This window comes from Allobaculum stercoricanis DSM 13633, assembly GCF_000384195.1.
GTDB classification, from domain to species: Bacteria; Bacillota_I; Bacilli_A; order Erysipelotrichales; family Erysipelotrichaceae; genus Allobaculum; species Allobaculum stercoricanis.
Genome location: NZ_KB913034.1, coordinates 778,802 through 894,144 on the forward strand (window position 1 = coordinate 778,802; position 115,343 = coordinate 894,144).

Consider the following 115,343-nt stretch of genomic DNA (forward strand, 5'->3'; position numbering starts at 1 on the left):
CAATTAGAAGGTGAACAAGGAATTTGGTTATTGCGTCAAATTGAAAAAGAAGTGTTGGGCATTTGGGCTCCTAATGGCACGAGTCAAGCAGATTTAATCAGTGTTTTGGATAGTTTCCAAGAAAATGCCAAAGCTTAAAAAAGAAAAGATTGCGTTTTGTTGAGGGCTTTATAAGCAAAAAACAAAACGCTTTTTTGTTGGATCGACTTCATATTGAAAAACGAGCAGAAAAAAACACCATCAAGCGATGGCGTTAATATTTAAGTGGTCAGGATGGCGGGATTCGAACCCGCGCTCTCTTGGTCCCGAACCAAGCACTTTACCAAGCTAAGCTACATCCTGGAAACAAATCGTATTTTATCACGATTCAAGCAAATCACAACCTATGAACCTGAACAAGAAAATCTACAAGGTATCGGTACCATATTGATGCTTGCTTCGATAATTAGTCAATTTGCGATCTCTTTTTGAAAGCTTCGGTTGATCCTGGATAAAAAGCATTGAATTTTGTCAGAAAATTGCATATAAATTTGTCGAATCACTGTATAACGTGAATTAGAGTCAAGTACCTTGTATAGGTGAATATGAGGTTTTGCGTCAGTCTTTCTATCGTCGACTTTTGAGGATGGAAACAACTGGCGTATTTTTTTAGGAGTGTGAAGAGATGGAACGAGCTGCAATTCGAACAGAGTTTTTGCGCTATATTCTATTGAGCGTTTTAGGAACACTGGGTGTTTCTTGTTATATTTTGGTGGATACATATTTCGTTGCGGAAGGGCTGGGTTCAAATGGTCTAGCTGCTTTGAATATTGCAATTCCTGCATACAATTTAATCCATGGTACAGGATTGATGATCGGGATGGGCGCGGCAACCAAATTTTCTATTTGTAAAAGCCAAGGAAACCAAGGATTAGTCAATCGCATATATACCAATACGTTATATTTAGCTTTAGCATTTTCCATTATTTATATGTTGCCGGCGTTTTTCTGTTCTCGCCAAATTGCAAGTTTACTTGGGGCAAATGCGGAAATTTTAGAACTAACCAATACGTATTTACAAACGTTGATGCTCTTTTCGCCAGCATTGATTCTGAATAATATTTTTCTTTGTTTATTGCGCAATGATGGCAGTCCGCATTTAGCCATGATGGCAACATTAATGGGAAGCTGCTCCAATATGTTGATGGATTACATTTTTATTTTTCCATGCAAGATGGGTATGTTAGGGGCGATTTTAGCTACGGGAATTTCGCCGATTTTGAGTATGTTGATGATGACACCACATTGGTTGAAACGCAAAAATACATTTCACTTCATCAAAACGAAAATTGATCTGCGCATTATGAGTTGGGATTTATCAATCGGTTTTCCTTCCTTTGTTGCCCAAATTTCAACGGGAATTGTGATGATTACCTTCAATGCGATTATTCTTCAATTAGAAGGAAATATCGGGATTGCGGCTTATGGGGTGATTGCGAATATCGCTTTAGTCGTAACCGGAATTCATACGGGGATTGGTCAAGGGGTACAACCTTTAATTAGTCGCTATTTTGGCCAAGGAAAACATGAACAACTTCAACTTGTTTATCGCTATGCCAAACTTACGGCATTTGCCGCTTCAGCATTGATGTATGCGGTGATCTTTGTTTTTGCAACACCAATTACAGCGGTCTTCAATAGTGAGGGCAGTGCGACTTTACAAATGATTTCGGAACTCGGCTTAAAGCTGTATTTTCTATCTGCTCCCTTTGTGGGCTATAACACGATTTTGGCGACTTATTTCACATCAATTGAAAAGACCCTTCCGGCTCATGTTTTATCGATTTTGCGCGGATTGATCTTAATTCTACCAATCGCATTTATTCTTGCTTATATCGGTCAAATGGTTGGTGTATGGCTGGCTTATCCGGTAACTGAATGCATTGCAGCAATCCTTGGTTTTTGTATTTTCAACAAACAAATGAAGAAAAGAAAACAAGCGCAATTCAACGTCGACTAATCCTAAACTGACAATGGATAAGTGAAAATTATTCGAAATTAATAGAATTGAAAAAGGCTTTGCCAATGCCCATTTAATGGGAAGGTAAAGTCTTTTTTGTCACTGTTATTGTCAAATTTTTTAGCTATAACCAAGAGGTTGAATAGTTGTAGAGTAAATTTCTTTCGGATTTTTATCTTTTGATTAAAATAGACCCATGAAAATGTTAAGAGAAAAAATAAAAGATGCAAAACGCATCGTGATCAAAGTCGGATCTTCGTCTTTGACTTATCCAGAAACGGGAAAACTGGATCTAGCTAAAATGGAAGTTTTAGTGCGCCAATTAAGCTCCTTACAAAATGCGGGAAAAGACGTTGTTCTTGTTTCTTCTGGAGCAATCATGGTGGGCTGGCAAGCTTTAGGATTAGATAGTCGTCCACAAGCTGTTTCCCAAAGACAAGCTTGTGCCTCTGTTGGCCAAGCGCGATTAATGATGTTGTATCAAAAATTCTTTTCTGAATATGGACAACATTGTTCACAGATTTTATTGACGAAATATTCACTCGTACATGATCAACCAAGAAACAATGCGATGAATACATTTGAAGAACTTCTTCGTTTAGGTGTTATTCCAATCGTCAATGAAAATGACACGATTTCAACGGATGAAATTGAAGTAGGCGATAATGACACCCTTAGTGCAATTGTCGCTTCACTCATCCAAGCTGATTTATTGATTTTATTATCGGATATCGATGGATTATATACAGATGATCCGAATAAAAATCCCAATGCGCAGTTTATCGATGAAGTGCAAGAACTAAGCGAAGAGATTTTAAAACTTGGCAAAGGATCTTCTAGTGCGGTAGGGACAGGCGGAATGGCCACCAAACTTAATGCTGCAAAACTAGCAAGTGCGAGCGGTTGTGACATGGTGATTGCCAATGCTCAAGATTTCCATATTATTTCGCGCATTATGCAAGCAGAAAAAGAAGGAACGTTCTTTGTCGCAAATCAAGATCCAAATTATCGATTGGATCAATTTTTGGAGGCATTATGAGTACACTGATTCAACAACTCGGCAAGCAAGCTAAAGAAGCATCCCGAGTTCTCGCGAAATTAACAACGCAACAAAAAAATGAAATTCTTGTTCAAGCCGCAAATGCTTTATTAGATCATAGTGATGAAATATTAAAAGCAAATGCGCAAGATTTAGAGCGCGCTAAACAAAATGATATGCCTAAACCACTTCAAGATCGTTTGATGCTTAGCCAAGCGCGTATTGAAGCAATCGCAAAAGGGATGCAAGAAGTCGCTGAACTCGAAGATCCTGTTGGGCAATTTGTCCATATGGAAAAACGTCCAAATGGTTTATATATGATGCAAAAACGAGTTCCTTTTGGTGTTATTGCAGTCATTTATGAAGCTCGTCCAAATGTGACGGCAGATGTCTTTGCGCTTTGTTTTAAATCAGGCAATGCGACAATTTTAAAAGGTGGCAAAGATGCAGCGTGCAGCAATCTTGCGATTGTTACAGTGTTGCAACAAGCATTACGCCAAGCAGGAATAACAGAACATGCAGTGCAATTATTAGAAGATAATTCGCGCGAAACATCTCGTGAATTAATGCGTTGTCATGATTATGTAGATGTATTGATTCCACGCGGAGGAGCGGGATTAATCCGTTCTGTTATTGAAACGGCAACGGTACCTGTCATTGAAACTGGAACGGGCAATTGCCATGTTTTTGTAGACGATTCAGCTGATTTAGACATGGCAGTATCGATTATCGTCAATGGCAAGACACAACGCGTTGGTGTATGTAATGCGGTTGAATCATTACTTGTAACGCCAAAGAATGCCAAAGTATTATTAGAGCGATTGGATCAAGAATTTTCAAAATATCCTGTCACTATTCATGCCCAAAAAGAGCTTTTGGACTATGTCCAACAAAATCCAAAATTTGAAGCAACAACAGAGGATTGGAAAACAGAATATTTAGATTATGAAATCTCCATTAAAGTCGTTAAGGATATCGATGAAGCGATTGAACATATTAATTGCTATAATACCGGTCATTCCGAATGCATCGTCACCCAAGATTTCAAACATGCTGAACAGTTTTTAGATGAAGTGGATGCGGCGGCTGTTTATGTTAATGCTTCTACTCGTTTTACCGATGGACATGAATTTGGCTTGGGAGCGGAAATTGGTATTTCTACCCAAAAGCTGCATGCTAGAGGGCCAATGGGATTACAGGCATTAACGACGACTAAATTTGTGATTTACGGAAATGGACAAGTCCGCCCTTAATCCAAATGGAATAACAATTTCTATGACAACAAATACAAACAAAAAAGAAATTCGCGCAATTTGGATTGATGTTGACCAAACACTATTAGATTTTGATTTATGTGCGAAATCGGCTTTGATCGATGTCTTTGCTTGGAAAAATTTGGAATGGAAAGAAGAATACTATCCTATTTTTTTAGTCGAAAACGCCAAGTTATGGGATCAAATTGAAGAAGGACAAATCACAAGAGATCAGTTGCGAAAAATTCGTTTTGAAATCATGTTTGAAAAATGGCAAATTTCTGATCATCCAGATTCCGAATTTGAAGCTTATTTTTCTAAACAGCTGCATAGCTATGCCCATCCAATGCCAAACGCTTTACAAGTTTTACAAACACTTGTTCAACAAAATTACCCACTGTATATCGTTTCGAATGGTCCGGCAAAAGGACAACGCAATCGATTGCAAAAAGCAGGGATGTTAGAATTGTTTAAACACGTCTTTACGAGCGAAGAATTAGGTTATGAAAAACCAAATGTACAATTTTTTGAACAAGCGCTTTTGCAAGTAAGAATCGATCAAGATGACCCGACCATTTGTCCAAGTCAAATTCTTGTCATTGGCGATTCTTGGAAAGCTGATATTTGTGGATCATTAGCATTTGGCTCGCAGAGCATTTGGTTTAGACGCAATCGTGAATTTGATCCTTTCGAACACCCCGATGAGCCTAGTGTGCTAGAAGCATATAATTGGAACGAAGTGATGGAAATGATTTCTTCAACATTTACTTCGCCAATTTCTCAATCTAATGAATAAAATCATGCAAACTCTTTTAGATGATGGATCAAAGTAGATCTGATAAGCTCCCAATTTATTGAACACGATCAATACAAAAATCATGTTCATTAATAGGGAGCTTTTCTTATGGGAAAAAGAAAAAAGAGTATCTACGCTAAGACACTCTTTGAAGTTTATGCAGGTGTTGAAAGACTAAAACGTTGAATTTGTATCAGATTCCAGTAAAGGTTGGGCATCTGCTTCTTGTTTGTCTTGTGTTGGTAAGACCCGAATTGCTTTAGCAGGGGTAAGTAAATTGGCGGGGAGTCCGGAAATTTCTAAACCATCATTCATTTCAATGACTAAACAAGGACGACCATCGATTGTTTTTGTACGTACAAATTCTAGGGCGTCATCACGAATAGAAATTGAGATCGAAGGCGCTTTGAAAGAAACTTTACCTGTTTCCATTAAATTGACAGCCGCAACTTCTTGGTCTTCTAAAATTTTACTAAAGGAAGAGTCGAAAAAATGCATGTTTTCATCAGGGGCACCTGAAGCGACTAGTAAATCTTTAATGCGGGTTTTATCCATCATGACCATGGAATCTTCATTGTCATTTTCGTCGATATAATCAGCTAAATTTTCATGGAACTTCAATGCGGTTTTCGTATCCATTCCATTAGGGAAAATATCAGCGATCACTTTCGCAAAGCCTTCAGCTTGTTCAGGAGCGGAGCTGACAAAAGGAATATGGAAGTAATCCTCAATTAAATCGATATTTGGTTTTTTGGCGCTTTTGGCATGATAGAGAAAGTGGTTCACATCACTAGCACGCCCACTAAAGGACGGGTATAAAAATGCATCAAGTGGTGGGGTAACGATTTGCATTTCGTCGTTTACTTTGCGTTGCACTTCGTTTGTTTCATGATTGTAGAATAAACCGATTTCAGTCAGTTTTGCTTCTGAAATAGCGACGATCATAAAACGGAATACCGAGTTTTCTTCGAGAATTTCGTTGTTTTTATTTAAAGCTGGAGCGGCGTACTCAAAAATACCAGCGATGATATAAACAGGGTTGCGATAGTCGCCTTTCACTAATAAATCTTTAACGAGTTGTTCAAATTCTTCTTTGATTAAAAGTGAGCCATTTTTATAGGCAAAGAAAGTTTCTTGTAGGGCTTTAGATTCAGGAACGCTATGATCAAAACCGTATTCGATTAAGTTTTTTCCATAAGTTCCAGATAAACTTTTTTTAAAAATATCGAAGAAGAGTTCACCTTCTTCTTTTTCTAAAGTGTCGCCATGAATTAAACGCGTAAAGCGAACGACAGGTTCGCCATCGTTGCAACGGCCGTAACCTTCTTGGATTCCTTTTAAATAAAGCGTTTCGTTTTCGTATTTTAACTGTTTTTTAATTTCGTTTAGTTCTTTTTTATTCATCGTTATGTCTCATTTCTAATGAAATCGATTGGACATCGATTTGTTTACGGGTGGATTGATTGTATCAATTTTTCTTCGAATAGAAAAAGAAAGATCTGAAGAAATCGTAAAGCTCATCAAATTGAAAAGAGATTGGATATTGATGGTAGGAGATAAAATGGATAATGTTTTGTCTTAGAATATTGACCAATACGAAGAGTTGGAGGAAGACAATGCAATATATCAGTTATTATGAGTCGCCACTAGGTAAGATGTTATTAGCGGGTGATGAAGTGGGATTAATAGGGCTTTGGTTTGAAGGACAAAAATATTTTGGCTCAACTTTGAATTCTGAAGCTAAAGAAAAAGAAATTCCTTTATTTAACGAGACTAAAAAATGGCTCGATCTTTATTTTGCGGGTCAAAATCCTGATTTTAATATTCCACTGCATTTGATTGGAACTCCTTTTCAAAGGGAAGTATGGAAATTACTTTGTGGTATTTCTTATGGTCAGACAGCGACTTATGGAAATCTTGCTAAAGAGATGGCTGAACAAAGTGGGCTGGATTCTATGTCCGCTCAGGCAATTGGTGGAGCTGTCGGTTGTAATCCCATTTCGATCATTGTACCTTGTCATCGAGTTGTGGGAGCGAATGGAAAACTGACTGGCTATGCCGGGGGAATTGATAAAAAAGTGGAACTGTTGAAGCTCGAACGTGTTGGTTCATTGAGAGGTAGTTAACTGAACTGGATGTAAGGTGAATAATCATCTTTTTTTGATAAAATGTTATTCATCGATCGAAAACGAAAAGGAATGGATTATTTATAAGCTCATTTCTTTATATCGAGACACATATTTGGCTTATTTTTTTGATGAGTCTAAACTCTTTAATAAATGCACAAAGAAAGGAGTAGATAAAGAATGAAAACATTCAAGAAGATATTGAAGTCAAAAGCGTTATATATTGGCTTATCACTGTTCATTCAAGTGATCATTTTATTTTTGTTGATGACTTACTTTGGACGGGAATTTGTATCGATTTATTACGTGATGTTGGCTTTATCGATCATTGTTTCGATGTTTGTGATTAATCGCGAGTCGGATACATCTTCCAAACTTTTATGGGTGTTTATGATTATGGCTCTGCCATTCTTTGGTGGCATATTGTATTTGCTTTTTGGAGGACGCAAAATTCCTAAAGCATTAATGATTCAAGATAGACAAGCTTATGCCGACTATACAGCATATGCCGAGCAAAACTTAAAGACGCTCCAAGCGCATGAGATTGAAGATCCAACGTTATTAAGAATGACTTCTTTGGCTTGGAACAATGGCTATTTTCCTGTTTATGCCAACATGGGATGTCGTTATTATCCAAAAGGTGAAGATCAATTTAAAGCGCAGATGGATGCAATTCGCCAAGCGAAAGAGTATGTCTTTATCGAAACATATATCATTGACCAAGGGACCGTTCTTGATGAAATGGTTGAATTGTTAGAACAGAAAGTCAATGAAGGTGTTGATGTTCGACTGATGTACGATGACTTTGGATGTATTTTAAATTTACCAGAAGGATTCGATGATCGATTACGGGCTAAAGGAATTCAAGTTCATCCTTTTAACCCGATTCATGCCCAACTAGCCATTCAGATGAATAACCGTGACCATCGCAAAACAATTATTGTCGATGGAAAAGTAGCATTTACGGGTGGGTCCAATTTAGCGGATGAGTACGTAAACCGAATTGAACGATTTGGATATTGGAAAGATATGGGGATTGAAATTCGAGGCAAAGCTGTCGAACCTTTCGTCATCGCTTTCTTGCAAATATGGAATTATGAGGCAAATGTCAATACGCCTTATTATCCATACATTTACGATTATGGAACATATGAGCCAGATACCAATCAAGGATATGTTCTTCCGTTTTTTGATTCACCAACGGATAACTTAAATACAGGGAAACGATTCCACCAAAATATGTTGTCGCTTGCGAATAAAACATTCTGGATTACGACACCATATTTAATTTTGGAAGATGAAATGTTGTCGTCTTTAAAATTGGCCGTGGAAAATGGGGTGGATGTGCGCATCGTTGTGCCTAAAATTCCTGATAAAAAAACAGTGTATGAAGTGACCAAAGCGAATGAGGAAATTCTGACGCGCTATGGGGTGAAAGTTTATGAATACACACCAGGATTTATCCATGGCAAAGTGACATTAGTAGATGATGAACAAGCACTCTGTGGAACAGTAAATATGGATTTCCGTTCGTATTATTGCAACTATGAATGTGGAACGTGGTTGTATAAAACACCCGCAATTCGCGATATTCGTGCAGATTTTGAAAATATCTTTACTCAATCCCATCTTGTTACATTAGAAGAAGTAAATAAAACAAATCCATTTGTGCGAATTTACCGGCAAATTCTAAAAGTATTCTCGCCATTGATGTAATCCAATCAATTAATAAAGTAAAAAAGACCAGTGATGAAACTGGTCTTTTTTACGAGGTTGACAAATTTATTTCGTTCTATTTTAATGGTTTAACCATTTTTTCTGGAACAACGAGTTCGTCAAATTGTTCGGCACTTAACAGATTTAATTCGAGGACGGCATCTTTTAAAAGTAAATTGTGTTCGAATGCATAACGAGCCGCTTTTCCCGCGTTTTCATAACCGATCACTGGGTTAAGAGAAGTGACTAACATGAGGGAATGTTCTAAGTTTTCTTTTGTTTTTTGTTTATTGACTTTGACACCTTTTAAACAGTTTTGATTAAAGGAGCGTAAAGCATCTGCTAATAAATGAATCGATTGATCGAGATTATAAGCAATTAATGGCATAAAGACGTTGAGTTCAAAATTACCTTGGCTTGCTGCAAAACCAATGGCACTATCATTGGCCATGACTTGAATGGCTACCATAGTTAATGCTTCAGATTGTGTTGGATTGACTTTGCCCGGCATAATGGAAGATCCTGGTTCATTGGCTGGAATTTCCAATTCGCCAATTCCACAACGTGGACCAGAAGCGAGCCAGCGAACATCGTTAGCAATTTTCATCGCATTTGCGGCTAAACCTTTTAATGCGCCAGAAAAGAAAGCACAAGCATCTTTAGACGTTAAAGCATGGAAGAAATTTGGATCGGATACAAAATCAATGCCGGTCATGTCGCTTAATACGGCGCAGACATTTGGCCCATAATTTTCTGGGGCATTTAATCCAGAACCAACTGCCGTTGCACCAATTGCAAGTTCACAAATTGCTGGTAATGCCGCACGGATATGTTCAATTGAATGTTCTAACATCGAACGCCATCCACTCAATTCATCGCTAACATAAAGTGGAGTAGCATCTTGCAAGTGGGTACGACCGATTTTAATAATGCCGCGATTGACTTCTTCGAGTTGTTTTAAGGTTTCAATACATTCTTCAATGGCAGGGATTAATAAAGTTTTCGCTTCAATTGCTGTCATAATATGCAAAGCAGAAGGGAATGTGTCATTCGAAGATTGGGAGCAATTCACACTATCGTTAGGGTGCAATAAGTTTTTGTTTGCTTTGACATTGGCAACGTGAGTAATGACTTCGTTCACGTTCATATTAGTTTGCGTGCCACTTCCTGTTTGCCAAATTGCTAGTGGGAATTGATCAGCTAATTTACGATCAACAATCATTTTTCCTACTTCTAAAATAGCGTCTTTTTGTTCACAAGTAATTTTGTGTTCTTTTTCATTCACAATTGCACATGCCATTTTTAAATAAGCGAATGCGTCGATTAATACTGGGGGCATTTTTTCAGTACCGATTTTGAAGTTTTCCAAGGAACGCTGGGTTTGCGACATCCAACAAGCGTCTTTTGGGACGTTCACTTCACCGAGTACATCATGTTCAATACGATATTCCATAATAAGCCTCTTTCTTTATTTTGATTATGGATTGCTAAGACTTACGCCTTACCAAAATCCATCATTAATTTTCTCAATAACTTTAGTATCTTAAAATTGATAGCAAAAGATCAAATATAAAATGGATTTCTTTTTTCTGAGTTTAAATTTGCACGCCAAGGGAATAAAAATAACAAGGCGTTTTGCTTCATGTTATCAATCATGAAAATGAATTTAAATTTTTAGAAAGATTATCAAAAATCGGATTTGATTCGGGGTAAAATAGAAGTGGAAAAAATCGAATTTCCACATAGCACCGCTCTTAAAAAAGATGGAATCAACAAGTTGCTGATCCGACTACAACAAGATGAAATTAAGCATCAAAACAGAATCAAAGGAAAATAGGGTGGAGTGAAAGGTAAAAAATGAGTGCCATGAATTTGTTGCGGATGACAAGAAATTTGTTTAACATTTTTTACTGTTGGCAAACCGGTTTGAGAAGCTTGTTTTTCTAGTTCAATAGAGAATCTCATTTTAAAAATGAATCGATTTTCGAAAAACAAAAATAGATCTCAATCTTTACTTATTGCTCAATCACATTTGAAATTACAAGTTAATGAATCAATTTGATTACGATAACGTCAATCACCTCAAGAATGGGATTATTTGCTGTTCTTGACTTAGGAGAAATACTTTATGCGCATGAAAGAACGTCTGGAATGTTATCTCGATGCATATACGATCGCGAACATTTACATGATTAAAGACTTTTACCAAGGTCAATCTCAAAACTTCCATCTAAAAGATGAAAAAAATAACATCATTCCTTTATCGATTCAGTCAAAAGATGATTTAGGGGACTATATTCGCTATACCTGTACGGTAGATGGCGAAATTGTAGTAGGACATGATTATTTAATGTATGAAGAACATGCTCAATACTGCCCAGTTCAGTATTCACATATCGTGAAAACAAAAGAATTTGCGACCAATTTTATCCCTGAAGCATCTGTTCAACTTGGTTGTGCTTATACCCCTAAACAAACAACATGGACAGTTTGGTCACCAGTTGCGGTATGGATGGAAGTCGTTTTGCATGAAAAAAATGGAGATCGGATTATCCCGATGAAACGCCTTGAAAAAGGGGTATGGCAAGCGAGTGTAAAAGAAGATCTTTTACACACGTTTTATAATTATCGATTCAAAGTGAATGGGAAAATTCAAGATTGTTGTGATCCTTATAATCCTTTTACAGGTGTCAATACAAAAACATCCCAAGTTAATTCGCTCGATCGTTTAAAACTCGCCAAAAAAATACCAACACAACCGATGGCGCAAGATACAGATGCCATTATTTATGAATGTTCGATTCGTGATATGACATCCCAAAAAAATAACGGGTTTACACATCCAAGAACGTTTGAAGCTTTTTCAGAAGAGAATGAAACGACTCGCTTATTCAATACAGGTTTAACCTATATCAAATCACTTGGTATAACACATGTTCAGCTTATGCCAGTTTTTGACTTTGGATCAATTGATGAAGAACATCCTGATTTTTACTATAACTGGGGTTATGATCCTATGCATTATCGAGCTTTAGAAGGATCTTATAGTACGAATCCGTATGATCCAGAAGTACGAATTATCGAATTTGTGAAAATGGTACAAGACTTGCATGCAGCAGGATTGAAAGTTAATCTCGACTTAGTCTTTAACCATGTTTGGAAAAGAGAAGAGTTTGCGCTTGATCAGCTTGTTCCTGATTATTATTTCTTAATGGATTCACAAGGACATTATTCAAATGGTTCTTTCTGTGGCAACGATATTGATACTCGTCCAGAGATGAGTGAGCGTTATTTGGTTGATAGTATCAAAATGTATATTGATGCTTTTGATGTGGATGGATTCCGTTTTGATTTAATGGGTGTATTAGATTACACCATCATGAATGAAATCGCGAAATACGCAAAATCAGTCAAAAAAGATTTTATGATTTATGGCGAAGGATGGGATATGCCAAGCTTTGTTCCACCAGAATTGCGGGCATCTCAAAATAACCAAGCAAAAATGCCATTAGTAGGACAATTTTCTGATCGCTTCAGAGAAGTTATTCGAGGCAGCAATGATCAATTAGAACATGCCGGTTATTCCAATGGTAATGTTGGACGAATCTATGATGCAGCGATTGTTATGAAAGCTTCAATTCCGGAAAACAGATATGATCAACCATTTAAAGCAGTGAACTATGTGGAATGTCATGATAACCACACGATGTGGGATAAAAATCGCGTGATTTGTTTTGAAGAACCACGTTCGTCAAGGATGAAAAAACAAGTTCTTTCCCTAGCAATGGTTTTACTTGCACAAGGAACGCCATTTATCCATTGTGGACAAGAATTTGGGCGAACAAAACATAACTTAGGAAACACATACAACCGTTCGGATTATTTCAATATGATCGACTATCATCGCCGAAATGATTTCGAAGTCGTTGTTGAACAATTCAAAGCTCTAACAAGAATTCGTCGTGAGCATTCATCGTTCCGTCTAAATACGGCAGAAAAGATATTAACGAATGTGTCGACAGAAACGATTGAAGATAAAGTTTTAGTGTATCGCACACGTGATGAGCACGAGTCTCTTGTTTCTTTCTTCAACCCGACGGATCAATGCTTTAGCTACAACTTGAATCAAAATGCCAAAGTACTGTTTGATTCTGACTTATTAAATCCACCAATCACAAATTCGATTAAGATCCCACCATTGAGTGTTATTGTTGTTCAACTCTTCTAATCAAAGAAGAAAAGGAGGAAGCTGAGATGCTTTTAGTTAACACAGATTATATTAGTGGCAAAGAATTAGTTATGCTCGGTTTGGTCAAAGGAAGTACGATTCAATCTAAAAATATCGGCAAAGATATTGGCCAAAGTTTTAAAACCATTATTGGCGGTGAGCTAAAATCTTACAATGAGATGATGAATGAAGCCAGAGAGATTGCGACAAGCCGAATGGTTGAAGATGCACAACGGCTAGGAGCAGATGCGATTGTCAATGTGCGCTATGCATCAGCAGCTGTAATGCAAGGAGCAGCTGAAGTGATGGCTTATGGAACTGCTGTTAAATTCAAGTAGAGTTTAAAATCAAAAATAAACGATTTTTTCGAGTATAATTGAGACGGAAAAGAGTGAATGCAAATATCCGTTGTAAGTAAATGAAACAACATGCTGATCTGTTTGGCGTTTTTCAAAATTGTTCATTTTGTGTTTTTGTGACAATTTATCTTCAATTCGGCATTGAAGTTTCGATACTTATGATGATGTAAACAGTTTCTTTTTCAACCTTAATGATTCTTATTTGACACTATTTTTAAGATGGTTAAAATAAGAAAAAATTAATAAAAACACTTACAAATTATGGAGGAATGAAATGGCTAAATTTTTTCAGGAACCATCTAGAACGTTCGCGGAATATCTCTTAATTCCAGGGTATACAGGACCTGGAGATACTCCAGATAAAGTAAGCTTAAAGACACCACTCGTTAAGTTTAAAAAAGGTGAAAAATCACCAATTGAATTAAATATCCCTTTAACATCTGCAGTTATGCAGTCCGTATCTGGACCAGAACTTGCAGTTGCATTAGCGCGTGAAGGTGGTATTTCTTTCATTTACGGTAGCCAATCTATCGAAAGCGAAGCAGCAATGATTCGCCAAGTTAAAGCAACAAAAGCTGGGTTTACTGGAAGTGACTCTAATGTATCCCCAGAAGCAACATTACGTGATGTTGTAAATTTACGCCAACAGACTGGACATTCCACAATGGCAGTTACTGATAACGGAAAACAAGACGGTATCCTTGTTGGATTAATCACATCCCGTGACTTCCGTGAATCTCGCGTAGATTTAGACAACACAAAAGTTAAAGATGTCATGACTCCATATGACAAACTTGTTGTTGGAAAAGAAGGAATCACTTTAAGTGAAGCAAACGATATTATCTGGGACAAAAAATTGAACCAGTTACCAATCGTTGACGAAGATCGTCATTTAAAAGCATTCGTATTCCGTAAAGACTACGAACAACATAAAGAAAACCCAAATGAAGTACTTGATGATCACAAACGTTATTTAGTAGGTGCGGGTATTAACTCTCGTGACTACAAAGACCGTGTACCAGCTTTAGTTGAAGCAGGTGCTGACGTATTAGTTATTGACTCTTCTGAAGGTTATTCTGTATGGCAAGCAGAAACTATCGCATGGATTCGTGAAAAATACGGCGATACTGTAAAAGTTGGTGCAGGAAACGTTGTTGATGAAGATGGATTTAGATTCTTAGCAGACGCTGGTGCTGACTTCATTAAAATTGGTATCGGTGGTGGATCCATCTGTATCACTCGTGAACAAAAAGGTATCGGACGTGGTCAAGCAACAGCAACGATCGAAGTTGCAAAAGCTCGTGATGCTTACTATGAAGAAACTGGAGTATATATTCCATTATGTTCCGATGGTGGTATCGTTCAAGACTACCATATGACTTTAGCTCTTGCGTTTGGTGCTGACTTTGTTATGTTAGGTCGCTACTTTGCACGCTTTAAAGAATCTCCAAGTAAGATTGTTACAATCAACGGTTCTTACATGAAAGAATACTGGGGCGAAGGTTCCGCACGTGCTCGTAACTGGCAACGTTATGACATGGGTGGAGACAAGAAAATGTCTTTCGTTGAAGGTGTAGACTCTTATGTTCCATATGCTGGATCTTTATCTGACAACGTAAACTTAACAATTTCTAAAATTAAACACACAATGTGCAACTGTGGATTCTTAAATATCCCTGACTTCCAGAAAGATGCAAAAGTTACTCTTGTTTCTTCTGTATCCATTTCTGAAGGTGGAGCTCATGACGTATTAGTACGTGATGACAAAATCGATTCTTCTAACCACTAATTACAACATTGATAAGCAAGGACATTCCATGATGAAATGGAATTCCTTGCTTTTTTTAGTATGTGCAAAGATTTGTAGGAGAAAATAGATCGATTCTAGACTTCGAGTAGAAGAATCTTATATGAATGAAAGAATTGACAAATTGCCTTTGATAGAAGTAGAGAAAATGATTTAAAAACAAATAAAGAATAAAAAAACGAAAAGAAAACAAGCAGGTAAATGATTGATTCAAATCCCTGCTTGTTTTAAAAGCAAAATAGCAATGATGTTTTTGTGTGCAATCAAAACGCTAACGCGTAGTAGCTGTTGGATCTGGAATTTTTGTATTCAAAATGTGTTCTACAATTTGGATCGATCTAGCATCAAATAGCACTAAATAGACAATCATGTCATGATGGTTTAGAAATTCATGAATTGTATCAACCGCAATTTGGAAAGCTTGATCGACAGGATAGCCATAAATACCAGAAGAAATCAAAGGGAATGCGATAGATTGACAATGATATTCTTGGGCGAGTTCTAGAGATGTCCGATAACATGAGGCAAGCAACTCTGCTTCATGAGCATGACCGCCCATCCAAATAGGACCAACCGTATGAAGGATATATTGACAAGGCAGATTGTATCCTTTCGTGACCTTGGTTGAGCCAGTTGAACATCCACCGAGTGTTTTACATTCAGCTAATAATCGAGGTCCGGCTTTTCGATGTATACATCCATCAACTCCACCGCCTCCAAGTAATGATGAATTTGCAGCATTAACAATTGCATCGACATGCATTTTTGTGATGTCTTGTCTAATCATCTTTAATGGCATAAAAGTACTTACCCCCATAATCAAAACATTAAATAAATGAGCAAATAGATGCTTATGGATGGAGTTTAAGCAAAGGGGTTATGTACATCAATTAATGTAAAAGTTTTTGTTTCTGTATCATAATCAAAAATAAAGATAATACAGTTTGCGAAACGAGAAGGAACTAAAGAAGGGTTGTCTTTTGTCCAATAGGTGACGAATTCTCGCATCGCTAAACCATGCGAAGCGGCAATTACATTGCAATGGTCTTCTTTCTCCATGATTGAACATAGCGTTGAGTTGATTCGATTGAATACTTCCATACGTCCTTCTCCATCATGTGTAGAGAAATATTCATCGTATTGATCAAAAGGTGGATGCAAGTATTCAGGTTCTCCTTCAAGAATGCCAAAATTCCATTCTTTTAAACCTTTTAAACGAATATAGGGAAGATTTGTCACAATTTCTAAAGTATCACATGCACGTTCACTTGAAGATGAATAGGCGTGATCGAACTGAAATGGCAAGTCATCAAGGAATGGTTTTACAGTTTTTGCTTGCTGTATGCCAAGGGGAGTAAGGGGGGAATCAACAACGCCTTGGAATTTTCCACGCAAGTTAAAAAGAGTTTGACCATGACGCATAAGCACAAGTTTTTTAATCATATTAACCTCTTTCTAGCAAAATGGATGAATTGATCCATGCTATACCATTATTAGGGATTGGTCACAACGAGGCAACGTGCCAACTTTGAAAAATATGTGAATTGTTGATTAGATTAAAAGTGAATTGATGCAATAGACTCAGTTCACAATAATGTTGGAAGAAAATCGAAAGAATCTTAGAAGACGAAAAAAATAAATAAGACTAGATATAGATCAAGAATATCTTTAACAGGTGAAAATTAAATATGATCAATTGTAACGTCGCTTGATGTAAAGAAAAGTAAAAGATAGAGTAAAAAAACAAAAATAAAGAGAATAAAGTGAAGGGTATATCAATAGAATTTAAAAAGAAAAGAATGGATCATACAGATATTCAATCTATAAAATGATTGGATGCGGCTGTAATCGATTACAGTACGAAATAAAATAGATAATAACGCCATTTAAAGGACAGTGTTTTGCGATCAAAAAAGAAAATGCGAATTTTGTGAGAAAAAAGTAAAATTATGGTTGACTTTCGGATTTGCAAAACGTATTATTAACGAGCGTTGTGAACGAGGCAAACGAGTTCACAAACAGATGGCTCTTTGAAAACTCAATGACAGACAATTCAAATTCGATAAAAATTATACAACGTCGATTCTGAACAAAAACACTTAATATACTTCAATATATCATTTCACGAAATAAATAAACGCAAATGCGTTTGAGTCAATATCAAATGGAGAGTTTGATCCTGGCTCAGGATGAACGCTGGCGGCATGCCTAATACATGCAAGTCGAACGAGCTACTTCGGTAGCTAGTGGCGAACGGGTGAGTAACACGTAGATAACCTGCCCATACCCGGGGGATACGCTTTGGAAACGAAGTCTAAAACCCCATAGGAAGATTTAAGGCATCTTAAATTTTTGAAATAAGCTTTGGCTTAGGGGATGGATGGATCTGCGGTGCATTAGCTAGTTGGTGAGGTAACAGCTCACCAAGGCGATGATGCATAGCCGGCCTGAGAGGGCGATCGGCCACACTGGGACTGAGACACGGCCCAGACTCCTACGGGAGGCAGCAGTAGGGAATTTTCGTCAATGGGCGCAAGCCTGAACGAGCAATGCCGCGTGGGTGAAGAAGGTCTTCGGATCGTAAAGCTCTGTTGCGAGGGAAAAAGGAAGAGAAGAGGGAATGATTCTCTTTTGATGGTACCTCGCCAGAAAGTCACGGCTAACTACGTGCCAGCAGCCGCGGTAATACGTAGGTGGCGAGCGTTATCCGGAATGATTGGGCGTAAAGGGTGCGCAGGCGGCATATCAAGTCTGAAGTGAAAGGTACGGGCTCAACCTGTACAGGCTTTGGAAACTGGTATGCTCGAGGACAGGAGAGGGCGGTGGAACTCCACGTGTAGCGGTAAAATGCGTAGAGATGTGGAAGAACACCAGTGGCGAAGGCGGCCGCCTGGCCTGTAACTGACGCTCAGGCACGAAAGCGTGGGGAGCAAATAGGATTAGATACCCTAGTAGTCCACGCCCTAAACGATGAGGAGCAGGTGTCGGGGGTAGTACCTCGGTGCCGAAGCTAACGCAATGACTCCTCCGCCTGGGGAGTATGCACGCAAGTGTGAAACTCAAAGGAATTGACGGGGGCCCGCACAAGCGGTGGAGTATGTGGTTTAATTCGAAGCAACGCGAAGAACCTTACCAGGCCTTGACATCCCGAGCAAAGACATAGAGATATGTTAGAGGTTATCTCGGTGACAGGTGGTGCATGGTTGTCGTCAGCTCGTGTCGTGAGATGTTCAGTTAAGTCTGGCAACGAGCGCAACCCTCGTGATGTGTTACTACCATTCAGTTGAGGACTCACATCAGACTGCCGGTGACAAACCGGAGGAAGGCGGGGATGACGTCAAATCATCATGCCCCTTATGGCCTGGGCTACACACGTACTACAATGGCATCTACAGACGGAAGCGAACCTGTGAAGGCAAGCCAATCCGAGAAAAGATGTCCCAGTTCGGATTGAAGTCTGCAACTCGACTTCATGAAGTTGGAATCGCTAGTAATCGCGGATCAGCATGCCGCGGTGAATACGTTCCCGGGCCTTGTACACACCGCCCGTCAAACCATGGAAGCCGGTAACGCCCGAAGCCGATGGCATAACCCGTAAGGGAGTGAATCGTCGAAGGCGGGACCGATGACTGGGGTTAAGTCGTAACAAGGTATCCCTACGGGAACGTGGGGATGGATCACCTCCTTTCTAAGGAGAAAGTACAAGGGAAGAGTTAAGTGAGTTTGTCATTGAGTTTTGGAAGAGCGATCTTCCAAGGTGAGAGAGGGAGACCTTGATCATCAACCATCGATCTTTGAAAAACGAATGATCAGTATAAGACATAACAGAAGGTCTGACGTAAGTTGTAGAAAACATTACGAAGGTAATCAGAAAAGATAAACCAAGTCAGAAAAACAGTAAACAGTTCTTATAGTGTAAAAAACAATCTCGAAACAAGCATATTTTGAAATTAGATCAAGCAAGGAAGGGCGTACGGAGGATGCCTTGCCACTCTTGAATGAAGAAGGACGTATTAGACTGCGAAAAGTCATGGGGAGCTGTCAAAAAAGCGCCGATCCATGAATATCCGAATGGGGGAACCCGGCTGGAGTCAAGTCCAGTCATCCATACTTGTATGGAGAACAACCCGGTGAACTGAAACATCTAAGTAGCTGGAGGAAAAGAAAACAAAAGTGATTTTCCGAGTAGCGGCGAGCGAAAGGGAAAGAGCCCAAACCGTAGAAATACGGGGTTGTAGGAACGCGAGATACAAAAGGTAAGTGAACTAGAATGTGATGGAAAGCACAGACAAAGAGGGTGAAATTCCCGTATAGGTAAGCGAACTGAGTCGTTAGCGTCTCCTGAGTACGACGAGACACGAGAAATCTTGTCGGAAGCAGGCGGGACCATCCGCCAAGGCTAAATAAGTAAGAGTGAGCGATAGTGAAGAAGTACCGTGAGGGAAAGGTGAAAAGAACCGCGCAAGCGGAGTGAAAGAGAACCTGAAACCGTATGCCTACAAGAAGTCAGAGCCCGTCAAAGGGTGATGGCGTGCCTTTTGTAGAATGAACCGGCGAGTTACTTTTGGATGCGAGGTTAAGCAGGAAAATGCGAAGCCGAAGCGAAAGCGAGTCTGAATAGGGCGAATAGAGTAGACAGAAGTAGACCCGAAACCGGGTGATCTAGCCATGGGCAGGTTGAAGCAAAGGTGAAACTTTGTGGAGGACCGAACCGACTACCGTTGAAAAGTTAGCGGATGACCTGTGGCTAGCGGAGAAATTCCAATCGAACTCGGAGATAGCTGGTTCTCCCCGAAATAGCTTTAGGGCTAGCGTTAATGGAAAGCTGGCGGAGGTAGAGCACTGAATTCATGATGGCCCCATCCCGGGGTACTGAATGGAATCAAACTGCGAATGCCGTCAGTCAATAGTTGGCAGTCAGAGCGTGGGTGATAAGGTCCATGCTCAAGAGGGAAACAGCCCAGACCGCCGGCTAAGGCCCCAAAATGATGACTCAGTGGAAAAGGATGTGGAGATGCACGGACAACTAGGAGGTTGGCTTAGAAGCAGCCATCCTTGAAAGAGTGCGTAATAGCTCACTAGTCGAGTGGCTCTGCGCCGAAAATGTACCGGGGCTAAGTCATCTGCCGAAGCCGCGGATTTAATTAGATATTAAGTGGTAGGGGAGCGTTGCATATTCATCGAAGCAGGATCGTGAGAGTCTGTGGAGGATATGGAAGTGAGAATGCCGGTGTGAGTAGCGAGATGCAGGTGGGAATCCTGCACACCGAAAGCCCAAGGATTCCAGGGGAAGGTTCGTCCGCCCTGGGTTAGTCGGGACCTAATGCATAGCCGAGAGGCGAAGCAGATGGAAAACAGGCGAAGATTCCTGTACCCGTGATAAAGGCGATGGAGTGACAAAGACGGGAAGTGTGACCCCCTTAATGGATTGGGGGCGAAGCGAAGCAGTACAGATCTAGGCAAATCCGGATCAATATGTACAGAGCGTGAACGGTAAACGAAATCTTCGGAAAGTAGTGAAGCACATGGAGCGGCTTTCAAGAAAAGCTTCTAGCGTTAACTTTATTGCGGCCCGTACCAAAACCGACACAGGTGGGCACGTAGAGAATACGAAGGTGAGCGAGAGAACTGTTGCCAAGGAACTCGGCAAAATGGCCCCGTACGTTCGCAAGAAGGGGCGCTCGAGAGAGCCGCAGTGAAAAGGCCCAAGCGACTGTTTAACTAAAACACAGCTCTATGCAAAGCCGTAAGGCGAAGTATATGGGGTGACACCTGCCCGGTGCTGGAAGGTTAAGGGGATCTGTTCGTCGCAAGACAAAGCAGTGGTCCGAAGCCCCAGTGAACGGCGGCCGTAACTATAACGGTCCTAAGGTAGCGAAATTCCTTGTCAGGTAAGTTCTGACCCGCACGAAAGGTGAAACGATTTGGGCGCTGTCTCGGCAGCAGACTCGGTGAAATCTTAGTACCTGTGAAAATGCAGGTTACCCGCAACTAGACGGAAAGACCCCATGGAGCTTTACTGCAGCCTGGTATTGGGTTTTGGATGATCATGTACAGGATAGGCGGGAGGCAAAGAGATAGGAACGCTAGTTTCTAAGGAGCCGCCGTTGGGATACCGCCCTTGATGATTTGAACCCCTAACGTAGACGAAAGTCACAGACAGTGCCAGGTGGGCAGTTTGACTGGGGCGGTCGCCTCCTAAAGAGTAACGGAGGCGCCCAAAGGTGCGTTCAGTCTGGATGGAAACCAGACAAAGAGTGTAAATGCAGAAGCGCGCTTGACTGCGACACCGACAAGTGGAGCAGGGACGAAAGTCGGGATTAGTGATCCGGCGGTGCCGAATGGAAGGGCCGTCGCTCAACGGATAAAAGCTACCCTGGGGATAACAGGCTGATCCCGCCCAAGAGTTCACATCGACGGCGGGGTTTGGCACCTCGATGTCGGCTCATCGCATCCTGGAGCTGGATTCGGTTCCAAGGGTTGGGCTGTCCGCCCATTAAAGCGGTACGCGAGCTGGGTTCAGAACGTCGTGAGACAGTTCGGTCCCTATCTGTTGTGGGCGAAGGAGATCTGAGGGGAGCTGTCCTTAGTACGAGAGGACCGGGATGGACCTACCACTGGTGCATCGGTTGTCATGCCAATGGCATAGCCGGGTAGCTAAGTAGGGAATGGATAAGCGCTGAAAGCATCTAAGTGCGAAACCAACCCCAAGATAAGATCTGCGGTAAATAAGACCCCTTAAAGACGATAAGGTGATAGGCTGGGAATGGAAGTGAAGTGATTCATGGAGTTGACCAGTACTAATCGGTCGAAAGCTTCATCTAAGATTCGAGAGTATAAGAAAAAAGGTAACTGTAACAGTTATGTAAATACTGGTCTTCGTTTTTGAAAGATCGATGGAACAATTCAATAGTACAGTGGCGATAGCGGATGGGTCACACCTGATCCCATTTCGAACTCAGAAGTTAAGCCATCTAGCGCCGACGATAGTGAATGCGAAAATAGGAAGCCGCTGGACAAAGAAAAACTGCCTTGATATGAGGCAGTTTTTTTAGTTAGATAAACATGAAGTAAACTTTTTATTGTATAGGGATCATTAGAGGAACACTACTTAGCAGGGAGGATAGATTTCTAAAGTTGTATTATCAATACAACAAAAAAAGCCGACTACCCATCGACTTTTTCTTCTGGTAAATATTTAGCAATGAATTCTTTCATGAATTCATTTACTGCAGCGTTTTGAGATACACCAGCGATCTCACAAGCTTTTTTGAATTGGTCAGCTGTTGTTTGATGAGTAGTGAAACTTTTACGGATAATCCCCATCTTTGCTTGATACTTTTTAGTTGCTTTTGTTTGCGCGTTTGCCATAGATTTTTCTTAACTCCTTTGTTGCGTGTTTTAGTTCTTTTAATCCATCGGAAAATAAGATGCATCCGCATAGAAATAGCAATACGGACATGACAATTACATGTTGTTGTGTCATAGTTTGATTAGAGTGAGTAACATATAAAGTAGGGAGGGGCATTGTCCCTTTATCTTAGCGATGAAGAAGGATGATTCCAGCGATTGTATCGATTAAGCTCGATATAGCGGTCATCCATTTAGCTTGTGCCTCAAGCTTCGTGAAGTACTCGTTGATTTCTTAGTTACTTACTCTTTTTACCTCTTTTGTCTATCTTTACTATAGCAAAGTATAAATATTATTTTTTATAAAAATAAGCACTAACATATTTAAGGAGCTAACAGTATGAAACAATTGTATAAAGACCTTTTTGAGATTGCCTTTTATATTGCGGGGATCATCTTAGCAATCCTCGTTCTATTCAAATAGTTGATAGGATGAAATTGCATTTTTCCAAAAAGTGAATAAGGCGAATATTAAAAACGTTCGCGTCTTCTATAAAGCTAGAATTAAAGAATTCAAATGTGATCCGTCAAACAATGCAAGAAATTATTGATTAAGCAAAAGATAAAGGACAGGCATGAGCTTGTCCTTTAATATTGCAAAATAAACTGAATAAGGAAGCAACATAAAAATGTCTCCAGCTAGAGACCTTTTCATATGTACAAGTTCCGTAGAATACTTTTCGTTCTTGGTGATAATTTATTTGTTAAATTAATGCACTTAATCAATGGATCAATGTAATTCTTTGCTTTATTCCTGTTTATTAGCTTGATCAATCACTGCTTGCGTTGCATTGCTGAATACATCCGATTGCTTAAGGTCTAATTTTTTAACGCGTCTTTAAAGTCTTGAGTGAATTCTTTTTTATAGCGCACTGCTAAGCAGGTCATTTTTTCCATTGCTCAATATAAGCGTTTTGATCGAATGGTTGCCATCTTTAGCTTTTCTTGGTATTGCATTTTTCTTGTTTGATGAGGGATGAATAAATAATTCTAAAGATGTTGTAACTTGAAAGCACAATAGCGGTTGAGGATAAAGAAATAACAACGATTCTTAACGTTTGCATAATCCAAATAGATGAAATATAGTAAAAAATAGCAAGGGGGCTCGCCCCTAAAGCTATATAGAGCATTATCAGAGCAGTGATTAGATTGATTACGCTTGCCACGACGTTGATCTTTTCTGCTGATGATAAGCTCTTTTTGTTTTTTATTTTATTGACCTTCCTTAATTTTGTGCCCATTACAGCGAGTAAAATTCAAAAAATCCAAGTTTTTGGATTGAGCAAGAAAATCAAACCACAAACTATAACTAGTGTTCTTTTGTTCATTACATTTTTATTAAAATGATCAAAAAACAAGACGGAGTTACCCTCTGTGCTTTGGTGTTCTTAGGATTTTTTTAGCGGGTAATTTTTTGAGGATCTCGACCAATATCCAACAAGAAGAACATTAGAATGCGATCATCATACATCCTTTGAAGGCGAGATTTACTTCATCAATCTCAATACCCGTAACCTCAGATACTCGCTTCAAATTAAAAACATCTGGATGGGTTTGATAAAAGCTTTTTGCGACGTTATACGAAGCAACTTTTTGGACTATCTGGACCGACTCCAGGTTCGAGGAAAGCCATTCCGCGCGGCGCAAATTAGTATTCCTGCATCCACTGCTACTTCTCTTCTGTTGTCAGAATGTATTTCTTCATATACTTTTCCTTCATTAGAATCACGTTTGAATATATTTACATTATAATCCTTGAAACAATGCTCATGTACGGTAAGGAAGCAAGCAACCGAAAACAAGAGATAGACCGCCAGCACTACACTATTCCGAACCAAAGACCAAAAGATAAGCATTGTGGGAAAATCTAAACTTTTGGATTTTCCTACAATGCCAACTACGGCGGAATCCCTCCCACTCCTTATATCTTTCTGTATACATTGAATTTGTATTTAGTAAAATGCAGACAACACCACGGATCGGCTTTTGGTTGGACAATTCCAACCAAACACCACAGCAGACAGCAGAAAACATTCTGAACGCTAGGAAGCCGGTATGATTGTTACATATAAGGGGAAGAAAAAATTCTTTTAGGTACTTGCTTTCCTAAAACTGATGTGATACAATGATTTAATCCAGAAATGGAGTAAAAAATATGCGGCAAGGTATTCTTAAATAAAACTATAATCAAATAGTGGGAACAAAGGATTATGATAGCTCCTTTTGTAGGGGCTTAGTTTTTTGTACCCAATTTAAGAATACTTTTGCCTTATCAATTTTGACATATCCCCAAAAACAGCAATCACAAACAGGTGTATGCTGTATATGTGTATGTCCGCAACTTATAATCCCCAGTGGTAAAAGTATTTTACTGCTGGGGATTTTTATGCCCTTTGGGGCTGTAAAGGGAGGACAATCACATGAAAATAATCAATATTGGAATTCTTGCCCATGTAGACGCTGGAAAGACGACCTTGACGGAGAGCCTGCTATATGCCAGCGGAGCCATTTCAGAACCGGGGAGCGTCGAAAAAGGGACAACGAGGACGGATACCATGTTTTTGGAGCGGCAGCGTGGGATTACCATTCAAGCGGCAGTCACTTCCTTCCAGTGGCACAGATGTAAAGTTAACATTGTGGATACGCCCGGCCACATGGATTTTTTGGCGGAGGTGTACCGCTCTTTGGCTGTTTTAGATGGGGCCATCTTGGTGATCTCCGCTAAAGATGGCGTGCAGGCCCAGACCCGTATTCTGTTCCATGCCCTGCGGAAAATGAACATTCCCACCGTTATCTTTATCAACAAGATCGACCAGGCTGGCGTTGATTTGCAGAGCGTGGTTCAGTCTGTTCGGGATAAGCTCTCCGCCGATATTATCATCAAGCAGACGGTGTCGCTGTCCCCGGAAATAGTCCTGGAGGAAAATACCGACATAGAAGCATGGGATGCGGTCATCGAAAATAACGATGAATTATTGGAAAAGTATATCGCAGGAGAACCAATCAGCCGGGAAAAACTTGCGCGGGAGGAACAGCAGCGGGTTCAAGACGCCTCCCTGTTCCCAGTCTATCATGGCAGCGCCAAAAATGGCCTTGGCATTCAACCGTTGATGGATGCGGTGACAGGGCTGTTCCAACCGATTGGGGAACAGGGGGGCGCCGCCCTATGCGGCAGCGTTTTCAAGGTTGAGTACACCGATTGCGGCCAGCGGCGTGTCTATCTACGGTTATACAGCGGAACGCTGCGCCTGCGGGATACGGTGGCCCTGGCCGGGAGAGAAAAGCTGAAAATCACAGAGATGCGTATTCCATCCAAAGGGGAAATTGTTCGGACAGACACCGCTTATCAGGGTGAAATTGTTATCCTTCCCAGCGACAGCGTGAGGTTAAACGATGTATTAGGGGACCAAACCCGGCTCCCTCGTAAAAGGTGGCGCGAGGACCCCCTCCCCATGCTGCGGACGACGATTGCGCCGAAAACGGCAGCGCAAAGAGAACGGCTGCTGGACGCTCTTACGCAACTTGCGGATACTGACCCGCTTTTGCGTTGCGAAGTGGATTCCATCACCCATGAGATCATTCTTTCTTTTTTGGGCCGGGTGCAGTTGGAGGTTGTTTCCGCTTTGCTGTCGGAAAAATACAAGCTTGAAACAGTGGTAAAGGAACCCTCCGTCATTTATATGGAGCGGCCGCTCAAAGCAGCCAGCCACACCATCCATATCGAGGTGCCGCCCAACCCGTTTTGGGCATCCATAGGACTGTCTGTTACACCACTCTCGCTTGGCTCCGGTGTACAATACGAGAGCCGGGTTTCGCTGGGATACTTGAACCAGAGTTTTCAAAACGCTGTCAGGGATGGTATCCGTTACGGGCTGGAGCAGGGCTTGTTCGGCTGGAACGTAACGGACTGTAAGATTTGCTTTGAATACGGGCTTTATTACAGTCCGGTCAGCACGCCGGCGGACTTCCGCTCATTGGCCCCGATTGTATTGGAACAGGCATTGAAGGAATCGGGGACGCAGCTGCTGGAACCTTATCTCTCCTTCATCCTCTATGCGCCCCAGGAATACCTTTCCAGGGCTTATCATGATGCACCGAAATACTGTGCCACCATCGAAACGGCCCAGGTAAAAAAGGATGAAGTTGTCTTTACTGGCGAGATTCCCGCCCGCTGTATACAGGCATACCGTACTGATCTGGCCTTTTACACCAACGGGCGGAGCGTATGCCTTACAGAGCTGAAAGGATATCAGGCCGCTGTCGGTCAGCCGGTCATCCAGCCCCGCCGTCCAAACAGCCGCCTGGACAAGGTGCGCCATATGTTTCAGAAGGTAATGTAAAGATACATAATCGTCAAGACGGCAACAATCAGAAGTTATGGAGGGTAACAATGGAATATAGTAAGGAAGATTTAATGGAAGCAAAAAAGCAAATTTGGGGAGTGGGAGAGAACATGGGAACAGAGGAAAGTAAAAAAATCTGGGAGGAGAACGCACAATTTTGGGATAATGCAATGGGTGACGAATCTAATGAATTTCACAGAGAGGTAGTGCGTCCCAAAGTAACGGAACTTCTATCTCCTAATCCTGCGGATTACATTTTGGATATTGCGTGTGGCAATGGAAATTATTCTTCGTATCTTGCACAAAGAGGCGCTTCGGTTGTCGCTTTTGATTACAGCAAAAAAATGATAGAATTGGCTAAAAGACGGCAATCACAATATGCAAAACAAATTGAATTTTGTGTGGCGGATGCGACCGATAGAAAAAGTATATTAGAATTAAAAAGAAATCGAGCCTTTACGAAAGCAGTTTCTAATATGGCAATTATGGATATTACGGATATTGAACCACTTCTTATGGCTGTTTATGAACTGTTGCAGGAAAGCGGAATTTTTGTCTTTGCAACGCAACACCCTTGTTTTGTCACGTTGACTGAAAAATATATGACACCGCACAGTTACTATGATATAGCGATTGAAGGGCAACCGAAAGAGCAGATTTATTATCATCGTTCCATACAAGATATTTTTAACCTTTGTTTTAGAGCTGGATTTGTCATTGATGGATTTTATGAAGAATGTTTTAAAACCAACAAAGAAATTCCTATGGTAATGATAGTAAGGCTTAAGAAGGTAAAACGTGATAGCTTAAAATAAATTCAAGTTTGTCGGGTAAATAGCAAACCCAGCCGAGCCAGTCAACGGTCAAGATGAACGGCGCATATGCGCAGCCGTTGACAGCCCCGCCCGCCTTTGCTGGTAGGCAATCAAGGGGCGACAGCAAGAAGTGCCACCGCCCCGCACTATTATTCAGAAAGGGGAATTTCCATGACCGACCAGATAGCCTATCAAGAATATATCCAGCGCAGGTACAACGCCTTTTGCAAGACTGTTATCCGCTGTGCCGCCTTGGACAAGATTTTGAAGCTTAAACGGCAATGGGAACGGCAAGTTTCCCTTGACTATCTGATGAACGAGAAGTTTGTCCAGTTTGCCGCGTCGGAGCCGGACGAGGAATACCCATTTACCGTCTGCGGTCAGACCGTCCTGCTCTGCAACGCCGCCCTTGCCGACGCGATCTCTGTTTTGCCGGAGCAGACGCGGGAAGAAATCCTGCGCTATTACTTTCTGCGCCAGCCGCAGCGCGTGATCGGCGCGTGTATTGGCCGGTCACGCAGCACAGCGGGGCGGCATATCCAGCTTGCCTTGCAGCGGCTACGCGAAGAAATGGGGGTGAGCCGGTATGAGTAGACTTCTCCCCTATGAAACAATCCTCAAAGCCCGTGAGGGCGACCCAGAAGCCGTGAACGCTGTCCTGCTCCACTACGCCGGATATATCCGCTATTTCTCAAAAGTGAACGGGCAGGTCAACGCCGAGGTGGAGGACTATGTAAAGCAGCGGTTAATTGACTGTCAATTCAAGTTCCGGCTTGACGAACCACCGGACAAGTCATAAAAACTGAATACCAGCCGCCACCGACGCGGCCAGCGAAAGCAGTAAGTCTTGAAAAAGATTTACTGCTTTTTTTGTGTGTGTCGGGCATGGCGCACATCTTGTCGGTGAAAGTCCGACCACGGGTATTTGTCGCCAAGTGTAGCAAACCGCAAGCCGAAGGCCGTGAGGCCGGGGTGAAGGAAGCGGTGTAGCAAATCTGTCGAGCCTACGAACAGAAACCTGATATAAGGCCAAATGGCGGGTAAGGTTGCATAACAAACCAAAGCCCAAAAGACAAACGTAACGCCAAGACGGTAAATCAGGAGGTTGTGCAGTGAAAGATGTGTGTCTTACCCCGAGAGATCTCGCGGACGATATTCCGAGATGCTTTAAAATCAGCAATCGGTGGCCCAAGAATACGGGTTCGGTCGAAATAAGGTTTGTCGCGAGAAGTCAGCTGAGGGCATAGTAAGTCATCGACTGAAGGCCCTAATGGTTTTACAGAGCGTTCCGCTTTGAAATAACAAACCAGTAATCTGTAAATCTGGAAAAATCCAACACAGAAGAAACGTAATCTTCTGGGACACTCTGGACGAGGATGATCTGAATTTGTTTGTGAAAAGAAAGGAGACGCATCATGCGTTTAATTGAATCAATACTTCAATCAGAAAACATGAATCAAGCTATCCGAGCTGTCCAACGGAACAAAGGTTCAGCCGGAATAGATGGAGTCACAGTGGGTGATCTTGAATCCTACTGGGATAAGCATCAGGAAGAAATTACTGAGGCTATACTGAATATGAAATATAAGCCCCAACCGGTCAGACGGGTCTATATCCCTAAACCCAATGGAAAGAAACGCCCGTTAGGTATTCCAACTGTCATGGACAGAGCCATTCAACAGGCAGTTGCTCAGGTGCTCGATCTCATCTTTGACCCGTCGTTTAGTGATAGTAGTTTTGGTTTTCGTAAAGGCAGAAGTGCACATGATGCCATCATGCAGGCATTGAATTACCTGAACGAAGGTTACGACTGGGTCATCGATTTAGATATCGAGAAATTCTTTGACAAAGTGAATCACGATAAACTCATTTCACTGATCCGAAATCTCATCAATGAAAAAGAAGTTCTCCATCTGATCTGATCTTTCCTCAAGTCAGGCGTGCTTGAGGAGGGCAAGATCGTAAAAAGTGATCTCGGCACACCGCAAGGTGGGTGCATTTCGCCAGTACTAGCCAACATCTATCTAGATCTATTCGACAAAGAATTAGAGAGTAGAGGTCTTAGATTCTGCAGATATGCCGATGACGTCGTAATCTTCGTCAAAAGTGAAATGGCTGCGAATAGAATTATGAAATCAGTTTCCAGTTGGTTAGAAAGGAAACTATTTCTCACTGTCAGTGCAACTAAAACCCATGTATGTCGACCACCAAAAAGTACCTTTCTAGGTTTCACCTTTTGGAAGGGTAAAGATGGATGGAAGGCAAAACCGGCAAATGACCGTAAACAAAGACTCTATGACAAAATCAAAGAAGTTCTTTGTAGAAAAAGAGCGGTCGCATCACCATTAAAAGACGTGTTTACAAAAGTAAACCAAATCGTCAGAGGTTGGATTAACTATTTTAGCATTGGTTCGATGAAAAAGTTCCTGACTAAGTTCGGTGAGTGGCTCAGGCATAAAATCCGAGTTGTCATATTGAAACAGTGGAAAAGACCACGAACAATCTTCGATAACCTGATGAAATTGAATCGCATATCTAAATGGCCTTTAGAATCTGAATTGATCAGACAAACGGCCAACTCCAGGCTAGGCCTATATAGGACAGCAGGAATGCGAACAGTGAACTTTCTGATCTCACCAAATATTTTGGCAATGAGAAAAGGAGATCGACCAGGATTGATCGATCCCCTTAATCTCTATTTATCATTTTATAACGCATGAAATAAAACTGTAAAGCTGTAGCGCCGTATACGAGAACCGTACGTACGGTGCAATGAGAGGGGCGAGGCTCACAGATAGTCTCCCTCTACTCTGATATGAAAGCCCCCTACGTCAAGGCGCAAAAAGCCCTATTTTCATTGTTTCTAGTTTTTTTCTCAATGCCATGCACAAATCTCGGAATGGATTCATCAGCTATTCAACCCTTCTGATATACGTGGATTTGCACAGGTTAATGGTTTCGCTGCAGACTCCGCCAACTATTGACGTGGATTAACATAGAGTAGACGCGGATAGTCAAACCTCTAACATCCGAGACTTGTGAATGACATCGAAGTCAAACTCTTAGATTTTATTTGTTCAATGCAATATAAGACTTATCAATTTATGCAGTTTTAAAATAACCAGTTCTTGCAGTGTATGACAAAAAAGAAAATGAGGCACAAACCTGATTTTTTATGTGTTATGGGGATAGTTTTATTTTCTTCCGTCGTTCGCTCGTGCTGATCAAGGCGCATGCTCCGACTGGACTGACAAGGGTTTAAGCGTAGCGGCCCTTGTCTGGACTTGCGGCGTGTGCGATGCTGTGAAGCCGTGCGAGACAGAAGAAGAAAGTTCCCTTTTCTTCTTGAGTGAGTGAGGCGCAGTCCAGCTGCGCAAGCTGGTCCCACCGAAGGCGCCCCCGTAGGGCTTCACTAATTTTTTGATTCTTCGTTTAGAATGTCCTCATCATCCTACAAGTATTTCGCCAGTCTCTGGATTGATTACTGGAATTGGAGTATCAACACGCTCTTCAATATGCCCAGTAGCCATACCCCAAATAAAACAAGCCATTTCTCTTGCACAAGCGGTTATCGCTGTGTTTCGATTTTTACCAGAATTCATCATCCGCTTGAACTTAGACTGAATCCGCATATTTCCCTTATCGGCATAATGAATCACCTTTGAACTGTTGCCCTCTTGCCGTTTTTTTAATATTTTTGATTTACGACCTGGAATACCTCTTACCATAGATTGTGCTGCTTCAATCAGTGTTTTTCGGACGTGACTATTTCCCATTTTGGTAATTGTACCTTTATTTTCAGATTCGCTGCTTGAATGCTCTGAGGGTGTAAGACCAAGATAAGAGGCAAATTGGCCTGCGGTTTGAAATCGTGAGAAATCCCCGATTTCAGACACGATTCGCATAGCGATGGGGCGAGTAAAACCTTTGAAACAACTCAGTTTATCGACAAACTCTTGATAACGTTCTTGGTTAGATATTTCTACAATTCTAGTATCGTATCGATCTACTTTAATTTCTAACTCTTCGAGGGTAATCAAATATTCATCGAGCACTTCTTTATAAAGTGGGGTAAGTTCAACTTCTTTGAGCCATTTGCGATGGCAAATAGTCCATTTTGATTTACCTTGGTCATATTGCTTACCCTGTTTGAGTAGGAAAGCATTAATCCGTTGCTTTGTTTGTTTAACCATATCTTGAACATCTTCACGCATACGAATATAAGCTTGAACTTCACGATCTTCCTGATCTGGAATATGAACTTGGCTATATGCATCGTTAGCTAAAGCTTCGGCTAGGCTTTTTGCATCTCGACGGTCTGTTTTTCGAATACGATCAGTACTAGCAATTCGAATAGTAGAAGGAGCCATAACACGGCATTCGAATCCCATTTTCTTGATATCGTCTGCAAGAGTGAATCCTAAGCAACCAGCTTCATACCCAAATATTAGTTCTGTATCGAGATCCTCTGCTTCACTGAGCAGATTATAAGCGTATTTTTTGACGAGTTTCATGTTGTTTTCGATCTCAATTCGATTACTGTAAATTCTGGTTTTAGGATTATAAGCACAAAGACTAAACGTCTTACTATGGACATCCATCCCGATATAAATTAGACTTTTCATTGTAGGTCCTCCGTTTGTATGTGGTAATGACAAATACCTTTTATTTCACTTTAAGTATCCGTCTAAATCCACGTTTTGCAAAGCCGGGGGGCCTTTCATATTATCTATTGTCCGGCTCCGCTCCCGGCCATTTTGCCCCCTGCCGGTTGTAGTAGTAAGCGAGGAGGGAATTTTTCTGCCCTGGTGTTTGGCATTTGGAGCATTTACCCGTAGTAGAGGGCAAAGAGAAAGGATTTCTCCAACACCGGGTAGAAACCACTGCGTCCGGTGTCATTTTAGCGAAAGCGGGCAGGAATGCCCTTTACAGGATTAGTAGTAGCAGAAAAAGAGAAACAAACTTTTGTGGTTGCAGTTTTCCAAAAAAGTGGCGGACGGAAGTGAGAGAAAGTTTGCAGTCACGGAGAGCAAGTTTCTACCACGGTGCCAAAATCCGCAATTCTGCAGTTTTGCCCCTCGCGGGAAACTTGTTGGGGAGTGCCTTCCCCAAACCCTGCTCATGCGCCCTTACGGGCGAGAAAGGAGGTCACACCATGCGAAAGAAATACAACACGCCCCACCGCAGCCGCGTTGTGAAAACCCGGCTGTCCGAAGATGAGTATGCCGACTTCACAGCGCGGCTTGCGCCCTATGGTATCAGCCAGTCCGAATTTCTCCGGCAGGCGATACGGCGGGCGACCATACGCCCGGTTGTCCATGTGTCGTCGGTCAATGACGAGTTGCTTTCCGCTGTCGGGAAGCTGACAGCCGAGTACGGCAGGATCGGCGGCAACCTCAATCAGATTGCCCGGTATCTGAACGAATACGGCGTACCCTACAACACCCTTTCCGGCGAGGTACGCGCCGCCATATCCGACCTTGCCGTCCTCAAGTATGAAGTCCTCAAGAAAGTAGGTGACGCGGTTGGCAACACTCAAGCATATCAACTCTAAAAACGCCGACTACGGAGCCGCCGAGCAATATCTTCTCTTTGAGCATGACGAGTTTACCATGAAGCCCGTCCTTGATGAAACCGGCAGGCTTATCCCCCGCGAGGACTACCGGCTGTCCACGCTGAACTGCGACGGGGAGGATTTTGCCGTTGCGTGTATGCGGGCCAATCTCCGCTATCAGAAAAACCAGCGGCGGGAAGATGTGAAAAGCCACCACTACATCATCAGCTTTGACCCGCGGGACGGGCCGGACAACGGCCTGACCGTAGACCGGGCGCAGGCGTTGGGGGAACAATTCTGTAAAGAGCATTTTCCCGGCCACCAGGCCCTTGTCTGCACCCACCCGGACGGGCATAACCACAGCGGCAACATTCATGTGCATATCGTCATAAACAGCCTGCGGATTGAGGAAGTGCCGTTCCTGCCCTACATGGACAGGCAGGCCGATACGAAAGTCGGCTGCAAGCACCGATGTACCGACGCTGCCCTGCGCTACTTCAAATCCGAAGTCATGGAGATGTGCCACCGGGAGGGGCTTTATCAAATCGACCTCTTGAACGGCAGCAAGAACCGCGTCACCGACCGGGAGTATTGGGCGCAGAAAAAGGGACAGGCCGCGCTGGACAAGCAGAACGCCCCCATGATTGCCGATAGTATCACGCCCCGGCAGACCAAGTTTGAAACGAACAAGGAGAAGCTGCGGCAGACCCTACGGAAAGCCCTTGCCACCGCCGCCAGCTTTGACGAGTTTTCCTCTCTGTTGCTGCAGGAGGGTGTGACCGTCAAGGAGAGCCGGGGGCGGCTTTCCTACCTCACGCCGGACAGGACAAAGCCAATTACCGCCCGGAAGCTGGGCGACGATTTTGACCGCGCCGCTGTCTTTGCCGTTTTAGAGCAAAACGCCGCCAGAGCAGCCGAAGCGCCAGCCAGATCCCCCGATCCCCCACGCACCATAAAAGACCGCTTGCAGGTTGCCAGAGCCGAGATAGCCGCCCCGAAACAGGACGGAGTGCAGCGGCTTGTGGACATTGAGCAGAAAATGGCCGAGGGCAAAGGCCGGGGCTATGAACGCTGGGCGAAGATACACAATCTGAAGCAGGCCGCCAAAACGCTGTCCGTCTACCAGCAATACGGCTTTACTTCCCCGGAGCAGTTAGAAGCCGCCGTTGACACCGCCTATCAGAAAATGCGCCAGACCAGCGGCGAACTGAAAGCACTGGAAACGAAGCTGCAAGGGAAAAAGAAGTTGCAGCGGCAGGTGTTGGCCTACGCCCAGACCAAGGCCGCCCGCGACGGGCTGCGGGCACAGAAATCCGAGAAAGCCCGCGCCGCATACCGGCAGGCCCATGAGAGCGATTTTATCATAGCCGACGCAGCAGCCCGGTATTTCAAGGCGCATGGCATTACCAAGCTGCCCGCCCGGAAAGCGTTGCAGGCCGAGATCGAGCAGCTTATCTCCGAGAAAGACGGCCTGTATAACACCTATCACGAACAGAAACAGCGGTTCAAGGAGTTGCAGACCGTCAAGCGGAACATCGACCAGATTTTGCGCCGGGACGAGCCGCACCGCAGAAAGGAGCAGAGCCATGAGCGATAACCTGCCCCACATGGACTACCGCCAGCACCGGCGGGCGCGGCGGCTGGTACATGAGTGCTGTAACTACGATGAGGGGAACTGCCTGCTATTGGACGACGGGGAGCCTTGCGTGTGCGTCCAGAGCATTTCCTTTTCCCTCATGTGCCACTGGTTCCGTGTGGCTGTCCTGCCCCTTGACGGGGAGCTGGCCGCAGCCCTCTTGTGCCGGGGAAGCCGGAAACGGTGTGCCGTCTGCGGGGCGGCCTTTGTCCCCAAATCCAACCGGGGAAAATACTGCCCCGACTGCGCCGGGCGCATGAAGAAAATCAAAGCCGCCGAGAGAAAGCGGAAACAAAGGCAGAGATGTCACGCTTTAGAGCCTTTCAAACCCGCATAAATCAAGGCTTTTTTCGTGGGTGTCAAAGGGTACGCGATACATTTATCCTTTTCCCCCGGAAACGGCGTTTTAATGCGTGACAATACGCCAAAATCAACCCGAACACAGGGAGGTGATCCTATCGCTGATTATATCAGGGCAGACACGCGGCTGCCCGCCTATCTGCCGTATCCCCGTTTCCTGCTGAAAATGGAGATTTCACAGACCGCCAAGCTGCTGTATTCGCTGCTGTTAGACCGTTCCACCCTCTCCCAGAAAAACAAGTGGCTGGACGACGAGGGCAGGATTTATATTATCTATCCCATCGCGGAGATAGCAGAAATACTGGATAAAGGCAGCACCACCATCAAGGGGGCGCTTAATGAACTGGACACGGCGGGGCTGTTGGAACGGGAACGGGGCGGCTTCTCCGCACCGAACCGGCTTTATGTCAAAGTACCGCCAGTGCCACAGGTACAGTTTTCAGACCAACTGATGGCCGGAAGTCCGCCCCTCATAGAGCCGGAAAACCGTCCTACTGATGGTCAGAAAACCGACCTTATGATGGTCGGAAAACCGTCCCCTAACCAAACTACTATAAACAACCTTACAGAGAGCCAAACAAAGGGAGTGAGTGGGGGGCCGTCCGCGCCCTATGGCCGATATGGAAATATTTTTCTGTCACAGACCGAATACGACGAGTTGCAGGCAGAGTACCCTGACAGGCTGGAACGGTTCATCGAGGAAATGAGCCGCTACCTTGCCGCCAACGGGAAAAGCTACCAGAACTATGCCGCCGCCCTGCGGATATGGGCGGGGAACGACAAAAAGGAAGCCCCTAAAAAGGGCATACCAGACTACTCATGCAAGGAGGGCGAGAGTTTATGAAGAATGAAATCAACGCGGTTTTGGAGAATATGACGACCACCATCCCGGAGCCGGAGGACTACACCGGCGAGGACGGTTTACTGTACTGCGGCAAGTGCCGCAAGCCGAAAGAAGCCTATTTTGCGCCGGATAAGGCCGCTATCTTCGGGCGCGACCGCCACCCGGCAGAGTGCGACTGCCAGAGAACCGCCCGCGAGGAACGGGAAGCCGCCGAAAAGCGGCGCAGACACCTTGACACCGTGGAAGAACTGAAACGCCGGGGCTTTACCGACCCCACCATGCGGGACTGGACTTTCGAGAACGACAACGGCAGGAACCCGCAGACCGGGCTTGCCCGCCGGTATGTGGAGCATTGGGAAGATATGCGGACAGACAATATCGGCTGCCTGTTCTGGGGCGGCGTAGGCACCGGCAAAAGCTACCTTGCAGGCTGTATCGCAAACGCCCTCATGGAGAAAGAAATCCCCGTCCGCATGACGAACTTTGCTCTTATCCTCAATGACCTTGCCGCCAGCTTTGAGGGGCGCAACGAGTACATTTCCCGCCTTTGTCGTTATCCGCTGCTGATCCTTGACGACTTCGGCATGGAACGCGGGACGGAATACGGGCTGGAACAGGTGTTCAATGTGATTGACAGCCGTTACCGCAGCGGCAAGCCGCTGATCGTCACGACCAACCTTACGCTGGACGACCTGCACAACCCGGAGGACACCGCCCATTCCCGGATTTATGACCGCCTGCTTTCCATGTGCGTCCCGGTACGCTTTACCGGCGACAACTTCCGGCAGGAAACCGCCAAGCGGAAAATGGAGAGCATGAAGAAACTGATTACCGACTGAAAGGAGTATTGCCTATGGCAGATAACAAGCAGCACGACACCCGCACCACCCGCCGTTATCACCCAGGCTATGAGTGCAAATGGGCGACCAACACCGTCGTTCATATCCTCGAAAACCGAGAGTACACCGGATGTCTGGTGAACTTCAAAACGGAAAAGCCTTCTTATAAGGTCAAGCACAGCATAGAGAACCCCGTCGAGAAGCAGGCCATTTTCGAGAACCACCATGAGCCGATCATCGACAAGGAAACATGGGAACGGGTGCAGGAGTTACGCAAACAGCGCAAACGCCCGAACCGCTACGATGAAGTGGGGCTGTTCTCCGGGATTTTGTTCTGCGCCGACTGCGGCCATGTGCTGTATCAGCAGCGGTATCAGAACAAAGACCGCAAACAGGACTGCTACATCTGCGGCAGCTACAAGAAGCGCACCCGCAACTGTACGGCGCACTTTATCCGCACCGATCTGTTGACCGCTGGTGTCCTGGCAAATCTCCGGCAAGTGACCGAATACGCAGCCAAGCATGAGAGCCGGTTTGTGAAACTACTTGTCCAGCAGAACGAGATCGGCGGCAAGCGAAAGACCGCCGCAGCCATCAAGCAGCTTGAACAGGCGCAGGAACGCATTTCTGAAATCAGCCGCATTATCAAGCGGCTGTATGAGGACAATGTAAACGGCAAAATCAGCGATGAGCGTTTCATGGAACTGTCGGCTGACTACGAAGCCGAGCAAGCGGAGCTGAAAAAGAGAGCCGCCGCCCTGCAAGCCGAACTGGACAAGTCACAGGCAGCTACCGTCAACGCCGAGAAATTTATGGGCATTGTCCGCAAGCACCTTGCCTTTGAAGAACTGACCCCCACTCTCTTGCGGGAAATGATCGAGAAAATTGTGGTGCATGAGTGCAGCTATGATGAGAACGGCACCCGCAGGCAGGACATTGAGATTTATTACAGCTTTGTCGGCAAGATTGACTTGCCCGAATAACCGCCCGACCTATCCGACACAATGGCCAAGTGTCGGATAGGAACGGCAAAATTTTTTGCACTTCTATTGCTTCTTTATCACACATAAGCAAATTCGCCTGAACATCATCAAAATAGGAAAGCCACAAAGTCTATCTGCGTGAAAAGGGGAAAAAATAGAATACCGTCATACTTATATTCTTGTTTGAGATTGTCAATCGGGTAGGGATGTAGTTAAAAGGACACATCTTTTATTTCGTCATGAAAAAATAGAAGAAAAAACATAGTTAACTTGAACGCATAAACTGATCGTAAGATTTATAAAGAAAAAATTAGATGAGATAAAGAATGGATTCGAATTGTTTAAAATTTTAATAAGAAAAAAAACACATCTTTCGATGTGTTTCGTTTTAAGATGGTGCCGGCGGTGGGACTCGGACCCACACACCCTTGCGGATAACAGATTTTGAGTCTGTCTCGTCTACCAATTCCGACACGCCGGCAAGAATGTAATGTCTTTATTCGGACAACGACTATATTATAGGATTTTTGGATTTCAATCAATAGAAAATTTAATTTTTTTTGAAAAATAGGCAAAATGAAGTATTCGTATTTCTTATAGTCAGAGATAGAAAGCAAGTGAATGAACATGTCGTGATTGAAAACGAAAAGTTGAATAAATGAGATTAAACGATCGTAATGAATTGGGGGACAAGTTTATAGACACTAAAACGTGAAGTATTTATAATGTAAACAAAATTGGAGAACTATTAATGAGACTACATTATAAAAAAGCATTTAATGGAGATATGAATAGCTTACCTAAACATCCTCATGAGCCCGGAGCAGTAAAATTTAAAGAAATCGATGATTTCAATCAATTATCTATCACATTAAATCTGCTTTCATTTTTATTGTTCATTATTTTATTGATCATTGATGTGCTTACTTTTAAACGTTTTGATTTTACCTCTAAAGCGGGATTGATCGGTTTATGCTTAAGCTTTTTGGTTCTTATCCCACATGAGTTTTTACATGCAATTTGTTTTAAAGGTGATGTAGAAATGTATACTGCCTTGAATAAAGGAATGTTATTTGTGACAGGGACAGAAACGTTCAGCAAAAGCCGTTTTGTTTTTATGTCTCTTTTACCGAATCTTGTATTTGGTTTTCTTCCTTGGCTCGTAGCATTGTTATTCCAGGATTGGAGCATTTCACAAATCCTCATTGTTCTTGGCACTGTGGCGATTGCTCAAGGTATTGGCGATTATTATAATGTATTTAACGCCTTGACCCAGATGCCTAAAGGTGCGCGTTGTTACTTATACGGTATGAATACATATTGGTATATGCCTCAACAAAACAAAAAGAATCGAACTCCAGAAAAATAATCATTTCAAAATGAATAGCTCTGCTTTGGGAAAGTTCCATATGCAAGGGCTATTTTTATTTTTAAGCTCCTTTTTTTATTGGTCTATTATTAGTGAATTGTTTGTATAAATTAATCGTTTTTTAATGAACGTACCGGTCGGATGAATGAATGTTGATGAAATAAATTAGATGAAAATGGGGAACAAGCAAAAGTTAGAATGAAATCGCAATCAGATATTTAATAACAAAATAAGATAGGAAATATTCAATTTAAAATTAGAACTATACATTTAGATGTTTAAGGTTCGATTCTTTCTTTATAGATGAAATCTAGGGTTGATTCATGAATAAATGTCTATATTTATCGAATGAAAATTGATCATTTTTTCTGAACGAAAATTAGCGGACCTTGAATTTATGCTTCACTTTTCGATAACAAACTTTAGTCGTTTTGAAAAGTTTTCTTTGAATCAAAAATCAAAATCTAAATGATCTTTTTTCATAAAACTAAAAAATCTTATTGATCGATCAGAAGATGATCTTTCTTAAAGTCTGATTGATTCAAACTCTTTTACATGAAAAGACGAACGAATTTTGTTTGTTAATTCAATTCGCCTATAGTGTTTGTTTTCCTGAATTTCAAATTTATTAATGATAGAAGTGATGGATGTTTTACATTTGACCAAAAGCAAAAATTTCATTGTGTTAGAGCTGTTTTGTGTTCTGAGTTCAATTGATTAAATCAATAAAATTTATAAAATTTACAATTTAAATTATTGATGAGTTACAACCATAAACATGTCTACATCAATACTTGTTATTCAATTAATCTTGATAAATCAAATAAGGGTCGACTAAAACATAAAAGGATAAACACGATGTATTAAAGCAAGATCATGTATCTGGATTTTTATACATTGGATCATGGAAGAAATAAGATTGAAGCATTACTTTTAAAAAATAAAAATGATCGATTTACGTTTTGATTTGGCGTGCTTCATTTGTCTTATTTCAGATTTATGAATTTCTGATGCCTGCTGGATTCAGATTTATGAATTACCGATACCTATTGATTCAACAAATATAACTTGGATTTTGTATGAATCAAACCGACAAAACAGCCTATGATTTATTTAAATATCTTTAACAATTCTGAATTGATACTGAAGTATATCTATATTTTGAAAAGATGGATCAAGCTTAAAGGTTAAAATTTTGCATGTAGATGTTCTTGTTCTATAGTGCATTTGGTCTTCTAATTTGGGAGGTAGCGCTTCAATCAGATTGGTGTTATTTTTATAGAGTGATCGAGAAACAAAGTTAAAAACAGAATAAAACAATCTTTATTTTAGTATTTGTATAACGTTTCGAATTTGAAATCGAATTCTTGCTTGATAAAAAAAGGTTGGCCTTTTTAAATGGATACAATTTGTTTTTTTACGAGTTTTAGATCATGAATTCACACAGATTTATTTAAAGATAGAAATAGCTCAATTTGTGTTTCTTCTAAACTGACTCATCGTATACAAATTGTGAATTTCCTTATGGTTTCAAACTGTCATGACCAGAATAAAACTTATTTAGATTATGCTTTGTTTTTGAAATTGCTCTTAAATAGAGGGTAACTTCATTTGAATTTTATTTTGCGAGTTTCAGCTTAGATCATCATGTTCAGCTATAAATTCATAATGAATCAAGATCTAGCGTGTTATTGAATGGATCAGCGTAATGACCACAGATTGAAAAGAAGAACAATTGAATGAAAGGAAAAGCTTCTCAAAGCGCTTTGAGGAACATTTCAAAGCTCTTCTTTAATTAGATTCAAAATTGATCAATAAGGAAGAATAATAACGCTTAGTTGAGTGGAATAATTGCGTACAACGTAATACCAATACGCAGTTATTCGTGTTTCCAGTACGAATGAACTGTAGCGCGACAACGTTAAAGAATTTGAGAAGCAGGGAAAAATTATGTCTAAAAAACCTGCACGCGTTAACCTTGAAGAAGGAAGCCCAGAATATTCTGTATTTCATGCCATTCATGAAGCACGCGAGAAACTCAACATTACGCAAACTGAGTTAGCAAGACGTACAGGCATTGATCAAGGAGATATTTCTAAACTAGAACGAGGAACTCGTAATCCATCTCTCAAATTGCTTAAACGTTTAGCCCAAGGTCTAGGAATGGAGCTTAAGATTACTTTTGTTCCAATTGAACAAGCCGAAGAAGCAGAAAATCATTAGTGTCATAAGCCGGATGAAAATCCGGTTTTTTTCTTGATCAAAAATTTTTATTGACAAGCAAAAAATCAATAAAAAATCGGTTATGATAAATAGAAAGCTTTTTGTGATCGATGATGAAATGAATCGATATAGAATCAAAAATGACTTGATGAACTTAAACGATAAGATCAAGAGATCTTGTTTATTTACGATATATAAAGGTTTGAACTATAAAAATTTCTTTAAGTACATATGGAATGATTGAAAGAGATTCGCGATCAATATTGTGATTAATTAAAGAGGATGACAAGGATGGTAAAATAGAATGGATTTTGTTTTACTCAATAAAGAGACAAGACCATTTTACTAGTCGCTTTTATAGAAAATATTTTTTAAAATATAACGTTGAAATTAACGAATGAACAAATAGGCATAAATAGAAAGTTGAGGAACACACATGACAGTTAATTGGAGTGAAGAAACAAATTTAGATGTTTTAGAACATGAACTTGTAGGTGCGCCCATTATTCCTAGTGGTGTAGAAAAAAAGGATCCAAAAGATATTAAAGTGCTTTTGGGACTGAGTGGTGGTGTAGATAGTGCGATTGCTGCTTGGGTATTAAAAGAACAAGGATTTGATGTCACTTGTTGCTTTATGCGCAACTGGGACTCATTTGCCAATGGAGATGTTGCGGGCAATCCAGATTTATTAAATGATGTTTGTCCTCAAGAACAAGACTATCACGATGCCCAAGCGGTTGCGGATAAATTAGGATTAACATTACTTCGCGTCGATTTTGTTCGTGAATATTGGGATGATGTTTTCTCGACTTTCCTTAAGGAATATGAAAGAGGACGTACACCAAACCCAGACATTTTATGTAATCAATTTATTAAATTTGATGCATTCTTTAATTATGCAATGAAAAATGGTTTTGATGCGATTGCAACAGGACACTATTGCTCAATCCAAGTCGAAAATGACTTTACTTGGCTAGCAAGAGCAGCAGATTTAAATAAAGACCAAACTTACTTTTTAGCACAAGTCGCTAAAGAAGCATTAGCGAAAACAATGTTCCCATTAGGAACGCTGATTAAACCACAAGTTCGTAAAATTGCGGCGATGTTAAATCTCGATAGCGTTATGACGAAAAAAGACTCCACAGGGATTTGTTTTATCGGTGAAAGAAATTTCCGTCAGTTTTTATCGAACTATCTTCCTGCTAAAGAAGGCGAAATTATCGATTTAGAAACAGGAACTGTTTTAGGTAAACACCAAGGGGTTCTATATTACACAATTGGTCAACGCAAAGGTTTGCATATTGATCGTTTTGCTGGTCCTTGGTTTATTGCCGCTAAAGATGTTCAAACAAACCGCTTATATGCTGCTAAAGTCGATAACAAGCAATGGCTTGATTCCGATCGATGCCGTGTTGAAAAGATTAACTGGATCGTCGATGAAGATTACAAGTTCCCTAAACATTGCACTGTTAAATTTAGATATCGTCAAAAAGATATTCCAATCGAACTGGAAGTAGATGGAAATTGCGCGAATGTGTATTACCCACAAAAAAGTTCCGCAGTGACTCCGGGTCAAGAAGCAGTGTTCTATGATGGTGATAAATGTCTCGGTGGTGGCGTAATCGAAGAAGTATATATTCAAGACGATAATGTCTTCGAAAAAATTAAAACAAAGGCGGATCAATCCTACCATGGCTGATCGCATTGTTGTGGAAGGAAAGGTTGAACGCATTTTTTTCCAACGAGCGAATACGAATTTCTATATTGGCAGTTTAAGAAACGGATCCAATAAGAAGATCATTCGCTTTATTGGTAATGTGCCAAACTGTGAAATTGGCTTGTATTTTCAATTAGAAGGGGAAATGGCGGTTCACCCCGTTTATGGAGAACAACTCAAAGTCACACAAGCGACACAAACGACTCCACCATCGAATGAATCAGAAATTATTAAGTTTTTTTCCTCTAGTTTATTTGCAGGAGTGGGAAAGACGACAGCCCAAAAAATTTATAATGCATTAGGAGAAGATGCGATAGATTTAGTTATTGCCAATCCGGATATCTTAGTCGATACGTGTAATTTGTCTGCCGAAATGGCTTCAAAAGTCGCCAATCCACTGCTGAACAATCCGAAAAGTATTCAAATTTCGCGATTGTTAAAGGCAGGTATTTCGCAAAAAGATATTACTCGTCTACAAAACTTACCAGATCAAGTTTTGAAAAAGCTAAAAGACGATCCTTTTTATCCGTATTACTATTTGTCTGGCTTTGGTTATGAATCCGCAAAACGAATTGCCAATGTCTTTCATCTTGCCAAAGATGACCCTATGCGATTGAAAGCGGAAGTGTATGATCAAATTCAAAGAATTACATATCAATTTGGTTGTACGACAATTCCGATTGGTGTTCTTTGTCAAAATGCACAAATGGACATTGAGCAAGTGATGCCAGCAATTGAGCAACTCGAAGCGATGGGCTTAGTGATTCGAAGTGGGCAATATGTTTATTTAATCGAACAATATAATGCCGAACAAGTCGTTGCTCATGCGCTATACCAACATACTTTCGAAGTAAATCAACCGGATTTAGACGTTTTGTACGAAACGATTGCCCAAGTAGAGCAGAAAAATAATATTACGTATGATGACACGCAAAAAAAAGCGATCGAACAGTTTTTCAGCCACTCGATGATGATTTTAAATGGGGGCCCGGGAACCGGGAAAAGTACGCTATTAAAAGGAATCCTCGATACCCTAAAAATACTAGAACCTTCTTCTACTGTTGTCTTATGCGCCCCAACCGGACGTGCAGCTAAACGAATGAAGGAACTGACCAATCGAAAAGCTCAAACGATTCATTCATTATTAAAATGGGATTTTGAAACCAATATGTTTGGTGTGAATGAATCCGATCCGCTTAAAGCGGATTATGTCATCGTCGATGAGTTTTCGATGGTGGATTCACGTTTATTTGCGAGCTTGTTAAGAGGGATAGAGGAGCATTGCCAAATCTTATTGATTGGAGATGAAGAACAATTGGAAAGTGTTGGACCGGGAAATGTTCTCAATGATTTGATTGCTTCCAATAAAGTTCCAGTCGTGCATTTAAAAAAGCTCTATCGTCAAAAAGAAGGCAGTGGGATTTCGATTTTAGCGGATCAAATTCGTAACTTTAAAGAAATTGAGTTTATTGATCCTGTGACGATGCTCGAACGGAATGAAAGCTCAACGCTCTCTTTAATTGAAAATCTTGTCTTACAACAAGAACACCCTGAGGATGTGCAAATTCTTGCACCGAAATACGATGGGGACAGTGGGATTTATGCGATTAATGCGATGATGCAAACGATTGTCAATCCATTCCATCCATTAAAAGAACAATTAACAACCCATATTGTGACGGAGAATGGACGCAAAGAAGTTTATTTTAGAAAAGATGACAAAATTCTTTTGAAGAAAAATCATCCGGAAATCAATGCCTTTAATGGCGATATCGGTACGATTTCGCAAGTCGATCCGGTGACTAATACGTTATGGTGTCAATTTAGTGATACGACACTCGAGGTAGAAAAGACGAATTTGTTGGATACAATTAGTCATGCTTGGTGTATTTCGATCCATAAAGCACAAGGCTCTGAGTATCAAGACGTTTGTGTTGTTGCTGATCATAATGGGGCAGGCATGTTAAAGAAACGTCTTTTGTATACCGCTATATCACGGGCGAAAAAGAATTTGACAATTGTTGGCAGCGAACAGCTTTTTCGTCAAGGGGTCAAACGCATCGACACAAATCGACGAATTACCACACTTCAACAACGCCTCGATCAAGTTTGGCAAAGTGCAACAAGACAAGATCTTGCTACATTGATTCGACAGCTGCCAGTACGCTCACATGGCATGTTTGAAAATCCAATGTTGTTTTCAGATCCATTAGCAGATGTCGAAATATTCGATACAAGTGAAGTGTTGAGTTTTGAATAAGCTGGATTTTGAAGAATTTTGTTCAAAACATTTCATTTTGTTCAAGCTGATGAACAAATGATTTGCTTGAACTAGACCTTCAGTCTATAATGCGATATGCAGTGAAGAAAGGGACGAGTACACAGACCTTTTCCAGTTTAGAGAGCAACAGTTGGTGAAAAGTTGCCTGGAAACCTGTCGAAGCTACCCTGGAGTTGCCGCTTCCAGCGATAACGGAGTAATTAAGGGTGTTTATGTATTTGTATATAAACAAACCGGGATGGTATCGCGTGTCAACGTTCCTGGAAACAGGGGCGTTTTTTTATATTCATTTCAATGGGAATAGCGATCGCCACAAATGAAAATCAAAGTTTGCCTGGCAAACTTTGGATCAATAAAAAGGAGAAAACGATGAAACAACTGACAGGGAATCAGGTTCGTCAAATGTTCTTAGATTACTTTGAATCAAAAGGCCACATGATTGAACCAGGAGCAAGTTTAGTACCTCATAACGACCCAACTTTGTTATGGATTAATGCGGGAGTTGCTGCCCTTAAAAAATATTTTGACGGTAGTGAAAAACCAAAGAAAAACCGCATTGCTAACGCCCAAAAATCAATTCGTACAAACGATATTGAAAACGTTGGGAAAACAGCACGTCACCACACATTCTTTGAAATGTTAGGGAACTTCTCTATTGGTGATTATTTCAAAGCTGAAGCTATTCCATTTGCATGGGAATTTTTAACAAGCCCAGAATGGATTGGCTTTGATCCAGAAAAACTTTACATCACTGTGTATACAGATGATGATGAAGCTTACCGCATTTGGACAGAAGTATGTCATGTTGACCCAAGTCACATCTTAAAAACAAAAGAAAACTTCTGGGAAATCGGTAAAGGACCAGGGGGTCCAGACACAGAAATTCACTATGACCGTGGAGAAAAATATGATCCAGAAGGTCTTGGTGAAAAATTATTCTTTGAAGAAATGGAAAACGATCGTTACATCGAAGTATGGAACGTTGTATTTAGCCAATATGATTGCGATCCAACAATTGATCGTAAAGACTACAAAGAATTACCACAGAAAAATATCGATACCGGAATGGGCTTAGAACGTTTAGTTGCTTTAATCCAAGATGGTGAAACAAACTTCGATACAGACTTATTCTTACCAATCATTCACGAAACAGAAAAATTAGCGCATGTAAAATATGAAGGCGACAACAGAATGGCTTTCCGCGTTATCGCTGACCATATTCGTACATTAGTATTTGCTCTTTCTGATGGAGCAAACTTCTCAAACTCCGGACGTGGTTATGTTTTAAGACGTGTACTACGTCGTGCTGTTCGTTTTGGATTGAAACTCGGCTTAGACGAACCATTCCTCTACAAATTAGTGGATGTTGTCTCTGAAAACATGAAAGATTTCTATCCATACTTAATGGATACAATCGAAGAAAATAAAAAGACTATTCGTCAAGAAGAACAATTGTTCAAGAAAACATTGAAAAATGGTCAAGCTTTATTAGATGAAGAAATTGCTAAAGCAACAAATGGCAAATTATCTGGTGAAGTTACATTCAAACTGTATGACACTTATGGCTTCCCATTTGAAATGACGCAAGAAATTGCACAAGAAAATGGCTTAGAAGCAGATCGTGAAGATTTTGATGTGCAAATGCAAGCACAAAAAGAACGTGCTCGTGCAGCAAGAAGCAAAGAAGATTCTTTCGCAACTCAAAACGAAGAACTCATGAACTTTGCTGAGCATTGCGAATTCACTGGCTACGATCATTTAGAAGACGAAGGCCATGTGATTGCTTTATTCAACAAAGAAGGAAAAATGGTTGATGAATTAGATGGTGAAGGTCAAATTATTTGTGATGTTACTCCATTCTATGTTCAATCTGGTGGTCAAGTTGCTGATACAGGTGTGATCATTGGCAATCATTTCAAAGCGAATGTTTTAGACGGTATTAAAACAAGAAATAAACAACACTTACTTCAAATTGAAGTAGAAGAAGGCATTTTACATAAAGGTGATTTAGTTCGCCAAATCGTGGATGCAAAACATCGTTTAGACACAACTGCAAACCACTCAGCAACACACTTATTACAATCAGCCCTCAAAGCTGTATTAGGGGATTCTATTCACCAAGCAGGAAGCTTTGTAGGACCAGATTACTTACGTTTTGACTTCAATTACCGCGAAAAATTAACTGAAGAGCAATTAGCAGACATTGAACAACGTGTAAACGTAATGATCAATGATGGCCATGTTGTTACTCGTGAAGTAATGAAAATCGAAGAAGCGAAAAAAACAGGCGCAACTGCATTATTCGATGAAAAATACGGTGATGAAGTTCGCGTAGTGACTATGGGTGATGTATCTTGTGAATTCTGTGCAGGTTGCCACGTGGATAACACAAGAGAAATCGGTCTGTTAAAAATCGTAGGTGAAGAATCAATCGGAAGTGATACACGTCGTATTACAGCAAAAACGAAAAAAGCAGCTTACGATGACTTTGCAGCTCAACAAAGAATGCTTGAACACATCGCAAGAACAGCAAAATCTAAAGGAATTAAAAACCTCGATACAAAAATCGATGCTACTTTTGATCAAATGAAAGACATGCAAAAAGAAATTGCAGATCTGAAAAATCAATTGTTTGCGTTCAAATCTAAAGAATGGGCACGTGATGCTAAAGAGATCAACGGATTCCATGCATTAGTTCGTGAAGTTCCTGCAATGGATGGTAAAGCACTCAAAGAAATCGTTTCAACACTTAAAGGACAAGACGACCAAATGGTAATCTTATTAATCTCCAACAATGATGGTCGTTTAACACTCGTTGCTGGTGCAGGTAAAGAAGCGGTTAAACGTGGTGTTCATGCCGGAAACTTAGTTAAAGCTGCGGCATTGACAACAGAAGGTAAAGGCGGCGGAAAACCAGATCTTGCACAAGCTGGTGGTTCTAACGCTGCTAAGATCAATGAAGCCCTCAACCAGGCATTACAAACAATTGAAACTCTTTAATTCATTTCAATTAAAACGGAGTTGTATTCGTCATTAGACAAGTACAACTCTTTTTTTAGCTATAAAGAATGCTTCGTTTTTTGTGGTTAAGCAATGAACGTAAGCGTCAAATGAATGACGTGTGTTATTAGAATAAAAGGCGCTGTATTCTGTTTGTAGCTAAACAGAATACAGCGCCTTAATTATTTGACTGAAAATATAAGTTTTCAGGAAGATTTTTAGAATATGGAACTAACTCTTCCACTACTTTCTGTGGAATTTGCTCTTCTTTGTAATACTTCAATGTATTCAAAACGTGTTCTAGGTACATGAATGGGTTTAATCCATTCATTTTAGCTGATTCTAGCAGTGTCATATACCCAGCAGCCGATTCTGCTCCGCTGACACTGTTCGAGAACAAGAAATTCTTTCTTGCGATCACGAAACTCTTTATTTTTCTTTCGGCTAAATTATTATCGATCGGATAAATGCCATTTTCTATGTATCTCGCTAATTCTTCTTTACGCTCCAAGAAGTATGTTGCAGCTTTATGGGCTTTCGTTTTCTCTTCGAATCCTTCTGCTACAATTTCAACTTCTTGCACTAACTTTTCAAAACGAGGATTGCTTAGCTTTTTTCTAGCTTGTGTTCTCTGTTCAGTTGAACAATCGGAAAAGTTATTCTCGATTTGATACAGTTCTGCGATTTGTTTTAAAATGGCAACTAAACGATTTAAAGACTCATGTTCTTGAAGGAAGGCTTGAGCTTTTTCCGGAATATCATCGGAATTTTTATACGCATTCAAAATCTTTTTCAATTGGGCATAATCATCCCTACAGTTAACGGCATCATAAAAGTACCGTCTTGCATGTGCCAAACAAGATAGTTTTGTGCATCCTGGATAGGATCTGTAGCCTTGCAGTCCATCTGTCATGAGTGCGCCGGTAAAATCTGTCCCAAGCATACTTATGATAAATTCTTTTTTTCGACTTTCATTGAACTGGTAAAGAACCATTTGTTGTTGTGCATATTCTCCACTAACTCCACAGATCATATAGGAAGTCGATCGGTCTTTTAAGGCAAGACACTGTAGCGGTGTTTCATCCATATGGATAACATTTTGCTTCACTAGATCCTGATTGATCTGTTCGCAGATGGGGATTAGATATTGTTCATAGCACGTCTGTAAAATATTACTCATTGTCTGTCTAGACAGATCTACTCCCAAAGCAGAGGCGTCCTTTTCAAGGCGGTATAACGGTGTGCCCATCATGAATTTTTCATAAGCGAGTCCGGCAACAAGAGAAGTTGTGGCAATGCTCTTGTCAATGAGATCTGGTTCTTTCGGTTGAGCTTTGACGATCATCGATTTTCCGTTTTCATCTGTACATCCTGCCGGACAAACCTTTTTTTCCAGTTTGATTTTTCTGATTAGGTATTGAGCTGGTTGGTATTCAATAACGGTTTTTTCCGAATAATCTAAATGGGACATCTTTCTGCCACAGAATGGGCAGAGAGTGTTTTCATCGAGTTGAATAACATCGATGATATCGGGTTCGTGGTTTCTGCAGTCTTTTCTTGGTTTGTTTTTCTTAACGGCATCTAGCTTTTTCAGATCGTTTAATTGGTTGTCCAACTTTTTTCGATGATTTTGGACTTTAGCTAAAACTTCGCGATACTGTTCTTCAGTAATCTCACAGGCTTCACGTTTTTCGTTCAAGAATTCGATTGTGTCTTTTTCCAAATCAGTTGGTTCTAAGGTATCTAAGTCAAAGAGTCTGAGTTGAATGTTTTCAGTTTTTGCGGCAAAAAGAGCGTTTTGGAGATAATTATTGAGCTCTTTTCTGCCTTGAGATTCGCAGACTGTATCAATAAGTAAATTCACGACATCGTTTTTGTCCATGTCTTTTGTTTGTTCACGAATCTGAGTCGCTATGTTAGTTCGGATTTTTTGTTTAATTTCAGGATCTATTCTTACCATAACTGTATTATATCTTATTTATGCATAATATAAAACTTAATAAGATATTATATTAAATTTAAGTGTGTTAAATATGTGTTTTTTCATATGTATATAGTTCTTGTCAAAAACCCAGCAGAGTGGCCTGCTGGGTTAAATGTATTTTGGTTTTTGAGGTAAAAATTGAGGGTCTGGCACAATTGTCATTCCGGATAGTAGAGCTTGTAACTGTGATGAGCTGATTGTTTGATATTGATTTATTTCAGTAAAAGGCCATTTTAAATGAGATCTAGCTAGACGTTTATAGACCAACCAGTAACCATTGCCATCATGGAGGATTCCTTTCATTTTATCTTTGGTTCGGTTAGTAAAAAGATACAAAGAACCATCCGTTGGATCTAGGTGATAAATTCCCTGAATGATAGAAGCATAACCATCAATCCCTTTACGAAGATCGGCTGGGTTATTCACTAGAATAATGTTTTTGACTTTGGAGAAATCTATTCCAAGATCTAAATAGCCGAAATCATTCATAATAAAAAGCCCCCTGAGATAACTGATCGAATTATCTCAAAAGGCTATTCATCTTAATACCCGTCATTCATTTGACGCTTACCAATGAACGAAGAAGTGTTTCAGCAAGAGATTTTGGGTTGATGGTGCTATAATAATTGCAATCAAAATAAACGTGATATCCATTAAACATCGCGTTTATCCATGATAATCGATGGTCGATGATCCAATAAATGCCCATCTTTTTGACAATTGGATGCAAAAAGATCATTCGTCATTTATGACGTTAGACCAAAAAAAGGCCATAAATCGAATGAAAGTGGCACTAAATTCCTAATGAAAGTGCTTTATCTACATGATTTAGACAACTTCATTCACTTTTAAGCTAAAATAATAAGGCATATTGTTTATGTTTTAAGGAGGGTGCAACATGGCTCAAATTACAGAAACAGTAATGTTTACAACGGAAAAAATTCGTCGTGAGAACATTAAAAAAATTCTTCGTGAAGTATCTGATGCGCTTGAGGAAAGAGGATATAACACTGAAAACCAGATCGCTGGATATTTAATCAGTGCTGATCCAGCCTATATCTCCTCCTACAAAGATGCTCGCAATACAATTCAAAAAATTGAACGCTACGAAATTATTGAAGAGCTTGTTCGAGCATATCTGGAGAAATAATCGAGAATGGAAAGAATTATTGGCCTCGATTTAGGATCCGTAACATGTGGAGTGGCAATGTCTGATCCACTTGGCATGATTGCGCGCGCAATTACAACAGTACGATTTCCAAGTGATGATTACCAACAATGTTTAGAAGGCGTGCTTCAAATCTTGCACGAAAACAAAGTGAAAAAAGTCGTTTTGGGATTACCTAAACATATGAATGGCGATATTGGCATTCGTGGGGAAATCTGCTTGAACTTTAAAAAAATGTTGGAAGACCAGGGAATTGAAGTAGATATGTGGGATGAACGTTTAACAACTGTTGCAGCCCAAAAGATTTTAATTTCCGCCGATGTCTCCCGGAAGAAACGAAAGAAAGTCATTGATCAAATGGCAGCTGTCCAGATTCTTCAAAGTTATTTGGACCGGCAAAATGGCGGGCTAGTCTCGTTCTGATTCTGCTTTCCAGAGGCAAAACATCGTTTTTTGCCTCTTTTTTTACAATAGCTTGGAAAGAGCGCTAGTTCATCTTGTATCGTAAATAGATGAACAACCACATTCAATAAAGGAGAATTCTATGATTGACTCTAATTCTTTGTACGTCAAAGACCAAGATGGAAATGAAAAAAGAATGATCATTCTGTTCACATTTGACAGTACAGACTACAACAAGTCTTATGTTGTATTCCAAGACCCAGATAATGACACTGGTGAAGTTTATGCATCTGCTTACAACGACCAAGGTGAACTTTTACCTATCGAAACTGATGAAGAATGGGATATGGTAGATGAAGTCATTAATACGTTTGCCTCGGACGAGGAATTAACGGATGACTAGAAGAAGAAAAAAAAGAAAAAGCCACGCGGGACTCATCGTGTTTTTCGTAATTTTATGTTTGTTGATCGGTGGAGCTGGAGGAGGATATTTTTGGTATAGCTCCTCTTTAAAACCAGTTTCCTCTACCGATGAAAAAATCGCCATTGAAATTGCGCAAGGTGATACCCAAAATATCGTGATTGATAAATTAGAAGCAGCGGGATTGATTCAAAGCAAACTTGCCACAAAGATTTATACAAAATTAAATGAATTTCCACGTTATGTAGGAACATTTGAACTTTCTACATCGATGTCTACACAAGAAATCTTTGCTAAACTTGCTGATCCAAACAATGCTTTACAAAGCTTTGTTTCGGTGACAATTCCTGAAGGAAAATGGGCAAAAGATATTGCGACCATTTTAGCGAATAGTTTACCTCATCTAAATCGTGACGAATTACTTCGTTTATGGAACGATGATGCGTATATCAACCAACTTGCTCAAGTGTACCCATTCATTGATCCAACGCTTCTGACAAACGATCAATACTTCGTTAAATTAGAAGGATATTTATTCCCAGAAACTTATCACATTGATCTGAACATGAACGAAGATCAAGTAACGCGGATGCTATTGGATCAATTTGGCGCAGTGATTGCGCAGTTCCAACCACAAATCGATGCATCACAATATAACTTGCAAGAAATCCTTACGCTAGCAAGTATTATTCAATTTGAAAGTGGAAATCCAGCAGACATGCCAGATATTTCCGGTGTATTCCATAATCGTTTAAATTCAGGAATGCCACTCGGCAGTTCTGTAACGGTATGTTATGCACTCTATGATCAATTTGAATCCAGTGAGCAGTGCGAAACGAATACGGATATTCAATCCCCATATAATACGTATCTCAATGCCGGATTACCAATTGGTCCAATTCTAAATCCGGGCCGTGATGCGATTAGTGCTGCTTTAAATCCTGCGCAAAACGATTATTTATATTTCGTTGCCGATATTTATGGTGATGGAAAAACGCACTTTGCTCGTACTTTAGAAGAGCATGAAGCAAATATTGATCGATTTAACTTGCGCTTAGAATAAACATCAACAAATATTTGTGATACAATTTTTAAGCTTTAAATTTGGAGGATAAACATGGCTGAAAAAATTTTTGTTACTCAGGAAGGTCTCGATGAGCTTCGTGCCGAACTTGAGAATCTTGTCCATGTCGTAAGACCGGAAGTAATTGTCGAACTTCAAGAAGCTCGTGCACAAGGGGACTTATCTGAAAACGCTGATTACGATGCCGCTCGTGACCATCAGGCTCGTGTGGAAGGTCGTATTAAAGAACTTGAAAGTTTAATCAAAAATGCACAGATTATCGAAGAAGGAGAAGGTGGAACGAAAACAGTTCGTTTAGGATCCACTGTAACAATTAAAGATAATACTGATGGATCTTTGATGACATTCAGTATTGTGGGTACGATCGAAGCCGATCCTTTCAACAACAAAATTTCCAATGAAACACCTCTTGTCAAAGCAATCTTAGACAAGAGACCTGGAGAAACTGTTGAAGTGAAAGGTGTAGAAGAACCTTACGAAGTGACAATTGAATCTGTTCGCTAAACATGAAGAGACTGTAACAAATATCTTGATATTGATTATCTTTTCAATCATCAAGGTCGCTTACAGCCTCTTTTTTATTTTTGCAAAATTGAATCCTAAAAAGCGTTGGATGAATGTATTGAAGATGGTGTAAAACAGATCATGATTTAGAATGGATTTTTATATTGCTTCTATTTTCAACATGTTCAAAACGGACATTTGATACAATAGAAGACAAGATTAAATCTTTTCGATTTGAGTTTGTACATAAAGAAGGAGGATTTGAAGATGGTTTATATTTTACATGGTGAAGATCCATCTAGACGGGAATATAAATTAGAGACCATTAAACGCAAAGAGAATTGTGATCAAATTGATCGCTTCGATTGTCAAAAAGATGATCCAGACGTCATTGAAAACATGTTGGATTCATATAATTTATTTGCAGAAAAACCGATGGTCATTTTAGATCATGCTTCTTTTTTAGGTGCCAAAAACGATACTAAATTAGAATTAGAACGCATTGTGCCAAGACTCGTTGATGATAAAGTGATCGTTTTACTATTAGATGCCAAAAAGCTAGATACAAGAAAAAAACTAGTCAAACAACTCCAAGAAACCGCAACAATCATGAACTGCATGCCACTCGATGAAAAGAGTTTAGTTACAGAAGTGCAGACGATGATGAAAGAACGTAAAATGAAAATGGATGCGCGTGGTTTTGACTACTTTTGTCAAAATGTCGGCTTTTCATCACCAGTTATAGCTAGCCAACTTGATAAACTTGCATTATATAGCCAAGATTTGAGTTATGAAGATGTTAAAGCTTTAACAACGGTGGAACCCACTCAAGATGTATTTAAAATGACGAATGCTTTATTTGCGAAAAACCGGGTTTTATTATTAGAGTTGTATCGGAACTTTAGAGCACAAAATATGGAACCTGCGGCAATTATTGGTTTACTTGCTTCGCAAATTCGCTTTGTTTATCAAGTACGCGTTTTGATGGATGAAGGATATCGCAAAGAAGATATGATGAGTGAATTAAATGCATCATCGGGTCGAATCTGGAATACAATGAAAAACGCTAAAAATTTTAGTGCAAATCAGCTTTTAGAAAATTTGGCGACGTTATCAAAACTTGATCAAGCCACTAAAAGTGGAGTAGATCGCGATACTGCATTTGAAAATTTCATTTTGCAAATTGATGATCAGCATTCAAAACAAGATGTTTGGCAATTTTAAAAAAAGAAAGAACATCATCTTTAAAAAGCTAGATTGTGGCATTTGCTTGAATAGAGTGTAAAAAAGAAATATAAAACGTGTGAGATCTTTTATCATAGATTTGAAATAATCCGATTATTGAAGATCTCTTTTTTGTTTTGCAAAAAAAATAACCATACAGTCGGGCTCTACCACTCCTGATGTAACCGAGTGAATTTGATCACTCGGTCTTTTTTCTCTTGCTATACTGAAATTAGCGGAAGAGATCGTTGCTTTTTTGAGATTTGATCTCGCAAAAAAATTGATAGAAGATCTTCTGTATGCACCACTGACTGTTTCGAAATAGAACGAATAATTCGCCCTGCTCGAGAACGTAGAAAAAAATATTAATTCGCAGAAGATCGGCCGCTTTTCTATTTTTGGAGGTAATTATGGAAAGACTATATGCGGTTTGTTGTGGTATCGATGTTCACAAAAAGATTTTGGTTGCTTGTTTGAGAACGAAACAATCTACTGAAATTCGTTCTTTTGGTGCATCAACTCAAGATCTTCTTGATCTTGTGGATTGGTTAACAGCCAATCAATGCGAAGCTGTAGCGATGGAAAGTACAGCTTCATATTGGAAGCCTGTTTTTAATATTCTTGAAGGCTATGATTTAAACCCAATGGTTGTCAATGCTCAACACATGAAACAAGTTCCTGGACGAAAAACAGATGTAAAAGATGCTGAATGGATTTCTGATCTGTTAATGAATGGACTTCTTAAACCGAGTTTTATTCCAAATAGACGTCAAAGAGAACTTCGCGAACTATGTAGATACAGAAAATCATTGATCGTTGATTTAGGTGCTGAAAAGAATCGACTTCAGAAAATGTTAGAAGGAGCGAATATCAAACTATCTGGGACAATATCCGATATTAATGGTAAGAGTGGAAAAGCTCTTCTTGACTATATTGTTTCTGGCGAAATTTTTGACGACGAAGCTTATGAACGACTTCTTGCAGAAAAGTTGATTTCCAAACGATTAAAAGCACCTAAAAAACAATTGATCAAAGATATGCAAGGTTGTATCAGCCCAATTCAGGCAAAGATGATCAAAGTGATTCGAACTCATATTTCAGAACTTGAAGCGCACATCAAAGAACTGAATGACGACATTTCAAATCATCTAAACGAAGAAGAAGAAAACGCAGTTGAATTAATCAAAGACATCCCTGGTATTTCAGATACGAGTGCACAAACGATCGTTTCAATCATTGGAACAGATATGTCGCGCTTTCCAACAAGCGGAGCTTTGTGTTCATGGGGTGGACTATGTCCTGGAAATCATGAAAGCGCTGGGAAACGAAAGAATGGAAGAACAAACAAGGGAAATAAACTCTTAAGAAGTACTTTAGTTGTCTGTGCTCACTCAGCTGTGTTGAAAAAAGATTCTTACTTTGGAGAAATGTATAAACGGATTGCCTCACATAGAGGAAGGAAAAGAGCTATTGTTGCAGTTGCACACGCAATATTACAAATCATTTGGCAACTACTCAAAAAGAATGAGAGATATGAAGATTTAGGCTCAGATTACTTTGAAAAGAAAAATCACAAAAATAAGTTAGTATCAACTTTAAAGAAGCTTGAAAATTTTGGAATAACTCTCATGCCAGAACAACTGGCACAAGTAGCCTTCTAGAATTTTACTATTTTATTTTTTCAAAAATGTCAGGGATTTTGTGCGCTTTTTTCTAAAACGTTCGATTTGGTTACAGAAAAAAAAGCAAAGTAAAAGAAAAAGAATGATCGGTAATTTGATATTTACCGAATCGTAAATAAAGCATTATAAAAGCGCAGAGAAACAAAATAGAATTCATATTCTCTGCGCTTTCATTTTCATTTAAATCTGTGAAAAGTTATATTTCGACGTAAATCTACATCAATAAAAAACGATATCGAAGTGATACCGTGTTTTTATTGAATAGAGTTTACAGCTTGAGCAAGTCTAGATTTCTGGTTAGAAGCATAGTTTTTATGCTTGAATCCTTTTGCTACAGCTTTGTCTAATTTAGAACATGCTGCTGCGTAAGCTGCAACTGCTGCTTCTTTATCCTGAGCTTCTACAGCAACTAACACTTTTTTGATAGCTGTTTTTAAAGCTGATTTTTGGGAAACGTTGCGGCTTCTTGCTTTATTATTCGTGAGAACACGCTTTTTTTGCTGTTTAATCTGTGGCACGAGTACACCTCCTGACATAATGCTTTGAAATTATAACAAAGTGCATTTTACAATGCAACAAAACACGAAATGATCAGGTATAATATCTCATCAGAAAGGGGGTTATTCCTTGTGAATTCCAAAATTATTTTTATGGGGACTCCTCAAATTGCCGCAGATGTCTTGCAAGCATTATTAAATGCAAATGCAAATATTTCTTTAGTCATCTGCCAACCAGATCGTAAAGTCGGTCGTAAAGGGACTTTACAAGCTTGTCCAACCAAGCAACTTGCCCTTCAATATAACATTCCTGTTTTTCAACCGGAGAAAATTCGCAATGACTTTCAACGTGTCGTTGATGAACATGCAGATTTAATTGTAACTTGTGCGTATGGTCAAATCGTACCACAAGAAGTCTTAGATGCACCAAAACAAGGGTGCGTGAATTTGCATGGATCACTTTTACCGGAGTATCGAGGCGCCGCACCAATTCAGCGTGCAATTTATGATGGTAAAACGGTAACTGGCATGTCTTTGATGAAAATGGAAGCAGGTATGGATACTGGACCAGTTGCTGCAATGGCAAAAATTGAAATTGAGCCAAGCGACAATACCACTTCATTATTTGAAAAGATGGGAAAACTTGCGGGCGAATTGGTTGTTGAACACCTCGATGAACTTTTAGCCGGGACACTAGAATTCATCCCACAAGACGATTCATCAGCAACGCATGCTGACAAGATCTCAAAAGAAGAAGAACAACTCGATTTAAATATGTCAGATGTTCAATTATTGAATACGATTCGGGCACTTTCTTATACGCCGGGTGGGTATGTGATCGCAAATCATGCTAAACTAAAACTTCTTTCTGTACGCTATCAACCTGGCGAAACACCTGGTATTGGGGTGTTCTTTGCTTTGAACAAAAAACAATTCGCAATGGGTGGCCATGAAGGAATCTTTTTGTTAGACGAAGTGCAACCAGAAGGAAAATCAATGATGAAATCTGCCGACTTCCTGAATGGAAAAGGAAGAAGTCTGATCAATAAGAAAGCGGGGGAATAACTTGGATCAAAAGAATATTCGAAATTTTTCAATTATCGCTCATATTGACCATGGAAAATCGACATTAGCTGACCGAATTTTGGAACTGACGGATTCAGTTGAGAAACGAGAAATGAAATCACAAATTCTCGATTCGATGGATTTAGAAAGAGAACGTGGCATTACCATTAAATTGAATGCCGTGGAACTTGTTTATCATGCTAAAGATGGACAAGATTATTTATTCCATTTGATTGACACTCCAGGTCACGTTGACTTCTCATATGAAGTATCACGTTCACTTGCAGCTTGTGAAGGAGCTATATTAGTTGTCGATGCAGCGCAAGGTGTGCAAGCGCAAACGATGGCAAACGTGTATTTAGCATTAGAAAACGACTTAGAGATTTTACCAGTCTTAAATAAAGTTGACTTACCAAGTGCACAACCAGAGGTTGTCAAAGAAGAAATCGAAAATTTAATTGGCTTAGATTGCAGTGAAGCCGTTGAAATTTCTGCTAAATCCGGATTGAATGTCGATCAAGTTTTAGAACAAATCGTAGCAAAATTGCCAGCTCCAACAGGAGACATTCAAGAACCACTACAAGCTTTAGTCTTTGACTCAGTTTATGATGCTTATAAAGGCGTTATTGCTTGGGTATCGATTAAAAATGGTGAAGTTAAAGTTGGCGATAAAATTCGTTTAATGGCTTCACAAGCAGAATATGAAGTCACAGAACTTGGTGTACGTACACCAAAAATGTTAAACAAACAATCTTTAAAAACAGGAGATGTTGGATGGATTGCAGCATCTGTTAAAGATATCAAAACAGTTCGTGTTGGGGATACGATCACTTTAGCTAATCGTCCAGCAAAAGAAGCGCTCGATGGATATAAAGAAATGCAGCCAATGGTTTATGCGGGTATTTATCCTGTTGATAACGCTCGTTATGACGATTTAAAAGAAGCATTAGAAAAATTACAACTCAACGATGCATCTTTACAATTTGAACCTGAAACGTCACAAGCTTTAGGATTTGGGTTCCGTTGTGGCTTTTTAGGACTATTACATATGGATGTTGTCGAAGAGCGTTTAGAACGTGAATATAACTTGAGTTTGATCGCAACTTCGCCATCTGTTATTTATCGAGTGCATAAAACCGATCGAACTGTCGAAGAAATCGACAACCCAGCTTCATTACCACCAGCTCAAAAAATCGACTTTATCGAAGAACCTTATGTCAAAGCGGAAATCTTAGTTCCGAAAGAATATGTCGGTACGATGATGGATCTTTGTCAGAAAAAACGTGGTGAATATGTGGACTTACAAGTTCTCGATGATACACGTATGGAATTGATCTATCAGATGCCACTTTCTGAAATTATCTTCGATTTCTTTGATCGCATGAAGAGTGCAACGAAAGGCTATGCAAGCTTTGACTATGAATTTAGCGGCTATCGTAAATCCGATCTGCAAAAACTCGATATTTTATTAAATGGCCAAGTTGTCGATGCGCTTAGCATTATCGTGCATAAAGATTTTGCTTATAATCGTGGAAATGCGATGACAGTTAAATTAAAAGACTTAATCCCAAAACAACAGTTTGAAATTCCTGTTCAAGCCGCAATTGGAAGTAAAATTATTGCCCGTACAAACATTAAAGCCTTACGTAAAAACGTATTGGCAAAATGTTATGGTGGGGACATTTCCCGTAAGAAAAAATTGTTAGAAAAACAAAAAGAAGGGAAAAAGCGCATGAAGATGGTTGGTTCTGTCGAAATTCCACAAGAAGCATTTATGGCTGTCTTGTCGATGGACGAAGACTAATCATGATCGAAAGTGCTTATCTCCATATCCCATTTTGTCAGTCGATTTGTACATATTGTGCTTTTGAGCGAAGCGCAAATTTAAAACAGATCGACCAGTGGCTCGATGTGATTTGCGACGAGGTGCAAAATACTTTAAAACAAGCCAAACAAAACGATCCAACCTTTAAATTGAAGACAATTTATTTTGGAGGTGGGACACCGAGTGTTTTGTCTTGCGCACAACTCGAACGCTTAGCAAGTTTGTTTGCAGATGTCTTTGATCCTTATGGAGAATGGACAATTGAAGCGAATCCTGAATCGATTACTTTAGAATGGTTGCAAACAGCCCGCCGTCTTATGATCAATCGCATTTCAATTGGTATTCAAACCTTTGATGCCAAACGCCTGCAAACACTCAATCGCCATCATACCCCATTGCAAGCCAAGCAAGCTGTCGCATTATGTCGCCAAGCTGGATTTGAATCGATTAGCGTCGATTTGATTTATGGCTTTGCCAAACAAACGATGGCGGATCTCAATGCTGATCTAGATGCGTTTTTGGAACTCGATATCGATCATCTTTCTATTTATTCGCTCATTTTAGAGCCGGATTCGGCTTTAGGAAAACGGGGCTATGTGCCATTAGATGAGTATGAAAATGCATTGATGTATGAACAAATTGACAAGCGTTTAACCCAATCTGGATTTGAGCACTACGAAGTGAGTTCTTTTGCCCGCAATCAAAAATACGGGCTTCATAACTCGTTGATTTGGGATGATGGTCAATACTTTGGCTTTGGGTTTGGAGCAATTGGGCGTGATGAACAAGGCTTATATCATCACTCGGGTACATTAAAACAATATATTCAAAAACAATCACATCTCGAATATGAAGAAAATCCCAATCCTTGGTTTGATGCGATCATGACAGGCTTGCGCACCACAATGGGTTTAAATGTCTTGAAGTGGAATTTACGCTATGGATTTGATTTCAAACAACGCTATGCGCATGTCTTAAATCAGTATTCAGAATGCTTTATCGAACAAAATGATCGTATTTCACTCACTAAACAAGGAATGGAAATTTTAGATACGATTTTAGTTGAATTCCTCATGGAAGATTGATAACATACAAAAGATTCATTCGCGGCTTTTGGAGACTCCGACCGAGGCTTCGATTGGATTGTAATGAAAGAAAAAGGAGAGCATAAAAATTATGACTAACGCACAAAAAGAAGCAATCATCAAAGAATATGCAATTCACGAAGGAGATACAGGTTCTCCAGAAGTTCAAGTTGCTATTTTAACAGCTCGTATCAACGAACTGACTGAACACTTCAAAGTTCACAAACACGATTATCATTCCTACAGAGGTTTGATGAAAATGGTTGGACACAGAAAGAACTTATTATCTTATCTGAAAAACAAAGACCTCGAACGTTACAAATCTTTAATTGCAAGACTTGGTCTGAGAAAGTAAGCATCAGCTTACTTTTTTTTTACGATTTTTTCGACATGAATGAGAGTTGGTTTCATGGCTATTGCTTGAAAGATAGATTGTTCTAAGCTAAGGAATGGCAGAATTAAAGATGAATTTTGTGCGTAAAGAAGACAGAATGGGCGGATATTGTCTAAAATGAAATAGACAAGGAGTAAATTTATATGAGACAAATGAAACAGCTTAGGACAATTGCGATGGCCTCGATTGTTGCCTCATCATTTATGTTGGGTGGTTGTACGCCAAAAACAACGGTGATCACAAGTGAAAATGCCCCTAATGAGTTTATCCGTCAAGTCGCAAATGTTACCTCAAATTCAACATCGGAAGAGATGCAATCTATTTTAAACACCATGAATGATGCCACGATTGAGTATTACAAATCTGGCTATCAAACAAGTGAACAAACACATGCAGTAGGCTTAACTGTCCAGGATGGACAATTAGCGACAACAGAAAGTGACTTTAAAAACTATGATGTCCGCTTTGGTGATGAATTAACGTACTATGAGTTATATGAAGAAGAATCGGGCAATGAAGCGAATTATGGTTTGATGTCCTATAACAAAGGCGCAATTACAACTGTTTTTTCGCGCCCAGATGGATCGGGACAGTTTGGAAAAGAGAATGGTAAATTTGTCATTCAAACCATCAACAAAGAAGATGGCGTCCTTCATGATATTAGTGATGATGCGATGCATGAATATATTCAAGAAGCCATTTCTTTTCCGCTACATAATCTCGTGGGTGGCACACTATTAGTGTCTCCGTTTGAAAAGCCACAAGCTTATACATATAAACTCGAACAAGTTGGATCTGATTTTGTCTGGACCATCTCGATTCATGAACAAGATGTATATAACGAAATTCTCAATACAACTTTCAAAGACCTTTATGGATATGATCGCTTAGATATTAAAGGGGATGGATCATTCATTCTTGATGAATTTATCGCTCAAGAAGTAACTTATGTACTGACAATGGATGAACAAGGTGTTGTTCAAAAAATTTCAACAACAAATGCTTCTCAAGCGAAAAAAGGAGAGGTAACTAAAGAGATCAAAAGTACAGATACCGTTTTGCTTACAACGGTTGAAGAAAAATGGTACACATTCTTTAAAGATTTCTTTGCCGCAATTGAATCAGGAACTTTAAAAGAAGAGGATGCTTTTGCTTTAAATCAACCTTTTGCTAGTGAGTCATCTGACCAATCTTCCACTCCAGATTCAACACTTGAATCCAAAATGGAAACAGATCAACAATCAACAACTGAAAGTCAATCTAATTCTAGCGAACAAAATTCGCAATAATGCATTTTATCGCCATTGACCATGTTCTTGGTTTGCATGGAGTTTAATTGAATTTTCAATAACGAATAAATCCGAAATGACAAAATGATTGAGTCATTTCGGATTTGTTTTTAGAGGTATTGCATAGGTAGATTTCGAATTAAATCTTTGTAAAAGTCGATGGAAATAGCGATAAAAAAAAGGAAATTCGTCTAAAAACATAAACAGTTTGGTGGTTGATTGAACTAGTGATATCATGACAAATGGACAAAAATAATAAGAATATAAGTGAGGTATAAAGACAAGATGGCAAAACAAGTATTTCATCTTGATTTCTGTGGAAAAAACATCACGGTTGAAACTGGCGAAATTGCAAAACAAGCCAATGGTGCAGTTTTAGTCCGTTACGAAGATACAGTAGTTCTTTCAGCAGCAACAGCAAGTGCGCAAGCTAAAGAAGGACTTGACTTCTTTCCACTGACAGTAAGTTATGAAGAAAAATTATATTCTGTTGGGAAAATTCCAGGTGGATTCTTACGTCGTGAAGGACGTCCAACAGAACATGCGACTTTGACGGCACGTATGATTGACCGTCCAATTCGTCCATTATTTGCGGAAGGATTCCGTAACGAAGTACAAGTTGTCAACACCGTATTATCTGTTGACCAAAACGCTTCCTCTGAAATGGCTGCAATGTTAGGTGCTTCTTTAGCACTTTGCATTTCTGATATTCCATTTGGTGGACCAATCGCTGGTGTGCGTGTTGGTTTAGTAGATGGCGAATTCGTCTGCAACCCTGATTTAGAACAAGCAGAACGTTCCACAATCGAATTAACAGTTGCGGGTACTGCTCAAGCTTTAAACATGGTTGAAGCAGGGGCAAATGAAGTCGATGAAGACACAATGCTTGAAGCATTGATGTTTGGTCACGAAAAAATTAAAGAACTTTGTGCATTCCAAAACGAAGTCATTGCCGCTTGCGGTAAAGAAAAACGCGAAGTTACTTTATATGCACCAGATCCTGAACTCGAGGCAGCAGTTCGTGAAAAATATGAAGCAGATATTCGTGCAGCAGTTTCTATCGTTAAAAAACTTGAACGTTATGAAGCGATCGATAAATTAGTTGATGCTGCAAAAGAAGAATATGCTGCAAAAGAATATGCAAGCGAAAAAGAAAAAGCAGAAGCAGTCAAACAAGCAGGCGCTATTTGCCGTTCTATTGAAGCGGATGAAGTACGTCGCTTAATCATTGAAGATAAAGTGCGTCCAGATGGTCGTGCGATTGATGAAATCCGTCCATTGGATTCACAAGTTGATTTATTACCACGTGTTCACGGTTCTGCAATGTTTACTCGTGGAGAAACGCAAGTTATCTCAACAACAACTTTAGGTGCGCTTAATGAAAACCAAATCATCGATGACGTAACTGAAGTAGGAAATAAACGCTTTATGCACCATTACAACTTCCCACCATACTCTGTAGGTGAAGTTGGACGTATGGGTAACCCAGGACGTCGTGAAATTGGGCATGGTGCTTTAGGTGAACGTGCATTATCTAAAGTATTACCAAGCGAAGAAGAATTCCCATATGCAATCCGTACAGTAGCGGAAGTTACTGAATCCAACGGTTCTTCTTCCCAAGCTTCTATTTGTGCGGGCACAATGTCTTTAATGGCAGCTGGTGTTCCAATCAAAGCACCAGTAGCTGGTGTAGCAATGGGTCTGATCATGGATGAAGAAACAGGAAAATATACTGTATTAACTGACATCCAAGGTATGGAAGACCACTTTGGGGATATGGACTTCAAAGTAGCAGGTACTGAAAAAGGTATTACGGCTTTACAGATGGATATCAAAGTAAAAGGAATTACTCGTGATATCTTCAAAGAAGCATTAGCGCAAGCACATGGTGCTCGTCAACAAATCTTGGCAAACATGATGAGCGCAATTGATCATCCACGTGAAGACCTCTCTCCATATGCGCCAAAAACATCAATTATCAAAATCAACCCAGACAAGATTAAAGATGTTATTGGACCAGGTGGTAAAAACATCAATAAGATCATTGCTGAATGCGATAATGTTAAAATCGATATCGATGATGACGGAACAGTTGTTATTTACCATATGGATCGCGCAGCAATCAACAAAGCGCTCGAACAGATCAATGACATTTGCCGTGAAGCAAAAGTTGGAGATGTATACGAAGCTAAAGTTGTGCGCATCGAAAGCTACGGTGCATTCGTTAACTTATTCGGTAAAACAGATGGCTTATTACACGTATCCAATATCAGCTGGAACCACGTGGCAAAAGTTGAAGATGTATTAAAACTTGGCGATTTAATCGATGTCAAAGTTATTGAAATCGAAAATGGTAAAGTCAATGTTTCTGCAAAAGCACTGTTACCAAAACCAGCTGGCTATAAAGAACCAGAAAGAAACCGTGCACCACGCAAAGACAATCGTCGCCCAAATGGTCCACGTCGCTTCGATCACCACAAAGCAGATGAAGCACCAAGACCAGAAGAACCAAAAGAAGCTGAATAATCCCATTCATTTTCTTTGGATTTTGAATTCAATACGAGTCAAAAATGCCGGAAGCCATATAACTTCCGGTATTTTTCGATTATGGATATTGTTCATATATAGAATTTCGTAAATTTGAGCGAGAATTGAATAGAAATGAACAACTATTTCGAATATCATCTTTCTTGCTTTATAATGAAATTTAAAGGACAGGGTAATAAACATGAATTATAGAACTTTAGTTGAAGATTATTTTGAAAATTTTAAAAAAGATTTAGCAGACATTGTTGCGATTGAATCAACTCGCGATGTAGAACATGCCGGACCAGGTGCTCCTTTCGGACCAAAAGTTAGAGAAGTATTAGAACTGATGCTCGAAAAAGCAAATAGAGATGGTTTTAATACGAAAAACTATGATGGGTACGCTGGTTTAATTACTTATGGTGAAGGTGAAGAGAGCGTTGGAGTTCTTGGTCACTTAGATATCGTTCCATTAGGTGAAGGGTGGCATCACGATCCTTTAATCATGAGTGAAGACAGTGGCTATTTATTTGGCCGTGGTGTTTTAGATGATAAAGGACCATTTTTAGCTAGTTACTATGCTTTAAAAATGTTAAAAGACTTGAACGTGCCATTAAAACGTAAAGTCATGTTAATTGCAGGAACAGATGAAGAAAGTGGCATGGGTGGAATTGCGGAATATGTTAAAACAGGTCCAATTCCAACAATGGGCTTTACTCCAGATGCTGATTTCCCAGTTGTTTATGGTGAAAAAGGAAACTTACACATCGCTTTAGATAGTGATCAAGATACAATTATCGAATCTTTTAGTGCTGGAACACGTGTCAATATCGTAATCGAAAAAGCAACTGCAACACTGAATACAGATCAGTTTGATGAAAACTTATTTAACTTCTTCTTGAACACAAATGATGTAACTGGTCATGGTGAAGTTAAAGATGGAAAAGTTGTTTTAGAAGTGATCGGTAAAGCAGCTCACGCTTCTACTCCATATTTAGGAAAAAACGCAGCACTGATTTTATTCAATTACATCGGACAAGCTTACAACGATCAATTATCTAAAGAACTTTATTCTTTATTATGGGACTGGAAAGGTACTCCAGAAGCAATTGACGTGAATGGCGTTTACATGGGCTTTTTAACAATGAACACTGGCTTAGTCAGCATTGAAAATGGTCATACTCACGTATTAGTCGATATCCGTTATCCAAACGATACAAATGTTGAAACAATTTCTAAAGGTTTCGAACAAGCATGCCTTGCACTCGACAACAGAATTACACACAGCGTTGCTTATGCAGGTGATCCTTTATTCGTTGATCCAAATTCTGATTTAGTTCAAAACTTAATGGCAGCTTATCGCAAATATTCTGGTGACACATTCCGTCCAGCAATCACACTTGGTGGTGGGACTTATGCCAAAATGTTTGATAACTTCGTTGCCTTTGGTCCAGAAAAACCTTGGATTCGTGCACCTAAAGATTTAATCATCGGTGGAATCCACGATAAAGATGAAGGTGTTGAAATCGAATCATTAAAAGAAGCAATTGCGATTTATGCGGATGCAATTGAACGGTTAGCTAACCAATGAGAATGCGTCGAATCCCATGGGCAGCTGAATATTTAACAACGAGCCCATCCCGTATCCAAATCGATCAATCGTGGACAACAATTTGGCAAAAACAAGAGGATCAAAAACTTCATCTTGAAATTGGCTGTGGTAAAGGTGGTTATTCTGCAGCTATGGCACAGTTATATCCTCATGATTTATTCATCGCAGTAGAAAAAAACGAAAGTGCAGCAGGTCTTGCAGCAAGAAAGTTTGACGAAGCGCATTTAGATAACTTGCGTTTAATCTATGGCGATGGTGCCGATTTAGATTTGTGCTTTAAAAGCGGAGAAGTGGATGTTTTACATCTCAACTTCTCTGATCCATGGCCTAAAAAGCGTAATGCGAAACGTCGTTTAACGGCACCTTCATTTTTAAAACAATACAAAACGCTTTTAAGTGAAGAGGGTCAGATTATCATGAAAACTGATAACAGCTCTTTATTTGAATATTCGATTCTAGAATTTTTGAATGCTGGATTTTTCTTAGAAGACATTAGTGTCGACTTCCGTCGTGAAGAACATCCAGAAGATCCACTCACTGAATATGAAGCAAAATTTGTAGAAAACGGCCAACCTATTTATCGATGCATTTGGCGCAAACATCCTGTGCAATAAAGTGTTAAAAAGATTGATACGGTATAAAATTTAAAAAATCGTTCAATTCACTATTTGAACTAATAAGATCAATAGAAAGATAACAAACATGAAACAAGCTCACACTATTGAAGAAGTAAAGGCTTTAAAAGATTCTACTCGACCAGTCGTTTTCTTATGGTCAGCAGCATGGTGCCCAGATTGTGTTTATCTTGTACCATTCTTAGATCGAATCGAGGCAGATAATCCTGAATTTGATTTCTATAAACTTGATCGTGATGAACTCTTAGATGAAGCAATCGACCAGGATATTCTGGGCATTCCTTCTTTTACCGTTTATAAAGCCGGAAATGAACTCGGACGCTTTGTGTCAAAGCTCCGTAAAACCCCACAGGAAATTCAGGGTTTTTTAAACTCTGTCAAGGAGGCTTAAGTAATGGGATTTAAAGATGTAATGAAATCATTTTTATACGAAACAGTTGAAGATGATGAATTAGAAGAAGAGGAAGAAGTCAGCACACCTGATAGAACTTTACCTAACTTCTTAAAACGCCATACACCAACACAAGAAACATCACAACCTACTTCTCAAACACCTACAGAAACTGTTCAACCTGAACAACTTGAACAACTTGAACAACTTGAACAACCTGAACAACCTGTAGTTGAGACTGAAAATTTATATGTGGAACCACAAGTTGTTGCGCAACCACAATCTAGTCAATTTTTAGATGCAATCGAAGATGTTGTGGAAACTCAAGAAGAAAAAACAACGAGACCTTCTTATATTCGCCCACAAGTGAATCGTGCTAACCGCAATACGATCATCCGCCAAGACTATTCTTCAATCATTTCTCCAATTTATGGCGATGTGAAAGAAGATCAAAAAGATGCAACACTTGTACATGATGCGTTTAACTTAACTAAACCAGTAGACGCTTCGGAAATGACAATGATTATTTCTCCAATTTTTGGTGCTCCTCAAACAACAAAACAACCAGTTGTTAAAGTTGATTCCAAAAGAAAAGCCGCTCCTCGAAAAGAAGCTGAACCAATCGTTACCGCTTCTAAAGAATCTTCTAGTTCAGATTTAGCTAGTTTCTTATCTAGACCAGCAGGTCAGCCTGCAAATTCGGTTCAAAACAAAACAGAAACTAAATAATTTGAATTAGAAAGAAGGTTAAACAATGGCAATTTTCTTTACAGGAATTAAAGGAACGGGCATGTCGGCTTTGGCGCAAATCCTTGCTGATCAAGGGCAAAATGTCCGCGGCTCCGATATTGAAAAATATGTATTTACCGAAGATGGATTAAGACAAAGAGGAATCGAAATTTTACCTTTTGATCCCAATAACATCCAAAAAGGCGATATTCTTATTGCCGGCCTTGCCTTTGGTGAAGATCATCCTGAAATCAAACGGGCAAAAGATCTTGGTGTAGAGGTGTATTGGTATAACGAATACTTAGGTAAACTATTACACGATTACAATGCGATTTGCGTTGCCGGATGCCATGGTAAATCAACAACAACCGGCCTTTTAGCCCATATTCTTGAAGCATATGAACCAACTGCATACTTAATCGGTGATGGTCATGGTCATATGCCAAACGATGCTAAAAACTTCGTGTTAGAATCCTGTGAATTTAAACGTCACTTCCTTGCTTACCATCCAGATTACGCATTGATTACCAATATCGAATTAGACCATGTCGACTACTATAAAGACTTGGATGATTACATTTCTGCATTCCAAAGCTTTGCCAATCAAATCCGTAAAAAAGCGATTATCTTTGGTGATGATCCATATTTAAAACATCTCAATTATCCAGTGGATGTTGTGACTTATGGATTGGAAGAAGGAAATGACTATCGTGGTGTAAATCTTGTAGAAAATGAACAAGGAACACAGATGGATGTTGAAAAAGATGGCAAAATTGTCGCTCATCTTACACTCAACAATTCTGGATTACCATTTGCTTGGGATTCTCTTGGGGCATTCGCACTTGCTTCTGAACTTGGGATGCCTTATGCAGAAATTGCAGATCGTCTTGCCACATTCGAAGGAATTGCTCGTCGCTTTGTGATTGAAGAAGTCAAAGATAGTGTTTTAGTTGATGACTATGCGCATCATCCAACCGCAATTAGTCAAATGATTCGTGCGGCACATAAACGCTATCCAAACCATAAAGTGATTGCACTTTATAAACCAGACCGTTACTCTCGTTTACAGTTCTTCTTAGATCGTTTCGCAAAATCTTTAAACGAAGCCAACGAAAGCTTTGTTTTAGATTTTGATGCGAATATCAAACCAGAAGATGAAACGATTACGGTAACGATCCAAGATTTAGTTGATCGCTTAGAGAATGGTCAACTGATCACTTTAGATCAACAAGGTGCCCAAATCCTCGCAAGTCGGGCTCCAGCTGTATATTTATTCATGTCGAGTAAAAATATTTACTTGCTCAAAGATCTGTTAAAAGATCTTCTTTAATCCATTTAAAATTCACAAAAACTGATGATCAGATAACAGGTCATCAGTTTTTTATTGAAACAAAATAATCTAAAAATGATCGGGCGTTATCAGCGAATAAAAGGAAACATTCTTCTAGAATAAGGATTATAGATTTCTACAAGTTTTCGATTGATTTATTAAAATAAATGAACAATTGACTTATAAAATCCTTTTGATCTTTGACAACTGAGCAAAGATAACGTATATATAAATCTTATTGATCTCTGTTTTAGAACGGACGCTTTTAGAACTTTTAAATCTAATCAGACAACAAATAGCTCAAAAACAACAATAATATGCAAAAATGTCGCGATTTTTTCACAAATTTGTGGATAAATTACGGCAAAATGAAAATTGTTTCATTTTCCGTTTTGAAACCGGTTAAAAATGATATAATTATCAACGGAACAATTGTTGTTAGAAAGGAAGCTTATGACAGTCAATTTAGATGTCCTTATGTACCTAGCAAAGATTGCCCTTTGTATTGCGGGAGTCATTGCTGTGATCTATTTGATCCTCTTTTTCAAGTCACTTATTGATACAGCTGAATTATTTCAAGAAACGATAAAAGCCTTGAACCGGGATATGGTCAAACTTGAAGCGCCACTCGATACAATTGGTCAGGTATCGAATACCGTAAATGAAGTACAAGCTTCAGCTAAACGTGCTGCAGTCAATACCATGAACTTATTTAGCACTGCAACAGAGCGCTTAAGCGAAAATATCAAGAAAAAAGAAGAGGTATCTAATACCACTCCTTTACAACCAAATGAAAACCAATCTGCAGATCCAACTCCTGCAGATTTCAAACCTATTGATTCAGAACTCAAACAGACATTAAATCCAACACCTGATCCTGAATCATCGGAATCATCTACATCTTAATAAATCAATAAATCGTCTAACAAAATTCGATTTTAGGAGAATAATCATGATTGAAGAAAATAAAACTAACGAAACTGTAGACGAAACTCCAGTAGAAGAACAGCCTGCAGAACAACAACCTGAATTAAATGAAGAAGATCTTCGTGCAACAGTTATTGATGAAATGGAAAAAGCTTCACAAAAAGCATTAGATGCAATGCGTGAAAACGGAAACGACAAAAATGAAGAAGTCGTTGATGAGGCAAAAGACCAATTAGAAGAACTGTTTGCCCAATTCAAAACCTGGTTAGAACAAAACACTCAACCAGAACAGCTTAAAAAAGAAGCAAAAGAAGTATCCGATAAAGTTTCTGCTCTTTTAGAAAAAACGCGTCAATCAGTGATTGAAGTGTCCAATAACGAACAGTTCAAAAAAACAATGGAATCTGGACGTGAATTCTTAGTCGGAACCGGCGCAATGATTGCGGATGGACTACAGTTTGGATATGACAAACTAAAAGAAATCCCTCAATTTAAAGCGGCCACAGAATTTGTTGATGAGCATATTGAAGAATTACGTAAATCCGAAAAACTCAAAAACATTGTCGACAAATCGGAAGAAGGCTTTAATCACGTTAGCAATGCATTTTTTAGCGGAATTAAATCTTTCTTTAAAACAGACGAAACAAAAACAGATACAAATACCGAAGAAGATCAATTACCAGAACTTCCAGAATAATATTCGAGTATAACGATTAGAAATAAGATAAGAGGAATAATAAGATGAAAAGAATTACGATTTATGATGTTGCGAAAGAAGCAGACGTATCACTCGCGACAGTATCCCGTGTTATTAACGATTCAAGCGTAGTGCGCGAAGATACACGCCAAAGAGTACAAGAAGTCATTGAACGTTTAGGTTATAAACCAAATGCAGTGGCTCAAGGTTTAGCATTATCTAAAACAACTACAGTTTCGATCGTCATGTCCGAAAAACTGTTAGCGTACAATGCTAAAATCTTAAACGGTTTAATGGACGTCGCGAACATTTATCACTATAACGTGATGTTCCATACGACTTCAAAAGGCATTTCCAAAATGCAGGATGTTATTGAATCGATCATCAAATCCAGAGTGGATGGTGTCATCATTTTCAATGACAACTTCTCAGAAGACGAAATGGATGTATTAAACGAATACAAAATCCCAATGGTTATTGTCGGCAGTAAAGTAGAAGGTCAAAACCATGATCATGTTGGTAACGTTTATGTTGACATGGAAAAAATCTGCCATGATATGGTTCAAAAATACTTTGAAAACGGAATTGACGATATTGCATTAGTTGAAGATAAATTAAACCTTTCCATGATGCGTCAACTTAAAGCAGGGGTAGAATCTGCATATCAAGAAGTAGGAAAAGAATTCAATAACTACCTCTCTTATAACGATACTTATAAGACAAGTTACCAATACTTTAGTGAATACTTCAAAGAACACAAACCTGCAAAATTAAACATTGCATTCCGTGATTCTCAAGCTATTGCGATTTTAAACGCAGCACGTGAACATGGTTATCGTGTGCCAGAAGATCTTGAAATCGTAACAATCTTAGATTCCAAATACTTACCAATGATGCGTCCAACAATCTCCGCATTCAATATCCCAGATTATGACATGGGTGCTCTTGCGATGAGAATGTTGACTAAAATGTTAATGAACAACGACGAAAAAGGTGTTCAAAAAGAAATTGAAATTCAAGCAGCTCCAATCGTTCGTGAATCTACTCGCTAATTCACAACGAATAAGAGATATGTATTCAATTGAATAAATCAAAAAACGATTTAAACAAAGCGGCATGGTCCATATTATGACTGTGTCGTTTTTTATTGACTAATTGTGTAGTTAAACCTTTTTTTAACTCATTTTCTTTATAATTGAAATCTTGAATGCTCTGATCGACAAGCACTAATAAGATTAGAAAAAATCCTTAATATATATATATATATATACTAAGAGAATTGTTATATCACTATATGAGTGTTACTATTTTTTTATCAATTTATTGATCTTAGCATCAACTGAATAAAGTTCAGTTACATAAAGATAGGACAGAAAAAATGAAGAAAAGAGTTTTGCCTTTATTAATGGCATCAAGCATGATGGTTTCGGTAACATCTCCATTGTTTGCTCAAGAAAATGAGGAACAATTCGATATTCATTCAACAACAGAATTTGTGGAAGAAACACAATCACTTGAAAAAGAATCTGCATATGAAGCAACAGCAAATGGTAAAACATATTCAACGTTAAAAGAAGCACTTGAAGCGGGTGGAGAAGTAAAATTATTAAAAGATGTAGAAGTTAATGAAATTATTGAAATTAATAACGATACAACTTTAGATTTAGGCGATTTCACGATTACAAATAATGCTGAAAAGCGTCCTTTCGTTGTGAAGACGGAAAATTTCACGATCAAAGCTAAAAAAGGTGGAATGGTCATCCCTGAATCGAACGCAAAATCGTATGGCTTTGTTGAATTCTATGGAAAGAATCTTTCTATTTTAGGAGGATATTATTCAGGTAAAACAGATAATGGTCGTCTGTTTAGAATGAACACTACAGAAAATAACAAAACTGGTACGCTAAAAGTTCGAGGGATTGTAGTAGAGACAAATAATGATATTATTGGTCATAAAAGTACATTTGAAACATACAGTGGATCGATTACTGATTGTGAATTTCATACAGATACTAGAGCAATTTGTATTGATGTGATGGATAACACTGAAACAAGCACAATGACAATTAGCAACACTACCGCATTTTCTAAAAGGGGACCTGTAATTGAAGTTGCTGGTGGAAATACAATTTTATCAGATAATGATTGGACGGTAACTGGTGATTATGAAGGTGGAAACTCTTGGGCAAGAACTGCCATAGGGGTTGGATATGAAGCAAATGTGACGATTAAAAGTGGAAATTATTCCGCAAAATCTACGAAACCAGATGAAGGATACGGTGTCTATATTTATACTTCAGGTGGAACCGTTAATATTGAAGGAGGAACATTTGAGGGAACAACTGCATCATTAAGAGCTGATGTTAATCTAGGTGATTATCCAAATGCCACATCTAATATTGTAGTGAATGGGGGACAATTCACTGGAGACCTTCAGGCATCAACAAAAACCGGTAAAGAAAAAATTACTGTTAATGCTGGTGATTTTAATGGAATCACGGATAAAACTTTAGCAGACGGAAATACTGTTCAAATCGATGGTGGGGCATTTGATAAGGATGTCAAAACTAAAACACCAAATGCGAAAGATAAAGAAATCGTTACAATCACGAGAAACGACAGTCTACGATATGTCTATGGTAAACCATCTGTTGAAGAAGCACTAAAGAATACAGTTCCAGGAGATAAAGTCGAAATTATTCAAAATATTACTGAGGTTACTGTACCTGGTGGTGTGGAAGTTGAAAACAAAACGGAAAATGAAGTTACTGTAAATGGAATTGAAGTTGGAAAAGGTGAAACGATTACAACTCCTGCTCCAAGCACTGGTGGTGGCGGTTCAACCGTTAAATTGAACCCAGTGTATCGTGCTTATAATCCAAATAATGGAGAACACCTTTATACAGTAGACGAAAAAGAATATAAACATGTAGCAAGAGTTGGATGGGATGCTGAAGGCGTTGCATTCATGGCTGAAGAAGAAAAGAATGGTCAAGCATTATACCGTGTCTACAATCCAAATAGTGGATTACATCATTACACATTAGATGAAAAAGAGAAAAATACTCTTGTTTCATTGGGTTGGCATGATGAAAAGGTTGCATGGTACACATCAAAAAAACCACAAAGTGCACCAGTTTATCGTGTTTATAATTTAAATGATGGAAACCATCATTACACAATGAATAAACAAGAAAAAGATGTATTAGTTTCCTATGGTTGGCAAGATGAAGAAATTGCATTCCGCACAGCACCTATTGAAAAATAAAAGTGAGTGCTTTGATCTTTAACTGATAATTGAATTCTCTGAACAATTCATAACGAAAAAAGTTCTAAGTATGCTTAATCAAAAAGCAACTTTGAACTTTTTTATTGTTTCTTTTAAACCTAAAAAGTTTATTGGCGAGAAACGTTCTATGCCAAATAAAGCGAAAAAACGAACAAAATTGAAATTAAATTTAAAAATATTGACAAGAAAAAACGCATTAATATATTTATTCACTTTAATTCTAGACTAAATACAACGCTGATAAGATGATATAAAACGCAAAATAAGATTTTCAATTCTCTGAAGAAACACTAAAAGGATTGTTAAGCAATCCTATATATATATATATATATCATCGATAAGATGATACTATTGAAACGATTATAAAGATGTTATGCATCATCAAAAATCTTCGGGTTTTTGAGTGAGCAAGAGGGGAAATTGAATATGAAAAAAAGAGTTTTGCCTTTGCTGATGGCGTCCTGCATGATGGCCACAACAATATCTCCAGTTTTTGGACAAGAACAATCATTTGATCAAGTAGACAATTCTACGTTTGCCCAAGAAACAGAACAGCCAACAGAAGAAACAGTTGTATCTGTGACAATCGATGGAAAAACAAATGATTATTCGAGTTGGAAAGATGCATTAGAAAAAACAATCAAAGGAAATAAAATTGAAGTCAAACTGTATCAAGATGTCGATTTCACTAACCCAGGAATTTATTCAAAAAAAGTTCAGACAAGCGGGATCAATCTAGAGATTGAAACACAGGGGGCTGATGTTACTTTAGACTTAAATGGCCATAACGTAACGAATCATTTTAAAAATCCTTACGGAAATTATCCAGCTAAAGGTTTTACTGCAAAATTAAAAAAAGGCGGGACTTTTAGGATAGTTAATAATGCAAAAAACAAAAGTCATTTTGATGTAGAAAAGCTTGGTGATTTAAGCAGCATTTTAAATACTGACATTATTACATTCATATTTGGAGAAAACATTACAACAACAACGAAGACTTTAGATTTGAAACATGTGGTTTCGAAGTATTCCGATTTTTATTTGGGAATGAATGGTGGATTTAAAGCTCTTCAAGAAGATGGTTCTTATAATTTTTATACAACTGCATCAGATGCAATCGGAAATTCTAAAGATCATAGAGCAATTTTAGTTAATGATTATACAGGTGACGATAGTTTTAGTGCTTCATCAGGGGTTAAAGGAACTGTAGATTTAAACGGAAATACGTTTACTACTTTATCGACTGCTCTCAATTTTTTACATTCGAATGTCGATATGACTATTCAAAATGGCAAAATTCAAGCTTTCAATGATAATCCTAGTGAAGATAGTCCAAATGTCGGATTAATAGGCGATCCTTATCAAGAAGTAAGTAACATTAAATTGACATTGAAAGATGTAAATATCGAATCTAATTATTATCGAGGATTTGATTTACACGGAACAGATAAAGACTTACATTTAACGTTAGATCATTCAACACTCACGATGACAAGAGAAGATTATTATGGAATTTATATGCCAGCCCAAGAATCATCTGTTACTTTGAAAAATAACTCTACCATCAAAGCTGGAACAGGAATTGCGGTCAAAGGTGGAACATTAAATGTAGAAAACAGTCATGTTTTATCACATGGACAAGAATTTGTTCCTTCTACAGGAGCACAATCTGGATTTGATGAAACAGGTGATGCGATCTATGTAGATGGTTCATATAAATTCCCGATTTCAGTCAATGTAAAAAATAGTGAAGTCAAAAGTGAACATGCTAAAGCGATGAGAGATTTATTTGTTGCTGAAGATTCTAAAGATACGACTATCGTTGCAGAATCTGGTAAATTCTCAAGTGATGTCATGAAGTATGTTCCTGATGATAAAGCGGCATTAAAAGTTGATTCGAACTATATTATTGGTACGGCTCAAGAAGTTCAAAAAGAAGTCGCAAATGCAAATGAATCAGTAGAAATTTTACAAGGAATTAACTCTATCCAAGTTCCTGGTGGCGTTAAAGTAGAAAACAAAACTGGAGACAAAGTTACTGTCAATGGAACTGAAGTTGGAAAAGGTGAAACGATTACAACTCCTGCTCCAAGCACTGGTGGTGGCGGTTCAACCGTTAAATTGAACCCAGTGTATCGTGCTTATAATCCAAATAATGGAGAACACCTTTATACATTAGATGAAAAAGAATATAAACATGTAGCAAGTGTTGGATGGGATGCTGAAGGCGTTGCATTCATGGCTGAAGAAGAAAAGAATGGCCAAGCATTATATCGTGTCTACAATCCAAATAGTGGACTACATCATTACACAACAGATGAAACCGAAAAGAATACTCTTGTTTCTTTAGGATGGCATGATGAAAAGGTTGCTTGGTATACCAATAAAAAACCACAAAGTGCACCAGTTTATCGTGTTTATAATTTAAATGATGGAAACCATCATTACACAATGAGTAAGCAAGAAAAAGATGCTTTGGTTACATTAGGTTGGCAATTTGAAGGAATCGCCTTCCGTACTGCTCCTATTGAAAAATAAGCGAAGAATAAACTTGAATGGAATAGGTGTCTGGTCGTATCGGATCAGGCATCTTTTCTTTATACTCAAGCGAAATATACATTGAATACTTAACATGCAACAAGAAAACCCATAAAATAGAGGCATGGAAATCGTATTTAATTTAATGACTGAAGCGACCCCTGAACATGATTATGAAAAAGATTATTCTACAATCATGGAAAAGGCAGGTAAGCTGTTAAACAAAAGTGAAGATTTAGTTTGTTCAGTGATCTTCTGTGATCCTGAACAAATTCATGAAATTAACCGAGATTATCGCAATGTCGATCGTCCAACGGATGTCATCTCTTTTGCGATGCAAGACGATGATAGTAATATTTTGATCGAAGAAGAAGAAAATGAATTAGGAGATATATTTATCAATACACAAGCGATTCTCGATCAAGCAAAAGAATATGGGCATTCACCTCGTCGCGAATCTTGTTTTTTATTTTGCCATGGCTTGTTACATCTTTTAGGCTATGATCATATGACCCCTGAAGATGAAGAAGTGATGTTTGGTTTACAAAAGGAAATTTTAGATGGCGTGGCTGAAAGGTAGATTTGTTTACGCCTACCAAGGATTAAAGTATGGTTTTTGCAAAGATCGCTCAATTCGCGCCCATGCCTTTTTTTCCATTTTAGTCATTGTAGCGGGATTGTTTTTTCGTTTAACAATGGTTGAATGGTTTTGGATAGCATTAGCAATCGCTCTCGTTCTATCGGCTGAGTTTTTCAATTCTGCAATTGAAAAAACGGTTGATTATATTTCTTTAGAGCGCAACCCTTTAGCTGGTCAAATTAAAGATCTTTGTGCAGCTGCTGTTTCAATTATCTGCATTTTTGCGGTGATTATTGGCCTTAGTATATTTGGTCCTTATCTACTTAATGCCTTTTCAAAGCTCTTTTGATAAGATAAATTTTCAACAATAGTCGATTATCGAAATTGGATAGATGATTATGTTGATCGAATAGAAAACTCTAGAAAGGATTTCTACATGTCAGAATTTAAATCAGGTGTAATTGCGATTGTCGGACGACCTAATGCAGGAAAATCGACATTGTTAAATGCCTTATTACAAGAAAAAATTGCGATTATGTCGGATAAACCGAACACAACGCGTAACAATATTGCTGGGATTTTGACCAATGAAGATACGCAATATGTCTTCATGGACACTCCAGGAATTCATAAACCTCAACAAGAGTTGGGAAAAGTTTTAAATAAAAATGCGTATATCGCCATGGAAGATGCCGATGTTATTGCGTGGATTGTCGATGTAACGCAATCTTTCGGAACTGGTGATGAATTTATTTTAAATCGCTTAAAAGAACTCAATACTCCAGTCATCTTATTGTTGAACAAAGTTGATAAATTGAACAAAGAAAAACTTTTAAAACGATTGATGTACTGGTCAAATCTGCACGACTTTGCGGAAATTGTTCCTTTATCGGCTTTGAAAAAAGAAAACTTAGACGAAGTATTATCGGTATTTAGACAATATATTCCAGAAGGAATGGCTTTATACCCAGCAGAAATGAAAAGCGACCATGGCTTAGTATTCCAGCTCAGTGAACTTGTTCGCGAAAAAGTCCTTTTTAAAACCCATGAAGAAATTCCACATTCCGTGGCTGTTGTTTTAGAAAGCATGAAAGAAAAGGATGGCAAAGTTGCTTTATCCTTTATCGTCATTGTCGATCGTGATTCTCAAAAAGGAATTTTGATCGGTAAAGGCGGCGATATGATTCGCGATATCCGTTTAAGTGCACAAAAAGAAATTAAAGAAAAATTAGGAAAACCAGTTGAAGTAGAACTCTATGTTCGTGTCGAAAAGAACTGGCGAAACCGCGAAGCAAAAATTAAAGAATTCGGATTAGATGAATTATCCGAATAATTTACTTCATGCATAAATTAAAAAATCCTGCAAGCAATGCCACACGTTGATCAGGTACTATACAAACTGAATACATTCGTGGCATTGCATGGCGGATTTACAGGCATCAATCAAAAGATTGATACCTGTTTTCTTTTATTGGAACATTCGTGATTTGAAATACTTCTTGCTAAAATGTGAGCATAAAGGCTTATTGGATCGTTTAGATGTGGGCAATCGCTAAATGTTCGCTTAAAAGAAAATGGGAAACTCAAAGCCATGTAAAACGAGAATCAAAAGGTGTTTTTTCGTGTATCTTAAACCCACTATTTGAGTAACGGATACAGTAATATATCTATAACAAAGGCTTATTGATCGAAGAGATCACTTTTAAGAAACCATTAAAATCCTTTTTTCGAAAGAAAAAGACTTGATTATATAGGGAGGGATGAAAGAAATGGAAAAAGCAAAAGACTTTGCAATTCAATTGGCGTGGGAATTTATTGGAAGTGTATTTATTGCAGCTGGAATTTATAACTTTGCTGTACAGGCAAAGTTTCCGATGACTGGATTTTCCGGTATTTCGATTATTTTATATCGATTATTGAATATTCCAATCGGCTTATCGACGATTGCATTGAATATTCCATTAGCAATCATTTGTTATAAACTTCTTGGAAAAAAATTCTTTGTAAGTTCAATCCGTTGTATGGTGCTTTCCTCATTGATGATTGACTTTGTAGCACCATTGTTTCCGGTATATACGGGAGATCGTTTATTAGCTGCTCTTTGTACAGGCGTATTTGGTGGTATCGGATATGCGTTGATTTATTCTAAGAACTCATCTACAGGGGGTTCTGATTTCATTATCATGGCAGTTAAAGCGATTAAGCCTCATTTGTCACTGGGTAAAATTGCATTTTGGTCCGATGTAGGAATTATTCTTGTAGGTGGAATTTTGTTCCGTGATATTGACGGAATTATTTACGGTATGATCGTAAACTTTATTTTTGCCGTTGCTGTCGATAAGTTGATGTATGGTATTAATGCTGGAAAACTGGCATTGATCGTAACCGAGCATGGACGAGAGATTTGTCAGGTGATTGATGAATGTTGTCAAAGAGGAACAACGATTCTAAGTGCTCAGGGTGGATACAAAGGAGCAGAAAAGCAGGTTGTGATGTGTGCTTGCAATAACAAAGAAATGTTCCAAGTGCAGCAGGCTGTGAAAAAAGCTGATCCAGCTTCATTCTTAATTGTACTAGAGTCCAATGAGGTACATGGAGAAGGATTCAAGATGGTTCAGATTGGAGAGCAAACAAACTGATTGGAGAACGTTAAAAGTGAAATCTTGGGTTTTGGATAACCCTCAAAACGATTTCTTCTTATATGCAAAATAAAAACCGGACGAAGGTTGGCAGGATTTTTTAAAAGGTATGGATATGAAACGGGTAGATTTAATCAATATGAAATATCCAGTTGATGAACTAGGGCAACCTAAAGTAACAGGGTTAGTTTTATCGGTTCATGACTATCAAGAACATGATGGCGTCATCCACTTAGCAACGCCAAATGAAATTTATAGTGTGCTTGCCAAAGGAATCCAAAGAGAAACATCAAAAAATCGCAGAATTGCACTACCGGGATCTAAGGTACAGGTGGTATATGATCCGCAATACTCGCGCGATATGTTGTATTTAATACGTGGTTCGAGTGAGCGTTATTATTGGAAGATGAACGATTCTTTAGAATTCCAAACACTCAATGCGATTTTATCGATTCTCATTGAGCGGCATGGCATTACTCCGACTATTTATTCAAGTTTAGAAGAATGTTGGAAAGCTAGTGAAGAGGCAAGTGAATCGTTAGTTTTGTTTTATGCATGCTTGATCGTTTGCGAGATTTTAAAAAATACAGGAACGATCATGAATGTGGATGAATGTAATGTTTGCGGTGGGACTTCTAAAATAGCGGGAATTTCCCAAAGACAAGGTGGATTTGTTTGTCTGGATCATATCAACCTAGAACAAGGGGATGTACTATTTTCAAAAGTGCAATTACGTCAATTGCGCTGGTTGATTAAAGTTCCGCATTCAAAACTGGATACTTTAAAACAAGTTCCTTGGGATTGGTCATTATTGATCTTTTTATTGGATTGGTATGTGTATACCAATGATGCGCCAATCAAAAGTCTTCCATTTTTAAAAAGTTTGTTGAATATGTAAAAAAGCAGGGTGCTTGATGATGCATCCTGCTTTTCATTAGATTTCTATATTTTCGTCAACGGCTTTTGCTTGAATGGCAGCCTCGATGATATCGCAATGTGGGTCGATATAAATCGTTTGATACGATTTCATTGTCACAAAGCCAGGCCCTTTTTTAGGAACTTTTTTCAAATTGGAAATTAAAGTGTAATCAATCGGAACACTAGAAGAATTGCGCCCTTTAGAAAAGTAAGCAGCTAAATTTGCGGCAAAGCGAATTTGATTTTCCGTTGGCTGATCGCTTTGTAAAACAACGTGGGAGCCATGATAGTCTTTAACGTGAAACCATAAATCTTTTCTTCTAGCTAAAGACCAAGTGATGAATTGGTTTTGTAGGTTGTTTTTACCCGCATAGATCATGGCATCACCTATTTGGATTTGAACGATATTCGGCAGTTTCTTTTTCTTTTGTCGCGCACTTGGATTTTTTAAACGCACCAAACGTTTGTTTGCAAGTTCTTGGCGAATTTCTAAAACGTCATCGGCACTACAGTAATCCAATTGTTCTTTTAGCGTTGAAAAATACTCGATTTGGTTCTCGCACTCTTCGACTTGTTCATTCAAAATTTCAATACCACGTTTGAGCTTATGGTATTTCTTGTAGTAAAGATTGGCATTATCTTTAAGCGAATAGCGCATGTCGATCGGAATTTGGAGTATTTTGTTTTCATCTTCAAAAGAAGGAAGTTCAAGAACAGGTTGCTTATCTAAATATAAGTAAGCAAATAAGACATCTCCATATTCACGATAACGATCATAGTCCATCGATTCTTCCAAAGACTGTTGCAAGCGGGGAAGTTTTTTGGTCAGTTTTTTTAATTCACGATCAACTGCTTTATAAATGTCCCCACATTGTAAAGCAATGCGGTTTTTGACTTCATCGGCTTCATATAGACGCTCGATTCCTTCCATTAAGTCTCGTTGATTAGGCTGTTGATTTAAATGAGTCAGTTCTAAACAATGAAACTCTTTGGAATAACAATACAAAGTATTGGATGAAATGAGTTCTTCGATAATTGTTTCATACGGAACGCCTTGATTTAAACGATACAAAAACTCACGGGAAAGAGTTGGAGAAAAACCTTCGATTTGACTGACTAAACTTCGATCTAAATCAATATCGCCAGGTTTTAGTGGATCATAGCGATTTGGTTTTTCCGGCAATGTATAGAGTGCACCTGGATGTAGCAAGCGTTTGGAGTTTTCAAAGACAGGGATCCGTTTTAAGCAATCGACAATGCATTGAGTTGAGCTGTCGACTAAAACGAGATTGGCATATTTACCCATCATTTCCGCATATAAATCATATTCAATGATATCGCCTAGTTCATTTGCAGCGCGTATATGAAAGCGAACGATACGGTCATAGCCGATTTGTTCGATTTCCGTAATATAGCCTTGCGAGATCCGCTTTCTTAACATCATCACAAAGCTAGTGGGGTTAGGGAGTGGTTCTTTATTGGTCGAACAAAGATAGAATCGACAAGTATTAGAATGAACGCTAATTGCGAGTCGCTTCGATCCACATTCTCGAGAATGTAAATAAAATAAAACTTCTTCATCCGATAAGCATTGGATTTTTCCAATTTTAGCGCCAGTGAGGGGTTGAATTTGGTGGGTTAAACGAGAAATCAGTAATCCATCAAATGGCATTACAGTCACCTCCAGTACCGCTTTAATATACCTTATTTTTTAAAAACCAAAAACTTTCCGAAATAAAAAGATGAAGGAATTCAATGTCTTATTTTCACAAATTGTGTTCCATACGTTAAAATGACTGTATTGAAATGAATTTTATACAAAGTTCAATCGTGGAAAGATCAATGAATATCCATGTTAAGATCATACAATCAATAGAGAGGGAACAAGAATGAAAAAGGGAAGTATCATCGTGTTAAGCGGACCTTCTGGTGTCGGAAAAGGAACGTTACGCGCAAAATTAGATTATGACAAATTGAATTTAGTGAATTCTGTTTCTTGGACAACACGTAAACCACGCGAAGAAGATATTGAAGGTGTAACATACCATTTTGTCAGCCAAGAAGAATTTGAACAAAATATTAAAGAAAATGGCTTTGCGGAATATGCTGGTTTTTCAAGTCATGCCTATGGCACGCCTAAAAAAGGATTAGAAGAAAAATTAGAAGCAGGAAAAAACGTCATGCTGGAAATCGAAGTACAAGGTGCTTTACAAGTTATGGATCAATATCCAGAGGCACTTTCGATTTTCATTTTGCCACCTTCTATTGAAGAATTAGAAAAACGCTTAGTTGGACGGAATAGTGAAGATGAAGCGGCAATTCAACAACGCCTTTCTCGCGCAAAAGAAGAATTAGCTTTACAAGATCGCTATCGCTTTAAAGTCGTCAATGATGATTTAGATCGTGCGGTCAAAGAAATCGAACAAATCATTCAAGAAAACGCCCCAACAAACGAAAAGTAAAGCTTAAATTTAAGCTTTGACAAAATATTATCGGTCGTTTATACTTGAAGGAACATTTGTCAAGTGTTAAACTACATGTAGCATCTGAATTTAGGGGAGCGGAAAACCGCTCCCTTCGATTTTGTCTAGAGGTTTATTTAGACAAGAAGATGCTTGAAATCGTGGTAACAATCAAAACAATACAGAAAGGAGATATCCATATTATTTTTGGTATGGATCAGACTGAATGGAGAATCTGAAAAGTTGGATCATTCCCTTATTGGAGTCGCAAGGCTGCACTTTATATGATCTTGAATGGGATACAAAGATGAAACCACACGTTCTTCGCGTAATGATTGATCGTCAAGAAGGTGGCGTGGATTTAGATATTTGCGCATCCTGTTCCGAATTAATCTCTGAAAAACTTGATGCATTAGATGCGATTAAAGAGGAGTACATGTTAGAGGTTTGTTCACCAGGAGCAGAAAGAGAGTTAAGAAACGAGGCTCAAATTTTAGCTCAAGTAGGTAAGTATGTCACTGTGACTTTAAAAGAACCTCAAAGTGGTTTTCATGAAGTATTAGCTAAACTCGATGCAGTAGATGAACAAGCAATTCATATTAGCTTCTTTATCAAAGGACGTCCTAAAAAATTAGATGTTGCTCGAGATAATATCGCGCTGATCAAAAGTGCTGTAAAAGTTTAAGTTATCATCGTCGAACTCTTTGCGAATCAGGATGGATACAAAAGCAAGAATGTCGCATATCCATCCAAGTTTTAAATTAAAAATATCCTTTCATCAACTGTTTGATGAAAGATTAAAAAATGAAATGTATAGAGGAAATTATGCCTAGAAAAGCAACGAATACGAAAAAGAAAGCCTCCAACGCACTAGAGGCATTCAACGAGATTGGTGGATTCCACAATCTTTCTAAAGATGTAATCGAAGATGCTCTTTCATATGCGATTGAAAAAGCATACCGCAAACGGAACAACTCTGATGGTGCCAAAATCCGTACTGTTGTAGACGAAAAAGGAAGAATTCGTGCGTTCCGTTTATGGGATGTTGTGGAAACGGTAGAAGATCCGGATTACCAACTCGATCTTGAAGAAGCAAAAGACATCACAGATTACCCACAAGTTGGCCAAGTATTAGAAGAAGAAACTGAAATTGATAACTTTGTTCGTGGAGATATCTCTACTGTAAAAAGTGTCATGTTCCAAAGAATCAAAGATGCTGAACGCAAAGAAGTAATCGATAAATACCAAGATTGCGTTGGTGATATGGTTACTGGTATCGTTCAATCCGTTGAGGAACGCTTCGTCATGGTCCGCTTAGGCGCAGATGTAAATGGTGAAATGCAACCAGGTGCGACAGATGCAATCATGAGAAAATCGGACATGATTCCATCTGAAAAATACACTGTGGGTCAATTATTAAAAGTTGTCATCACAAATGTGGATAAAGAAGCAAAAGGTGCGATCGTTATGGTCAGCCGTTCTTCCACAGAATTAATCAAACGTTTATTTGAAAAAGAAGTTCTCGAAATTTATCAAGGAACTGTAGAAATTAAAGCAATCTCCCGCGATGCTGGTCAACGTGCCAAAATGGCAGTTGTTTCCAATCGCGACAACATCGATCCAATCGGTGCTTGTATTGGGCCAGGTGGAAGCCGTGTTCGCGCGATTAGTGAAGAACTCAATGGCGAAAAAATCGACATTTTCAAATGGTCTGATGATTTACAAGAATTTGTTTGCAACGCATTATCTCCAGCACAAGGAATTGAAGTGTTCTTAGCAGAAGATGCCCCAGAAGTTGCAACACCAACACGCAATAGTCGTGATGGTAAAGTTCGCGAAAATAGCCAAAAATCTTTAGTTGCAGCTGTACCAGAAAGCCAACTTTCTTTAGCAATTGGTCGTCGTGGACAAAACGCTAAATTAGCATTCCATTTAACCGGACATCATATCGATATCCGTTCTCAAGAAGATCTTGATGAAATGGGTGTAAACTGGCGTGAATTAGTCGACAAACTTCATGAAGAGTATTTAACTAAAAAATCTCTTGAACGTGCTTATAAACAACAACAACGTATCGAAGAATTACGAAACTCTTCCGGTACAATTGCAGTAATGCCTAACTTAAACGAATTTGAAGAAGATGAAGAATTCGCAGAAGATAACTTTGACGAATTCGTTGACGAACCAACAATTGAACAAGAAGAACAAGCAACTGTTGAAATGGTCGAAGAAACACCTGTTCAACAAGATGTTGAAGAAGAAGCAGCTGAATTCGCACCAAAAGCAGAAGAAACAGAAATGGAAGCTGCAGCACGGATCGCCAAAGAAAATCGTCGCTCTTTAGCAGAACGTCGTACAACAACTTACACTTCTAAATTCGAAAGTGCAGAACCTGAAAAAGCTGAATCTGCAAAAGGAACAAAACCTTCTAAAGCAAAAGAAGAAGCGAAGAAGGAAGAACGCCGCATTGAGAAGAAAAAACCAACATTCAATGCGATGCACCCAATCTATACAGAAGATGAGCTCGAAGAAATCGAAAACGCAGAAATCGAAGAAGAAATGAGCGCATCCTGGAATGAGGACATCGACTACGAAGAATACGATTCTTACTACGACGATGAATACTAGAGATTAGCTTTTCTCAATCTAGTACTTGCAAGAAAGGAATGTATTCCCCATGAGAAAAATTCCAATGCGAAAATGCGTAGTGACTCAAGAAATGTTTCCAAAACAAGAACTCGTTCGTGTCGTTCGTACACCTGAAAACGAGATCGTTGTGGACGTAACAGGAAAGAAAAACGGTCATGGCGCATATATTCAAAAAAGCTTAGAAACTTTAGAGAAAGCTCAAAAAAACAAAGCTTTAGATAAAGCTTTGAAAACAGAAATTCCTAAAGAAGTATATGAAAAACTGGAGTTGATCATCCGTGCCGGCTGATCAACTCGTCTCCTTAGCATCGCTCGTTGTTAAAACAGGACGTTATGCTCGAGGAGACAATCTGCTTCCATCCATTCAAAGTCAAAAAGCCAAAGTGGTGATTTTGTCAGAAGGTTGTGGAGCAAACCGATCTAAAAAAATTCAGGATAAATGTGCATATTATCAAATTCCGCTCATTATGCTTAATCCCCTTAGATTTAACGCGATTTCAAGTAAAGTCCAAGGGGCGATGAGCGTCCTTGATGAGGGATTTGCGAAAAGTATTTTGAATCAAGCAAAACTTGATTCATCCTTGCAACTTTTCAATGTATAAATGCCAATTGAATAAAGACCAAGCATTAAACTTTGTTTGATCGTGTCTTTGATGCAATCCTGATTTTAACCAAAGCGAAAATTGGATTCAGAACATCCATAGCCAAGTGCTCTAGATCTAAAGACACGATTTGTTGATAAAATTGTTTCTTTAAATTTTCGCTTTCTTGCCATAGAAAAAAGAAGGATGGTGATGAAATGGCTAAGCAGCCTGTTAAAAAGAAACCGGCAAATAACAAGAACCGGTCAAACAACCGGAATAACAACCGGAACAATAACTTCACTCCAAGACCACGTGTCGAGTATCCAAAAGAAATTACTTATTCTTTACCAATCACAATCGGGGAACTCGCCGAATTGATGAAACGTAATTCTTCTGAAATCATCAAATTCTTGTTCTTGTTGGGCAATATGTCCACAATCAACACAAGCTTATCTGATGAAGAAATCGAATTGATTTGTGAAGAATTCAAAGTGGTCGCGACTAAAGAATTCATCGTTGATGAAGATGATATCGAAGAACAAATCGCTAACCGTGTCTTCGAAGAAAAAGATCTTCAACCAAGACCACCAGTCGTTACAATCATGGGTCACGTTGACCATGGTAAAACGACATTATTGGATACGATCCGTAATGCTCATGTTGTTAAAGGTGAGTTTGGCGGAATTACGCAACATATCGGTGCTTACCAAGCAAGCGTTAATGATCGTAAAGTTACCTTCTTGGATACTCCAGGGCACGAAGCATTTACAGCTATGCGTGCACGTGGGGCACAAATCACCGATATCGTTGTCTTAATTGTTGCTGCGGATGATGGTGTTATGCCACAGACAAAAGAATCTATCGACCATGCGAAAGCAGCGGGGGTTCCAATTGTCGTTGCCGTTAACAAAATCGATAAAGCCGGGGCTAACCCAGATCGCGTAATGAGCGAATTGGCAAATGAAGGCGTTATGCCTGAAGAATGGGGTGGAGATACAATCTTCAACATGATTTCTGCACGTAGTGGAGAAGGTGTTGATGATCTTCTTGAATCCTTATTGTTAGTTGCTGACATGCAAGAATTAAAAGCTAACCCAGACGTTTGTGCATCTGGTACAGTTGTCGAAGCAAAATTGGATAAAGGTCGTGGACCAGTTGCTACTTTATTAGTTCAACAAGGTACATTACATTCTGGCGACTCTTTAGTCGTTGGAAGCAGCTATGGCCGTATCCGTAAAATGACAAGTGATAAAGGTATGGAACTCAAAAATGCCGGTCCATCCACACCAGTCGAAATCATCGGTTTAAACGAAGTACCAAAAGCTGGTGATGTCTTCATGGTTTACGATTCCTACAAAAAAGCTGCAGAAATTGCACAAAGACGTATGAACAAACAGATCGAATTAGAACGTTCTCAAAGTTCTGCTCGTTCTTTAGAAGATATGGCACGTATGATTTCTGAAGGGGATATGCAGGAAATCAATATCTTGATCAAATCCGACGTTCAAGGTTCTGCTGAAGCGATGAAAGCTTCTATTGAAAAATTGAATGTCGACACAGTTAAAGTGAACGTAATCCGTTCTACAGTTGGTACAATTACTGAATCCGATATTATGTTAGCAAGTGCATCTAATGCGATCATTTACGGATTTAACATTCGTCCAACAGCAGCGGTTCGTAAAAAAGCTGAAGAAGAAGGCGTTGAAATTCGTCTCCACAATATCATCTATAAAGCCTTAGAAGAAATTGAAAGCTTGATGAAAGGTTTACTTGCTCCAGTATTTGAAGAAGTTGTTACTGGACAAGCAGAAGTTCGTCAAATTTATAAAGCTTCTAAAGTCGGAACAATTGCCGGAAGCTATATTACAGATGGTGTCATCAAACGTGACTCTTCTGTACGTTTAATCCGTGATGGAATTGTTGTTTACACAGGTAAACTTGGTTCTTTACGTCGTTTCGAAAATGATGCAAAAGAAGTATCTCAAGGATTCGAATGTGGTCTGACCATCGAAAACTACAACGATATTAAAGTTGGCGACGTCATCGAAGCATTCGAAGATCGGGAAGTAAAAAATGACGCTTAAGCAAGACAGAATGGATCAAATCCTCAAAAAAGAAATTAGCCGAATTTTACAATTTGAATTGAAAAATCCAAAACTCGGTTTCGTGACAGTAACGGATGTGGAATGCACGCGTGATATGTCACAAGCTAAAGTTTATGTTTCTTTTTTAGGACGACAGGAAAGAAACGATGCCGGAATGAAAGTTTTACGTTCTGCAAAAGGTTTTATTCGTAGTACTTTAGCCAAAAATATTAAGGCACGAAAAATGCCAGATTTGATTTTTGTCCAAGATACTTCATTAGAACAAGGTCGTAAAATTGAAGGTATTCTTTCTAATTTACCTGAACCAAATCAACATGCAGTAGAACAAGATCCTGACGATCAAGACGAATAAAAACTTTATTTATTGCTTGTCGTAGATTGATCTACATAAATTTGCAATTATACAATCAAACCTCTTGGTTTTCTAATCGTGAAAATCAAGAGGTTTTTCTTTAGTCTATCAAGAAAAAACAGATCGCATTTGCGACCTGTTTTGTTAAGTAAATATCATCGAAGCATTCCATACTAAGCAATTTTTTCATCGTGCCAACCGCGTTGAACTAAAGCATCTCTCTCTTCAATACTCGTCGTATAGTTGTGGCTGCCGATATTGACATTGGCATTATATTGGCGATAGAGCGGAATTGTTTTTTGGGGATTGCTATACCAAGCGATCCCTTCATCTACCCAACCTAAACAAACAAGAGTATCTTTTTCTAGTCGATTAGTCGTGAAATGATGATCGCCTGTGTTTGGATTATAAATGCGATAAACAGGCTCATCAGAATGAATAGGAGCGTTCCAGCCTACGCCTTCTAAAATCCAATTCGATTTAAAGCTAAGGATAATCATTTCTTCGAAGTGTTGTGTATAGAAGTGTTCACCGCTTCTTGGATTATAAATGCGATAGATTGGGATTGCCTTGGATAGGGAAGAGTTGCCTTGCGTATAATCTTCGTTTTCAAGTGGACAATTGTCCCAATTCAAAATTTTGCCGTGGGTTTGAGAAATGGAATTGAATCCTTTTAAAAAGTAATAGTAATCGCGTTCACTAGAGGGAGTTTGATCTTCTAAATAAGGATCACAAATATACCATTTCTCATTCAGTTTGACAGCTAATAATTCATGGGCAAATGCATCGTTTTCGCATGATAAGTGACATGTCGATAATCCATAATGCAATAAGATCATGCTAAACATGTCGTAATACGATTGGCTATCCCCTTGACCAGAGACTAATCCGCGAAGTACGGGATCCATGCTCGATCTTTTTTGATTGTGTCGAAGCGTTTGAAGCGTAAATTGATAAGTTTTTTCAATGATTGCATAGTCATTGCCACGATGCGCATCAAGTTTCGGATAGCAAAATTCTTGAAGCATGTGTTCGGCAGCAATGATTTCGTCCGGCCATTCGTTAGTAACATCGTGATATGTAGCCAGAATTGGCGTGGATTGTGTAATAGGAATGGCAGGAACGCTGATCGTAAGGGCACTCACAAGAGCAAGTGCAAAATGATGGTGAGTCATAATTGTTCCTTTCTAACCATATATCCATGTGTTTTGTCAATTTCATTATCACGCTTTTTAAACAAAATACAATGAAGATAACCTAGACAATTCATTAAGTTTTTGTAAAAGCTAAACTGTAGCGTCAGTAAATTTTGCTAAAAACACAAGCATGAAAAAAGCAGGCACTTAGCCTGCTTTAATCGATTTAAATCATTATGGAAAAACGAATTAAGCGCAACGTTTAACGATAACAGCTACACCCATACCTCCACCGATGCAAAGGGAAGCAAGACCATAAGTAGCATTACGTTTAGCCATTTCGTAAAGAAGAGTAACGAGGATACGGTTTCCAGAAGCACCAACTGGGTGACCTAATGCGATAGCACCACCGTTAACGTTAGTAACATCTAATAAAGCCTGTCTATCGATACCAGTAGCTTCGACCAATTCATGGACTACACCTAAGGACTGGGAAGCGAATGCTTCGTTCAGTTCGAGCAGATCCATTTGATCAAGAGTCATATTTGCATTTTTTAAAGCATTTAAGATTGCTGGAGTAGGACCAAGACCCATTGTTAATGGATCAACACCACCTTGACCGCAAGCAACGATTTCAGCGAGTGGTTTTAAGTTGTTTTCAGCAACAGCTTTTTCAGAAGCAACGATACATACAGATGCACCATCGTTGATACCAGAAGCGTTACCTGCTGTAACAGTACCATCTTTAATGAATGCTGGTTTTAATTTAGCAAGAAGTTCAAGGGTAGTTTGACGTGGACCTTCATCAGTATCGAATACAACAACACCTTTACGTTGTTTGATTTCGATTGGAACGATTTCGTCTTTGAATTTTCCGTCAGCGACTGCTTGGATTGCTTTTGTTTGAGAAGCAAGAGCAAATTCATCTTGCATTTCGCGAGTTAAATCATATTTTTTAGCGATGTTTTCAGCAGTAACACCCATGTGTACATTGTGCATAGCGTCTGTTAAAGCATCGTGGATCATAGAGTCAACCATAACTTGGTCGCCCATTTTTGTACCTTGTCTGTTTTTACCGTTTACTAAGTAAGGAGCAGCGGACATGTTTTCAACACCACCAGCTACGAAGATGTCTCCCCAACCAGCGCGAACACGAATATCTGCTTCGATAACTGCTTCAAGACCAGAACCACATACCATGTTTAAGGAATGTGCTGGAACGGAATTAGGGATACCAGCATCAAGGGAAATGTGACGTGCAATGTTCTGACCAAGACCAGCAGAAATTACGTTACCCATGATTACTTCATTAACTTGTTCAGGTTTAACGTTTGCTTGTTCAAGAGCAGCTTTTACAACTGTTGCTCCCATTTCTGCGCAGGATACGTTTGTCAACGAACCCATAAATTTTCCGATGGCAGTTCTTTTAGCGCCAACGATATAAGCTTTTTGACTCATTGTTTTTGCCTCTTTCTACTCTTAGGAGTTTGTTTGCTCATTCATACTAGACCAGTTAAGAGCAAATTTCAAATTAAATGTGAAATAATTCACAGAAAAATCAGTTTGATCTTTGTATTTTTTGACCAAATTCGGTTTCAACGGCAAGAATATCCGATTATCGGAAATGTTGATGCGCTTACATTGATTTGACATAGGTTGACAATGTATGGTCATTTTTCAAAATTTGGGATTGATTGGTTGCAGATCTGCGCAGATTGATGAGATTTGAAGTCATTTTAAACAAGATTCACGATCTAAATGATCTATAAACGAAATTAGAGAAAGCTTTGAAAGAGGACTGAAAGTGATTCGATCAAAAGTAGAATTTGATTTCTTATATTGCATGTAAAGGGTTAAGTGAAAAAAACGATTTGAGAGAAAAGCAAGTTTGAAATTCAGTCAAAGAACCAAATTCAAGCGTTATTTACATAGAATTTCCAATAAAGTTACATGACAGCCTCCTGACAAAAGCAAGAATGTTCATTGCTAGAAAAGGTGTAAGCGATAACATAATTCTTTTTGCATTTTTCATTTTTTATGTTTTCAAGGCTTTTTTTCAATGAAATTGTCTGAATTTTTTTGACGCCTGAAATGCCAAAATTTTTCTGGGAAATTTTAGAGTGTCGCAAAGGGCGATTTTGTTTGATAAAAAATGGACAAGTTAGCATGTTAAAAAATGTCAAAAAGGGGATGGATTAAGTCAATTTTGTATTTTTCATAGATTGACATTTTGGCATCGATCGGCTGCAGCTATTTTTAAACAAGTAGATGGCAAAATGAATAGATCAACAACACGATGGTTTTAATGGTTAGAAAGAAAGATTAAAAGACAATTTAGAAATTTGTTAAAAAATTAACTTGAATGTGTTTTTCCTGTGAAATCATTCACATTTCAATTTGACTCTCTTTTGAGAACGATTATTATTGAGTTAGTACAAAGCCCGCTGTGGAGGTGCGTCTTTGTTACAAATCCAAAAGTTCAAGCTGAAGAGAAAGGAGAACTTTAATTTATGGATTTCAATTTAACAGAACAACAGAAACTCATGCAGAAGTTGTTCCGGGAAGTTGCCCAAGCAGAAGTTAAAGACAACGCTGCTGATGTTGACGAACAAGAACGTTTCCCAAAAGAAAACGTAGAAATTCTTCGTCAAGCTAAAATGTTGGGCATTCCTTATCCACGTGAATACGGTGGAGCTGGTGCAGATTACCTGTCCTACATTCTTGCAGTAGAAGAATTGAGTAAAACTTGTGCAACTACTGGTGTTGTACTTTCTGCTCACACTTCTTTAGGTACTTGGCCAATCGCTCAGTACGGAACACCTGAACAAAAAGAAAAATTCCTTAAACCATTGGCATCTGGTGAAAAACTTGGTGCATTCGGTTTAACTGAACCAAACGCTGGTACAGACGCTGCTGGTCAACAGACAACTGCTGTATTAGATGGTGATGCATATGTACTGAATGGTACAAAAATCTTCATCACTAACGCTGGCGAAGCTGATATCTACATCATTTTCGCAATGACTGACAAATCTAAAGGAAACCGTGGTATTTCCGCTTTCATCGTTGAAAAAGGAACTCCAGGATTCACAATCGGTCAACACGAAAAGAAACTGGGTATCCGTGGTTCCGCGACTTCCGAGTTAATTTTCAACAACGTTCGCGTTCCTAAAGAAAACTTATTAGGTGGCGAAGGAAAAGGATTCCGCGTTGCAATGTCTACTCTTGATGGTGGTCGTATTGGTATCGCTGCTCAGGCTTTAGGTATCGCTGAAGGTGCTATGGAAGAAACTGTTAAATATGTTAAAGAAAGAAAACAGTTCGGTCGTCCAATCGCTAAATTCCAAAACACTCAATTCGTGCTTGCTAACTTGCAAACTCAGATCGATGCAGCGAAAATGCTCGTTTATCGTGCAGCAATGGCTAAAGAAGAAAACAAACCATACACAGTACTTGCTGCAGAAGCAAAATTATTTGCATCTGAAGTCGCTATGGATGTAACAACTAAATGTATCCAACTGATGGGTGGTTACGGTTATACTCGTGATCTTCCAGTAGAAAGAATGTTCCGTGATGCTAAAATCACTGAAATCTACGAAGGAACATCTGAAGTACAGCGCATGGTTATCAGTGGCGCAGTGCTGAAGTAGTGGAAAGGAAATCAGAACGATATGAAAATTGTTGTATTAGCAAAACAAGTACCAGACTCAACTGAAATCACTGTTGATAAAGCAACTGGTACATTAGTTCGTGATGGCGTTCCTTCTATCATCAACCCAGATGACCTTGCTGGTCTTGAAGCAGCTCTTGAATTAAAAGACAAATCTGATGATGTTGTCGTTGAAGTTCTTTCTATGGGACCTCCTCAAGCTGCTGGAATGCTTCAAGAAGCCATCGCTCGTGGAGCTGACAAAGCTTATTTATTAACAGACAGAAGACTTGGTGGTGCCGATACTTGTGCTACTTCTAGAACTCTGGCTGCTGCATTAGAAAAAATTGGTTATGACTTAATCATCGCTGGTCGTCAGGCTATCGATGGTGATACTGCTCAGGTCGGTCCACAGACTGCTGAACGTTTAAATCTTCCTCAAGTAACTTATGTAGACGAAATCATGGAAATCGCTCCAGATCACGTTAAAGTTAAAAAATCTCTTGAAGAAGAATCTCAAATTATTTCTGTAAAATTACCAGCTGTTATCACAACTCTTTCTGGTATGAATAAACCTCGTTACATGAACTGCAACGATATCGTAGATTCTTTCAACAACCCAGTTGAAATCTTAACTTACGATGATTTAGCTGCTGATCTGCCAATGGAAACTATCGGTTTAGCAGGTTCTCCAACTCAGGTATTCAGAACATTCACTAAAGACGTGACTGCTGCTACAGAAACATTCAATCTGTCTGCAGAAGAAACAGGAAAGAAAATTGCTGAAACTCTCAATGAGAAACAGCTCATTAAGAAATAGAAAGGATCGTCATGGCTACATTTCCAGATTACAAAGATATTTACGTATTTGTAGAACAAAAGAATTCTCAGCCTGCTGAAGTAGGTTATGAATTAATCAGTAAAGCCAGAGAGCTTGTTGATGGTTCCCCTGAACTTGGCTACAAAGTTGTTGGTGTTCTTTTAGGTGAAAACGTAAAAGAAAAAGCAAAAGATGTCATCGCTCATGGCGCTGACAAAGTGATCGTAATTGACGATCCAAAACTCAAAGACTACTCCACACAATTCTATACAGATGCATTAACTCAGTTAATCGAAGAATTCAAACCTTCTTCTTTATTAACAGGTGCAACTGTTCTTGGTCGTGACTTAGCCCCACGTGTTGCTGCTCGTATTAACGCTGGACTTACTGCCGATGCTACTGCAATCGAAATCGGTAAAGATGTTAAATTGAACAGCCGCAACGGTGTTCGTGAAATTCCAAACGAAGACGCTTTATTATTAGTTACTCGTCCTACTTTCGGTGGTAACTTATTCGGTACAATTGTTTGCCCAGACACTCGTCCACAAATGGCAACAATCAGACCAAAAGTATTCGACTTAGCTAAACCAGATCCAAACAGAACTGGTGAAGTTGTTGAATTTGCTCCAAAATGGACTTAAGAAACTCCATTAGTCGTTGTTGAAGGCATCCTGCCAAAAGAAGTTGCTGGCGTAGATATCACTAAATGTGACATCCTCGTTGGTGCTGGACGTGGTGCTGAAGGCGCTTTAGATTTAGTTGAAGAACTTGCTTCTTTACTTGGTGGTGAAGTAGCAGCTACTCGTGCAGCTGTTGAAGATGGCTTCATCGCTAAAGAACGTCAAGTTGGTCAAACTGGTAAAACAGTTCGTCCAAGCCTTTATATCGCTTGCGGTATCTCTGGTGCAGTTCAGCACGTTGCGGGTATGGAAAAATCTGATTACATCATCGCAATCAACCGTGACCCAGAAGCTGAAATCTTCAAAATTGCTAACCAGGGTTATGTAGGAACAGTTGAATCTGTTCTTCCAGCTTTAATTGCTGAAATTAAAAACATCAAAGCTTCTCGCTAAAATCAATATTCTTGATGATCGATTTCATCAAAAACAAACTGTTGATTTGTAATTTGACCAAGTCGAGCAATCCTTTCTTCAGCTTTGCTCGATCTGGTTTTTGAGATCTTTAGCGATCTCATATCCTTTACATAAAGGATGATAAGGAGATAATGATCATGAAAAAAATCGGTGTAGTCGGCGCCGGAACAATGGGTCAAGGCATCGCTAACGCTTTCGCATCTGCAGGAAACGAAGTAACTGTAGTTGACGTTAAACTTGAATGGGCACAAAACGGTGTCAACAAAATCTGTGCAGGTAAAGACAAACTTGTCGCAAAAGGCAAAATCACTGCAGAAGCTGCAGAAGCTGCAAAAAACAATTTAAAAGCTGGTGAATATACAGATTTAGCTGACTGTGATTTAGTTGTTGAAGCAGCTCTTGAACAGATGGCTCTGAAAAAAGACGTATTCACAAAATTAGATGAAATCGTTAAAGAAGATGCAATTTTTGCAACGAACACTTCTTCTTTATCTATCACTGAAATTGCAAACGGAATCAAACATCCAGTGATCGGTATGCACTTCTTCAACCCAGCTGACAGAATGAAACTTGTTGAAGTTATTTCTGGTGCTAACACTCCAGTTGAAGTTAAAGATGCTGTTATCGAAATGTCCAAAGAAATTGGCAAAACACCAGTTGAAGTCAAAGAAGGACCTGGATTTGTTGTGAACAGAATCTTGATCCCAATGATTAACGAAGCTACTGGTATTCTTCAAGAAGGTCTTGCTTCTGTTGAAGACATTGATGTTGCTATGCAGCTTGGTGCCAACCACCCCATGGGACCTCTGGCTCTTGGCGATTTAATCGGACTTGATGTTGTTTTAGCAATCATGGACGTTCTTTACGACGAAACAGGCGATCCAAAATATCGCGCTTCCACACTCTTAAAGAAAATGGTTCGTGCTGGTAAACTTGGTCGTAAAACAGGCGAAGGTTTCTATAACTACAAAAAATAGTCAATCATAAATGACAATAAGGGGGAATGGATCATTCCTCCTTTTTTGGATTCTTAAATCTGTTTCAAAACCATTAAAAATAAGCGCAATAGATCTAGATATTGACGCACACAAATATCATGTATGGATACATACAGAAAGGGCTATGATCATGGATAAAGTATTACTTCAAAAAGACGGAAACGTCGCTATCATTACAATTAACAATCCAAAAGCTTTAAACGCACTCTCCACAGAAGTTCTTCAAGACCTTGAGGCTGCTGTTTTAGACGTTAAAAACGACAAAGATATCTACGCAGTAATCGTGACTGGTGCAGGCGAAAAATCATTCGTTGCCGGTGCAGACATTGCTGAAATGAAAGATAAAACAGTGGAAGAAGCTGCTGAATACGGACGTTTTGGAAACAAAGTATTCCGTGATATCGAAACTTTAGAAAAACCAGTTATCGCTGCAATCAATGGTTTTGCTCTTGGTGGTGGTAACGAATTGGCTATGGCTTGCGACATTCGTTTAGCAGCTGAAAATGCTGTATTTGGGCAACCAGAAGTAGGATTAGGAATTACTCCAGGTTTTGGTGGAACTCAACGTTTAGCTCGTTTAATTCCAGTAGGTCTGGCTAAAGAAATTATCTACACAGGCCGTAATATCAAAGCACCTAAAGCTTTAGAAATCGGTTTAGTTAACGCATTATATCCACTTGAAGAATTGATGCCAGCAGCTTTAAAAATGGCGAAAGGTATCGCTAAAAATGCACCTCTTGCAGTTGCAGCTTCTAAAAAAGCAATCAACGAAGGTCTTAACCAAACAATCGATGGCGGTATCGCTACTGAAGTTGCCGAATTCTCTGGATGCTTCGCTACAGAAGACCAAAAATATGGTATGGACTGCTTCTTAAACAAAGTGAAAGAAAAACAGTTCAGCAATAAATAGTTTTAAAATTTAAAATTCGTTTTACTTTTATTAGAGAAGGAAGCTATTACATGTCAAAAGTAATTACACCTCAACAAGCTGCAGAGCTTGTCAAAGATGGCGATCGAATCGCAATGCTTGGATTCATTGGGATGTGTCACCCTCAAGAAGTGACTTATGCCATTGAAAAACGTTTCTTAGAAACTGGACATCCACGCGATCTCGATCTCTATTTCCCAACCAACGTTGGTGATGGAACTGACGCATTAGGGATGAACCATCTTGCTCATGATGGGTTGTTACGTTCTATCGTTGGTGGACACTGGAACTTAGTTCCTGCATTACAACGCTTAGTGACTTCAAATAAAGTACAAGCTTGGAACTTACCAATCGGAACACTATCTCAATTACTCCGTGAAATTGCAGGGCATCGTCCTGGTGTCATCACTAAAATTGGTTTAAACACTTTCATTGACCCACGTCTTGAAGGTGGAAAAATGAACTCCGTCACGAAAGACGATTTGGTTGAATTAATGGTCATTGATGGCGAAGAATACCTTCGTTACAAATCTTTCAAAAACATCAACGTTGCTGTCATTCGTGGTACAGATGCGGATGAAAATGGAAACTTATCCATGTCTAAAGAAGCCGCATTCTTAGAAGCGCTTGCAATGGCTGAAGCGGCCAAAAATACTGGTGGAATTGTCATTGCGCAAGTCGAAAATGTTGTTCAAAACGGATCTTTAAATCCAAAAGATGTTAAAGTTCCTGGCATCATGGTTGACTACGTTGTAAAAGGGACACCAGATAACTCTTGGCAAACCTATGTTCATCCATATAAACCAGAATTATCCGGACAAATCCGTATGCCAGTAGATGCATTAGAACCAATGCCATTAAATGCGCGTAAAGTTATCGCTCGTCGTTCCGCTATGGAATTAACTCCAAATGCAATTGTAAACTTAGGAATTGGCATTCCAGAAGGAATTGGCCAAGTCGCCGCAGAAGAACAATTGCCTGGAATGAAGATGACTGTCGAAGCAGGGAACATCGGTGGTGTTCCTGCCTCCGGTGTTGGATTTGGATCTGCTGCTAACCCAGATTGTACGATTGATTCACCATCTATGTTTGACTTCTATGATGGTGGAGGATTAGATCAAGCATTCTTAGGTTTAGCTGAATGTGATGGTTCTGGAAATATCAACGTTTCTCGTTTTGGACCAAGAATTGCGGGATGTGGTGGTTTTATCAATATCACGCAATCAACTCCTGTTGTTGTCTTCTGTGGTACATTTACCGCAAAAGGTGTTAAGGAAAAAATTGGAGACGGAAAACTTGAAATCATTAGTGAAGGTCAAGTTAAAAAGTTCAAAAAATCTGTTGAACAAATTACGTTCTCTGCTGAATTCGCTAAAAAAGCCGGACAGAAAGTTCTTTATGTTACAGAACGTGCAGTCTTCGAATTAGTCGATGGAGTCTTCACTTTAGTGGAAATTGCTCCAGGTATTGATTTACAAAAAGACGTTTTGGATCAAATGGAATTCACACCAGCAATTAGCGAAAATCTGAAATTGATGGATGAAAGAATCTTTAAAGATAAACCTATGGGGTTAAAAATTTAACCTTTATCTTTTTACACTATAACTCGAATAGAAGCGACCAAATGGTCGCTTTTTTATCGACGTAAACGATAATTCGCGCGCCTATATATGCATAATTGCCCAACGTGAACGCGTTCAATGGTAAAATGAATAATGAAGACTGAAGAAGAATGATTAATGATGGCAATGACTTTGTCAGGGATCAAAAAGAACCGAATGTTTTTATATTTCTTTTAATCATTCTTTTATACAGTTTTCTAGCCTCTCATTTTTACGATGGCTTTGTCTTCCGTATCGTTTTTTATTTCCAATTTCAAATTTTGAACAGACTACATTTGAAGAGAAGACATTCGATCAACCAATTATTTTTAAGTTTTTTGATTTGTCTTTAAGCAACAATACTCTTTCAATTTATGTTTTTACTTCAATCTGAAATTATAGATATTTTTTTGCTTTTTAAATAAAATGAAAAAATATTCGTTATAATCGACATATAAACACAAAGGATATCTCATATGAAAATGAATAAACTTTTTGCCATGGCAATCTCTGCAATGATGCTTTTTTCTTTGACAGGGTGCCAAACTCAACAACAACAAACAACGAGTGCTCTGACACTGATGAATAAAATTAACTCCTCTAGTGTAGTAGATGGTCATAAAGATATGCGCGTTTGGTATCAAATTGATCCAACTCTCTTTACCGATCGCTACTCTGGAACACCAGGAACTTTTAAAACAGTGATTCAAGAAATGGAATATTTTTCTGATGGTAATCCACAAGACAATGAAAAAGATCTTTCGATGACAGGAATTTTATTAAAAAATATTCTCAAAGTTGATGATACATATGCAGTGAGTGAACTTACGAAATTAAATCCTACTATTGGTAGTGACGACGATTTATCCGCATTATGCACTAAAGCTAACTCTTTAAATATGCCTGTTCTTCTGACACTTGATTTAGGCACTATTTCTAAGAATAATTCGCAATTTAAAGCAATGATTCAACTTGTCAGCAATCTCAAAGAAGACGAAGATCCATATGTTGTGGATAAAATCTTAGCGGATGAATTTTTCTTGGAAAAAGATAAAGAAGGACAAGATGGTTGGACGAGAATCGGCCAGACTCCATACTATTACATGTCCCTTCCTAACAGCGATATTCCACGGATCAACTTAGATAACCAAGTTTGGAAACAGTTTATCATCAACGCTATTGAGCATTATTTTGCTTTAGGAGTGACAGGATTTTATATTCCAGATTCTAACGGTCTTGTTGCCAACAACGATCAAAAATCTGCGGATTTCTTGAAGTGGTTTGACTCTATTTGTAAAGAAAGAAAGCCAGAATCTGTCAATGTATTCTCTTATAGCTCATGGAACGATCCTATTGCAGAAGTTCCAATGTATGCAGCTGATTTGACTGCATCAGGAGCTGAAGGATATGTCGCAAAAGCAGCTACTGGATCTATCAGTGCACGTGAATTAGGAAATTTGATTGAACAAAATAGTTTGCGTACACAAAATATGACAGCTTATTTTTTAGGTCATGAAGATGGATCTATGGATTTATTAAAATCTGAAGATCGTATTGCCCAATATAAAATGATTCTTGCGATTGAATTGATGCTCAATAGCCAAGTGATGATTAATGTGGGCGATGAACTTGGATTCACTTCGGATCAATCAAACTCGATCGTCAGTGCAATTGAGGATGACGCACAAAGTTCAAGCGAAACGAAAAATGAAGATTCGCAAAGTGAATCCGATCAAACACAACCTAAATTTGAAAATGTAAGACAACAACGTGAAAATGGAGATTCAATTTTGAATTTCTTTTTACAAGCGGTAAGATTACGTGATTCTTTTGATTCAATTACTCGTGCTAATCCGACCGTTTCCCAAGAATTATCGACAGATCAAGTTCTAGTTCTTGACCGTTATGCCAATGATTCACAATCTGTACTTGTTTTTAACTTATCAAATGCGCAACAAGAAGTTGATTTATCAACTGTAACGATTTCTGATTTACCAGCAGAACTTGGTGGTGTGTTATTAACAGGTGATCAAGAAATTAAACTAGAAAACAACAAATTGATTCTTCCTGCTTATTCAATGGCTTTATTAAAATAATCGCACTGAATAAACAAGGGTATTATTGGATATAATGTTCAGGTTGCCTTTATTTTCTAAAGCAACGAAATGTAAAGAATCATCAATTTAGTTTTGAAGAAAGATATACCCCACCTCGCTTTGCATGGTTTTCGAGGAGGAAGAGAGGAGTAACATATGATTTTCTTTCGTAATGACTACGGAGAAGGATGTATCGAACCAATTTTAAAACTATTACAAGAAAAAAATGAAGAACAAAATCCAGGTTATGGAACAGATGATTACTGCGCCCGTGCAGCTCAACTCATTCAATCTAAATTACCAGATACGCCAGCAGATATTCACTTCATTGCTTCAGGAACATTAACGAATGTGGTGATGATTCGCCACGTTTTGCGTCCATTTGAAGTTGTGATCGCTACAGATTCAGCACATATTGCTACACATGAAGGTGGAGCAATTGAAGCAAGTGGTCATAAAATTATTACAATGCCAGCAAGCTCAGGAAAATTGACGGCAATGGCATTACGTAAAGCAATCCACAACATTGTGAATGATGAAAGTTCCTATCTTATTCCAAAGTTAGTTTATATTTCCAATGCGACTGAACTTGGAACGGTTTATACACGTACAGAATTAGAAGAAATTTCGGCTATCTGCAAAGAAAATGATATGTATCTCATGATTGATGGTGCTCGTATGGCACAAGCTTTAATGAGTGGCATTGATTATACATTAAACGATATCGCTAAGTGGGCTGACTTATTCTGGATTGGTGGAACCAAAAACGGTGCTCTTTTTGGTGAGGCAGTTGTGATTACCAATGATGCCTTAAAACCTCATTTCAGATTGATCCAAAAACAATCAGGTGCTATTTTAGCAAAAGGTTGGTTATTAGGTTTACAGTTTATTGGCTTATTTGAACATGATGATTTTTATCATTATGCAAAATATGCTAACGATTTAGCTTCGATTATCCAAAATGAAGCTCTTCGTTTGGGCTATCCATTATTTATGAAAACTACGACAAACCAACTGTTCTTGGTTTTAGATCAAGCGCAGTTTGATTACTTAAAAGATAAAGTAGATTTTGAAATTTGGACAAATTGGGATGAAAATATTGTGATCCGTCTTGTGACAAGTTGGAACACTTCCAAAACTGCTGTTTCTACTCTTTGTCAATATTTGCAATTAGCAATGGATTTATCAAAGAAAAATGATGAAGATTTACAAGACAAAGAAGAAGTAACGGAAGAATAAAATCCTACCAGGGAGACCATTTGTATGAATGGATCTCCTTTTTTTGATGCCTTTTTTGCAAGAAATCAAGGAACTGGCTAGCTTGGTATTTATAAAGGTCATGTTGGCATTTTTTTAGAAAAAATGGGTATACAAATCGAGTTATGATAAAATAAAATTGATAAAAGATAGTAATGATATTATGTTTAACGTTATGTTCAATCTAATGATATTACTATAATAGATTGGAGACGTATACCAATTGGCTATTATAAGAATTTAATACAAACGAATTTATATTTTGGGTGAATTATCAAATTAAACGCAACATTTAATGTGAGTTCATCACTTCATTTGGTGTTTTGTAACCCAAACATTTTCTCGGTCTATTATTGAGTAATTCTATATTGTTGGATAATTCGTTTTCATCAACTTCTTCTAAATCCATACCTTTGGGATAAAACTCTCTCAATAGACCGTTTGTATTTTCATTTGTTCCTTTTTGCCATGCGCAGTATGGATCACAAAAATACGTTTTGCAGTTTAATTCTTTTTCTATTTCTTCGTATCCCGAAAATTCTTTTCCTCTGTCGAAGGTGATTGTCTTTACCAAATCATCTGGATAGTCTCTTAACGCTTGTATAATGGCAGGGGTGACTTCTTTTGATGTTCTATTTGGGACTTTAATCGCTATATAAAGTCTGGATTTTCGCTCAGCAAGTGTGACAAAACAATATTTTGATTTTCTTGTATGACCAATTCTTCCAGATTCTACAGTATCACCTTCCCAATGACCTAATTCATTGCGTTTGTATATCTCCTTAGCTCTTTTCTTGATTGTTCTTCCTCCATCATTAAATCTTCCGCGTGTTTCAGCAGGACGTTTAAATTTTCCTTTTCGTCGTAACTGCTTCATCGTAATCAAGCCTAATCGCTTTTGATTAATCATGCGATATATCGTTGATGTAGAAGGGATATGTAAATCCTTATTTTTTCTATTTGAGATTTGTTCAGGCTTCTATTTTCTCTTTTAAATAGGATACGAGAGATTCTTTGTCGATACATTTACGGCCACACTTAGATTTGTGAGCAATATATTTATCTTGAGCTATAGCAGCCGAGTAGAAAGCTTTAGGCTTCTTTTTGCCTTTTTGGATACTATTCCTTTTTAACTCTCTAGAAATTGTACTGGGACTTCTATCTAAAAACTTAGCGATCTTCCGTATGGAATAACCACTGGATTTTAATTGAGATATTACAACTCTTTCGTTTATGGTAAGATGCTTATAGTTCATGGAGTTCTCCTGTTATATGTTTGTTTGGTCACTCACATTTTAACATTAGAATCCATGGACTTTTTTGTGTTATTAAGTGTTGCACTTATTACGATAATTCACCTTTGAAAAAACATAATATAGGAGAAAAATAATATGACTAAAAAATTAAAAATTATTTGCTATCTGGAGTTACGACATTAACAATGTTATTAACTTGTGTTACCGACGTACACGCATTACGTGTCACTAAATCATTTAAATATGATCATAATACTGTCACTGGTCAAGACTCAAATTACCATGACTATGAATATGTAGATATTCCACTGCATATGACTGTTCAAAAAGCATCTAAAATTAATGCAGGCAGTGGGTGGAATTACATTCGATATCAAGTTATTTATTATTATGGAAGTAACGGGAATATCTATTATTGATCAATAGAATCAATTATAAAAATGAATAAAACAAACCTGTATAACGTAGGTGACCTCGTATTGAAGGTGGGTGCTTTATGATCGAACTCAAGAATATTTGTTTGTATACCCGACATACAATTCTTAATGATGTTAATTATGTATTTTCAGATCAAAAAATCTATGGAATTGTCGCGATTAATGGATCGGGAAAAACAACCTTATTTCGTACTATGGTTAATTTGCGAAAAGCTCAAGGTGGAAAAGTTCTATTTGACCATCAATCAGTTGAATTGAAACGAAGTGAAGTGTTTTATTTTGAAACGGCAGAATGGTTAGATCGGAATTTAAATGGCTATGATTATTTAAGTTTTGTAAAAAAACATTGGAATTCATCTGTTGATCTAGATGAAATCATTGAAACTTGGAAAATGAAAGATTTTATTAAAATTCCGATCAAGAAATATTCTCTAGGTATGAAGCAACGATTAATAATCGCAATGTATTTAACAAGTGATGCGAAGTATATGATTATGGACGAAATCACGAATGGTTTAGATGAAGATTTTAGAAACCAATTCTTTAAAGTCATTATTGATTTGAAACGACAGGGAAAAACGATTTTATTGTCATCTCATTATAAAGATGAAATTACCGAGTATTGTGATGTTGTCCTGCAAATTAAAAACAACCAATTAAGTGAGGTATCCTTATGACTTATGTGTTTCTCACTTTAAAACGAGTTTTTAAAAATAAGTTAAACTATATTCCGTTTTTTTTGATCGCAATATTCATTCCTGTTATGTATGTGGGCATCCATAACGCCGCAGTTGATGAAGTAAATGGATCTGAATACTCAATGCAAGAAGAACTGAATTCGGTTAGGGAAGATATCCCCATTTTCGAAAACTTGCTCAATTCTACAGAGCTTACGGAAGATGAAATCCTTCAAACGAAACAGAATTTGACTGTTGCGCAAGAACGTGAAAAACATCTTGCCGCAAAGGTACAAGCTTACCAAACAAAAAAATGGGATCAGTTTTATCAAAGTGATGTGGCTTTAATCGATTTGATGATTAATTCTGTTCGTCAGTCACCGCAAATGTATGGGGCTGACTTGCTGGGTATTTTAGATGCGAATCAAGATTACTCTGAATATATGTCAACAACCGGGTTGGGATTTGATAGTCGATTTGCACCAGTACAAGGAACGAGTTATGCCATTAAAGTGTTTGATGACTTCTATCCAATCATCTTGATTTTATTATTAACGTATTTTGCTTCTTTTGTTTATTGTTCAAGTCGTGTTGGCGGCTTAGACTATGAAGACTTGATTCCAAAATCATATTTAGCTAAACAAATGTTGCGTTTATTGGTTGGTGTGATTGTCGGAATGATAATTATTCTTTTCTTGTTTGGGTTATGCCTGTTGTGTGGATTGATTGGCAGCAGCATAGGTGGACTTCAAACGCCAATTTTGTTCTATACATTAGAAGGAACAACGAAGTTTGTTTCCATCGGTTCACTGCTATTTGAATTTTTAGTTTTGTCAATACTGGGCATGATGTTGATCGTAAATTTAGTTGCTGTGTTTTCACGATGGATGACGAAGCAGATGACGTGCTTTTTTGTGAGTTTGATTGTAGTTGGAGGATTGATGTGGTGTGTACAAGAGATCGCTCCTTTGCATTCTTTTATGCAATTCTTGCCATTTACTTACTTGAATCCGATTCAAATCGTAACCCAAGAGTTGATGACCACGACCTCTAATCCGCAAGTGAATTTTATGTTCGGAACAATTGTTCTTGTGATCAGTAATCTTATGTTGATGGGAATTTATTATTGGATTCAAAAGCGTTCTAAGGAAGTGGTAGTTTGAGTGCTTATTTAAATTTTGCATTGAAACGACTCGCAAAACGCAAATCAAACTACATGATCCTTTTGTTTTGCATGGGAATTGTCTCTGTGCTTTTTGTGATGAATTTGCGCTCACAAAATACATTGAGCGAAACGTTAACTTCGCAAATCGCTATATTTGAAGAAGATAACGAAAAAATCACGAAAGTGATGGAAACTTTAGACCCAGCAAGTGAAGAATATCAATTGTATCAAGATCATACGAAGAACAATGACTTGAATGTTATTGAGTATCAAAAAGCAATCGATTTATTTGAAGCGCAAGAGTGGACAAAATTCTATGCCCAATACGGAAAGCTTTTAGATGAACAAATTGAGATCATGAATAATACTTTGCAGACATCCCAACAAGAAGGAGAATATGACACGATATTGGCGGGTATGAATAAACAAAAACAATATATTGAATACCTAGCCGAAAATCATCTGGAGTATGAAAACCAAGATTTTCCAATATTTGGTTTTACATTTACGACATCGCTCGTTCAATTCTTTTTGCCGATTTTGATGATCGCAACGTGTATTTACGTGATTACTCAGCTCTATACATTTGATGATGATAAAAATATTTCCATCAGCAATTTATTCCCGATCAACCAGTTTAAATTGTTGGTGTTAAAGTTGGCACTCGGAATCATGATCTCGCTTGGGATTGTTTTTGTGCTTGTCGCGTTTTCGTTTTTACTTTCATCAATCGTGACGATGAATACGGGACTGAATTATCCAGTGATCATTGAACGCTTAAATGATATTTTGCAGGTTATTCCAGTTCAAACTTTATTTATGCAATGGGGAGCACTTATAGTTTTATTCGTGATTCACATGAATATCTTTACGTATCTCATTTCTCGGTTTGTTCGTGAAGAAGTTTCATTGTTGTTAAGTTTATTGTGCTTCATCATTGGTCTGCCATATTTACCGAATTTTATCGGGTTACTTCAACCGATTGCGCAGTTTTTGCCGACAACTTATCTCCATTTCATTGACATTTTGAATGGAGCGTTGGCGAATAAGTGGAACAATATGAGTTTATCTTTTAATACTGGAACGATTGCATTAACGATATGGAGTGTCCTTGAATTTGGGTTCTTGTTGTTTTTACAAAAGAAGGATTCCAGTCTAAATAGATCAATGGCTGCTTTTAGAAAATGTTATACGAAAAAATAGAGGTTGACTTTGGTTAACAAATCACGAGTAGATGTAATCATGATCATTCACATTTACCTGGCTTGTTAACCTTTTTAAGTTAGCCATGATGCCAATAAACTTTTGGAATCTATGTAACACCATGTGAGATTTTGCGACTTAATTAAAAAAGTGGTTCTAAGTAAAGCTGTGTGGGATTTGTCTTTTGGATAAAAAATTTAAATCTCATTTTCGCAAAAGAAAAGAATGTTCCGTGATGAAGAACATTCTTTTTTTGATTGATGTTTTGAAATTGAATTAAGAAAAATCAAACTCATCTTCTTCAAGAATTGGATCATAAAGAAGATTGGAAAGATCAGTCCATCCCATTACACCATGGTGTTTAACTTGGGCACGATCATTCCAAATATTCACTAAATGGACGGTTGTACCAGCTTGTAAAGGCAATTCGTAATTTGTATAGTTTGATGCAAATCCGTTCACGATAAAGTCATTATCGATCCAGACATGACGGTGTAAATGGTCAGAATATACGTAAGATTCCTTTTCACCTCGTTCAACTATGTCAACTTTACTGTTCGTATGGTTGATGAAAAAGGATCCTTCGTTTTTTGGTTGTGTTGTATGCAAGACACGAACTTTAGGTAAATCATCGGTATTGACTGTACGCATGAAATTTCTTCGCAAAATCAGGGCATTGAGTTGTCCTGATTTTTTTAGTACGTTTCCACCATCGATCGAATAAATGTTTTTTCGACGATCATAGCGAGGGTTAAACTCAGGGAAAAAAGAGCAATATTCACTGACTGGCGTATGCCCAACAACCACCATGCGATTGAATTGGTGATCTTCTTTTTCGAATTGGAAACGCGTCATAATGTCTTTAAAATCATCTGCAAATGTTTCTTCATTCGAGATCCCGGAATGAGCAAAAATGGTCGTTGGAGTCGTGATGACATGGGGTAAATCATTTAAAAATGAGAGCTCAGCTAAGTATCGTTTTCTTAGCTGCATACATAGCTGATCCATATCAGTGTTTTCGTTAAGCGGTTCGAGTCCTGATTCAGCGATCATCTCATGAATCAATGAGGCTTTTCGCTGAAGTAAAACGCTCTTTAAAAAGTCTAAGCGATAGGAATACAAAACGTTTTTAGCAACGAAGTCATTGTTGCCCATTAAAGCATAAAACTCTTTATCTTCACGAGCTTGCTTCATAATAAAACGCAAAGTTTCTAAATTTTGTGGACCTTTTTCGATTAAATCACCAACAAGAATGAGGCGGTCTTCCTCAGGGTCATAATCTACTTTCGCAAGTAATTTACGATAAGTATCAAGGGCACCGTGAATATCGGAAATTGCGATTGTTCGCCCTTGAAAATAATCTAAGTTCTGTACTACAGGTTTTCTATTCATTTAATTAAATACCTCAAAAATTGGGGCGTGATTTCTTCCCAAGAGGCTTCACAGTGTTCACCATAAGGTTGAACATCAAATTGAATGTGAACGCCTTTTTTTAATAAAATATTTGCTAATTCAGTTAACACCTTTGTTTCTGAAATAAACTCATGGCCAGTACTTCCTTCATGTGCGCCCCACGAAACATATAAGCCACTTGGCATTTTAATATGACTTTTTTTAGCCGTATAAAAAAGGGAAGTGTGAATCGGTAACACATATGGAGATAAGGCAACGACACGTGAAAAATATTGCGAATACATACAGAGTGCATAGATTGCCATTAACCCTCCACAACTTGAACCAGCAATCCAAGTGTTCATACGATTTGGAATCGTAGGAAAGTGCAAATCGATGTAGGGTTTTAGCGTATCAACGATAAAATCCATAGTTTGTTTGCCTTTTGCCTCGATTGTTTCATCAAATTCGGGGTCGTAGAAAGGATAAGGTGCATATTCACTGACTCGTTCGTTGCCATTGTGATTGCACTCTAAACCAACAACAATAATTTTCTTTTCCAGTTCATAGAGTGGATTTAACATACGCCATGAACGACCAAATGTTGCATCTTCATCAAAGAACAAGTTATGTCCATCAAACATGTAAAGAACAGGATAAGTTTCTTGTGATGAGATGTAATCATCCGGTAAATACATGTGGATTTTGATATTTCGTTCGAGCTGAGTGGAAAATAAATCAAATTTTACAATCATTCGGGATTAATATCGGATTTGCGAGCAAAGGAGTCTTTAAAAAATTCGTTACGACGATCTTCATCTGTAAAACGAGCTTTGATTGTGACATTGCCCATTGCACTCGCAAATGCCGGCGGTAAAACTTCTACACCGAGTAGTTCTTTTTCGTATTTTTCCATCAGCATCTCTAAAGAATTAACGTAATCCACACCCGTACGACGTCCAATAAAACCAGCGGAATAGTCGGCTTTTTCATGCATAGCGCATTCTTGTTTTAATAATACTTCTGCCCATAAACGATAAATATCTTCGTTGTATGAATAATTGATTAAATCAGGACAGAATCCTCCAGGTGGTCTGAAGTTCATTTCTAACGCAACAAGATCTCCTTTTTTACCGATTCCTTCTTGATCATGCTTTAATTCAAAATATTCACCATGGAAAAAGCGGTTTTTAATACCAAAGGAATTGATCACGCGTTGGGCGACTTCTTTACGTTCTTGATCAACAAGAAAGTTGTAATAAGAGCCGACTGAGTCGTGATTTTGGACAGAATCCATACAATTTGACACATAGTCCATTGAACAAAGAAAACGAATATTTCCTTTGGCATCGGCAATTCCATCTAATGTGGTGACATGTCCATCGATGAATTCTTCAAGAATCATTTGAATATTCAAAGATTCGGCTTGATTCCAATATTGTTCAAGTTCATGTTCATTATGGATATGCCATGTATGGCTTGAACCGACACCGACATCTGGTTTTAAAACAAGATTCCAACCGTATTGATTCGCAAATGTTTTCGCTTGGTCTAAAGACGAAACTAAACAATAAGGTGCAACTGCAAGTCCTGCTTTTTCATAATAAGATTTCATCGCAGACTTTGATTGAAATATATGGATTTGTTTATAGCTAAATCCAGAAGTGACATGAAAGTCATCGCGCAATTTGGCATCTAAATCTAACCAAGCCTCGTTATTGGATTCAATCCAGTTTGGCTTGCCATATTTGAATGCAAAATAGGCAACGGCACGATAAACTTCATCATAGTTATGGAAAGAGGAAACTTTATAACACTCATCAATATGTTTGATAAGCTGCGGATTGAGGGTGTTGTAGTCCGTGTCAATTACGGCGAGCACACGAGCACCCATTTCTTTTAATCCCCGACAAAACATCCAATAATTATCTGGATAGTTCGGGGAAATAAAAATGAAATTTTCCATGTGTTTTCCTTTCTATTGATCAATCGTATCAATGTATTTCAACCATTGAATATAATAGAATGGATCTAACTAAGTTCGGCCCATTCTACCCATCGGATGTAGGGGACGATCAAAAGAAAATAATTGGAGTTTTCTTTGATATACATTCAAGGGATTTCTCTTAGGATCAAACACAATGATAAGCGAAGAAAAACAAGATTGAAATTAATATGAAACAAGAATGAAAATTTATTCTTGTTTTGTTTCAATTTGTTCAAGTTTTGCGTGATAGATCGCTAAAATTGTTTTACCATCGCGAATCCGGCCTGCTTTGACCATTTGATACGCATCATTCAGATCGATCCATTCAAGAGTGATATCTTCAGTTTCATCCATGGCTAGACGATGTTTGGCTTGGCGAGGATGAATTGCCGAGTATACATAAATTACTTCGCTATCGTAGCCTGGAGTTGGCCAAAAGGCGGTGATCAAAGAAAGATCATCCGCTTCCATGCCAGTTTCTTCATTGAGTTCACGCATCGCACAAACTTTTGGATCTTCGTTAGGATCAATGGTTCCAGCAGGGATTTCGAGTGTCGATACGTTACCAATGCCTGCTCTAGTTTGACGGACGAATAACATTTTGTGATCGACAATGACACAAATGGCCGCTCCTCCAGGATGAACGACTAAATCGCGCAACATCATATGTCCATTTACATCCATTTCTCTTTGATAAACGGAAAAGATTTTTCCTTTAAAAATTTCTTTTTGATTCATATGGCAACCTCTTTTATCTATAAACTTGATGTCATTAATTGACACAAGTTAAAAATGCTTGAGTAATCGCATTAGCAATACGTGCTTGGAATTTCGTATTGGAAATTTTGTCGTAATCGTTAGGATTGGTGATATATCCAATTTGGAGCAATAAAGCTGGTGTTTCAGTATCTTTTAATATCGCAAAAGAATCGTAATGATCGGTGTCGATTCCTTCATCACGGGTATAACTCGTTGCGCGAATTTGATTGGCCATTTCTTTAGCGAGATCTTCAAGTTCTAAATTGTTTGGTTGAGTGAAGATAGAAAAGCCACGATGAAGTGAGGTGTCTTGATTTAATGAGAGAGACAAAATATAATCTGCATTTACTTCTTTTGCTTTGGTTAAACGAATTGTTTCACATTCATCTTCTGTTGAACAAGCGGGAACATCGTCATACCAACGTGAGTACTCGACTTTATAACCCGCTTTTTCTAGAGAACTACCAATCGATAAAGCAAGCTGCATCAATAAATCTTTTTCCGAAATTTGATTTTCGGCACTATAACCAACATCGCTTCCGCCTCTTGTTGGATCAATATAAATCGTCGCTTGGGATGTTGCTTGTTTTGTTTCTACATCGTTATTTGTTTTTAAAGCAGAACCATCAACATAAACGGGGATTTTATCTTTGCGAGCAGCTTGGTTGCCGACAAAATTGGGTTCGACAACAAGAAGGATAAATAAGGCGACAAATAAAAAAGCAACTGCACGTTTCATACATTTTCCTCCTGATTCAAGATTTGATTTCAAATGGGCAAAACAGCGTATGATTCAATCCATAATATGGATTGGATTGGGCTATATGAATTGTAAACAAATCAAGTCAAAGCACGCAAAGAAAGAACTGTTTTTTTCAATAAATGATGTCGTTTGTTTTGTTTCATATCATTACTTGCAAATGAAAGCGATTGCCTTGGATTCGATTTTTCACGAGAATTGAAACGTGAACAAATTTTTCCGACTCATTTATTCGATTTGATACAATCGAAATAATGTCTAAAATATAGAATGACAAATCCTATACTCTTTGTGTCTGTTTCATTGAATGGAAAGAGCATCTAGACGTATTGACGATTTGGCTTTAATTAAAGAACAACTTTTGTGTGTTATATAAAATAAAAATTAGTAAGTTGTTGTCACACTAGAAAGGACTTGTATGGAATTTAATGTCAATCTTGAGCAATTTGAAGGACCGCTTGATTTAATGCTCCATCTTGTCCATGAACAAAAACTGGATTTATTTGAACTAAACTTGGAAATTCTTGCAACGCAATATGTGAAGTATATTCGAGAAGCGATGCAAATAGGTTTAGATGTTTCTAGTGAATATCTTGTTGAATTTTGTGGCTTGATGGAATATAAATCCAAACGCTTATTACCCAAAAAAGAAGTTGAGAATACGGAAGACAACTATCAAGAAGACCCAGCAAAAATTATGGCCATGCGCTTACGAGAATATGAGCGTTGTAAACAAGAAGCCAAATTATTAGAAGACAAATATAAACAACGCCAAACCCATATCGATAAAGCGCCAGCAAGTTTAATTGATACTTGGTCTACGCAAGCCGATTTATCGCAACCATTATCACTAAAAACAGCTGATTTACAACGTGCATTTGAACGGGTAATGCGTCGTTATCAAATCATGCAACCGTATGAAACGAAAGTCGAAGTCAAAGAATTATCAGTAGAGGAACGTATCGAGCAAATTCTCGCATTAGATATTTTTACAAGTGAGCCTATTCATTTTGAACAATTATTAATAGATACACACTCACTTCATGAAGTGGTGGTGACTTTTTTAGCGTTACTTGAATTAATACACGCCGATCAAGCCATCGCCTATTGTAACGAGGAGGATGAAATATGGATTCAGAGAATCTTATAAACCGGATCAAGCCAATTGTTGAAGGACTCGTTTTTACGAGTGGGGAAGATGGTTTGTCTTTAATCCAGATTCAATCCGTTTTAGAGTGTACCCGCGATGAAATTGGTCGCGTTTTAGAACTGTTACGCCAAGATTACTTAGATGAACAAAAAGGGATTGAACTTGTTAAATATGGTGGCCGTTGGAAATTTGTGACCAAAGAATCAGTCTATCCCTATGCATCAAGATTGTATGCTAAAGCCCAAAATAACACGCTTTCCGCTGCAGCGATGGAAGTCCTTTCTTTAGTTGCTTATCGCCAACCAATTACGCGTGTTGAAATCGATGATATTCGTGGTGTATCCAGTGAGATGATGCTTAAAAAGCTACAAGCTCGAGATTTAATTGAAACGTGTGGTCATAAAGAAACGATTGGACGACCACTTTTATATCAAGTCAGCGCACGCTTTTATGATACATTTGGTTTAGAAAGCTTAGAAGATCTACCACAAACAGAACAAAAACAAGGACCAGATAATTTGTTCTACCAACCAGATTTTAGTGAAGTTCATCAAGAAGATCTCACTGAACAAAATCAGCAAGAACAACAAGACAATGTACAAACTTCACAAACTCAAGAACAAAATCAGGATAACTAAGAAAGGAATGAGTGATCATGCAAGAACGTCTTCAAAAAGTTATTGCCCAATCGGGT

94 protein-coding genes, 2 tRNA genes, 3 rRNA genes and 2 pseudogenes (2 of these 101 running past the window's edge) are annotated in these 115,343 nt (G+C 38.8%); 80 read left to right on the plus strand and 21 right to left on the minus strand.

Features of this window, described 5'->3' with window-relative positions:
* On the plus strand, positions 1–138 hold the 3' end of the coding sequence (locus ALLST_RS0103630; protein WP_019892708.1) for a hypothetical protein. Its footprint begins 417 nt before the window's first position; 138 of the gene's 555 nt are visible here — the last part of the coding sequence; its start codon lies off the left edge, out of view; its stop codon occupies positions 136–138.
* Between the two features lie 127 nt (positions 139–265).
* On the opposite strand, the gene ALLST_RS0103635 is transcribed toward ALLST_RS0103630, so the two are convergent.
* Positions 266–342: transfer RNA gene (locus tag ALLST_RS0103635), tRNA-Pro, on the minus strand.
* 322 nt (positions 343–664) lie between these two features.
* Between ALLST_RS0103635 and ALLST_RS0103640 the strand changes: the two genes are divergently transcribed.
* From ALLST_RS0103640 to ALLST_RS0103655, 4 genes are all read left to right on the plus strand, one after another.
* On the plus strand, positions 665–1,999 hold the full coding sequence (locus ALLST_RS0103640; RefSeq protein ID WP_019892709.1) for an MATE family efflux transporter: 1,335 nt from the start codon (positions 665–667) through the stop codon (positions 1,997–1,999).
* Between the two features lie 196 nt (positions 2,000–2,195).
* The gene (gene proB / locus ALLST_RS0103645; protein ID WP_019892710.1) at positions 2,196–3,038 is read left to right on the plus strand and encodes a glutamate 5-kinase; all 843 of its coding nucleotides are present in this window, start codon (positions 2,196–2,198) and stop codon (positions 3,036–3,038) included.
* Positions 3,035–4,291 (plus strand): glutamate-5-semialdehyde dehydrogenase, encoded by a 1,257-nt coding sequence (locus tag ALLST_RS0103650; RefSeq protein WP_019892711.1) that lies wholly within the window; start codon positions 3,035–3,037, stop codon positions 4,289–4,291. The genes proB and ALLST_RS0103650 overlap by 4 nt, the downstream gene beginning before the upstream one ends.
* A gap of 22 nt (positions 4,292–4,313) precedes the next feature.
* Complete coding sequence (locus ALLST_RS0103655) at positions 4,314–5,087, plus strand: HAD family hydrolase (protein WP_019892712.1); 774 nt, start codon at positions 4,314–4,316, stop codon at positions 5,085–5,087.
* Positions 5,088–5,261: 174 nt separating this feature from the next.
* Here ALLST_RS0103655 and ALLST_RS0103660 read toward each other — a convergent pair whose 3' ends face one another.
* Positions 5,262–6,491 carry a DUF4317 family protein gene (locus tag ALLST_RS0103660; protein ID WP_019892713.1) on the minus strand — a complete coding sequence of 410 codons (1,230 nt, stop codon included), beginning with the start codon at positions 6,489–6,491 and terminating at the stop codon, positions 5,262–5,264.
* Between the two features lie 212 nt (positions 6,492–6,703).
* On the opposite strand from ALLST_RS0103660, the gene ALLST_RS0103665 reads away from it, so the two are divergent.
* Together ALLST_RS0103665 and cls are read left to right on the plus strand one after the other, a co-directional pair.
* Positions 6,704–7,213: a methylated-DNA--[protein]-cysteine S-methyltransferase gene (locus tag ALLST_RS0103665; RefSeq protein WP_019892714.1), complete on the plus strand. Its 510-nt coding sequence runs from the start codon at positions 6,704–6,706 to the stop codon at positions 7,211–7,213.
* A gap of 180 nt (positions 7,214–7,393) precedes the next feature.
* On the plus strand, positions 7,394–8,929 hold the full coding sequence (gene cls, locus ALLST_RS0103670) for a cardiolipin synthase (RefSeq protein WP_019892715.1): 1,536 nt from the start codon (positions 7,394–7,396) through the stop codon (positions 8,927–8,929).
* Positions 8,930–9,005: 76 nt separating this feature from the next.
* Here the strand turns inward: cls and ALLST_RS0103675 are convergent, their stop codons facing one another.
* Complete coding sequence (locus tag ALLST_RS0103675) at positions 9,006–10,382, minus strand: class II fumarate hydratase (protein ID WP_019892716.1); 1,377 nt, start codon at positions 10,380–10,382, stop codon at positions 9,006–9,008.
* Between the two features lie 675 nt (positions 10,383–11,057).
* Between ALLST_RS0103675 and pulA the strand changes: the two genes are divergently transcribed.
* The 3 genes from pulA to ALLST_RS0103695 all read left to right on the plus strand — a co-directional run bounded on the left by pulA (position 11,058) and on the right by ALLST_RS0103695 (position 15,305).
* A complete protein-coding gene (gene pulA / locus ALLST_RS0103685) occupies positions 11,058–13,157 on the plus strand; it encodes a type I pullulanase (protein WP_019892719.1) in 2,100 nt (699 codons plus the stop codon).
* Positions 13,158–13,183: 26 nt separating this feature from the next.
* Positions 13,184–13,495, plus strand: coding sequence for a YbjQ family protein (locus tag ALLST_RS0103690; protein ID WP_019892720.1), 312 nt, complete (start codon positions 13,184–13,186; stop codon positions 13,493–13,495).
* Between the two features lie 295 nt (positions 13,496–13,790).
* The gene (locus ALLST_RS0103695) at positions 13,791–15,305 is read left to right on the plus strand and encodes an IMP dehydrogenase (RefSeq protein WP_019892722.1); all 1,515 of its coding nucleotides are present in this window, start codon (positions 13,791–13,793) and stop codon (positions 15,303–15,305) included.
* Between the two features lie 289 nt (positions 15,306–15,594).
* Here ALLST_RS0103695 and ALLST_RS09980 read toward each other — a convergent pair whose 3' ends face one another.
* Positions 15,595–16,122, minus strand: coding sequence for an O-acetyl-ADP-ribose deacetylase (locus ALLST_RS09980; protein ID WP_019892723.1), 528 nt, complete (start codon positions 16,120–16,122; stop codon positions 15,595–15,597).
* A 65-nt stretch (positions 16,123–16,187) separates the two neighbouring features.
* On the minus strand, positions 16,188–16,766 hold the full coding sequence (locus ALLST_RS0103705) for a histidine phosphatase family protein (RefSeq protein WP_019892724.1): 579 nt from the start codon (positions 16,764–16,766) through the stop codon (positions 16,188–16,190).
* Positions 16,767–17,484: 718 nt separating this feature from the next.
* Here ALLST_RS0103705 and ALLST_RS09985 point away from each other — a divergent pair.
* The 3 genes from ALLST_RS09985 (at position 17,485) to rrf (ending at position 22,341) form a co-directional block, all read left to right on the plus strand.
* Positions 17,485–19,011, plus strand: a 16S ribosomal RNA gene (locus ALLST_RS09985).
* A gap of 265 nt (positions 19,012–19,276) precedes the next feature.
* Positions 19,277–22,147: ribosomal RNA gene (locus tag ALLST_RS0103715) — 23S ribosomal RNA — on the plus strand.
* 89 nt (positions 22,148–22,236) lie between these two features.
* Positions 22,237–22,341, plus strand: a 5S ribosomal RNA gene (gene rrf, locus ALLST_RS0103720).
* Together the 16S, 23S and 5S rRNA genes form the textbook arrangement of a ribosomal RNA operon.
* Positions 22,342–22,490: 149 nt before the next feature.
* Here the strand turns inward: rrf and ALLST_RS0103725 are convergent.
* Positions 22,491–22,694 (minus strand): hypothetical protein, encoded by a 204-nt coding sequence (locus tag ALLST_RS0103725; protein ID WP_019892725.1) that lies wholly within the window; start codon positions 22,692–22,694, stop codon positions 22,491–22,493.
* 2,459 nt (positions 22,695–25,153) lie between these two features.
* On the opposite strand from ALLST_RS0103725, the gene tet(W) reads away from it, so the two are divergent.
* The 5 genes and pseudogenes from tet(W) to ltrA all read left to right on the plus strand — a co-directional run bounded on the left by tet(W) (position 25,154) and on the right by ltrA (position 30,611).
* The gene (tet(W), locus tag ALLST_RS0103735; RefSeq protein ID WP_002586627.1) at positions 25,154–27,073 is read left to right on the plus strand and encodes a tetracycline resistance ribosomal protection protein Tet(W); all 1,920 of its coding nucleotides are present in this window, start codon (positions 25,154–25,156) and stop codon (positions 27,071–27,073) included.
* Between the two features lie 50 nt (positions 27,074–27,123).
* Positions 27,124–27,891: a class I SAM-dependent methyltransferase gene (locus ALLST_RS0103740; RefSeq protein WP_002586626.1), complete on the plus strand. Its 768-nt coding sequence runs from the start codon at positions 27,124–27,126 to the stop codon at positions 27,889–27,891.
* Positions 27,892–28,062: 171 nt separating this feature from the next.
* The gene (locus ALLST_RS0103745) at positions 28,063–28,485 is read left to right on the plus strand and encodes a sigma-70 RNA polymerase sigma factor region 4 domain-containing protein (protein ID WP_002586616.1); all 423 of its coding nucleotides are present in this window, start codon (positions 28,063–28,065) and stop codon (positions 28,483–28,485) included.
* A complete protein-coding gene (locus ALLST_RS0103750) occupies positions 28,478–28,690 on the plus strand; it encodes a helix-turn-helix domain-containing protein (RefSeq protein WP_002586615.1) in 213 nt (70 codons plus the stop codon). Before ALLST_RS0103745 ends, ALLST_RS0103750 begins: the two co-directional genes overlap by 8 nt.
* A 778-nt stretch (positions 28,691–29,468) precedes the next feature.
* A pseudogene (gene ltrA / locus ALLST_RS11790) lies at positions 29,469–30,611 on the plus strand (group II intron reverse transcriptase/maturase).
* Between the two features lie 726 nt (positions 30,612–31,337).
* Here ltrA and ALLST_RS09995 read toward each other — a convergent pair.
* Positions 31,338–32,516 (minus strand): IS110 family RNA-guided transposase, encoded by a 1,179-nt coding sequence (locus ALLST_RS09995; protein WP_019892728.1) that lies wholly within the window; start codon positions 32,514–32,516, stop codon positions 31,338–31,340.
* A 530-nt stretch (positions 32,517–33,046) separates the two neighbouring features.
* Here ALLST_RS09995 and ALLST_RS0103770 point away from each other — a divergent pair.
* The 6 genes from ALLST_RS0103770 to ALLST_RS10005 all read left to right on the plus strand — a co-directional run bounded on the left by ALLST_RS0103770 (position 33,047) and on the right by ALLST_RS10005 (position 38,107).
* Entirely contained in the window at positions 33,047–33,445 is a 399-nt protein-coding gene (locus ALLST_RS0103770; RefSeq protein WP_002596229.1) for an IME relaxosome accessory protein, read from the plus strand.
* Positions 33,417–35,042 (plus strand): relaxase/mobilization nuclease domain-containing protein, encoded by a 1,626-nt coding sequence (locus ALLST_RS0103775; protein WP_026472768.1) that lies wholly within the window; start codon positions 33,417–33,419, stop codon positions 35,040–35,042. The genes ALLST_RS0103770 and ALLST_RS0103775 overlap by 29 nt, the downstream gene beginning before the upstream one ends.
* A 10-nt stretch (positions 35,043–35,052) precedes the next feature.
* Positions 35,053–35,418 carry an IME_Rho_tet family cysteine-rich VLP protein gene (locus ALLST_RS11260; RefSeq protein ID WP_425386754.1) on the plus strand — a complete coding sequence of 122 codons (366 nt, stop codon included), beginning with the start codon at positions 35,053–35,055 and terminating at the stop codon, positions 35,416–35,418.
* A 72-nt stretch (positions 35,419–35,490) separates the two neighbouring features.
* Complete coding sequence (locus ALLST_RS0103785) at positions 35,491–36,285, plus strand: replication initiator protein A (protein ID WP_006356266.1); 795 nt, start codon at positions 35,491–35,493, stop codon at positions 36,283–36,285.
* Positions 36,282–37,124 carry an ATP-binding protein gene (locus ALLST_RS11265; protein WP_002596233.1) on the plus strand — a complete coding sequence of 281 codons (843 nt, stop codon included), beginning with the start codon at positions 36,282–36,284 and terminating at the stop codon, positions 37,122–37,124. The genes ALLST_RS0103785 and ALLST_RS11265 overlap by 4 nt, the downstream gene beginning before the upstream one ends.
* 14 nt (positions 37,125–37,138) lie before the next feature.
* A complete protein-coding gene (locus ALLST_RS10005) occupies positions 37,139–38,107 on the plus strand; it encodes a DUF4368 domain-containing protein (RefSeq protein ID WP_019892736.1) in 969 nt (322 codons plus the stop codon).
* A 394-nt stretch (positions 38,108–38,501) separates the two neighbouring features.
* On the opposite strand, the gene ALLST_RS0103795 is transcribed toward ALLST_RS10005, so the two are convergent.
* Positions 38,502–38,588 (minus strand) — tRNA-Leu (locus ALLST_RS0103795).
* 270 nt (positions 38,589–38,858) lie between these two features.
* On the opposite strand from ALLST_RS0103795, the gene ALLST_RS10010 reads away from it, so the two are divergent.
* The 5 genes from ALLST_RS10010 (at position 38,859) to alaS (ending at position 48,697) form a co-directional block, all read left to right on the plus strand.
* Positions 38,859–39,476 carry a DUF3267 domain-containing protein gene (locus ALLST_RS10010; protein WP_019892738.1) on the plus strand — a complete coding sequence of 206 codons (618 nt, stop codon included), beginning with the start codon at positions 38,859–38,861 and terminating at the stop codon, positions 39,474–39,476.
* Positions 39,477–41,426: 1,950 nt separating this feature from the next.
* On the plus strand, positions 41,427–41,699 hold the full coding sequence (locus ALLST_RS10015; RefSeq protein ID WP_019892739.1) for a type II toxin-antitoxin system RelB family anti-toxin: 273 nt from the start codon (positions 41,427–41,429) through the stop codon (positions 41,697–41,699).
* 436 nt (positions 41,700–42,135) lie between these two features.
* Positions 42,136–43,398 (plus strand): tRNA 2-thiouridine(34) synthase MnmA, encoded by a 1,263-nt coding sequence (mnmA, locus tag ALLST_RS0103810; RefSeq protein WP_019892740.1) that lies wholly within the window; start codon positions 42,136–42,138, stop codon positions 43,396–43,398.
* Complete coding sequence (recD2, locus tag ALLST_RS0103815; RefSeq protein ID WP_019892741.1) at positions 43,391–45,676, plus strand: SF1B family DNA helicase RecD2; 2,286 nt, start codon at positions 43,391–43,393, stop codon at positions 45,674–45,676. The genes mnmA and recD2 overlap by 8 nt, the downstream gene beginning before the upstream one ends.
* Positions 45,677–46,066: 390 nt before the next feature.
* Positions 46,067–48,697 (plus strand): alanine--tRNA ligase, encoded by a 2,631-nt coding sequence (gene alaS / locus ALLST_RS0103820; protein WP_033399852.1) that lies wholly within the window; start codon positions 46,067–46,069, stop codon positions 48,695–48,697.
* A gap of 178 nt (positions 48,698–48,875) precedes the next feature.
* Here alaS and tnpC read toward each other — a convergent pair whose 3' ends face one another.
* Together tnpC and tnpB are read right to left on the minus strand one after the other, a co-directional pair.
* On the minus strand, positions 48,876–50,657 hold the full coding sequence (gene tnpC / locus ALLST_RS0103825) for an IS66 family transposase (RefSeq protein WP_019892743.1): 1,782 nt from the start codon (positions 50,655–50,657) through the stop codon (positions 48,876–48,878).
* 132 nt (positions 50,658–50,789) lie between these two features.
* A complete protein-coding gene (tnpB, locus tag ALLST_RS10020) occupies positions 50,790–51,170 on the minus strand; it encodes an IS66 family insertion sequence element accessory protein TnpB (RefSeq protein WP_019892745.1) in 381 nt (126 codons plus the stop codon).
* A 409-nt stretch (positions 51,171–51,579) separates the two neighbouring features.
* On the opposite strand from tnpB, the gene ALLST_RS0103835 reads away from it, so the two are divergent.
* The 7 genes from ALLST_RS0103835 (at position 51,580) to ALLST_RS0103865 (ending at position 57,145) form a co-directional block, all read left to right on the plus strand.
* The gene (locus tag ALLST_RS0103835) at positions 51,580–51,831 is read left to right on the plus strand and encodes an IreB family regulatory phosphoprotein (RefSeq protein ID WP_019892746.1); all 252 of its coding nucleotides are present in this window, start codon (positions 51,580–51,582) and stop codon (positions 51,829–51,831) included.
* A 6-nt stretch (positions 51,832–51,837) separates the two neighbouring features.
* On the plus strand, positions 51,838–52,272 hold the full coding sequence (gene ruvX, locus ALLST_RS0103840) for a Holliday junction resolvase RuvX (RefSeq protein ID WP_019892747.1): 435 nt from the start codon (positions 51,838–51,840) through the stop codon (positions 52,270–52,272).
* 121 nt (positions 52,273–52,393) lie between these two features.
* Positions 52,394–52,654: a DUF1292 domain-containing protein gene (locus ALLST_RS0103845; RefSeq protein WP_019892748.1), complete on the plus strand. Its 261-nt coding sequence runs from the start codon at positions 52,394–52,396 to the stop codon at positions 52,652–52,654.
* The gene (gene mltG / locus ALLST_RS0103850; protein WP_019892749.1) at positions 52,647–53,735 is read left to right on the plus strand and encodes an endolytic transglycosylase MltG; all 1,089 of its coding nucleotides are present in this window, start codon (positions 52,647–52,649) and stop codon (positions 53,733–53,735) included. The genes ALLST_RS0103845 and mltG overlap by 8 nt, the downstream gene beginning before the upstream one ends.
* A 54-nt stretch (positions 53,736–53,789) precedes the next feature.
* Positions 53,790–54,260 (plus strand): transcription elongation factor GreA, encoded by a 471-nt coding sequence (gene greA / locus ALLST_RS0103855; RefSeq protein WP_019892750.1) that lies wholly within the window; start codon positions 53,790–53,792, stop codon positions 54,258–54,260.
* Between the two features lie 267 nt (positions 54,261–54,527).
* Positions 54,528–55,484 carry a DNA polymerase III subunit delta gene (holA, locus tag ALLST_RS0103860; RefSeq protein ID WP_019892751.1) on the plus strand — a complete coding sequence of 319 codons (957 nt, stop codon included), beginning with the start codon at positions 54,528–54,530 and terminating at the stop codon, positions 55,482–55,484.
* Positions 55,485–55,894: 410 nt separating this feature from the next.
* Positions 55,895–57,145 (plus strand): IS110 family RNA-guided transposase, encoded by a 1,251-nt coding sequence (locus tag ALLST_RS0103865; protein ID WP_019892209.1) that lies wholly within the window; start codon positions 55,895–55,897, stop codon positions 57,143–57,145.
* 275 nt (positions 57,146–57,420) lie between these two features.
* Here the strand turns inward: ALLST_RS0103865 and rpsT are convergent, their stop codons facing one another.
* A complete protein-coding gene (rpsT, locus tag ALLST_RS0103870; RefSeq protein ID WP_019892752.1) occupies positions 57,421–57,684 on the minus strand; it encodes a 30S ribosomal protein S20 in 264 nt (87 codons plus the stop codon).
* Positions 57,685–57,795: 111 nt separating this feature from the next.
* Here rpsT and fmt point away from each other — a divergent pair, with 111 nt between their 5' ends.
* The 21 genes from fmt to recO all read left to right on the plus strand — a co-directional run bounded on the left by fmt (position 57,796) and on the right by recO (position 82,112).
* The gene (fmt, locus tag ALLST_RS0103875) at positions 57,796–58,728 is read left to right on the plus strand and encodes a methionyl-tRNA formyltransferase (protein ID WP_019892753.1); all 933 of its coding nucleotides are present in this window, start codon (positions 57,796–57,798) and stop codon (positions 58,726–58,728) included.
* A gap of 1 nt (position 58,729) precedes the next feature.
* Positions 58,730–60,532: a translation elongation factor 4 gene (gene lepA, locus ALLST_RS0103880; RefSeq protein WP_019892754.1), complete on the plus strand. Its 1,803-nt coding sequence runs from the start codon at positions 58,730–58,732 to the stop codon at positions 60,530–60,532.
* Positions 60,533–60,534: 2 nt separating this feature from the next.
* Entirely contained in the window at positions 60,535–61,638 is a 1,104-nt protein-coding gene (hemW, locus tag ALLST_RS0103885) for a radical SAM family heme chaperone HemW (protein WP_019892755.1), read from the plus strand.
* A gap of 91 nt (positions 61,639–61,729) precedes the next feature.
* Complete coding sequence (gene rpsO / locus ALLST_RS0103890) at positions 61,730–61,993, plus strand: 30S ribosomal protein S15 (protein ID WP_019892756.1); 264 nt, start codon at positions 61,730–61,732, stop codon at positions 61,991–61,993.
* A 182-nt stretch (positions 61,994–62,175) separates the two neighbouring features.
* Positions 62,176–63,321 (plus strand): hypothetical protein, encoded by a 1,146-nt coding sequence (locus ALLST_RS0103895; protein ID WP_019892757.1) that lies wholly within the window; start codon positions 62,176–62,178, stop codon positions 63,319–63,321.
* A 285-nt stretch (positions 63,322–63,606) separates the two neighbouring features.
* Positions 63,607–65,847: a polyribonucleotide nucleotidyltransferase gene (gene pnp, locus ALLST_RS10025; protein WP_019892758.1), complete on the plus strand. Its 2,241-nt coding sequence runs from the start codon at positions 63,607–63,609 to the stop codon at positions 65,845–65,847.
* 202 nt (positions 65,848–66,049) lie between these two features.
* The gene (locus ALLST_RS0103905; protein ID WP_019892759.1) at positions 66,050–67,438 is read left to right on the plus strand and encodes a Sapep family Mn(2+)-dependent dipeptidase; all 1,389 of its coding nucleotides are present in this window, start codon (positions 66,050–66,052) and stop codon (positions 67,436–67,438) included.
* A gap of 2 nt (positions 67,439–67,440) precedes the next feature.
* Positions 67,441–68,073, plus strand: coding sequence for a tRNA (guanosine(46)-N7)-methyltransferase TrmB (gene trmB, locus ALLST_RS0103910; RefSeq protein ID WP_019892760.1), 633 nt, complete (start codon positions 67,441–67,443; stop codon positions 68,071–68,073).
* Between the two features lie 88 nt (positions 68,074–68,161).
* Positions 68,162–68,485, plus strand: coding sequence for a thioredoxin family protein (locus tag ALLST_RS0103915; RefSeq protein ID WP_019892761.1), 324 nt, complete (start codon positions 68,162–68,164; stop codon positions 68,483–68,485).
* Between the two features lie 3 nt (positions 68,486–68,488).
* Positions 68,489–69,214, plus strand: a complete 726-nt coding sequence (locus ALLST_RS10030; protein ID WP_019892764.1) for a hypothetical protein — start codon at positions 68,489–68,491, stop codon at positions 69,212–69,214.
* Positions 69,215–69,239: 25 nt separating this feature from the next.
* The gene (locus ALLST_RS0103925; RefSeq protein WP_019892765.1) at positions 69,240–70,544 is read left to right on the plus strand and encodes a UDP-N-acetylmuramate--L-alanine ligase; all 1,305 of its coding nucleotides are present in this window, start codon (positions 69,240–69,242) and stop codon (positions 70,542–70,544) included.
* A 453-nt stretch (positions 70,545–70,997) separates the two neighbouring features.
* On the plus strand, positions 70,998–71,450 hold the full coding sequence (locus ALLST_RS0103930; RefSeq protein WP_019892766.1) for a DUF948 domain-containing protein: 453 nt from the start codon (positions 70,998–71,000) through the stop codon (positions 71,448–71,450).
* Positions 71,451–71,496: 46 nt separating this feature from the next.
* Positions 71,497–72,168, plus strand: a complete 672-nt coding sequence (locus tag ALLST_RS0103935; RefSeq protein ID WP_019892767.1) for a hypothetical protein — start codon at positions 71,497–71,499, stop codon at positions 72,166–72,168.
* 44 nt (positions 72,169–72,212) lie between these two features.
* Complete coding sequence (locus ALLST_RS0103940) at positions 72,213–73,220, plus strand: LacI family DNA-binding transcriptional regulator (RefSeq protein WP_019892768.1); 1,008 nt, start codon at positions 72,213–72,215, stop codon at positions 73,218–73,220.
* 326 nt (positions 73,221–73,546) lie between these two features.
* Positions 73,547–75,436: a hypothetical protein gene (locus ALLST_RS11010; protein ID WP_019892771.1), complete on the plus strand. Its 1,890-nt coding sequence runs from the start codon at positions 73,547–73,549 to the stop codon at positions 75,434–75,436.
* 447 nt (positions 75,437–75,883) lie between these two features.
* Complete coding sequence (locus ALLST_RS11015; protein WP_019892773.1) at positions 75,884–77,995, plus strand: hypothetical protein; 2,112 nt, start codon at positions 75,884–75,886, stop codon at positions 77,993–77,995.
* Between the two features lie 124 nt (positions 77,996–78,119).
* A complete protein-coding gene (ybeY, locus tag ALLST_RS0103960; RefSeq protein ID WP_019892774.1) occupies positions 78,120–78,575 on the plus strand; it encodes an rRNA maturation RNase YbeY in 456 nt (151 codons plus the stop codon).
* Complete coding sequence (locus ALLST_RS0103965; RefSeq protein ID WP_019892775.1) at positions 78,556–78,924, plus strand: diacylglycerol kinase family protein; 369 nt, start codon at positions 78,556–78,558, stop codon at positions 78,922–78,924. Before ybeY ends, ALLST_RS0103965 begins: the two co-directional genes overlap by 20 nt.
* 87 nt (positions 78,925–79,011) lie before the next feature.
* Positions 79,012–79,908, plus strand: coding sequence for a GTPase Era (era, locus tag ALLST_RS0103970; RefSeq protein WP_019892777.1), 897 nt, complete (start codon positions 79,012–79,014; stop codon positions 79,906–79,908).
* Positions 79,909–80,335: 427 nt separating this feature from the next.
* The gene (locus tag ALLST_RS0103975; protein WP_019892779.1) at positions 80,336–81,214 is read left to right on the plus strand and encodes a YitT family protein; all 879 of its coding nucleotides are present in this window, start codon (positions 80,336–80,338) and stop codon (positions 81,212–81,214) included.
* Positions 81,215–81,323: 109 nt separating this feature from the next.
* Positions 81,324–82,112, plus strand: coding sequence for a DNA repair protein RecO (gene recO, locus ALLST_RS0103980; RefSeq protein WP_083922007.1), 789 nt, complete (start codon positions 81,324–81,326; stop codon positions 82,110–82,112).
* Between the two features lie 36 nt (positions 82,113–82,148).
* Here the strand turns inward: recO and ALLST_RS0103985 are convergent, their stop codons facing one another.
* Positions 82,149–83,804 carry an Rqc2 family fibronectin-binding protein gene (locus ALLST_RS0103985; protein ID WP_019892781.1) on the minus strand — a complete coding sequence of 552 codons (1,656 nt, stop codon included), beginning with the start codon at positions 83,802–83,804 and terminating at the stop codon, positions 82,149–82,151.
* Between the two features lie 217 nt (positions 83,805–84,021).
* Here ALLST_RS0103985 and gmk point away from each other — a divergent pair, with 217 nt between their 5' ends.
* From gmk to rbfA, 7 genes are all read left to right on the plus strand, one after another.
* A complete protein-coding gene (gene gmk / locus ALLST_RS0103990) occupies positions 84,022–84,594 on the plus strand; it encodes a guanylate kinase (RefSeq protein ID WP_019892782.1) in 573 nt (190 codons plus the stop codon).
* Positions 84,595–84,820: 226 nt separating this feature from the next.
* On the plus strand, positions 84,821–85,279 hold the full coding sequence (gene rimP / locus ALLST_RS0104000; protein WP_019892784.1) for a ribosome maturation factor RimP: 459 nt from the start codon (positions 84,821–84,823) through the stop codon (positions 85,277–85,279).
* Between the two features lie 140 nt (positions 85,280–85,419).
* The gene (nusA, locus tag ALLST_RS10045; protein ID WP_019892787.1) at positions 85,420–87,222 is read left to right on the plus strand and encodes a transcription termination factor NusA; all 1,803 of its coding nucleotides are present in this window, start codon (positions 85,420–85,422) and stop codon (positions 87,220–87,222) included.
* Between the two features lie 49 nt (positions 87,223–87,271).
* A complete protein-coding gene (rnpM, locus tag ALLST_RS0104010; RefSeq protein ID WP_019892788.1) occupies positions 87,272–87,532 on the plus strand; it encodes an RNase P modulator RnpM in 261 nt (86 codons plus the stop codon).
* A complete protein-coding gene (locus ALLST_RS10050) occupies positions 87,522–87,845 on the plus strand; it encodes a ribosomal L7Ae/L30e/S12e/Gadd45 family protein (protein WP_019892789.1) in 324 nt (107 codons plus the stop codon). The genes rnpM and ALLST_RS10050 overlap by 11 nt, the downstream gene beginning before the upstream one ends.
* 197 nt (positions 87,846–88,042) lie before the next feature.
* The gene (infB, locus tag ALLST_RS0104020) at positions 88,043–89,911 is read left to right on the plus strand and encodes a translation initiation factor IF-2 (protein ID WP_019892790.1); all 1,869 of its coding nucleotides are present in this window, start codon (positions 88,043–88,045) and stop codon (positions 89,909–89,911) included.
* Complete coding sequence (rbfA, locus tag ALLST_RS0104025; protein WP_019892791.1) at positions 89,901–90,284, plus strand: 30S ribosome-binding factor RbfA; 384 nt, start codon at positions 89,901–89,903, stop codon at positions 90,282–90,284. The genes infB and rbfA overlap by 11 nt, the downstream gene beginning before the upstream one ends.
* 173 nt (positions 90,285–90,457) lie before the next feature.
* Here rbfA and ALLST_RS11020 read toward each other — a convergent pair whose 3' ends face one another.
* Both ALLST_RS11020 and ALLST_RS0104035 read right to left on the minus strand, forming a co-directional pair.
* Complete coding sequence (locus tag ALLST_RS11020) at positions 90,458–91,459, minus strand: hypothetical protein (protein ID WP_019892792.1); 1,002 nt, start codon at positions 91,457–91,459, stop codon at positions 90,458–90,460.
* A 210-nt stretch (positions 91,460–91,669) separates the two neighbouring features.
* Positions 91,670–92,878, minus strand: coding sequence for an acetyl-CoA C-acetyltransferase (locus ALLST_RS0104035; RefSeq protein WP_019892793.1), 1,209 nt, complete (start codon positions 92,876–92,878; stop codon positions 91,670–91,672).
* A 1,052-nt stretch (positions 92,879–93,930) separates the two neighbouring features.
* Between ALLST_RS0104035 and ALLST_RS0104040 the strand changes: the two genes are divergently transcribed.
* From ALLST_RS0104040 to ALLST_RS0104075, 10 genes and pseudogenes are all read left to right on the plus strand, one after another.
* A complete protein-coding gene (locus ALLST_RS0104040; RefSeq protein ID WP_019892794.1) occupies positions 93,931–95,070 on the plus strand; it encodes an acyl-CoA dehydrogenase in 1,140 nt (379 codons plus the stop codon).
* A gap of 21 nt (positions 95,071–95,091) precedes the next feature.
* On the plus strand, positions 95,092–95,889 hold the full coding sequence (locus ALLST_RS0104045) for an electron transfer flavoprotein subunit beta/FixA family protein (protein ID WP_019892795.1): 798 nt from the start codon (positions 95,092–95,094) through the stop codon (positions 95,887–95,889).
* 11 nt (positions 95,890–95,900) lie between these two features.
* On the plus strand, positions 95,901–96,530 hold the full coding sequence (locus ALLST_RS11665) for an electron transfer flavoprotein subunit alpha/FixB family protein (protein ID WP_019892797.1): 630 nt from the start codon (positions 95,901–95,903) through the stop codon (positions 96,528–96,530).
* A 72-nt stretch (positions 96,531–96,602) separates the two neighbouring features.
* Positions 96,603–96,761: pseudogene (locus tag ALLST_RS11670) on the plus strand (FAD-binding protein); the annotation flags it as partial.
* Between the two features lie 54 nt (positions 96,762–96,815).
* A complete protein-coding gene (locus ALLST_RS11675) occupies positions 96,816–96,962 on the plus strand; it encodes a hypothetical protein (protein WP_019892798.1) in 147 nt (48 codons plus the stop codon).
* Positions 96,963–97,120: 158 nt separating this feature from the next.
* Positions 97,121–97,960, plus strand: a complete 840-nt coding sequence (locus ALLST_RS0104055) for a 3-hydroxyacyl-CoA dehydrogenase NAD-binding domain-containing protein (protein ID WP_019892799.1) — start codon at positions 97,121–97,123, stop codon at positions 97,958–97,960.
* 151 nt (positions 97,961–98,111) lie between these two features.
* Entirely contained in the window at positions 98,112–98,891 is a 780-nt protein-coding gene (locus ALLST_RS0104060) for an enoyl-CoA hydratase-related protein (RefSeq protein WP_019892801.1), read from the plus strand.
* Between the two features lie 50 nt (positions 98,892–98,941).
* Entirely contained in the window at positions 98,942–100,492 is a 1,551-nt protein-coding gene (locus ALLST_RS0104065) for an acyl CoA:acetate/3-ketoacid CoA transferase (protein WP_019892803.1), read from the plus strand.
* Between the two features lie 494 nt (positions 100,493–100,986).
* Complete coding sequence (locus tag ALLST_RS0104070; protein ID WP_019892804.1) at positions 100,987–102,606, plus strand: alpha-amylase family glycosyl hydrolase; 1,620 nt, start codon at positions 100,987–100,989, stop codon at positions 102,604–102,606.
* A gap of 156 nt (positions 102,607–102,762) precedes the next feature.
* Entirely contained in the window at positions 102,763–103,845 is a 1,083-nt protein-coding gene (locus ALLST_RS0104075; protein ID WP_019892805.1) for a threonine aldolase family protein, read from the plus strand.
* A 310-nt stretch (positions 103,846–104,155) separates the two neighbouring features.
* Here ALLST_RS0104075 and ALLST_RS10790 read toward each other — a convergent pair whose 3' ends face one another.
* Positions 104,156–104,830 (minus strand): IS30 family transposase, encoded by a 675-nt coding sequence (locus ALLST_RS10790; protein WP_211215125.1) that lies wholly within the window; start codon positions 104,828–104,830, stop codon positions 104,156–104,158.
* A 4-nt stretch (positions 104,831–104,834) separates the two neighbouring features.
* On the minus strand, positions 104,835–105,119 hold the full coding sequence (locus ALLST_RS11815) for a helix-turn-helix domain-containing protein (RefSeq protein WP_211215115.1): 285 nt from the start codon (positions 105,117–105,119) through the stop codon (positions 104,835–104,837).
* Between the two features lie 496 nt (positions 105,120–105,615).
* On the opposite strand from ALLST_RS11815, the gene ALLST_RS0104090 reads away from it, so the two are divergent.
* From ALLST_RS0104090 to ALLST_RS0104100, 3 genes are read left to right on the plus strand one after another with little or no spacing between them, the layout of a single operon-like run.
* Positions 105,616–106,233 (plus strand): ABC transporter ATP-binding protein, encoded by a 618-nt coding sequence (locus ALLST_RS0104090; protein ID WP_019892808.1) that lies wholly within the window; start codon positions 105,616–105,618, stop codon positions 106,231–106,233.
* Positions 106,230–107,396 (plus strand): hypothetical protein, encoded by a 1,167-nt coding sequence (locus ALLST_RS0104095; RefSeq protein ID WP_019892809.1) that lies wholly within the window; start codon positions 106,230–106,232, stop codon positions 107,394–107,396. Before ALLST_RS0104090 ends, ALLST_RS0104095 begins: the two co-directional genes overlap by 4 nt.
* Positions 107,393–108,601: a hypothetical protein gene (locus ALLST_RS0104100; RefSeq protein ID WP_019892810.1), complete on the plus strand. Its 1,209-nt coding sequence runs from the start codon at positions 107,393–107,395 to the stop codon at positions 108,599–108,601. The genes ALLST_RS0104095 and ALLST_RS0104100 overlap by 4 nt, the downstream gene beginning before the upstream one ends.
* Positions 108,602–108,877: 276 nt before the next feature.
* Here the strand turns inward: ALLST_RS0104100 and ALLST_RS10070 are convergent, their stop codons facing one another.
* From ALLST_RS10070 to ALLST_RS0104125, 5 genes are all read right to left on the minus strand, one after another.
* A complete protein-coding gene (locus ALLST_RS10070; RefSeq protein WP_019892811.1) occupies positions 108,878–109,993 on the minus strand; it encodes a metallophosphoesterase in 1,116 nt (371 codons plus the stop codon).
* On the minus strand, positions 109,990–110,748 hold the full coding sequence (locus ALLST_RS0104110; RefSeq protein WP_019892812.1) for an alpha/beta hydrolase: 759 nt from the start codon (positions 110,746–110,748) through the stop codon (positions 109,990–109,992). The genes ALLST_RS10070 and ALLST_RS0104110 overlap by 4 nt, the downstream gene beginning before the upstream one ends.
* Entirely contained in the window at positions 110,745–111,959 is a 1,215-nt protein-coding gene (locus ALLST_RS0104115; RefSeq protein WP_019892814.1) for an ATP-grasp domain-containing protein, read from the minus strand. The genes ALLST_RS0104110 and ALLST_RS0104115 overlap by 4 nt, the downstream gene beginning before the upstream one ends.
* 228 nt (positions 111,960–112,187) lie before the next feature.
* A complete protein-coding gene (locus ALLST_RS0104120; protein WP_019892816.1) occupies positions 112,188–112,718 on the minus strand; it encodes an NUDIX hydrolase in 531 nt (176 codons plus the stop codon).
* Between the two features lie 34 nt (positions 112,719–112,752).
* Positions 112,753–113,478 (minus strand): N-acetylmuramoyl-L-alanine amidase, encoded by a 726-nt coding sequence (locus tag ALLST_RS0104125; RefSeq protein WP_019892818.1) that lies wholly within the window; start codon positions 113,476–113,478, stop codon positions 112,753–112,755.
* 439 nt (positions 113,479–113,917) lie between these two features.
* Between ALLST_RS0104125 and ALLST_RS0104130 the strand changes: the two genes are divergently transcribed.
* The 3 genes in view from ALLST_RS0104130 to ALLST_RS0104140 are tightly spaced (at most 17 nt apart) and all read left to right on the plus strand, a layout consistent with a single transcriptional unit that may run on beyond the window.
* Positions 113,918–114,649 (plus strand): segregation and condensation protein A, encoded by a 732-nt coding sequence (locus ALLST_RS0104130; RefSeq protein WP_019892819.1) that lies wholly within the window; start codon positions 113,918–113,920, stop codon positions 114,647–114,649.
* The gene (scpB, locus tag ALLST_RS10075; protein ID WP_019892820.1) at positions 114,628–115,287 is read left to right on the plus strand and encodes an SMC-Scp complex subunit ScpB; all 660 of its coding nucleotides are present in this window, start codon (positions 114,628–114,630) and stop codon (positions 115,285–115,287) included. Before ALLST_RS0104130 ends, scpB begins: the two co-directional genes overlap by 22 nt.
* A 17-nt stretch (positions 115,288–115,304) precedes the next feature.
* A protein-coding gene (locus ALLST_RS0104140; protein ID WP_019892821.1) for a pseudouridine synthase crosses the window boundary here: on the plus strand, positions 115,305–115,343 show its start. Its footprint extends 687 nt past the window's final position; 39 of the gene's 726 nt are visible here — the first part of the coding sequence; its start codon is at positions 115,305–115,307; the stop codon falls past the right edge of the window.

What these genes read in the sequence shown, in the direction of transcription:
- ALLST_RS0103640 (WP_019892709.1), top strand. Translation starts at nt 665, where the DNA reads ATGGAACGAGCTGCAATTCGAACAGAGTTTTTGCGCTATATTCTATTG.
- proB (WP_019892710.1), top strand. Translation starts at nt 2,196, where the DNA reads ATGAAAATGTTAAGAGAAAAAATAAAAGATGCAAAACGCATCGTGATC.
- ALLST_RS0103650 (WP_019892711.1), top strand. Translation starts at nt 3,035, where the DNA reads ATGAGTACACTGATTCAACAACTCGGCAAGCAAGCTAAAGAAGCATCC.
- ALLST_RS0103655 (WP_019892712.1), top strand. Translation starts at nt 4,314, where the DNA reads ATGACAACAAATACAAACAAAAAAGAAATTCGCGCAATTTGGATTGAT.
- ALLST_RS0103660 (WP_019892713.1), bottom strand. Translation starts at nt 6,491, where the DNA reads ATGAATAAAAAAGAACTAAACGAAATTAAAAAACAGTTAAAATACGAA.
- ALLST_RS0103665 (WP_019892714.1), top strand. Translation starts at nt 6,704, where the DNA reads ATGCAATATATCAGTTATTATGAGTCGCCACTAGGTAAGATGTTATTA.
- cls (WP_019892715.1), top strand. Translation starts at nt 7,394, where the DNA reads ATGAAAACATTCAAGAAGATATTGAAGTCAAAAGCGTTATATATTGGC.
- ALLST_RS0103675 (WP_019892716.1), bottom strand. Translation starts at nt 10,382, where the DNA reads ATGGAATATCGTATTGAACATGATGTACTCGGTGAAGTGAACGTCCCA.
- pulA (WP_019892719.1), top strand. Translation starts at nt 11,058, where the DNA reads ATGCGCATGAAAGAACGTCTGGAATGTTATCTCGATGCATATACGATC.
- ALLST_RS0103690 (WP_019892720.1), top strand. Translation starts at nt 13,184, where the DNA reads ATGCTTTTAGTTAACACAGATTATATTAGTGGCAAAGAATTAGTTATG.
- ALLST_RS0103695 (WP_019892722.1), top strand. Translation starts at nt 13,791, where the DNA reads ATGGCTAAATTTTTTCAGGAACCATCTAGAACGTTCGCGGAATATCTC.
- ALLST_RS09980 (WP_019892723.1), bottom strand. Translation starts at nt 16,122, where the DNA reads ATGCCATTAAAGATGATTAGACAAGACATCACAAAAATGCATGTCGAT.
- ALLST_RS0103705 (WP_019892724.1), bottom strand. Translation starts at nt 16,766, where the DNA reads ATGATTAAAAAACTTGTGCTTATGCGTCATGGTCAAACTCTTTTTAAC.
- ALLST_RS0103725 (WP_019892725.1), bottom strand. Translation starts at nt 22,694, where the DNA reads ATGGCAAACGCGCAAACAAAAGCAACTAAAAAGTATCAAGCAAAGATG.
- ALLST_RS0103740 (WP_002586626.1), top strand. Translation starts at nt 27,124, where the DNA reads ATGGAATATAGTAAGGAAGATTTAATGGAAGCAAAAAAGCAAATTTGG.
- ALLST_RS0103745 (WP_002586616.1), top strand. Translation starts at nt 28,063, where the DNA reads ATGACCGACCAGATAGCCTATCAAGAATATATCCAGCGCAGGTACAAC.
- ALLST_RS0103750 (WP_002586615.1), top strand. Translation starts at nt 28,478, where the DNA reads ATGAGTAGACTTCTCCCCTATGAAACAATCCTCAAAGCCCGTGAGGGC.
- ALLST_RS09995 (WP_019892728.1), bottom strand. Translation starts at nt 32,516, where the DNA reads ATGAAAAGTCTAATTTATATCGGGATGGATGTCCATAGTAAGACGTTT.
- ALLST_RS0103770 (WP_002596229.1), top strand. Translation starts at nt 33,047, where the DNA reads ATGCGAAAGAAATACAACACGCCCCACCGCAGCCGCGTTGTGAAAACC.
- ALLST_RS11260 (WP_425386754.1), top strand. Translation starts at nt 35,053, where the DNA reads ATGGACTACCGCCAGCACCGGCGGGCGCGGCGGCTGGTACATGAGTGC.
- ALLST_RS0103785 (WP_006356266.1), top strand. Translation starts at nt 35,491, where the DNA reads ATGCGTGACAATACGCCAAAATCAACCCGAACACAGGGAGGTGATCCT.
- ALLST_RS11265 (WP_002596233.1), top strand. Translation starts at nt 36,282, where the DNA reads ATGAAGAATGAAATCAACGCGGTTTTGGAGAATATGACGACCACCATC.
- ALLST_RS10005 (WP_019892736.1), top strand. Translation starts at nt 37,139, where the DNA reads ATGGCAGATAACAAGCAGCACGACACCCGCACCACCCGCCGTTATCAC.
- ALLST_RS10010 (WP_019892738.1), top strand. Translation starts at nt 38,859, where the DNA reads ATGAGACTACATTATAAAAAAGCATTTAATGGAGATATGAATAGCTTA.
- ALLST_RS10015 (WP_019892739.1), top strand. Translation starts at nt 41,427, where the DNA reads ATGTCTAAAAAACCTGCACGCGTTAACCTTGAAGAAGGAAGCCCAGAA.
- mnmA (WP_019892740.1), top strand. Translation starts at nt 42,136, where the DNA reads ATGACAGTTAATTGGAGTGAAGAAACAAATTTAGATGTTTTAGAACAT.
- recD2 (WP_019892741.1), top strand. Translation starts at nt 43,391, where the DNA reads ATGGCTGATCGCATTGTTGTGGAAGGAAAGGTTGAACGCATTTTTTTC.
- alaS (WP_033399852.1), top strand. Translation starts at nt 46,067, where the DNA reads ATGAAACAACTGACAGGGAATCAGGTTCGTCAAATGTTCTTAGATTAC.
- tnpC (WP_019892743.1), bottom strand. Translation starts at nt 50,657, where the DNA reads ATGGTAAGAATAGATCCTGAAATTAAACAAAAAATCCGAACTAACATA.
- tnpB (WP_019892745.1), bottom strand. Translation starts at nt 51,170, where the DNA reads ATGAATGATTTCGGCTATTTAGATCTTGGAATAGATTTCTCCAAAGTC.
- ALLST_RS0103835 (WP_019892746.1), top strand. Translation starts at nt 51,580, where the DNA reads ATGGCTCAAATTACAGAAACAGTAATGTTTACAACGGAAAAAATTCGT.
- ruvX (WP_019892747.1), top strand. Translation starts at nt 51,838, where the DNA reads ATGGAAAGAATTATTGGCCTCGATTTAGGATCCGTAACATGTGGAGTG.
- ALLST_RS0103845 (WP_019892748.1), top strand. Translation starts at nt 52,394, where the DNA reads ATGATTGACTCTAATTCTTTGTACGTCAAAGACCAAGATGGAAATGAA.
- mltG (WP_019892749.1), top strand. Translation starts at nt 52,647, where the DNA reads ATGACTAGAAGAAGAAAAAAAAGAAAAAGCCACGCGGGACTCATCGTG.
- greA (WP_019892750.1), top strand. Translation starts at nt 53,790, where the DNA reads ATGGCTGAAAAAATTTTTGTTACTCAGGAAGGTCTCGATGAGCTTCGT.
- holA (WP_019892751.1), top strand. Translation starts at nt 54,528, where the DNA reads ATGGTTTATATTTTACATGGTGAAGATCCATCTAGACGGGAATATAAA.
- ALLST_RS0103865 (WP_019892209.1), top strand. Translation starts at nt 55,895, where the DNA reads ATGGAAAGACTATATGCGGTTTGTTGTGGTATCGATGTTCACAAAAAG.
- hemW (WP_019892755.1), top strand. Translation starts at nt 60,535, where the DNA reads ATGATCGAAAGTGCTTATCTCCATATCCCATTTTGTCAGTCGATTTGT.
- rpsO (WP_019892756.1), top strand. Translation starts at nt 61,730, where the DNA reads ATGACTAACGCACAAAAAGAAGCAATCATCAAAGAATATGCAATTCAC.
- ALLST_RS0103895 (WP_019892757.1), top strand. Translation starts at nt 62,176, where the DNA reads ATGAGACAAATGAAACAGCTTAGGACAATTGCGATGGCCTCGATTGTT.
- pnp (WP_019892758.1), top strand. Translation starts at nt 63,607, where the DNA reads ATGGCAAAACAAGTATTTCATCTTGATTTCTGTGGAAAAAACATCACG.
- ALLST_RS0103905 (WP_019892759.1), top strand. Translation starts at nt 66,050, where the DNA reads ATGAATTATAGAACTTTAGTTGAAGATTATTTTGAAAATTTTAAAAAA.
- trmB (WP_019892760.1), top strand. Translation starts at nt 67,441, where the DNA reads ATGCGTCGAATCCCATGGGCAGCTGAATATTTAACAACGAGCCCATCC.
- ALLST_RS0103915 (WP_019892761.1), top strand. Translation starts at nt 68,162, where the DNA reads ATGAAACAAGCTCACACTATTGAAGAAGTAAAGGCTTTAAAAGATTCT.
- ALLST_RS10030 (WP_019892764.1), top strand. Translation starts at nt 68,489, where the DNA reads ATGGGATTTAAAGATGTAATGAAATCATTTTTATACGAAACAGTTGAA.
- ALLST_RS0103925 (WP_019892765.1), top strand. Translation starts at nt 69,240, where the DNA reads ATGGCAATTTTCTTTACAGGAATTAAAGGAACGGGCATGTCGGCTTTG.
- ALLST_RS0103930 (WP_019892766.1), top strand. Translation starts at nt 70,998, where the DNA reads ATGACAGTCAATTTAGATGTCCTTATGTACCTAGCAAAGATTGCCCTT.
- ALLST_RS0103935 (WP_019892767.1), top strand. Translation starts at nt 71,497, where the DNA reads ATGATTGAAGAAAATAAAACTAACGAAACTGTAGACGAAACTCCAGTA.
- ALLST_RS0103940 (WP_019892768.1), top strand. Translation starts at nt 72,213, where the DNA reads ATGAAAAGAATTACGATTTATGATGTTGCGAAAGAAGCAGACGTATCA.
- ALLST_RS11010 (WP_019892771.1), top strand. Translation starts at nt 73,547, where the DNA reads ATGAAGAAAAGAGTTTTGCCTTTATTAATGGCATCAAGCATGATGGTT.
- ALLST_RS11015 (WP_019892773.1), top strand. Translation starts at nt 75,884, where the DNA reads ATGAAAAAAAGAGTTTTGCCTTTGCTGATGGCGTCCTGCATGATGGCC.
- ybeY (WP_019892774.1), top strand. Translation starts at nt 78,120, where the DNA reads ATGGAAATCGTATTTAATTTAATGACTGAAGCGACCCCTGAACATGAT.
- ALLST_RS0103965 (WP_019892775.1), top strand. Translation starts at nt 78,556, where the DNA reads ATGGCGTGGCTGAAAGGTAGATTTGTTTACGCCTACCAAGGATTAAAG.
- era (WP_019892777.1), top strand. Translation starts at nt 79,012, where the DNA reads ATGTCAGAATTTAAATCAGGTGTAATTGCGATTGTCGGACGACCTAAT.
- ALLST_RS0103975 (WP_019892779.1), top strand. Translation starts at nt 80,336, where the DNA reads ATGAAAGAAATGGAAAAAGCAAAAGACTTTGCAATTCAATTGGCGTGG.
- recO (WP_083922007.1), top strand. Translation starts at nt 81,324, where the DNA reads ATGGATATGAAACGGGTAGATTTAATCAATATGAAATATCCAGTTGAT.
- ALLST_RS0103985 (WP_019892781.1), bottom strand. Translation starts at nt 83,804, where the DNA reads ATGCCATTTGATGGATTACTGATTTCTCGTTTAACCCACCAAATTCAA.
- gmk (WP_019892782.1), top strand. Translation starts at nt 84,022, where the DNA reads ATGAAAAAGGGAAGTATCATCGTGTTAAGCGGACCTTCTGGTGTCGGA.
- rimP (WP_019892784.1), top strand. Translation starts at nt 84,821, where the DNA reads ATGGAGAATCTGAAAAGTTGGATCATTCCCTTATTGGAGTCGCAAGGC.
- nusA (WP_019892787.1), top strand. Translation starts at nt 85,420, where the DNA reads ATGCCTAGAAAAGCAACGAATACGAAAAAGAAAGCCTCCAACGCACTA.
- rnpM (WP_019892788.1), top strand. Translation starts at nt 87,272, where the DNA reads ATGAGAAAAATTCCAATGCGAAAATGCGTAGTGACTCAAGAAATGTTT.
- infB (WP_019892790.1), top strand. Translation starts at nt 88,043, where the DNA reads ATGGCTAAGCAGCCTGTTAAAAAGAAACCGGCAAATAACAAGAACCGG.
- rbfA (WP_019892791.1), top strand. Translation starts at nt 89,901, where the DNA reads ATGACGCTTAAGCAAGACAGAATGGATCAAATCCTCAAAAAAGAAATT.
- ALLST_RS11020 (WP_019892792.1), bottom strand. Translation starts at nt 91,459, where the DNA reads ATGACTCACCATCATTTTGCACTTGCTCTTGTGAGTGCCCTTACGATC.
- ALLST_RS0104035 (WP_019892793.1), bottom strand. Translation starts at nt 92,878, where the DNA reads ATGAGTCAAAAAGCTTATATCGTTGGCGCTAAAAGAACTGCCATCGGA.
- ALLST_RS0104040 (WP_019892794.1), top strand. Translation starts at nt 93,931, where the DNA reads ATGGATTTCAATTTAACAGAACAACAGAAACTCATGCAGAAGTTGTTC.
- ALLST_RS0104045 (WP_019892795.1), top strand. Translation starts at nt 95,092, where the DNA reads ATGAAAATTGTTGTATTAGCAAAACAAGTACCAGACTCAACTGAAATC.
- ALLST_RS11665 (WP_019892797.1), top strand. Translation starts at nt 95,901, where the DNA reads ATGGCTACATTTCCAGATTACAAAGATATTTACGTATTTGTAGAACAA.
- ALLST_RS11675 (WP_019892798.1), top strand. Translation starts at nt 96,816, where the DNA reads ATGGAAAAATCTGATTACATCATCGCAATCAACCGTGACCCAGAAGCT.
- ALLST_RS0104055 (WP_019892799.1), top strand. Translation starts at nt 97,121, where the DNA reads ATGAAAAAAATCGGTGTAGTCGGCGCCGGAACAATGGGTCAAGGCATC.
- ALLST_RS0104060 (WP_019892801.1), top strand. Translation starts at nt 98,112, where the DNA reads ATGGATAAAGTATTACTTCAAAAAGACGGAAACGTCGCTATCATTACA.
- ALLST_RS0104065 (WP_019892803.1), top strand. Translation starts at nt 98,942, where the DNA reads ATGTCAAAAGTAATTACACCTCAACAAGCTGCAGAGCTTGTCAAAGAT.
- ALLST_RS0104070 (WP_019892804.1), top strand. Translation starts at nt 100,987, where the DNA reads ATGAAAATGAATAAACTTTTTGCCATGGCAATCTCTGCAATGATGCTT.
- ALLST_RS0104075 (WP_019892805.1), top strand. Translation starts at nt 102,763, where the DNA reads ATGATTTTCTTTCGTAATGACTACGGAGAAGGATGTATCGAACCAATT.
- ALLST_RS11815 (WP_211215115.1), bottom strand. Translation starts at nt 105,119, where the DNA reads ATGAACTATAAGCATCTTACCATAAACGAAAGAGTTGTAATATCTCAA.
- ALLST_RS0104090 (WP_019892808.1), top strand. Translation starts at nt 105,616, where the DNA reads ATGATCGAACTCAAGAATATTTGTTTGTATACCCGACATACAATTCTT.
- ALLST_RS0104095 (WP_019892809.1), top strand. Translation starts at nt 106,230, where the DNA reads ATGACTTATGTGTTTCTCACTTTAAAACGAGTTTTTAAAAATAAGTTA.
- ALLST_RS10070 (WP_019892811.1), bottom strand. Translation starts at nt 109,993, where the DNA reads ATGAATAGAAAACCTGTAGTACAGAACTTAGATTATTTTCAAGGGCGA.
- ALLST_RS0104110 (WP_019892812.1), bottom strand. Translation starts at nt 110,748, where the DNA reads ATGATTGTAAAATTTGATTTATTTTCCACTCAGCTCGAACGAAATATC.
- ALLST_RS0104115 (WP_019892814.1), bottom strand. Translation starts at nt 111,959, where the DNA reads ATGGAAAATTTCATTTTTATTTCCCCGAACTATCCAGATAATTATTGG.
- ALLST_RS0104120 (WP_019892816.1), bottom strand. Translation starts at nt 112,718, where the DNA reads ATGAATCAAAAAGAAATTTTTAAAGGAAAAATCTTTTCCGTTTATCAA.
- ALLST_RS0104125 (WP_019892818.1), bottom strand. Translation starts at nt 113,478, where the DNA reads ATGAAACGTGCAGTTGCTTTTTTATTTGTCGCCTTATTTATCCTTCTT.
- ALLST_RS0104130 (WP_019892819.1), top strand. Translation starts at nt 113,918, where the DNA reads ATGGAATTTAATGTCAATCTTGAGCAATTTGAAGGACCGCTTGATTTA.
- scpB (WP_019892820.1), top strand. Translation starts at nt 114,628, where the DNA reads ATGGATTCAGAGAATCTTATAAACCGGATCAAGCCAATTGTTGAAGGA.